This window comes from Paractinoplanes lichenicola, assembly GCF_016785085.1.
In the GTDB taxonomy this organism is placed as follows: domain Bacteria; phylum Actinomycetota; class Actinomycetes; order Mycobacteriales; family Micromonosporaceae; genus Actinoplanes; species Actinoplanes lichenicola.
On the sequence record NZ_JAENHO010000011.1, the window covers coordinates 56,699 to 170,155 of the forward strand.

Annotated in this window: 103 protein-coding genes and 1 tRNA gene (2 of these 104 only partly in view); 52 read left to right on the forward strand and 52 right to left on the reverse strand. The window is 71.8% G+C overall.

Translation table 11 applies throughout. The annotated features are described in order from the left end of the window. The 3 genes from JKJ07_RS34025 to JKJ07_RS34035 form a co-directional block, all read right to left on the reverse strand. Positions 1-689 carry the 5' portion of a uroporphyrinogen-III synthase gene (locus JKJ07_RS34025; protein ID WP_202996054.1) on the reverse strand. It extends 418 nt beyond the left edge of the window, so 689 of the gene's 1,107 nt are visible here — the first part of the coding sequence; the start codon lies at positions 687-689; the stop codon falls past the left edge of the window. Between the two features lie 97 nt (positions 690-786). Then, positions 787-969, reverse strand: a complete 183-nt coding sequence (locus JKJ07_RS34030; protein ID WP_202996055.1) for a hypothetical protein — start codon at positions 967-969, stop codon at positions 787-789. Positions 970-971: 2 nt separating this feature from the next. Next, positions 972-1,202, reverse strand: a complete 231-nt coding sequence (locus JKJ07_RS34035) for a hypothetical protein (RefSeq protein WP_236030388.1) — start codon at positions 1,200-1,202, stop codon at positions 972-974. 151 nt (positions 1,203-1,353) lie between these two features. Between JKJ07_RS34035 and JKJ07_RS34040 the strand changes: the two genes are divergently transcribed. From JKJ07_RS34040 to JKJ07_RS34060, 5 genes are all read left to right on the forward strand, one after another. Further along, entirely contained in the window at positions 1,354-1,857 is a 504-nt protein-coding gene (locus tag JKJ07_RS34040; RefSeq protein ID WP_202996056.1) for a GyrI-like domain-containing protein, read from the forward strand. 63 nt (positions 1,858-1,920) lie between these two features. Beyond that, positions 1,921-3,072, forward strand: coding sequence for an alpha/beta hydrolase-fold protein (locus JKJ07_RS34045; protein WP_202996057.1), 1,152 nt, complete (start codon positions 1,921-1,923; stop codon positions 3,070-3,072). Positions 3,073-3,125: 53 nt separating this feature from the next. Continuing rightward, positions 3,126-3,803, forward strand: a complete 678-nt coding sequence (locus JKJ07_RS34050) for a TetR/AcrR family transcriptional regulator (RefSeq protein WP_202996058.1) — start codon at positions 3,126-3,128, stop codon at positions 3,801-3,803. Beyond that, complete coding sequence (locus JKJ07_RS34055) at positions 3,800-5,233, forward strand: flavin-containing monooxygenase (RefSeq protein WP_202996059.1); 1,434 nt, start codon at positions 3,800-3,802, stop codon at positions 5,231-5,233. Before JKJ07_RS34050 ends, JKJ07_RS34055 begins: the two co-directional genes overlap by 4 nt. Positions 5,234-5,297: 64 nt before the next feature. Continuing rightward, positions 5,298-6,176: an SDR family NAD(P)-dependent oxidoreductase gene (locus tag JKJ07_RS34060; protein WP_202996060.1), complete on the forward strand. Its 879-nt coding sequence runs from the start codon at positions 5,298-5,300 to the stop codon at positions 6,174-6,176. Between the two features lie 76 nt (positions 6,177-6,252). Here the strand turns inward: JKJ07_RS34060 and JKJ07_RS50405 are convergent, their stop codons facing one another. Together JKJ07_RS50405 and JKJ07_RS34070 are read right to left on the reverse strand one after the other, a co-directional pair. Further along, complete coding sequence (locus tag JKJ07_RS50405; protein WP_202996061.1) at positions 6,253-6,591, reverse strand: cupin domain-containing protein; 339 nt, start codon at positions 6,589-6,591, stop codon at positions 6,253-6,255. A gap of 20 nt (positions 6,592-6,611) precedes the next feature. Next, positions 6,612-7,199 (reverse strand): hypothetical protein, encoded by a 588-nt coding sequence (locus JKJ07_RS34070; RefSeq protein WP_202996062.1) that lies wholly within the window; start codon positions 7,197-7,199, stop codon positions 6,612-6,614. A gap of 113 nt (positions 7,200-7,312) precedes the next feature. Between JKJ07_RS34070 and JKJ07_RS34075 the strand changes: the two genes are divergently transcribed. Beyond that, on the forward strand, positions 7,313-8,455 hold the full coding sequence (locus JKJ07_RS34075) for an MFS transporter (protein WP_202996063.1): 1,143 nt from the start codon (positions 7,313-7,315) through the stop codon (positions 8,453-8,455). Here JKJ07_RS34075 and JKJ07_RS34080 read toward each other — a convergent pair. The 3 genes from JKJ07_RS34080 to JKJ07_RS34090 all read right to left on the reverse strand — a co-directional run bounded on the left by JKJ07_RS34080 (position 8,428) and on the right by JKJ07_RS34090 (position 11,156). Further along, positions 8,428-9,882, reverse strand: coding sequence for an RtcB family protein (locus JKJ07_RS34080; RefSeq protein WP_202996064.1), 1,455 nt, complete (start codon positions 9,880-9,882; stop codon positions 8,428-8,430). The genes JKJ07_RS34075 and JKJ07_RS34080 overlap by 28 nt on opposite strands. Before the next feature lie 36 nt (positions 9,883-9,918). Beyond that, on the reverse strand, positions 9,919-10,761 hold the full coding sequence (locus JKJ07_RS34085; protein ID WP_202996065.1) for an alpha/beta fold hydrolase: 843 nt from the start codon (positions 10,759-10,761) through the stop codon (positions 9,919-9,921). A gap of 107 nt (positions 10,762-10,868) precedes the next feature. Beyond that, positions 10,869-11,156: a DUF1905 domain-containing protein gene (locus JKJ07_RS34090; protein ID WP_202996066.1), complete on the reverse strand. Its 288-nt coding sequence runs from the start codon at positions 11,154-11,156 to the stop codon at positions 10,869-10,871. Between the two features lie 64 nt (positions 11,157-11,220). On the opposite strand from JKJ07_RS34090, the gene JKJ07_RS34095 reads away from it, so the two are divergent. The 3 genes from JKJ07_RS34095 (at position 11,221) to JKJ07_RS34105 (ending at position 14,703) form a co-directional block, all read left to right on the forward strand. Next, positions 11,221-11,823: a DUF6416 domain-containing protein gene (locus JKJ07_RS34095; RefSeq protein WP_202996067.1), complete on the forward strand. Its 603-nt coding sequence runs from the start codon at positions 11,221-11,223 to the stop codon at positions 11,821-11,823. 70 nt (positions 11,824-11,893) lie between these two features. Then, the gene (locus tag JKJ07_RS34100; RefSeq protein WP_202996068.1) at positions 11,894-13,330 is read left to right on the forward strand and encodes a glycoside hydrolase family 76 protein; all 1,437 of its coding nucleotides are present in this window, start codon (positions 11,894-11,896) and stop codon (positions 13,328-13,330) included. A gap of 230 nt (positions 13,331-13,560) precedes the next feature. Further along, positions 13,561-14,703 carry an endonuclease gene (locus JKJ07_RS34105; RefSeq protein ID WP_202996069.1) on the forward strand — a complete coding sequence of 381 codons (1,143 nt, stop codon included), beginning with the start codon at positions 13,561-13,563 and terminating at the stop codon, positions 14,701-14,703. Between the two features lie 277 nt (positions 14,704-14,980). On the opposite strand, the gene JKJ07_RS34110 is transcribed toward JKJ07_RS34105, so the two are convergent. Beyond that, complete coding sequence (locus tag JKJ07_RS34110; RefSeq protein ID WP_202996070.1) at positions 14,981-16,585, reverse strand: methyl-accepting chemotaxis protein; 1,605 nt, start codon at positions 16,583-16,585, stop codon at positions 14,981-14,983. Positions 16,586-16,689: 104 nt separating this feature from the next. Here JKJ07_RS34110 and JKJ07_RS34115 point away from each other — a divergent pair, with 104 nt between their 5' ends. Continuing rightward, on the forward strand, positions 16,690-21,792 hold the full coding sequence (locus tag JKJ07_RS34115; RefSeq protein WP_307834548.1) for a diguanylate cyclase: 5,103 nt from the start codon (positions 16,690-16,692) through the stop codon (positions 21,790-21,792). Here JKJ07_RS34115 and JKJ07_RS34120 read toward each other — a convergent pair. Further along, on the reverse strand, positions 21,789-22,397 hold the full coding sequence (locus tag JKJ07_RS34120; RefSeq protein ID WP_202996072.1) for a TetR/AcrR family transcriptional regulator: 609 nt from the start codon (positions 22,395-22,397) through the stop codon (positions 21,789-21,791). The genes JKJ07_RS34115 and JKJ07_RS34120 overlap by 4 nt on opposite strands. Before the next feature lie 167 nt (positions 22,398-22,564). On the opposite strand from JKJ07_RS34120, the gene JKJ07_RS34125 reads away from it, so the two are divergent. After that, positions 22,565-23,500, forward strand: a complete 936-nt coding sequence (locus tag JKJ07_RS34125) for a glutamate-cysteine ligase family protein (RefSeq protein WP_307834549.1) — start codon at positions 22,565-22,567, stop codon at positions 23,498-23,500. On the opposite strand, the gene JKJ07_RS34130 is transcribed toward JKJ07_RS34125, so the two are convergent. Together JKJ07_RS34130 and JKJ07_RS34135 are read right to left on the reverse strand one after the other, a co-directional pair. Further along, positions 23,481-23,918: a CBS domain-containing protein gene (locus JKJ07_RS34130; protein WP_202996074.1), complete on the reverse strand. Its 438-nt coding sequence runs from the start codon at positions 23,916-23,918 to the stop codon at positions 23,481-23,483. The genes JKJ07_RS34125 and JKJ07_RS34130 overlap by 20 nt on opposite strands. Before the next feature lie 102 nt (positions 23,919-24,020). Continuing rightward, the gene (locus tag JKJ07_RS34135) at positions 24,021-24,548 is read right to left on the reverse strand and encodes a CGNR zinc finger domain-containing protein (RefSeq protein WP_202996075.1); all 528 of its coding nucleotides are present in this window, start codon (positions 24,546-24,548) and stop codon (positions 24,021-24,023) included. Between the two features lie 47 nt (positions 24,549-24,595). Between JKJ07_RS34135 and JKJ07_RS34140 the strand changes: the two genes are divergently transcribed. The 3 genes from JKJ07_RS34140 to JKJ07_RS34150 all read left to right on the forward strand — a co-directional run bounded on the left by JKJ07_RS34140 (position 24,596) and on the right by JKJ07_RS34150 (position 28,190). Then, on the forward strand, positions 24,596-25,378 hold the full coding sequence (locus JKJ07_RS34140; protein ID WP_438871460.1) for a TSUP family transporter: 783 nt from the start codon (positions 24,596-24,598) through the stop codon (positions 25,376-25,378). 92 nt (positions 25,379-25,470) lie between these two features. Next, positions 25,471-27,105 carry a methyl-accepting chemotaxis protein gene (locus tag JKJ07_RS34145; RefSeq protein WP_202996076.1) on the forward strand — a complete coding sequence of 545 codons (1,635 nt, stop codon included), beginning with the start codon at positions 25,471-25,473 and terminating at the stop codon, positions 27,103-27,105. Positions 27,106-27,266: 161 nt separating this feature from the next. Next, positions 27,267-28,190 carry a calcium-binding protein gene (locus JKJ07_RS34150; protein WP_202996077.1) on the forward strand — a complete coding sequence of 308 codons (924 nt, stop codon included), beginning with the start codon at positions 27,267-27,269 and terminating at the stop codon, positions 28,188-28,190. A gap of 40 nt (positions 28,191-28,230) precedes the next feature. Here the strand turns inward: JKJ07_RS34150 and JKJ07_RS34155 are convergent, their stop codons facing one another. From JKJ07_RS34155 to JKJ07_RS34165, 3 genes are all read right to left on the reverse strand, one after another. Next, positions 28,231-28,905, reverse strand: a complete 675-nt coding sequence (locus JKJ07_RS34155) for a Crp/Fnr family transcriptional regulator (protein WP_202996078.1) — start codon at positions 28,903-28,905, stop codon at positions 28,231-28,233. Then, a complete protein-coding gene (locus tag JKJ07_RS34160) occupies positions 28,895-30,970 on the reverse strand; it encodes an adenylate/guanylate cyclase domain-containing protein (RefSeq protein WP_236030389.1) in 2,076 nt (691 codons plus the stop codon). Before JKJ07_RS34160 ends, JKJ07_RS34155 begins: the two co-directional genes overlap by 11 nt. A gap of 375 nt (positions 30,971-31,345) precedes the next feature. After that, a tRNA-Gly gene (locus tag JKJ07_RS34165) sits at positions 31,346-31,418 on the reverse strand. A 79-nt stretch (positions 31,419-31,497) separates the two neighbouring features. Between JKJ07_RS34165 and JKJ07_RS34170 the strand changes: the two genes are divergently transcribed. The 4 genes from JKJ07_RS34170 to JKJ07_RS34185 all read left to right on the forward strand — a co-directional run bounded on the left by JKJ07_RS34170 (position 31,498) and on the right by JKJ07_RS34185 (position 34,488). Further along, the gene (locus tag JKJ07_RS34170; protein WP_202996079.1) at positions 31,498-31,818 is read left to right on the forward strand and encodes an STAS domain-containing protein; all 321 of its coding nucleotides are present in this window, start codon (positions 31,498-31,500) and stop codon (positions 31,816-31,818) included. A gap of 247 nt (positions 31,819-32,065) precedes the next feature. Then, positions 32,066-33,136, forward strand: coding sequence for a glycoside hydrolase family 26 protein (locus JKJ07_RS34175; RefSeq protein WP_202996080.1), 1,071 nt, complete (start codon positions 32,066-32,068; stop codon positions 33,134-33,136). 87 nt (positions 33,137-33,223) lie between these two features. Further along, entirely contained in the window at positions 33,224-33,817 is a 594-nt protein-coding gene (locus JKJ07_RS34180) for a TetR/AcrR family transcriptional regulator (protein ID WP_202996081.1), read from the forward strand. Next, on the forward strand, positions 33,814-34,488 hold the full coding sequence (locus JKJ07_RS34185) for a nucleotidyltransferase domain-containing protein (RefSeq protein WP_202996082.1): 675 nt from the start codon (positions 33,814-33,816) through the stop codon (positions 34,486-34,488). The genes JKJ07_RS34180 and JKJ07_RS34185 overlap by 4 nt, the downstream gene beginning before the upstream one ends. Positions 34,489-34,687: 199 nt before the next feature. Here JKJ07_RS34185 and JKJ07_RS34190 read toward each other — a convergent pair whose 3' ends face one another. Next, positions 34,688-35,062, reverse strand: coding sequence for a hypothetical protein (locus JKJ07_RS34190; protein WP_202996083.1), 375 nt, complete (start codon positions 35,060-35,062; stop codon positions 34,688-34,690). Positions 35,063-35,375: 313 nt separating this feature from the next. Further along, the gene (locus tag JKJ07_RS34195; protein WP_236030390.1) at positions 35,376-36,590 is read right to left on the reverse strand and encodes a vanadium-dependent haloperoxidase; all 1,215 of its coding nucleotides are present in this window, start codon (positions 36,588-36,590) and stop codon (positions 35,376-35,378) included. A 94-nt stretch (positions 36,591-36,684) separates the two neighbouring features. On the opposite strand from JKJ07_RS34195, the gene JKJ07_RS34200 reads away from it, so the two are divergent. Together JKJ07_RS34200 and JKJ07_RS34205 are read left to right on the forward strand one after the other, a co-directional pair. Continuing rightward, a complete protein-coding gene (locus JKJ07_RS34200) occupies positions 36,685-37,338 on the forward strand; it encodes an endonuclease V (RefSeq protein ID WP_438871461.1) in 654 nt (217 codons plus the stop codon). A gap of 208 nt (positions 37,339-37,546) precedes the next feature. Then, positions 37,547-38,626, forward strand: coding sequence for a hypothetical protein (locus JKJ07_RS34205; RefSeq protein ID WP_202996086.1), 1,080 nt, complete (start codon positions 37,547-37,549; stop codon positions 38,624-38,626). Between the two features lie 161 nt (positions 38,627-38,787). On the opposite strand, the gene JKJ07_RS34210 is transcribed toward JKJ07_RS34205, so the two are convergent. Both JKJ07_RS34210 and JKJ07_RS34215 read right to left on the reverse strand, forming a co-directional pair. After that, positions 38,788-40,251, reverse strand: coding sequence for a benzaldehyde dehydrogenase (locus JKJ07_RS34210; RefSeq protein WP_202996087.1), 1,464 nt, complete (start codon positions 40,249-40,251; stop codon positions 38,788-38,790). 67 nt (positions 40,252-40,318) lie between these two features. Further along, positions 40,319-41,101, reverse strand: coding sequence for an IclR family transcriptional regulator (locus JKJ07_RS34215; RefSeq protein ID WP_202996088.1), 783 nt, complete (start codon positions 41,099-41,101; stop codon positions 40,319-40,321). Between the two features lie 50 nt (positions 41,102-41,151). Between JKJ07_RS34215 and JKJ07_RS34220 the strand changes: the two genes are divergently transcribed. Then, a complete protein-coding gene (locus JKJ07_RS34220) occupies positions 41,152-42,801 on the forward strand; it encodes a sulfatase-like hydrolase/transferase (RefSeq protein WP_202996089.1) in 1,650 nt (549 codons plus the stop codon). 313 nt (positions 42,802-43,114) lie between these two features. Next, on the forward strand, positions 43,115-43,621 hold the full coding sequence (locus tag JKJ07_RS34225) for a hypothetical protein (RefSeq protein ID WP_202996090.1): 507 nt from the start codon (positions 43,115-43,117) through the stop codon (positions 43,619-43,621). Positions 43,622-43,907: 286 nt separating this feature from the next. Here JKJ07_RS34225 and JKJ07_RS34230 read toward each other — a convergent pair whose 3' ends face one another. Then, entirely contained in the window at positions 43,908-44,144 is a 237-nt protein-coding gene (locus JKJ07_RS34230) for a hypothetical protein (RefSeq protein ID WP_202996091.1), read from the reverse strand. A 5-nt stretch (positions 44,145-44,149) separates the two neighbouring features. Then, entirely contained in the window at positions 44,150-46,090 is a 1,941-nt protein-coding gene (locus JKJ07_RS34235; RefSeq protein ID WP_202996092.1) for a TIR domain-containing protein, read from the reverse strand. A 64-nt stretch (positions 46,091-46,154) separates the two neighbouring features. On the opposite strand from JKJ07_RS34235, the gene JKJ07_RS34240 reads away from it, so the two are divergent. Beyond that, positions 46,155-47,051, forward strand: a complete 897-nt coding sequence (locus JKJ07_RS34240; RefSeq protein WP_202996093.1) for a hypothetical protein — start codon at positions 46,155-46,157, stop codon at positions 47,049-47,051. Here JKJ07_RS34240 and JKJ07_RS34245 read toward each other — a convergent pair. After that, a complete protein-coding gene (locus tag JKJ07_RS34245; protein ID WP_202996094.1) occupies positions 47,020-48,012 on the reverse strand; it encodes a LacI family DNA-binding transcriptional regulator in 993 nt (330 codons plus the stop codon). The two genes, JKJ07_RS34240 and JKJ07_RS34245, sit on opposite strands and share 32 nt — an antisense overlap. A 176-nt stretch (positions 48,013-48,188) precedes the next feature. Between JKJ07_RS34245 and JKJ07_RS34250 the strand changes: the two genes are divergently transcribed. From JKJ07_RS34250 to JKJ07_RS34265, 4 genes are read left to right on the forward strand one after another with little or no spacing between them, the layout of a single operon-like run. Then, positions 48,189-49,094 (forward strand): carbohydrate ABC transporter permease, encoded by a 906-nt coding sequence (locus tag JKJ07_RS34250; RefSeq protein WP_202996095.1) that lies wholly within the window; start codon positions 48,189-48,191, stop codon positions 49,092-49,094. Beyond that, on the forward strand, positions 49,094-50,011 hold the full coding sequence (locus JKJ07_RS34255) for a carbohydrate ABC transporter permease (RefSeq protein WP_202996096.1): 918 nt from the start codon (positions 49,094-49,096) through the stop codon (positions 50,009-50,011). Before JKJ07_RS34250 ends, JKJ07_RS34255 begins: the two co-directional genes overlap by 1 nt. Before the next feature lie 32 nt (positions 50,012-50,043). Further along, positions 50,044-51,381, forward strand: coding sequence for an ABC transporter substrate-binding protein (locus tag JKJ07_RS34260; protein WP_202996097.1), 1,338 nt, complete (start codon positions 50,044-50,046; stop codon positions 51,379-51,381). 25 nt (positions 51,382-51,406) lie between these two features. Further along, entirely contained in the window at positions 51,407-53,383 is a 1,977-nt protein-coding gene (locus JKJ07_RS34265; RefSeq protein WP_202996098.1) for a beta-galactosidase, read from the forward strand. Between the two features lie 62 nt (positions 53,384-53,445). Here the strand turns inward: JKJ07_RS34265 and JKJ07_RS34270 are convergent, their stop codons facing one another. Further along, positions 53,446-53,775 carry a hypothetical protein gene (locus tag JKJ07_RS34270; RefSeq protein WP_202996099.1) on the reverse strand — a complete coding sequence of 110 codons (330 nt, stop codon included), beginning with the start codon at positions 53,773-53,775 and terminating at the stop codon, positions 53,446-53,448. Between the two features lie 97 nt (positions 53,776-53,872). Between JKJ07_RS34270 and JKJ07_RS34275 the strand changes: the two genes are divergently transcribed. Further along, positions 53,873-54,844 (forward strand): S66 peptidase family protein, encoded by a 972-nt coding sequence (locus tag JKJ07_RS34275; protein WP_202996100.1) that lies wholly within the window; start codon positions 53,873-53,875, stop codon positions 54,842-54,844. Here the strand turns inward: JKJ07_RS34275 and JKJ07_RS34280 are convergent. Continuing rightward, entirely contained in the window at positions 54,841-55,620 is a 780-nt protein-coding gene (locus JKJ07_RS34280; protein ID WP_202996101.1) for a class I SAM-dependent methyltransferase, read from the reverse strand. The two genes, JKJ07_RS34275 and JKJ07_RS34280, sit on opposite strands and share 4 nt — an antisense overlap. Next, on the reverse strand, positions 55,575-56,186 hold the full coding sequence (gene lepB / locus JKJ07_RS34285; RefSeq protein ID WP_202996102.1) for a signal peptidase I: 612 nt from the start codon (positions 56,184-56,186) through the stop codon (positions 55,575-55,577). The genes JKJ07_RS34280 and lepB overlap by 46 nt, the downstream gene beginning before the upstream one ends. Positions 56,187-56,352: 166 nt before the next feature. Between lepB and JKJ07_RS34290 the strand changes: the two genes are divergently transcribed. The 3 genes from JKJ07_RS34290 (at position 56,353) to JKJ07_RS34300 (ending at position 60,095) form a co-directional block, all read left to right on the forward strand. Next, the gene (locus tag JKJ07_RS34290) at positions 56,353-57,558 is read left to right on the forward strand and encodes a ThuA domain-containing protein (RefSeq protein ID WP_202996103.1); all 1,206 of its coding nucleotides are present in this window, start codon (positions 56,353-56,355) and stop codon (positions 57,556-57,558) included. 573 nt (positions 57,559-58,131) lie between these two features. Further along, a complete protein-coding gene (locus JKJ07_RS34295) occupies positions 58,132-58,812 on the forward strand; it encodes a Crp/Fnr family transcriptional regulator (RefSeq protein ID WP_202996104.1) in 681 nt (226 codons plus the stop codon). Between the two features lie 95 nt (positions 58,813-58,907). Then, on the forward strand, positions 58,908-60,095 hold the full coding sequence (locus JKJ07_RS34300; RefSeq protein ID WP_202996105.1) for a helix-turn-helix transcriptional regulator: 1,188 nt from the start codon (positions 58,908-58,910) through the stop codon (positions 60,093-60,095). Here the strand turns inward: JKJ07_RS34300 and JKJ07_RS34305 are convergent. The 5 genes from JKJ07_RS34305 to JKJ07_RS34325 are packed head-to-tail and all read right to left on the reverse strand — an operon-like array spanning position 60,065 to position 64,986. Continuing rightward, on the reverse strand, positions 60,065-61,111 hold the full coding sequence (locus tag JKJ07_RS34305; protein ID WP_202996106.1) for an FAD-dependent monooxygenase: 1,047 nt from the start codon (positions 61,109-61,111) through the stop codon (positions 60,065-60,067). The genes JKJ07_RS34300 and JKJ07_RS34305 overlap by 31 nt on opposite strands. Beyond that, positions 61,111-62,358 carry a phenylacetate--CoA ligase family protein gene (locus JKJ07_RS34310; protein ID WP_202996107.1) on the reverse strand — a complete coding sequence of 416 codons (1,248 nt, stop codon included), beginning with the start codon at positions 62,356-62,358 and terminating at the stop codon, positions 61,111-61,113. The genes JKJ07_RS34305 and JKJ07_RS34310 overlap by 1 nt, the downstream gene beginning before the upstream one ends. Continuing rightward, on the reverse strand, positions 62,358-63,107 hold the full coding sequence (locus JKJ07_RS34315) for an amidohydrolase family protein (protein ID WP_202996108.1): 750 nt from the start codon (positions 63,105-63,107) through the stop codon (positions 62,358-62,360). The genes JKJ07_RS34310 and JKJ07_RS34315 overlap by 1 nt, the downstream gene beginning before the upstream one ends. After that, positions 63,104-64,201, reverse strand: coding sequence for a 3-dehydroquinate synthase II family protein (locus JKJ07_RS34320; RefSeq protein WP_202996109.1), 1,098 nt, complete (start codon positions 64,199-64,201; stop codon positions 63,104-63,106). Before JKJ07_RS34320 ends, JKJ07_RS34315 begins: the two co-directional genes overlap by 4 nt. Beyond that, entirely contained in the window at positions 64,198-64,986 is a 789-nt protein-coding gene (locus tag JKJ07_RS34325) for a 2-amino-3,7-dideoxy-D-threo-hept-6-ulosonate synthase (RefSeq protein WP_202996110.1), read from the reverse strand. Before JKJ07_RS34325 ends, JKJ07_RS34320 begins: the two co-directional genes overlap by 4 nt. Positions 64,987-65,755: 769 nt before the next feature. On the opposite strand from JKJ07_RS34325, the gene JKJ07_RS34330 reads away from it, so the two are divergent. The 4 genes from JKJ07_RS34330 (at position 65,756) to JKJ07_RS34345 (ending at position 71,727) form a co-directional block, all read left to right on the forward strand. Continuing rightward, the gene (locus JKJ07_RS34330; RefSeq protein WP_202996111.1) at positions 65,756-68,545 is read left to right on the forward strand and encodes a helix-turn-helix transcriptional regulator; all 2,790 of its coding nucleotides are present in this window, start codon (positions 65,756-65,758) and stop codon (positions 68,543-68,545) included. Positions 68,546-68,634: 89 nt separating this feature from the next. Then, the gene (locus JKJ07_RS34335) at positions 68,635-70,188 is read left to right on the forward strand and encodes an FAD-dependent monooxygenase (protein WP_236030392.1); all 1,554 of its coding nucleotides are present in this window, start codon (positions 68,635-68,637) and stop codon (positions 70,186-70,188) included. 85 nt (positions 70,189-70,273) lie between these two features. After that, positions 70,274-70,897, forward strand: coding sequence for a hypothetical protein (locus JKJ07_RS34340; RefSeq protein WP_202996112.1), 624 nt, complete (start codon positions 70,274-70,276; stop codon positions 70,895-70,897). 50 nt (positions 70,898-70,947) lie between these two features. Further along, entirely contained in the window at positions 70,948-71,727 is a 780-nt protein-coding gene (locus JKJ07_RS34345; protein ID WP_202996113.1) for a macro domain-containing protein, read from the forward strand. Between the two features lie 2 nt (positions 71,728-71,729). On the opposite strand, the gene JKJ07_RS34350 is transcribed toward JKJ07_RS34345, so the two are convergent. The 3 genes from JKJ07_RS34350 to JKJ07_RS34360 all read right to left on the reverse strand — a co-directional run bounded on the left by JKJ07_RS34350 (position 71,730) and on the right by JKJ07_RS34360 (position 74,961). Then, complete coding sequence (locus JKJ07_RS34350; RefSeq protein ID WP_202996114.1) at positions 71,730-73,946, reverse strand: CATRA conflict system CASPASE/TPR repeat-associated protein; 2,217 nt, start codon at positions 73,944-73,946, stop codon at positions 71,730-71,732. After that, entirely contained in the window at positions 73,924-74,241 is a 318-nt protein-coding gene (locus tag JKJ07_RS34355) for a CATRA system-associated protein (protein ID WP_202996115.1), read from the reverse strand. Before JKJ07_RS34355 ends, JKJ07_RS34350 begins: the two co-directional genes overlap by 23 nt. A gap of 69 nt (positions 74,242-74,310) precedes the next feature. Next, positions 74,311-74,961, reverse strand: a complete 651-nt coding sequence (locus JKJ07_RS34360) for a vWA domain-containing protein (protein WP_202996116.1) — start codon at positions 74,959-74,961, stop codon at positions 74,311-74,313. Between the two features lie 94 nt (positions 74,962-75,055). Between JKJ07_RS34360 and JKJ07_RS34365 the strand changes: the two genes are divergently transcribed. Continuing rightward, positions 75,056-75,406, forward strand: a complete 351-nt coding sequence (locus JKJ07_RS34365; RefSeq protein WP_202996117.1) for a bleomycin resistance protein — start codon at positions 75,056-75,058, stop codon at positions 75,404-75,406. Positions 75,407-75,415: 9 nt separating this feature from the next. Here JKJ07_RS34365 and JKJ07_RS34370 read toward each other — a convergent pair whose 3' ends face one another. Genes JKJ07_RS34370 through JKJ07_RS34380 form a run of 3 tightly spaced genes read right to left on the reverse strand, consistent with a single transcriptional unit; the run spans position 75,416 to position 78,021 of the window. Next, entirely contained in the window at positions 75,416-76,723 is a 1,308-nt protein-coding gene (locus JKJ07_RS34370) for an SMI1/KNR4 family protein (RefSeq protein ID WP_202996118.1), read from the reverse strand. Between the two features lie 3 nt (positions 76,724-76,726). Next, positions 76,727-77,596, reverse strand: a complete 870-nt coding sequence (locus tag JKJ07_RS34375) for a tetratricopeptide repeat protein (protein ID WP_202996119.1) — start codon at positions 77,594-77,596, stop codon at positions 76,727-76,729. After that, the gene (locus tag JKJ07_RS34380) at positions 77,593-78,021 is read right to left on the reverse strand and encodes a hypothetical protein (protein WP_202996120.1); all 429 of its coding nucleotides are present in this window, start codon (positions 78,019-78,021) and stop codon (positions 77,593-77,595) included. Before JKJ07_RS34380 ends, JKJ07_RS34375 begins: the two co-directional genes overlap by 4 nt. Positions 78,022-78,149: 128 nt before the next feature. Here JKJ07_RS34380 and JKJ07_RS34385 point away from each other — a divergent pair, with 128 nt between their 5' ends. After that, positions 78,150-78,725 carry an AAA family ATPase gene (locus JKJ07_RS34385; protein WP_202996121.1) on the forward strand — a complete coding sequence of 192 codons (576 nt, stop codon included), beginning with the start codon at positions 78,150-78,152 and terminating at the stop codon, positions 78,723-78,725. A gap of 12 nt (positions 78,726-78,737) precedes the next feature. Beyond that, positions 78,738-79,070: a hypothetical protein gene (locus JKJ07_RS34390; protein ID WP_202996122.1), complete on the forward strand. Its 333-nt coding sequence runs from the start codon at positions 78,738-78,740 to the stop codon at positions 79,068-79,070. 2 nt (positions 79,071-79,072) lie between these two features. Here JKJ07_RS34390 and JKJ07_RS34395 read toward each other — a convergent pair whose 3' ends face one another. Together JKJ07_RS34395 and JKJ07_RS34400 are read right to left on the reverse strand one after the other, a co-directional pair. Beyond that, entirely contained in the window at positions 79,073-79,273 is a 201-nt protein-coding gene (locus JKJ07_RS34395) for a hypothetical protein (protein ID WP_202996123.1), read from the reverse strand. A gap of 101 nt (positions 79,274-79,374) precedes the next feature. Next, entirely contained in the window at positions 79,375-80,310 is a 936-nt protein-coding gene (locus JKJ07_RS34400) for a sulfite exporter TauE/SafE family protein (protein ID WP_202996124.1), read from the reverse strand. A 204-nt stretch (positions 80,311-80,514) separates the two neighbouring features. Here JKJ07_RS34400 and JKJ07_RS34405 point away from each other — a divergent pair, with 204 nt between their 5' ends. The 3 genes from JKJ07_RS34405 (at position 80,515) to JKJ07_RS34415 (ending at position 82,212) form a co-directional block, all read left to right on the forward strand. Beyond that, positions 80,515-80,859 (forward strand): hypothetical protein, encoded by a 345-nt coding sequence (locus JKJ07_RS34405; protein WP_202996125.1) that lies wholly within the window; start codon positions 80,515-80,517, stop codon positions 80,857-80,859. 26 nt (positions 80,860-80,885) lie between these two features. Continuing rightward, a complete protein-coding gene (locus JKJ07_RS34410; protein WP_202996126.1) occupies positions 80,886-81,140 on the forward strand; it encodes a hypothetical protein in 255 nt (84 codons plus the stop codon). Between the two features lie 64 nt (positions 81,141-81,204). Continuing rightward, complete coding sequence (locus JKJ07_RS34415) at positions 81,205-82,212, forward strand: SGNH/GDSL hydrolase family protein (protein ID WP_202996127.1); 1,008 nt, start codon at positions 81,205-81,207, stop codon at positions 82,210-82,212. On the opposite strand, the gene JKJ07_RS34420 is transcribed toward JKJ07_RS34415, so the two are convergent. After that, the gene (locus JKJ07_RS34420; protein WP_202996128.1) at positions 82,189-82,809 is read right to left on the reverse strand and encodes a hypothetical protein; all 621 of its coding nucleotides are present in this window, start codon (positions 82,807-82,809) and stop codon (positions 82,189-82,191) included. The two genes, JKJ07_RS34415 and JKJ07_RS34420, sit on opposite strands and share 24 nt — an antisense overlap. A 160-nt stretch (positions 82,810-82,969) precedes the next feature. Between JKJ07_RS34420 and JKJ07_RS34425 the strand changes: the two genes are divergently transcribed. Continuing rightward, positions 82,970-83,431 (forward strand): hypothetical protein, encoded by a 462-nt coding sequence (locus JKJ07_RS34425; protein ID WP_202996129.1) that lies wholly within the window; start codon positions 82,970-82,972, stop codon positions 83,429-83,431. A 4-nt stretch (positions 83,432-83,435) separates the two neighbouring features. On the opposite strand, the gene JKJ07_RS34430 is transcribed toward JKJ07_RS34425, so the two are convergent. From JKJ07_RS34430 to JKJ07_RS34440, 3 genes are read right to left on the reverse strand one after another with little or no spacing between them, the layout of a single operon-like run. Continuing rightward, complete coding sequence (locus JKJ07_RS34430; protein WP_202996130.1) at positions 83,436-85,544, reverse strand: iron ABC transporter permease; 2,109 nt, start codon at positions 85,542-85,544, stop codon at positions 83,436-83,438. Beyond that, entirely contained in the window at positions 85,541-86,530 is a 990-nt protein-coding gene (locus JKJ07_RS34435) for an ABC transporter substrate-binding protein (RefSeq protein WP_202996131.1), read from the reverse strand. Before JKJ07_RS34435 ends, JKJ07_RS34430 begins: the two co-directional genes overlap by 4 nt. Positions 86,531-86,546: 16 nt before the next feature. Continuing rightward, positions 86,547-87,362, reverse strand: a complete 816-nt coding sequence (locus JKJ07_RS34440; protein WP_202996132.1) for an ABC transporter ATP-binding protein — start codon at positions 87,360-87,362, stop codon at positions 86,547-86,549. Positions 87,363-87,478: 116 nt separating this feature from the next. On the opposite strand from JKJ07_RS34440, the gene JKJ07_RS34445 reads away from it, so the two are divergent. After that, positions 87,479-89,323, forward strand: coding sequence for an alpha-amylase family glycosyl hydrolase (locus JKJ07_RS34445; protein WP_202996133.1), 1,845 nt, complete (start codon positions 87,479-87,481; stop codon positions 89,321-89,323). Here the strand turns inward: JKJ07_RS34445 and JKJ07_RS34450 are convergent. Further along, on the reverse strand, positions 89,320-90,138 hold the full coding sequence (locus JKJ07_RS34450) for an SCO6745 family protein (protein ID WP_202996134.1): 819 nt from the start codon (positions 90,136-90,138) through the stop codon (positions 89,320-89,322). The genes JKJ07_RS34445 and JKJ07_RS34450 overlap by 4 nt on opposite strands. Positions 90,139-90,442: 304 nt before the next feature. Here JKJ07_RS34450 and ctaD point away from each other — a divergent pair, with 304 nt between their 5' ends. Further along, positions 90,443-92,185 carry an aa3-type cytochrome oxidase subunit I gene (gene ctaD / locus JKJ07_RS34455; protein ID WP_202996135.1) on the forward strand — a complete coding sequence of 581 codons (1,743 nt, stop codon included), beginning with the start codon at positions 90,443-90,445 and terminating at the stop codon, positions 92,183-92,185. A 607-nt stretch (positions 92,186-92,792) separates the two neighbouring features. Here ctaD and JKJ07_RS34460 read toward each other — a convergent pair. The 7 genes from JKJ07_RS34460 to JKJ07_RS34490 form a co-directional block, all read right to left on the reverse strand. Continuing rightward, complete coding sequence (locus JKJ07_RS34460; protein WP_202996136.1) at positions 92,793-93,251, reverse strand: hypothetical protein; 459 nt, start codon at positions 93,249-93,251, stop codon at positions 92,793-92,795. Between the two features lie 12 nt (positions 93,252-93,263). Beyond that, positions 93,264-93,677, reverse strand: a complete 414-nt coding sequence (locus JKJ07_RS34465) for an ester cyclase (protein WP_202996137.1) — start codon at positions 93,675-93,677, stop codon at positions 93,264-93,266. Positions 93,678-93,689: 12 nt separating this feature from the next. Further along, the gene (locus JKJ07_RS34470) at positions 93,690-94,412 is read right to left on the reverse strand and encodes a maleylpyruvate isomerase family mycothiol-dependent enzyme (protein ID WP_202996138.1); all 723 of its coding nucleotides are present in this window, start codon (positions 94,410-94,412) and stop codon (positions 93,690-93,692) included. After that, positions 94,354-94,962, reverse strand: coding sequence for a TetR/AcrR family transcriptional regulator (locus tag JKJ07_RS34475; RefSeq protein WP_202996139.1), 609 nt, complete (start codon positions 94,960-94,962; stop codon positions 94,354-94,356). Before JKJ07_RS34475 ends, JKJ07_RS34470 begins: the two co-directional genes overlap by 59 nt. Positions 94,963-95,017: 55 nt before the next feature. Further along, complete coding sequence (locus JKJ07_RS34480) at positions 95,018-95,674, reverse strand: nucleotidyltransferase domain-containing protein (protein WP_202996140.1); 657 nt, start codon at positions 95,672-95,674, stop codon at positions 95,018-95,020. Between the two features lie 12 nt (positions 95,675-95,686). Further along, positions 95,687-96,958, reverse strand: a complete 1,272-nt coding sequence (locus tag JKJ07_RS34485) for an ICP22 family protein (RefSeq protein WP_202996141.1) — start codon at positions 96,956-96,958, stop codon at positions 95,687-95,689. A gap of 155 nt (positions 96,959-97,113) precedes the next feature. Beyond that, on the reverse strand, positions 97,114-99,270 hold the full coding sequence (locus JKJ07_RS34490) for an ATP-binding response regulator (RefSeq protein ID WP_307834550.1): 2,157 nt from the start codon (positions 99,268-99,270) through the stop codon (positions 97,114-97,116). Positions 99,271-99,341: 71 nt separating this feature from the next. On the opposite strand from JKJ07_RS34490, the gene JKJ07_RS34495 reads away from it, so the two are divergent. Next, on the forward strand, positions 99,342-102,812 hold the full coding sequence (locus JKJ07_RS34495; protein ID WP_202996142.1) for a PAS domain S-box protein: 3,471 nt from the start codon (positions 99,342-99,344) through the stop codon (positions 102,810-102,812). Here the strand turns inward: JKJ07_RS34495 and JKJ07_RS51955 are convergent. Continuing rightward, the gene (locus JKJ07_RS51955) at positions 102,782-104,734 is read right to left on the reverse strand and encodes a serine/threonine-protein kinase (protein WP_307834551.1); all 1,953 of its coding nucleotides are present in this window, start codon (positions 104,732-104,734) and stop codon (positions 102,782-102,784) included. The two genes, JKJ07_RS34495 and JKJ07_RS51955, sit on opposite strands and share 31 nt — an antisense overlap. A 114-nt stretch (positions 104,735-104,848) precedes the next feature. Beyond that, positions 104,849-106,225, reverse strand: coding sequence for a cation:dicarboxylate symporter family transporter (locus tag JKJ07_RS34505; protein WP_202996143.1), 1,377 nt, complete (start codon positions 106,223-106,225; stop codon positions 104,849-104,851). Between the two features lie 80 nt (positions 106,226-106,305). On the opposite strand from JKJ07_RS34505, the gene JKJ07_RS34510 reads away from it, so the two are divergent. From JKJ07_RS34510 to JKJ07_RS34540, 7 genes are all read left to right on the forward strand, one after another. Continuing rightward, positions 106,306-107,856 (forward strand): ATP-binding protein, encoded by a 1,551-nt coding sequence (locus tag JKJ07_RS34510; protein WP_202996144.1) that lies wholly within the window; start codon positions 106,306-106,308, stop codon positions 107,854-107,856. Between the two features lie 19 nt (positions 107,857-107,875). Continuing rightward, complete coding sequence (locus JKJ07_RS34515) at positions 107,876-108,571, forward strand: response regulator (RefSeq protein ID WP_202996145.1); 696 nt, start codon at positions 107,876-107,878, stop codon at positions 108,569-108,571. A gap of 71 nt (positions 108,572-108,642) precedes the next feature. Continuing rightward, positions 108,643-110,214, forward strand: a complete 1,572-nt coding sequence (locus JKJ07_RS34520) for a GGDEF domain-containing protein (protein ID WP_202996146.1) — start codon at positions 108,643-108,645, stop codon at positions 110,212-110,214. Between the two features lie 42 nt (positions 110,215-110,256). Next, positions 110,257-110,670 (forward strand): MarR family winged helix-turn-helix transcriptional regulator, encoded by a 414-nt coding sequence (locus JKJ07_RS34525; protein ID WP_202996147.1) that lies wholly within the window; start codon positions 110,257-110,259, stop codon positions 110,668-110,670. An 859-nt stretch (positions 110,671-111,529) separates the two neighbouring features. Continuing rightward, positions 111,530-112,174 (forward strand): hypothetical protein, encoded by a 645-nt coding sequence (locus tag JKJ07_RS34530; protein WP_202996148.1) that lies wholly within the window; start codon positions 111,530-111,532, stop codon positions 112,172-112,174. A gap of 7 nt (positions 112,175-112,181) precedes the next feature. After that, on the forward strand, positions 112,182-113,048 hold the full coding sequence (locus JKJ07_RS34535) for a phosphotransferase (protein WP_202996149.1): 867 nt from the start codon (positions 112,182-112,184) through the stop codon (positions 113,046-113,048). A gap of 32 nt (positions 113,049-113,080) precedes the next feature. Then, positions 113,081-113,457, forward strand: the 5' portion of a protein-coding gene (locus JKJ07_RS34540; protein ID WP_202996150.1) for a cupin domain-containing protein. The gene runs 244 nt beyond the window's last position; 377 of the gene's 621 nt are visible here — the first part of the coding sequence; the start codon lies at positions 113,081-113,083; the stop codon falls past the right edge of the window.

Sequence of the window (113,457 nt, forward strand, 5' to 3'; positions counted from 1 at the left end):
GCCAGGGTCGCGCCCGAGCCGAGCCGGTCGAGCGCGGCCGGGGCCGACTCCCCCGCCACGCGCAGGAACGCCTTGGCCGCGGGCGCGCTGGTGAACGTCACGGCGTCGATCTGGCCGGCCACGATCTGCTCGGCCAGGCGGCGGACGGGGGAAAGGTCCGGCGGCAGCACCCAGCGATAGACGGGCACCTCGACCACGGCCGCGCCGGCCCCGCGCAGGGCGGCCACGAAAGCCGTCTGCGGCTCGCCGTGTTCCTGCACCACGATGCGCAGCCCGGCCACGCCCGCGGCGAGCAGCCGCTCGAGGATCTCGTCGGTCGACTCGGTCTGCGCCGCCCACTCCTCGCTGAGGCCGGCGGCCCGGATGGCGCCGCACGGCTTGGGGCCGCGGGCCACGATGCGGGCCCGGCCCAGCACCTCGCGCAGCTGGTCGCCCAGCCCCCAGCCCTCGGCGGCCTCCAGCCAGCCGCGGAAGCCGAAGCCCGTGGTCGCCACGACCAGGTCGGGGGCGAGCCCGATGCAGGCGGCGGTGGCGGCGTGCAGGGCGTCGTCGTCGGCCAGCGGGACGATCGAGATCGCGGACGCCGTGACGACCCGGGCGCCGCGCCGGGTGAGCAGCGCGGCCATCTCGTCGCGCCGCCGCTCGGCGGTCACGGCGACAGTGAAGCCGGTCAGCACACCCTCAGTCATCGACACGATGCCAGCGTCACCAGGGCCGGTTTCGGTCGCGTCGTCGCCGTGTTTCGCCTCCGATAAGCGAGTGTCACAAATCGAGCCGGCGCCGTTGTTAGGCGCTCTCGTCCTGGATCCGGCGCACGGCCGCCAATAGGTGGAACACCTCGATCCGGCCGTCCAGGAAGCCCATCCGATAGTCGGCGCCGGTGACGGGGTCGTGCGCCCGTACGGGGTCGCGCCGGCCCGCGATGCCGTCCTTGCGCCCGGTGTCGTACGCGAGAAAGAGGTCGTCCATCGTCAGTTCTTGCCGTCCATGGCCTTGCGGATCGCGGCGATCAGCTCGGCCTCGAACACGGCGAGCTGCCCGTCGGCCAGACCGACCCGGTAGTCGGGGTCGTCGCCGCGCCCGTGGTCCTTGCGACCGGCGACGCCGTCGGCCCGGCCCTCGTCGTACGCCTGCAGGGCGAAATCCGCGCTGTCCATCCCGTCCTCCTCGAACGCTCCTGTCGCGCGTTCGAGCGCAGACACCGCGAATCAATCTCACACGCGCGGCCCCGGAATCCCACCGGTCGATTCGCCCGGCCCGAAACACTAAAGTTCCCGGTCAAGAGCGCGTTCGGCCAAAAAATCATTCACAGCGACACGTACGGTTGTCGCCCGCAGACGGAGAGTGAGAAGCGTGGAGATTCTCGACGGGCCGGTGGTCGAGACGGCACCCGAGCGCCACACGGCCGGCATCCGGATCGTCACCCCGTTCCGCGGCATGTTCGCGGTCCGCGACAAGCTGATGACCGAGCTGTACGGCTGGCTCGACGAGCGCGGCGCCGACTACGGGCGCACGTTCCTGCGCTTGCAGGTGGTGGCGATGGAGAGCGACATGGAGCTCGAGGTCGGCGTGCTGACCGACAAGCCGATCGACGGCGACGGCCGGATCGAGCCGGGCACGCTGCCCGCCGGCGACTACGCGATCCTGCGCTTCGTCGGTCACGGCCGCCGGGCCAACAGCACCCTGATCAACTGGATCCGCGCCGAGGGGCTACCGATGGACGTCGACGAGAACCCGGCGGGTGACCGGTTCGGCGGCCGCTACGAGATGTACCTGACGGATCCGCGATCCGAACGCATGAAGACGAAATGGCAGATCGAGCTGGGCATTCATCTGGATCTCTTGACAGCCCGGTGAGCGGCTGAAACCCTGCGTGTCGGGGTGATGACGCGACGTGCTGAAGGGGTGGTCAGGATCGACATGCGGAGCCCCCGGCTCACCGGCCTGCTGGAAGCCACCACGTCCAAGGACCGCCTGTGGGCCGAGCTCACCGCCGCCGGCACCCCGCTGATCGAACCCTGGGACGACGGCCACTCGCTGGTCACGTTCCTGTGGCGGGGCGAGGCCGAGCGCGTCCGTGCCTGGTGGAGCATCGACGTCCCGCTCACCCGCATCCCCGGCACCGACATCTGGCACGGCTCCGAGGTGTTCCCGGCCACCCTGCGCACGATCTACAGCCTCGTGCAGGGCGACACCAAGGATCTGCCGCGCTCCCCCGACGACACCGGCCCGGCCCAGCTCGACCGGGACAATCCGCTCACTGTCCACTTCGAGGCCGACCCGGCCGACCCGAGCGACTACGGCTGCTGGGCCTCCGAGCTGCGCCTGCCGGCCGCCCCGCGATCACCGTGGACCAAGCCGCGCCCCGAGGTGCCCGACGGCCGCTTGACCAGCGCTCAGCTGCGCCCCGACGTGCCCGTGACAACCTATTTCCCGTACGGGGTGGAGCCCGACGGCCTGCCGGTGCTCGTGATGTTCGACGGTTACAACGCCCAGACCCTGCTGCGCGTCCCGACGATCCTCGACAACCTGATCGCCGAGGGCCGCCTGCAGCCGATGGCCGCGCTGTTCGTCAGGGGCCGCGACGAGAACCGCCTGCGCGATCTCACCCCCGGCCCGGCCGTCGACGACCTGATCGACGAGCTGATGCCGTGGGCCGAGTCCACGTTCGGCCTCGGTTCCCCGTACGGCGAGAACCTGGTCGCCGGCCAGTCCCGCGGCGGCCTGGTCGCCACCCACCTCGGCCTGCGCCGCCCCGACCTGTTCCGCGCCGTGATCGCCCAGTCGGCCAGCTTCTGGTGGCCCGCCCCGGCCGAGGGCGAGCCGGGCAAGCTGATCCGCGACGCCGAGCGCCTGGCCCACCCCGACGTCCGCTACTACCTCGACGTCGGCCGGATGGAGTCGGCGCCCGGCCCCAGCCAGGCCCCGTCCCAGCTCGACACGGTCCGCCGCATGCGCGACACCCTGCGCGAACGCCACTGCCAGGTCACGTACGCCGAATACGACGGCGGCCACGACTACGTGAACTGGCGGTATCTCCTGCCCGAGGCCCTGATCGCCCTCAGCGAATAGCCAGCAGTCCCTCGCCCTTGACGTTACCGGCAGTAACAGTTACTTCTGGTACGGTGAAGTCGGAGAAAACGCCAGTCGATACCGATGCCCGCCGCGACCGCTGGGCCGGGCATCGGGAGCAGCGGCGATCTGAGCTCACGGACGCCGCGATCGATGCCATCCGGCGGCACGGGCCCGAGGTCGGCATGGAGGCGATCGCCGCCCACGCGGGGGTCAGCAAGCCCGTGCTCTACCGCTACTTCGCCGACAAGTCGGAGCTGTGGCTCGCGGTCGGGCAGCGCTCCGGGGCCCTGGTGCTCGACGCGATCGTCCCGGCCGTGGCCGCCGTACGGGAGGAACGGGCCGCGATCGGGGCGGCCGTCGACGCGTACCTGACGCACATCGCCGCCGACACGAACCTCTACCAGTTCGTCGTGCACCAGCCCGACATCGCCCGGCACCGCGACGTGGTCGCCGACGTCGTCGACACGGTGGCCAGCGGGCTCGCGCGCATCTTCGGCGACCGGCTGCGCGCGCGGGGACTCGACTCGGGGGCCGCGTTGCCCTGGGCGTACGGGGTAGTGGGTTACGTGCAGGCGGTGGGCGACTGGTGGTTGCGGCAGCAGCAGCCGATCAGCCGGGAGGCGCTCGGCGACTACCTGACGACCTTCCTGTGGGGCGGGGTGGCGGGCATCCAGCACGCGGCCGACGTCCCGGGCGGGCTGGCGGCTTTCAGACGGGAGACCATGTGAGCGGGCCGAGGCACTACGACGTTCTGATCATCGGGGCCGGGCTCAGCGGCATCGGCGCGGCGTGGCGGCTGCAGGAGGCGTTCCCGGCCAAGACGTACGCCGTCCTGGAGGCGCGGGACGCGATCGGCGGCACCTGGGACCTGTTCCGCTATCCGGGCGTGCGCTCGGACTCCGACATGTTCACCCTCAGCTACCCGTTCCGGCCGTGGACCGACACGCAATCCCTGGCCTCGGGCGACAAGATCCGTCAGTACATCCAGGACACCGCGGACGAGGGCGGCATCACCGCGCACATCCGCTTCGGTTCCCGGGTCGTCGCGGCCGACTGGGCCTCCGGCCGGTGGACCGTGCGGCTGGCCGACGGCACAACCCTGACCTGCGATTTCCTGTACGCCTGTGCGGGCTATTACTCGTACGAGGGTGGCTACCAGCCCAGCTTCCCGGGGGTCGCGGAGTTCGCCGGACGCCTCGTCCACCCGCAGTCGTGGCCGGCCGACCTCTCGTACGAGGGCAAGCGGGTCGTCGTCATCGGCAGCGGGGCGACCGCGGTGACGCTGGTGCCGGCCATGGCCCCCGACGCCGCGCACGTGACCATGCTGCAGCGCTCCCCCAGCTATCTGACCTCGCTGCCCCCGCGCGACGTCGTGGCCGCCGCGCTGCGCCGCACCCTGCCGCCGAGGGCCGCGAGCGCCGCCGCGCGGGCCAAGAACGTGCTGCTCACCCAGGGTTTCTACCAGCTCGCCCGGCGCCGGCCCGACCGCGTACGGAAGATGCTGCGGACGATGGCGGTGCGCGGCCTGGGCGACGCGGACTACGTCGACGAGCACTTCAAGCCCGCGTACGACCCGTGGGACCAGCGCCTGTGCGTGATCCCCGGCGGCGACTTGTGGGCCGCGATCCGTTCCGGGCGGGCCTCCGTGGTGACCGACCACATCTCGCGATTCGTCCCCTCCGGTGTGCTTCTGCGCTCGGGTCGTCTTCTCGAAGCGGACGTCGTGGTCTCGGCGACCGGGCTCTCGCTGGTGCCCATCGGCGGCGTCCAGGTGTCGATCGACGGCGAACCCGTGTCCATCGGCGAGCGGGCGGCCTACCGCGGGATCATGCTCAGCGGCGTGCCGAACCTCGCCTACTGCATCGGCTACGTCAACGCGTCGTGGACGTTGCGCGCCGACCTTTCCCACCGGTACGTGATGCGCCTGCTGCGGCACATGGACCGGCACCACCTCGCCGTCGCCACGCCCACCAGCCCCGACGGCACCGGCCGGCCCCTGCTCGACCTGTCCTCCGGCTACGTGCAACGGGCGCTCCACCTGTTCCCGCGGCAGGGCGACAAGGCCCCGTGGATCGTCCGCCAGAACTACCTGCGCGACGTGATCACCACGCCCCGGGCCGACGTCACCCGCGACATGACCTTCGAGGAGACCCGATGATCCCGCCCCACCGCTCCGCTGGCCACCGCATGCTCCCGCCCGATCGCTTCGCCGGGCGCACCGCATGATCCCGCCCTACCGTTTCGCCGGTCGCACCGCCGTCCTGACCGGCGCCGCCAGCGGCATCGGCGAACAGCTCGCGTACGGCCTGGCCGCGCGCGGCAGCCACCTGGTGCTGATCGACGTCGACGCCGCCCGCCTGGACCCTGTCGTCGCCCGCATCCGCGCCGCCCACCCGGCCCTCACCGTGACGTCGCTGGTAGCCGACCTCGCCGACCGCGCGCAGGTGCTCTCGGTGGCGACCCAGGTGCTCGACGCCCACCCCACGATCGGCCTGCTGATCAACAACGCCGGCATCGCCCTGGGCGGCCGCTTCGACCAGGTCACGACGGACGAGTTCGAGACCGTCATGAACGTCAACTTCCGCGCCCCCATGCTGCTGACCCACGCCCTGCTCCCCGCCCTGGCCCCCGGCGCCCACCTCGTCAACGTGTCCAGCCTGTTCGGCCTCATCGCCCCGTACGGCCAAAGCGCCTACGCGGCCTCGAAGTTCGCCCTGCGCGGCCTGAGCCAGGTGCTGCACGCCGAACTGGCCGACAACGGCGTGGGCGTCACCACCGTCCACCCCGGCGGCATCCGCACCCGGATCGCCTCCAGCGCCCACATCGGCAGCGGCGTGCCCCCGTCCGAGGTGGAACCCCACCAGCGCGCCTTCGCGGCCCTGCTCACCTACCCGCCCGAGAAGGCCGCCACCCAGATCCTCGACGCCGTGACCCGCCGCAAGGCCCGCCTGCTGATCGCCGCCAGCGCCAAACTCCCCGACCTGCTGGCCCGCCTGGCCCCGGTCGCCCACACCGGAATCCTGCGCGCCCTCACCAACGCCGCCACCCGCTCCCGCCCCACGAGACGCCCACCGGCAACCCACAACACCGCACGCGACTGACAAGCCGCCGCCCGACGCGCCGCTGTCACCCGGCGACACCGCGCCGCCCACGCCCCCGACGAACTCGCCGCCCGGGTCAAGCCGGTGCTCGAAGCCCCGGCCGCTCCAGCACCACAAGAGTCAGGTCCTCAACGGCCCGCGTAGTGTGTTCCTCTCCTGCGGCCCACCATACGGCTTGCCCGGTGACAACCCGGTGCCAAGAGCCGTCACCGCCGCACACTTCTCCGCTGCCCGCCGTGACCAGCATCACCTGCTCGACCGGGGCCGGATGACGCCCGATCTCGCCGCCCGCCGCCACCCGCAGCACCGTGACCGCCAGCTCATCGGCCCGCACCACGGCCTTGGCCGTCAGACCCCGGCTCCCGTACGCCTCGATGCCCCGGCTCGTCTCCGGCCCGAAGCCGACAATCTCCACCGCGCCCACCCTCCCCGTTCTCAGCCCGGGCGACGCTCGCCGCCCGCCTCGGTCAGGCCGTCGACGAGCAGCTCCGCCTCGTCCGCCGAGATGGTCATCGTGGTGCTGAGCAGCTCGACCGCCTGCTCGCGCTGCCCGGCTTCCACGAGGGCCGCGATCCGGAGCCAGGCGTACGCATCGGCCATCGCGTCATGACCGAGGGAGAGGCCGTCCGGCGGCTCAGTCGCGTCCCCAGTCGACCCGTCCCCCGCCACGGCATCCGGGAACCCCGCGGCGAGCGGCGTACCAGGAGCATCGGAGCGCAGCGCGTCGGAAGCGGCGGACGCCCGGGAGGCGGCTTCGGGCGGGCTGGTGTCGGCGATCTGAGTGGCCGTTTCGCGCAGGCGGGCGTCGGCGATCTGAGTGGCCGCGTCCCGCAGGCGGGTGTCCGCGCTCGGCGACGCCGCGGCGGCGGCCCGCGCCTCCATCTCCCGCATCTGGGTTCCCAGCAGGTCCTGCCGGCCGCCCCGGCGGCGCAGAACCATCGTGATCACCGCGATGAGCAGGACCGCGACGACAAACCCCACCACCAGTTCCAGCAGGCTCGCGTCGGTGCCACCCGGGCTCATGCGACCACGGCCGGCGGTTCCCACCACATGCGGGCAATCCTAGTTCTGAGCACCCCGCTGAGGGGTAACCGCAGGCACTCCCTCATCCGCCGCGCCCTTCCTACGCTCACCGAATGGATCACTCCGGCTCGAAGCGCTGGCTAGTCCCCTCGGCAGCTCTGCTCTGGGGCTTGCAGTTCGCCCTGCTCAACCCGGCCCTGGCGATCCTCCTGGTCGACGTCTTCCACGCCGGCGCCGCCCAGGTCGGCCTGGTGCTGGCGATCTACAACGCGAGCGGCTTCCTCGCCTCCCTGGCCCTGCCCGCGTACGCCGACCGCCGGCGCGACTACCTCGGCCCCATGCTCGCCTGCGCCGTCCTCACCCTCGCGCTGGCCGGCGCGCTCGCCCTGACCACGTCGCTGCCGGTTGCGGTGTGCGCCCTCGTCGCGTTCGGCGGCCCGGCCGGGGTCGGCAGCTCGCTGCTGTTCGCCCAGCTCAAGCACAGCGGAGCCGCCCCCGGCGACGTCGTGCGGACCCGGGCCGTCGTCTCCTTCGCGTGGGTGGCCGGGCCCCCGCTGGCCACCCTGGTCATCGCCGCGTACGGGGCCCGCGCCGTGCTGGCCGTCCTGGCCGCGGTCGCCGTCCTGACCACCTTCACCACGGCCGCGATAGGCCGCCGCCCCCACCAGGCCGACGAGCCCGGCGAGAGCCCGCGCCCGGCGGGAGCCGGCCGCATCGCCACGATCCTGGTCGTCTTCACCGCCCTGCAGGCCACCAACAGCGCCGTCGTGGCGATCATGACCCTGTTCGTCACCGACCGGATGCACCTCGGCGTGACCTGGGCCGGAATCACCCTCGGCGTCGCCGCGGCGCTGGAGATCCCCGCCCTGCTGGCCATCGGCCGGTTGAGCCGCCGCTTCTCCTCGTCGTGGCTCATCGCCTCCGGCTGCCTCGCGGGCATCGCGTATTACACCGCCATGGCGTACGCGACCGGCCCGGCGATGCTGATCGGCCTGCAGCTGCTCAACGCCTGGTTCTTCGCCGCCGTCGCCGGCATCGGCCTGACCCTCTTCCAGGAGCTGATCCCACCCCCGGGCCTCGCCTCCGGCCTCTACGTCAACACCCGCCGCGTCGGCGCCATCGTCTCGGGCCCGATCATCAGCCTCGGCTCGTCGACCAGCCACGGCTACGGTGGCGTGTTCCTGCTCTGCGCCGTGCTCACCGCGGCCGCCTTGGCGACGCTCGCGGTTCAGCCCTTGACGGTGAGGAGTGGCTGAAGTTCCACCACCGGCTCGGCCACCCCGGCCGTGCGGAGGGTGTCGACGACCGGCCCGACCTCCTTGTACGCCCAGGGCGCCTCCTGCTTGAGGTCGCGCCGCCAGGCCTCGAGGATGTCGCGCCGCCCGGTCACCGCCGGGTCGCGGTGGTTCAACGGCGTGACCACGCGGAACTCGCGCAGGAAGGCGTCGAGCTCGGCATCACTGCCCCGGGAGGCCGCGCCCCGGGGGATGCTGCGCCCGGCCCCGTGGCAGGCGCTCTGCAGGGAACGGGTGTTGCCGAGCCCGCGCAGCAGATAGCTCGGCGCGCCCATCGAGCCGGGCACGATGACCGGCTCGCCGAGCAGGTCCGGGGTCTCACCGCCGGCCGGGGTGGCGCCCTTGCGGTGCACGACCGTCCCGTCCGCGCCCGGCCACATCAGGTTGTGCGGGGCGTCGTAGATCAGTTGGGCGTCGAGCTCACCGGCGACCGCGGCCAGACCCGTACGCAGCATCGAGGCCAGGAAGAACCGGTTGCCCACGGCGAAGTTGGCCGCGTTGTTGAAGGTGGTCAGATAGCGGTCGGACTGCGGGCCGAGCAGCATCGGCAGGATCCGGTTCGCCGGCATCGGCACGGAACGGGGCCACGCGGCCCGGGCCAGGGCTTGGCCGGTGGCGTTCGCCTGATGGCCCAGCGACAGCGAGCCGCTGTGCACCATCAGCACCACCCGGCCGGGGCTCAACCCCCACTCGTACGCGGCCCGGCCGTCGAGAATCGCCGAGACGTACTGCAACTCGGCGAAGTGGTTGCCGCCGCCGACGCTGCCGATGATGCTGTCGTAGCTCGTCCCGCCGCCGCTCTCGATCCAGTCGCCGAAGTCGGCTGCGGACTCGGCCGGGTAGCCCGCCGAGTGCAGCCGCTCATCAGCCGACACACCCGCCGGTACGCCCTCGGCCAGCAGCCCCGGCAGCCCGTAGCGGAGCAACCCCTCCCGGTGGGCCGGGGTCAGGCCGATCCGGCGGCCGCCCTCGAAGAACAGGTGGCGCAGCCGCTGCTCGAGGCTGTCCAGATGCGGGCGCACCTGATCCACCGTCAGGGAGGTGGCCTCGACCCGCATCCCGCAGTTGATGTCGTTGCCGACCGCCTGCGGCACCAGGGCGCCGGTCGTCCGCAGCACCGTGCCGATCGGGATGCCCGCTCCCTTGTGGAAGTCGGGGGTGCACACCACCCGGTCGACGTGCGGCTCAGCGTCCAGCCCCGGGGTCGCCGCGGCCAGCGCCTCGAGCGTCTGCGCGGTCTGCAGGACGGTCAGCAATTCGTCGATCGCGGCCGGCTCGATCGGCACGCCGGGCCCGGCGCAGATCTCGACCGGCACGTCGTACGGGTTGGGCAGCGTGAGCCAGGAGTCGCCGGTGCGTACGAGGCGACGGTCTTGCCGTGGGGACACGAGGACGAGGACCCTTTCTGGAGTGGCCCGGCCACTTTAGGCGTCCTGAACGCGTCCCGCGATCGCTTTTCCGGCGGCCTCGTGGAACAGCATCGTCACGTGGTTGGCCGCGATCCGTTCGGCGGTCAGCCGGGGCAGCCGGGCCTTTCCGATCTCGAGCCCGCGGTCGCTGATGAAGGGCTTGGCCGAGTCGTCGCCGTCGTGCTCGGCCAGGATCACGTGGACGGGCACGTCGAGGCTCGCGAGCTGCGGCAGCGTCGGCGCCCCGGCCAGGGTGTCGACGGCGTCGTCGATCAGCCGGGGCAGGTCGACGCGGGGGCGGCCGGCCTCGTCGAGCAGGTACGCCGCCCACTGCTCGAGCCGCGGGCGCAGGTCGGGGCGCAGCGCGACGGCCCGGCCCTCCACCTGGTCGACGAATGTCGAGGCGTCGGGGAACGTACGGGTCAGCGGCCGCGTCCACAGGGTCCACAGCGCCCGCACGATCGGGCGCCGGGTGGTCCACCGGGGCTCGGGCAGCACCCCGCCGTCGAGCAGCACCAACGCCCGTACGCGGTCGGCCAGCTTCGCCGCGACCAGGGGCGCGAGGTAGCCGCCCATCGAGTGCCCGACGAGGATGACGTCGTCGAGCCCGCACTCGTCGGCCACCCGCACCACCTCGGCGGCATGCCCGGCCAGGCCGGGGGCTGCTCTGGTGCTCATCGAGCCACCGCGGCCGGGCAGATCGGGGGCGATCACCCGGGTGTCCGGCAACGAGGACGCGAGTGCCCGCCACACCTCCGAGGTGTTGGTCAGCCCGTGCAGGGCCAGCACGGCCGGCCCGGTCGCCTCGGGGTTCCAGTCGGCACACGTCAGCCCGGCGATCTCGCGGCGTTCGGTCACGCGGGCGACCCTACTGCCCGCACGCACGCACGAGGTTTCCGGGAGCTGTCTTTTCCGGACGCACTCCGTCCGGAATGGCCCCTACGGTGAGGCGATGACCGACATGATCAAGCAGCGACGGTCAGGCGGATGGTGACGGTGTCACCGATGTCGAGGCCTTCGCTGCGGCGGACGGCGGCCTTGAGCGGCACGATGTAGCCGCCGTTCTTGGGCCAGAGCGACGTGGTGAACTCGGCCCGGCCCACGTGCACGGTCACCGGGATCATTCCCCACCCGTACGTGACCAGGGCCGCGGCCGATTCGATGGCGGCGCACTCCGGCTCGGGCACGGCGACGAAGTGATGCGGTGCGGGGCCGCGCCAGTAGTAGATCTCCCCCGAGAACTCCAGCTCCATGGCGACACCTTAGAACCCCGGCCAAAGTCCTCAGCCGTCCTCGGCGCCGGCCGATGGTTCCGCCATGTCTCTTCGTTCACGTCAGCTGGCCGCGCAGCGCATCAAGCCGGGCCGGCCCCGTCCGTACACGGTCTTCGGCCTGGTCACCGCGGACGCCGCGGGCCGGTCGCAGCTGCTGGTCGCCGGCGTGGCCGAGGGGTTCGTCGGCTGGGTGGACACGACCGAGTTCTCGGGCGACGGCCGGTACGAGCGCTTCGCGCATCAGGTCCGGGCCCTCTCGGTGGAAGCGGCCGAGGCGGATGCGCACGCCTACGTGGCGGCGCAGCAGGCGGGGCCGGAGTTCACGGCCTGGCAGCCGGCGGACCAGGAGCTGTACAACGAGGTGGTCTACCGCCGGCTCACCCCGAGAGCCCGCGCCATCTTCGCGGTTCTGGCCGCCCAGCCGGGGACGCCGTTCAGCGGCGAGCGGCTCGCCGCGCTGACCGGGATGAAGAACCTCAACAGCGTGGCCGGCTCGCTGTCGTGGCCCCGCACCTACTGCGGCGAGGCGGGCCGGATCCAGTGCTGGTGGTTCACCGACGGCGCGCGCACGGAGTATTCGTTCGACGTCGTGCACGCCGAGCTGTTTCTGACCGCCGCCGGCGCACGGCTGGCCCTGGCCGCGTGAGGGTTGCCCGAAGGGGCACGCTTTTTCGTCACATATTGACGTACGTAAATCAGTCGGGTTTGTTAACACTATGACGATCCGGCGGCTGGCAGTCGTGGTGGTTCTGGCCTCGACGGCACTTGTGCAGGTGCAGACGGCGAGCGCGGCCCAGGCCGCCACGATCTGCAATCGCTATTGCGACGGCCGGGACGCGGGGCTGGCCCCAGCGGACCGGGTCCCGGTCAGCACGACGCTCTACGGGCGGTCGTTCAAGCTGCACGTCAACGACACCGACGCGATGGCCTGGGGTTCCGTCGAGAACGGGCAGGCCGGCGACGAGGTGTGGCTGGACCGCTCGTTCGACGGCGGGCGCGGCTGGGGTGACAACAGCCGGCTCGGGGCCACCAGGACTCCCGCCGGGTCGGCCGGATGGCGTACGGGGCAATTCAACGTCGACGACTGGGGAAGCAACGGCGTCGGGGTGCTGCGGGCCTGCGGCAAAGCCGGGGACCGGCCCGAGATCGTGTGCACCGCGTGGGCGCGCAGCAACTGGAACGCGTGGGACCGGCGTACGGCGGCCGCCACCGCGTTGATGATGCGGTTCGACCGCGGAACCGGGCTCTTCGACACCAACGGCTGGTGGACCGGCGCCAATGCCTTGACCGCGATCGTCGACAACATCAAGCGCAGCGGGATGCGCAGCTATCAATACGCGATCGCATCCACGTATGACAAGAATGTGAACGCGCGGCAGGGCCAGTTCCGCAACGAGTTCCTCGACGACACCGGCTGGTGGGGCCTGGCCTGGGTGAACGCGTACGACGTGACGGGCGACAGCCGCTATTTGAACACCGCCCGCGCCGACGCCGACTGGATGCACAGCTATTGGGACACGCGCTGCGGCGGCGGCATCTATTGGAAGACCGATCGGGCCAGCAAGAACGCCATTCAGAACAGCCTCTACATTCAGCTCAACGCCGCTCTGAGCCAGCGGATCGGCGGCGACACCGTCTATCGGCAGCGCGCGCAGGCCGGCTGGGCCTGGTTCAAGACGACCGGCATGCTCAACAGCGAGAACCTGGTCAACGACGGCATCAACATGACCACGTGCCGCAACAACGGGGACGTGACCTGGACGTACAACCAGGGGGTGCTGATCAACGCGCTGGTCCAGCTGAACAAGCTGACCGGGGACGCGGACGCCCTGGCCACCGCCCGGCGGATCGGCGACGCGCTCACGGCCAGCGGTTATCTGTCGCCGGGCGGGATCATGCGCGAGCCCAACGAGCCCGACACGTGCGCGGGCGACGGGGTGTCGTTCAAGGGCGCCGCCGTACGGGGTCTGGGTGCGCTCAACGCCGCGACCGGGGGCGCGTACAACGCCTACCTGCAGCGCAACGCCGACAGCGCCTACGCCAACGACCGCAACAGCATCGACGCGTACGGGTCGCACTGGGCCGGGCCGTGGCGCAGCACCAACCACAGCTGCCAGCACAGCGCGCTGGATTTGTTGAACGCCGCGCCGTAGGCCTGTTTCATAACTGGGGTGGGAGCGAGGCCGGGTCCAGATTTCGTCTGGTGGTGGCCCGCGGAAGCCTGGCTCCCGGTGTTGGAACCTGGCTTCCGCGGGACGCCGCCAGGCGGGATCTGGGCTCTGCCGCAGCCCCGCCTCAGTTATGAAACAGGCCTTCGCTCGTTAGGCGTATGACAAATCCGATATGGCCTGCCGGACACCTCAGGACACATAGGCTCTCGACTATGTCCGAGCCTGAGCGCTACCGGCGCATTGCTCTGTTCGCGGCGCCGATGATCGCCGCCGTATTCCTGACGGTGCCCGCGGGCGCCGCCGCCACGCTGACGGTCGCGCAGGCGATCAGCAGCCAGAGCGGCACCGGCACGGTGACCGGCTACGTGGTCGGCGAGCCGACCGCCACCAACACCGTACGGACCAGCGGCTTCACCGGCGACACGGCGCTGGCCCTGGCCGACAGCCGAAGCGAGACCTCGACCGCGCGCATGCTGTACGTGCAGATCACCAGCTCCTACCGGTCGTCGTTCGGCCTGCTCAGCAACCCCGGCCGGGTCGGCACGACGATCACGGTGACCGGCAGCCTGACCGCGTACTTCTCGCACCCGGGCCTGAAGTCGCCGACGGCCATGACCGCGGGGGGAACGACCACCCCGCCGACCACTCCGCCGCCCACCGGTGGCACCGACGCCTACTACGCGGCGGCGGCCGGCAAGAGCGGCGAGAGCCTGAAGACCGCCCTGCACGGGATCATCTCCAGCGGCGTGACGAAGCTGTCGTACGACGGGGTCTGGAACGCCCTCAAGGTGACCGACCAGGACCCGGCCAACTCGGCCAACGTCAAGCTGTTCTACTCCGGCCTGAGCCGGTCGAAGTCGCTCAACGGCGGCGACCAGGGCGACTGGAACCGCGAGCACGTGTGGGCGCAGTCGCACGGTGACTTCGGCACCAGCGCCGGGCCCGGCACCGACCTGCACCACCTGCGGCCCGAGGACGTGGCGGTCAACGGCGCCCGCGGCAACAAGGACTTCGACAACGGCGGCAGCGCGGTCTCGGGCGCCCCCGGCAACTACACCGACAGCAACTCGTGGGAGCCCCGGGCCGCGGTCAAGGGCGACGTGGCCCGCATGATCTTCTACATGGCCGTGCGCTACGAGGGCGGCGACTCCTACCCCGACCTCGAGGTCGACGACGCCACGAGCAGCGGCACGGCCCCGCGCATGGGCCGTGTGTCCGCCCTGCTGGCGTGGAACGCGGCCGACCCGCCGGACGCTGCCGAACGGGCCCGCAACCAGACGATCTACGCCACCTACCAGCACAATCGCAATCCGTTCATCGACCACCCGGAGTGGGCCGCGTCGATCTTCGGCTGATCGGTAAGTGAGTACTCACAAACCGGCCTGCCGCGATTGGTAAGTGAGTACTCACAAACTGGCCGGGCCCAGCAGGTAAGTGAGTACTCACAAACTGGCCGGGCCCAGCACGTAAGTGAGTACTCACAAACCGGCCAGGCCCCAACAGGTAAGTAAGCACTCACAAACCGGCCGGGCCCAGCACGTAAGTGAGTACTCACAAACCGGCCAGGCCCCAACAGGTAAGTAAGCACTCACAAACCGGCCGGGCCCAGCAGGTAAGTGAGTACTCACTACGTCAGACCGTGAATCGGTTCACCGCGGCGCGCAGGCGGTCGGCGAGGGCGTTCACCTCGCCGGCCGCTCGCGTCGCCTCGGCGACCGACTCCCGGCTGGTGGCGGTGCTCTGGGCGACCGCCGAGATGCCGCGGGCGATGTCGTTGGCCCCGTCCGCGGCCTCGCTGACGCCGCGGTTCATCTCGGTCGTGGTGGCGCTCTGTTCCTCCACGGCCGAGGCGATCGTGGTCTGGTAGTCGCTGATCTGCTGGATGATCTGGCTGATCCCGTCGATCGCGGCGACCGCCTCGCCGGTGTCGCTCTGGATCGCGATGATCCGCTGGGAGATCTCCTCGGTGGCCCGGGCCGTCTCCTGGGCCAGGTCCTTCACCTCACTCGCCACCACCGCGAAGCCCTTGCCCAGCTCGCCCGCGCGGGCCGCCTCGATGGTGGCGTTCAGGGCGAGCAGGTTGGTCTGGGCGGCGATGGCCTGGATCGTGCCGATCACGCTGCCGATCTCGGCCGACGAGTCGCCGAGCCGGTTGATCGTGGCGCTGGTGTCGCGGGCCGCGGTGACCGCGCCGGCGGCGACCCCGGCCGCGTCCGCGGCGTTGCGCGAGATCTCCGAGATCGAGGCGCCCATCTGCTCGGCCCCCGCGGCCACGGTCTGCACGTTGCCGGAGACTCCCCCGGCGGTGCCCGCCACGCGGTCGGCCTGCTCGTACGCGTTGAGCACGGCCCCGTCGATCTGCCCGCTCACCCGGTACAGGGTGTCGGCGGCCCCGGCCAGCGCGCGGGCGTCGTCGCTGATCGTGACGACCGTGACCCGTACGCCCTCGGCCGCCGCCTCCGCGGCCCGGGCCATGTCGCCGACCTCGTCGCGGGACGGGTCGCCGACCCGCACCGACAGGTCGCCGTCGGCCAGGCCGCGCAGCGCCAGCATCACGCGCCCGATCGGGGCGGTCAGGCTGCGGGTCACCATCGCGGTCAGGAGCACGGCGGCCAGGGCGGCCAGCAGGAACCCGATGATCATGGCGGTGCGCGCGTCGGAGGCGGAGTTCTGGGCGTCCTCGGCGGTCTGGTCGGTGCGGTCGGTCACCGACTTCACGAGCTGGTCGGTCAGCTGCACGACCTTGAAGTAGATGTCGTAGCCGGGGCCGAGGACGATCGCGTTGCCGGCGTCGATCCGGTTGGCGGCGAAGGCGGCCACGGCCTGGTTGTCGGCCTCGAAATACTTCGTCCACTGCTCGGTGAGCTGCGCGAACAGGGTCCGCTCGGCGTCGGTCATGAGGTCCGTACGGGTGGCCGACAGCAGCGTGCGGAGCTCACCGGCCGAGGCCAGGAAGCCGGCCCGGTTGTCGCTGCTCGGGTCGGCCGCCTTGACCGCGCCGATCCGGTACGCGTCCCAGGCGTAGGCGACCTGCCAGCCCGAGATGTCGGCGTCGCGGAACTTCTGCTCGTCCACCTGATGCATCAGCACCTGCAGGTCGCGCAGCCGCTGGGCCGAGTCGGACTGCCGGTGCAGCGCCACCACGCCGATCCCGACCACCACGCCGAGCAGCGCCAGCACCACCGCGAAGGACACCGCCAACCGGGTCCGGATGCGAAACCGCCGTACGAATGTCATGTTCCGCCCCCCGCTGACGCCGCTTGTCTCCCTACTCCCCATCGGCGGCGTACGAGGTCTTCTGAGTGGGTCAGAAATCGGGTAGGTCTGCCGAACAGGGATTTGTGACGCTGTCCGGGTTCGACGTGCGGGCCGAACTGGGCCGCGGCGCGTTCACGACCGTGCATCAGGTCGAGCACGACGGCAGCCTGTACGCGCTCAAACGCCCCATGCCCTCCGCGGCCGGCGACTCCGGGCTGCTGGCGTCGTTCCGGCGCGAGGCGGCCCTGCTCGCCTGCGTCGACGACCCCGGCGTGGCCCGCATCTTCGCGGCCGGGCTGGTCGACGGCGAACCCGCGCTCGTGCTCGAGCACCTGCCCGGCGGCTCGCTGGCCGACCTGCTCGGCGGCGGCCCGCTGCCCCAGGAGCGGGTGGTCGAGCTGGCCGCCCAGCTGACCCGCGGGCTGGCCGCCGCGCACCGGGTCGGGCTGGTGCACCGCGACGTGAAGCCGGGCAACGTCATGGTCTCGCCGGGGCATCCGGCCAAGCTGATCGACTTCGGGCTGGCGCTGCTGGGCGACGGCGACGGGGACGCCGACCAGGCCGTGGGCACGTTCCTCTACACCTCGCCCGAGCAGTCAGGCCTGCTCAAGCGGCCGGTGGACGGCCGTTCCGACCTGTATTCGCTGGGTGTGGTGCTGTTCGAGTGCCTGACCGGGCGGCTGCCGTTCGAGGCGGCCGACGTCGGCGAGCTGCTGCGCCAGCACCTGGTGGCCCCCGTCCCCGAGCTCCCGGGCGTGCACCCGGCGCTGGCCGCCGTGGTCCACCGGCTGCTGGCCAAGGATCCCGACGACCGCTATCCCGGCCCGGCGGCGCTGCTGGCCGACCTGCGGGCCTGCCCGGGCGGCGCGGCCGCGGCAGAACCCGCCGCCGTACGCTGGCCGCTCGCCGGACGCGACGCCCAGCGCGAGCAGCTCGCCCGGCGGTGGGAGCGGGCCCGCGACGGGCACGGCGGGGTGGTCGTGATCCGCGGCGCGGCCGGATCGGGCCGCAGCCGCCTGGCCGAGGAGGTCGCCGAGCGGGCGGCCGGCTGCCCGGTGCTGACCGCCCCGGCCGACCCCGAGGCGCCGCTGCCGATGGCCTCCTTGCGCGGCGCGATCGACGGCTACCTGCAGACCGTACGGTGGCTGCCCGAGCCCGAGCGGGAGGCCACCGAGCAGCGCCTGCGCGACGCCGCCGCGGCGGCCGGGCCCGCGCTGGCCGCCCGGCTCTCCCCCCGCCTGGCCGAGATGATCGGGGCGGCCCCCGACGAGGGCCGCGACGAGCTCGTGCTGGCCGCGGCGGCCGCCTTCCTGGGTGACCTGGCCCGGCGCTCGGGCGGCCTGTTGCTGATCATCGACGACGCCCACTGGGTCGGCCCGGCCACCCGGGAGGTGCTGACCCGGCTCGTGCCCGACCTGCCGCGGCTGCCGCTGCTCGTGGTGCTGACCGAGCAGGCCGGTGAGCCGGGCTCGGCGGTGCCGGCCGACCTCGAGCTGGACTGCGAGCCGCTCGGGCCGGCCGCCGTGGGCGAGCTGATCGCCTCCCGGCTGCCCGGGGCGCGGGTCCCGGCCGAGCTGACCGCCCACGTCGCCGACCGCACCGGCGGCAACCCGTTCGCCGTGGTGGCCTATCTGTGGCGGCTGATCGACGCCGGCCTGCTCAGCCCGCTGTGGGGCGAGTGGTGGTTCGACGAGGCCGGCGCCCGCGCGCTGCCCGCCGCCGAGGACGTCCGCGAGCTGCTCGCGAGCCGGCTGGCCGACCTGCCCGGCGAGGTCCGCGAGGTGCTGGTGCTGGCCGCGGTGGTCGGCGCCCGGTTCCGCGACGAGACGCTGACCGCGGCCGGGCTGCCCGGCGACCAGGTGGTGGCCGCGGTGGCCGCCGCGCTCGACCGGCGCGTGCTGGAGACCCGGGCCGACGGCTCGTACGCCTTCATCCACCCCCTGCTGCGCGAGGAACTGCTGGCCCCGGTGCCCGAGAATCGGCAGCGCCAACTGCACGCCGCGGTGGCCGAGGCCCTCGAAAGCCGGCCCGAGGCGCTGCGCGACACCCGGCACGTCTACGCCGTCGCCCGCCACCACCAGCGCGCCGGTGACGAGATCCCGGCCGAGCGGCGCCGCCGCAGCGCGTTCGCGGCCGGCGTGGCCGCCCTCGACGATCAGGCCCCGGAGGAGGCGCTCGGCTATCTGCGCGAGGCCGTCGACGGGGATCCGGCGCCGCCCACCGCGGTGCTGCACCCGCTCGCCGTGGCCTATCTGCGGGCGGGCCGCATCGACGAGTCGCTCGCCACCATCCGGCGGGCGCTGGCCGGTGAGCCCGACCGGCGAGCCCGGGCCCGGCTGCTCACGACCGAGATCGAGGCCCACCACACCGTCTGGCAGGACTCGCAGGCACTGGACGCCACCTCGCGGGCGCTCGGCGAGCTGCGCCGGCCGCTGCCCGCCCGCCGCCTGCCCCTGCTGCTGACCACGCTGGGCATCGCGCTGGCGGGGGCGTTCGTCCGTCGTACGGGCTGGGGGTCGGGAACCGCGAAGGGCCGGCGCCGGGAGGATCTGGCCGCGCTGGGCGCCGTCCTCGACGCCGGGGGTTACGCCGCGGCGATCGGGCTCCGGCTGCGCGAGGCCCTGCTGCTCGCCATGCGCGCCATGTTCGCGGTCAACCGGCTCGGCCCCTGCCCCGAGTACGTGCGGGTGTACGCGCTGGCCGGCTACGTGACCACGGTCGTCAAGCTGCGCGGGATCGGCGGCCGTTGCCTGGACCGGGCGGCCCGGGTGGCCGCCCGGCTGGGCGATCCCGGGCTGGGCGCGTACGTCGAGTGGATGCGCGGCTGCGCGATGCTGTTCAGCGGTCAGGACGACGGCACCGCCTGGGTCGAGACGATGACGCGCAACCTGCGCTGGTACCGCCCGGCCCAGATGCTCGTCGGCCACTCCGCCATCGGCATGCGCCGGGTGCTGCGCGGCTACCTGCACGACGCCCGCACCGAGTACGAACGCGGGCTGGCCGTCCTGGCCAACCCGGCCGACGCGCTGGGCACCTCGTTCAGCATGCTCGGCGTCCTGATCCCGGCGATCCAGGGCCGGCCCGGCGACGCCGCCAAGGTGCTGGCCGACATGCGTGCGGCCTGTCCACCGGCGACCGCCACGGTCGCGCAGCGCGTCAACATCGCGGTCTCGGCCGCCTGCGCCGCCGTCGAGGAGGGCGAGTTCGGCGAGCGCTTCGACGCCATCGTCGCGGAGTTCCACGGCCTCGGCCTGCGCACCCGCGACCTGATGCAGCAGCACAAGTGGTTCTACGCGTTCCAGTCGCACGGCCGGATGGCCCAGTTGCGCCTGGCCGCCGACGAGCAGCGGCCGGCCGCGCTGGCCCGGGCCCGGGCCGCGGTGGCGGACCTGCGAAAGGTGCGGCGCAGCTCTCCGCTGATGGACTGCGCCTATCTGATCGGCGAGGCCGCCCTGGCTCAGCTGGGCGGCGACGCCGGCAAGGCGATCGACTGGACCGACAAGGCCGAGCGGATCGCCCGCCGGTTCGACTCCCCGCTCGTGCACTTCGAGGTGGCCCGGTTCCGCGCCCGCGCGTTCCGGCAGCTCGGCCTGGGCGCCGAGTCCGACCGCAACGCCAAGTGGGCCCTCTCGCTGGCCACCCAGTACGGCTGGGAGCTGCGCCGGCGGCAGGTGCGCGCCGAGTTCGGCGCGGACGACGGCGGCGCGACCGGACGCCGTACGGTGGTCGGCCGGCGCTCCGAGGGCGGTCGCAGCCGCCGGCTCGAGGCCCTGCAGGAGGTCGGCGCGGCGGCGGCCAACGTGCTCGACCCGCGGCAGATGGCCCGGGTCACGCTGGACGAGATGCTGCGGATCCTCGGCGCCGAGCGGGCCCTGTTCTTCCTGCTCGACGACGCGGGCGAGCCGGTGCCCTACGCCGGGCGGGGCGCCGACGGGGCCGACCTGACCGAGACCACCGCGTACGGCACCACGCTCGTGCGCCGGGTCGCCGCCGAGGGCGAGGCGCTGGTGCTGACCGGCACCGAACAGGGCGCGGCGCTGGGCTCGCAGAGCGCGGTCGTGCACGGCCTGCGCAGCATCCTGGTCGTGCCGGTGCGGTTCAAGGGCAAGACGCTCGGCGTGCTCTATCTGGACAGCCGGATGGCCCGGGGCATCTTCACCGAGGACGACGTCGAGGTGCTGATCGCGATGAGCAGCCACCTGGCCACCTCGCTCGAGACCGCCCGCGCGGCCCAGCTGCACCTGGCCGTGCAGACCGCCCGGCAGCAGCAGGCGTTCGCCGAGACGCTGCGGGCCAGCCTGGCCGAGCTGAGCAGCATCCACGACCCGGCCCAGCTGTTGCGGCAGCTCTTCGCGACGCTCAGCACCCAGCTCGGCGCCACCGCCGGGTGCCTGCTGGGCGCGGACGACACCGGGATCGTCGCCGTCGCCGGCACGGCGACCGGCGATCTGATCGGCACGCGTCCCGACATCGCGGTTCCGGGCCTGGCCCCGATGCTCGTCGACGACCCCCGCGTGCTCTGCACGGACGTCGTGCTGGCCGTCCCGCTGCAGCACCGCGAGGGCCGGGCCGGGGTGGCGCTGCTGGGCGGGACCGGTTTCGACGACACGGCCCGCAAGGTGGCGGCGGCGCTGGCGTTCCAGGGCATGGCCGCCTACGACAACGCGCGCCTGTTCAGCCGGGTGCAGGAGCTGGCCACCACCGACGAGCTGACCGGCCAGCACAACCGGCGGCACTTCTACGCGATCGCGGGGGCGCTGGTCGAGGCGGCGGCGCGCGGCGGGCGGTCGCTGGCGGCGGTGATGCTCGACATCGACAAGTTCAAGGGCATCAACGACACGTACGGGCATGGGGTCGGCGACGAGGTGATCCGCGAGGTGGCCACGCGGATCCGGACGAGCATCCGGCAGTCCGACGTGCTCGGCCGCTACGGCGGCGAGGAGTTCGCGGTGGTGCTGCCCGACCACGCCGCCGACGACGCCGCCCCGGCCGACCTGGCCGAGCGCATGCGGGTCGCGGTGGCCGAGACGCCGGTGCCGACCCGGGCCGGCCCGATCCCGGTCACCATCAGCGTCGGCGTGGCCCCGCTCGCGGCGGGCGACAGCCTCGACCAGGTGCTGGCCCGCGCCGACCACGCGCTCTACCGGGCCAAGGAGACCGGCCGCAACCGGGTCGTGCTGGCTTAGGCCGTTGCCGTCTGCAGGGAGCGCCACGGCGTGAGGCAGTGGTCGACCAGGGCGAGCTGGCAGTCGCGGCCGGCCGCGGGCGCGGCCAGCACGGCGTGCACCTGCTGGCCGATCGCCACCGAGAGCAGCACGTCGGCCAGGCTGGCGACGGGCACGTCGGGGCGCAGCTCGCCGTCCTCGACGGCCTCGGTCAAGTGGCGGCGCACCAGGTCGCCCCAGCGGGCCAGCGCCTCGGTGGCGTCCGGGCCGGGGGTGCGGCTGACCGCCAGCCGGCCCCAGAATCCGATCATCACCTCGGCCTCGTCGCGGGTCTCGCCGCTGAGCGGCAGGATCTCGCCCAGCGTGGCGTCGATGGCGGCCAGGCCGCGCCGGCCCTGGGCGGCGGCCGCGATGCGCACGTCGACCTGTTCGAGGACGCGCTGGCAGGCCGCCGAGACGACCGAGTCGAGACTGTCGAAGTAGTGCCAGAGCGCCCCCGCGCCCACGCCGAGCTCGGCCGCGATGGCCCGGCTGCCCGCGCCCGCGAGACCCTCGCGCGCCACGACGGTCAGGAAAGCACCGACGATCTCGGACCGCCGCCGCTCGTGGTCAACAATCTTCGGCAACCCTTTGCCTCGTCTCTTCCGATTTTGGAGGCGCACGCATACCCCTTCCCCCGGCCCTTACACCTCCGGGCAGAACGAACTCGGCCGAACGGGCAATGCCTACCACGCAGATAGGAATGCTATGCTCCTGCGGTTCCCGGCCCGACCGCACTGGAGCGAGGCGCCTTGTGACACCCCTGGACGAGCGGATCGCCGCCCTGCTGCTGGCCGAGCACGCGTTCGCGCCGGCCACGCCCGGGTTCGTGGGCGTCACCGTCGAGCTGCCGGCCGCCCTCACCGGGCGCCACCAGCTGCGGCACGGCTTCCTGAGCCCCCGCTCGCCGGGCACGGCCGCGCTGAGCGGCCCGCCCTCCCCCGGTCTCGAGGCCGGCATCGCCCGCATGGCCGACGACCTCGACGCCGCGACGTCCCTGGTCGGCGAGGTCACGCCGGGCGGCGTCCGGGTGGCGCTGGAGGCGGGCCTCGAGGGCGGCGGCCCGCTCGGCCTGACCCGCCGCTGGGCCCTGGCCGCCACGCTGGCCCCCGTGCTGGCGGCCGCGTTCGCCAACTCCCCCTCGCCGGAGGGCTGGCGCAGCACCCGCCAGGCCCGCCACCGCGGCCTGCCTGTGCTGCGCGCCGTCAGCGACCCGCGCCGGGCCTGGGCAGCCTACGTGCTGGAGCAGCCCGGCCGCGGCGGTCCCGGGCTGGCCGGCCTGGCCCGGCACGTCGACGCGCTGCGCCCGCCGGTGGCCGCGCGCGGGCATCTCGAGATCGACGTCGCCGACCGGCAGCCCCGCGACGGCTGGCGGGTGGTGGTCGCGGTGACGGCCGTGCTGCTGGACGACCCCCGGGCCGCCGCCGCGGTCGAAGAGATCACGGCGCCGCTGGCCGCCGAGCCCGCCCTGTGGGAGCGAGCGGCCCGCGACGCGCTCAGCGACCCGGTGCTGGCCGCCGCCGCCCGGGCGTGCTTCGTCGAGGCGTACGGCACCCTGGCCCGCCACGGCGCCCGCCGCGACCTGCGGGATCAGGTCGCGGAGTTTACCGAGCGCTACGTGATGCGCGGCCGCTGCCCGGCCGACGACGTGCTCGACGCCGGCGCCGGCTTCAGGCCCGTTCCCCGGTGATGTATTCCTCGAGGCTCGTCCGCTCGTGCTCGAGCTCGTCGATGCGGAACTTGACCACGTCGCCGATGCTGACGACCCCCTGCAGCCGGTCGTCCTCGATCACCGGCACGTGACGGAACCGCCGCTCGGTCATCAGCCGCTCGACGTCCTCGAGCGCCGCGTCGCGCACCACCGACCGCACCTGCGTGGTCGCGATCGCCGTCACCGGCTCGGTCAGCACCGCCGCGCCCCGGGCGGCCAGCGCCCGCACGATGTCGCGCTCACTGACGATGCCCTCGACCCGCCCGCCGTCCCCGGCCACGATCACCGCACCGATCTTGTGCTCGGCCAGCACGGCCAGCAGCTCGGTCACATCGCTCTCGGGTGACACCGTCACCACTCGCTCGCCCTTGACCCGGAGAATGTCGCTGATCCGCATGTCGTCGCCTCTCCCGTCCCAGAGATCCGCCGGAGCAAACCCGCACGGGACCTCGCAGCGCCGCGGGGCATATGCCTACTTGCCGTCATTCCGCTCCCGATGTCAAGAGCCGGCAGCCGTACGGGCGCGGTGGCGGCGGACGGCGTCGCGGTTACCGCAGGCTGGGGAGCAGTACGTTTGTTTGCCCGTACGGCTGAAGTCGGCGTACGGCGTGGTGCAGCCGACGGCGGCGCAGCGGCCCAGGCGGTGCATGCCGCGGCCGGCCAGGTGCAGGGCCGTGCCGACGCTGATCAGGGTGCGCAGCAGCGAGGCCAGCGGCTGGGCGGGGTCGCGGTAGTGGATGTGCCAGCCGTCCTCGGCGTGGTTCGTCAGGCGGGGGTAGGCCGACGCGAAGCGGAGCAGGTCGTTGAGGCGGGCGGCCCGCTCGTCGTGGTCGGTGGCGTCGATCACTGTGAGCCACTCCGCGAGGAACTCGGCGGTCGCCGCGCGGTCATACTTCGTCACCGGCAGCTCGATGACCAGGTCGTACGCCAGACAACGGACCACCATCGCGTCGTCGGTGGGCGGCGGGTCGGTGATCAGCGAGAGTGCGAGCCGCACGGCATCCTCGCCGTAAGGGTTGAGATGCATAAAGGCATTACAGCAGGATAGGCGGCGATCTTGAAGGGGTTGTCGCCTTGGAATGGCTGTATGGCTTGGAATGGCAGCACGTCGCGCTGCTGCTGGTGATCGCGGCCGCGGCCGGGTGGGTCGACGCCGTGGTCGGCGGGGGCGGGCTCGTGCTGGTGCCGGCGCTGATGCTGGGGCTGCCGGGCATGTCGCCGGTGACCGCGCTCGGCACCAACAAGGTGGCCAGCATCTGCGGCACGACGTCGGCCGCGATCACGTACGCCCGGCGCACGAAGATCGATTGGCGGATCGCCGGTCCGGCGGCCGGGCTGGCCGTGGTGTTCTCGGGCCTCGGCGCGCTGGCCGCCTCGCACATCCCGGCCCAGTATTTCCGCCCGGCCGTGATGGTGCTGTTGCTGCTGGTGCTGGCGTTCGTCGTGGCCCGGCCGCAGTTCGGCGTCGTCACCGCCGAGACCGAGCGGACGCTGCGCCGCCGGGTCGCCACCGTGCTGCTGGCGGGCACGGCGATCGCGTTCTACGACGGCGTCTTCGGCCCCGGCACCGGCACGTTCCTGATCATCGCGTTCACCGCGCTGCTCGGCCTCGACTTCGTGGCCAGCTCGGCCACCGCCAAGATCCTGAACGCCGGTACGAACCTCGGCGCGCTGCTGGTGTTCGCGGCCGGCGGGCACGTGCTGTGGAAGCTGGGCCTGGCCATGGCGGTCTGCAACATCGTCGGAGCCCGGTTCGGCGCGCGTACGGCCCTCAAGCGCGGCGCCGGCTTCGTCCGCGGCGTGCTCGTGGTCGTCGTGGTCGCGATGGTGGCCCGCCTCGCGGCCCAATACTTCTGATCGATCGCGAACTTGCCGATATCCACCCATTACACGAGAACCGTTCGCGATAGTGGGGAGGTCAGCGGGTTTCGCACGGGACGGAGAGCGACATGAGCGTGCTTGCGCTCAGCGAGCCGGTAACGGAGTCGGGGACCAGTCGGCGCTCCTTCGACGATCTCAGCGTCAAGGTCAAGGTGCTGGCAGCGGTGGCGGCCGCGGCAGTCGTGGCCCTGATCGTCGGGATCATGGGGCTGACCGCTCTCAGCAGCGCGAGCGACTCCGCCCAACTGATCTACAGCAGCAACGTGGCCAGCATGAAGGCGGCCGGCCAGATCCGCGCGACTATCACCGAGGCCCGGCTCGACACGGCCAACCAGGCCCTCTCCGTCGACCAGGCCGGCACCGACAAGTTCGAGCAGGCCTTCGAGGAGGACCGGCAGGGCTTCGGGGACGCGATGAAGGCATATCGCAACAGCCAGCCGGCCGGGGATCCCGCCGTCATCGACGAGCTGCAGAGCCAGTGGGACGCCTACGTCGAACTCGTCGAGACCAAGCTGCTCCCGGCCGGGCGGGCCAACCAGCTCACCCGGTGGGCCACCCTGCGGGACAACGAGGTCATGCCGTTGATCGACAAGGCGTACGCCAACATGAGCACCCTGGACGCCGCGGAGGACGCGAACGCCGCCGCCAACGCGAGCGCCGCCCGGTCCGGTTTCGAGACCAACCGCGCCTGGTCGATCGGTGTCCTGGTCGTCGGCATCCTGCTCGCGCTCGGGCTCGGGTTCTGGGTGGCGCAGCGCATCGTCGGCTCGCTGGGCAAGGTGACAGTGGTCTGCGACAGCCTGGCCGACGGCGACCTCACCCGCAGCTCCGGCCTGACCAGCGCCGACGAGCCGGGCCGGATGGGCCGCTCGCTCGACACCGCGATGGCCCGGCTGCGCGCGACGGTCCAGACGATCGAGGCGTCTGCGGCGTCGCTGGCCGGCGCGTCCGACCGGATGACCGACACCGCCACCCACATCGCCTCCTCGGCCGAGCAGACCTCCGTGCAGGCGCAGGCCGTGTCGGCCGCCGCCGAGCAGGTGTCGCGCAGCGTCGACAGCGTCTCGGCCGGCGGCGAGCAGATGGGCGCGTCGATCCGGGAGATCTCGCAGAACGCGGCCGAGGCGGCCCGGGTCGCGGCCGAGGCCGTCAGCGTCACCGCCACCACCTCGGCCACCATGGGCAAGCTGGGCGAGTCGTCGGCCGAGATCGGCAACGTGATCAAGACCATCACCGCGATCGCCGAGCAGACCAACCTGCTCGCGCTCAACGCCACCATCGAGGCGGCCCGCGCGGGCGACGCGGGCAAGGGCTTCGCCGTGGTCGCGTCCGAGGTCAAGGACCTGGCGCAGGAGACGGCCCGGGCCACCGAGGACATCTCGAAGCGGGTCGAGGCCATTCAGGCCGACACCAGCGGCGCGGTCATGGCGATCGAGGAGATCTCGCTGGTGATCGAGCGGATCAGCGACTTCCAGACGACCATCGCCTCGGCCGTCGAGGAGCAGACGGCGACCACGGCCGAGATGAACCGCAGCGTCACCGAGGCGGCCCACGGCTCGGGCGAGATCGCCTCCAACATCACCGGCGTCGCCGAGGCCGCGCGGCTGACCAGCGAGGGGGTCAGCGAGACCCAGGAGGCGACGGCGGAGCTGGCCCGCATGTCGTCCGAGCTCCGCAGCGTCGTCTCGGCCTTCCGCGTCTGAGTCCGCCGGAGTAACGTCGGGAAAGCTGGTTCCGGACAGTTCCCGGTGGCAGTTTTACCAGTTCAAGTGCGTATTTTCTCCTGCCTCGAGCAGGCCCGTCACTGCGAAGGTTCATCGGTGCCCGAGTCACCGGGTGCGAATCTTCAAGTGGGGGGAACGCAATGAGCAACAGTGAGGCTCGCCGGCGCCGGATTCTCCGATTCGCCACGCTCGCCGCCGCGGGCACGGCGCCCGCGCTGATCCTGGCCGCCCCGGCGTACGCCGTCACCGGCGTCACCAAGGCGGGCGGGGTCATCACCGTCAACGCCCAAGCCAACCGGGCCAACAACATCCTGGTCACCCGGGCCGGGAATTTCTTCCTCGTGCGGGACTTCGGCGACCGTGTGGTGGCCGGGCCGGGCTGCACCCAGGTCAACATGAACCTGGCGCGGTGCAAGGCCAACAACGTCAACCTCATCCGCGTGAACGCCCGGGACCGCAACGACATCGTCACCAACCGCACGAACACGACGTCCGAGCAGAACGGCGGGGCCGGGAATGACACCCTCAACGGTGGCCCCACCCGTGACGTCCTGAACGGCGGCGGCGGCAACGACACGCTCAACGGCAACAGCGGCAACGACACCGAGAACGGCGATGCCGGCAACGACATCCTCAACGGCGACAACGGCGCGGACCGGCAGAACGGCGGAGCCGGCAACGACCGGATCAACGGCGGCCGCGGCAACGACATCCAGAACGGCGACGGCGGGAACGACGTCCTCAACGGCGACGCCGGGCTCGACACCCAGAACGGCGGGGCCGGGAACGACACTCTCAACGGTGGCGCCGACCGGGACCAGCAGAACGGTGGCACGGGCAACGACCGGGTCTTCGGCCAGGCGGGTCCCGACGTGTCGCGCGGCGGTGCGGGCAACGACTCCATCGTCGGCGGGGCGGGCAGCGACCTGCTCTTCGGCGACGCCGGCAACGACGTCCTGAACAGCCGCGACTTCCAGCGCGGCAACGACCGCAACTTCGGCGGGCCCGGCACCGACCGGTGCATCGCCGACCCGCTCGACTTCAAGAACAGCTGCGAGCTGTAACAGCCAGCCAGGGGCGGGGCGCCGGACGGCGCTCCGCCCCCTACTTGGCTCGGGCCCGCAGCCGATCCAGGTCGATCACGGAGACCGAGCGGCGGCTCGTCTCGATGATCCCCTGGCGGCGCAGCGCCCCGAGTGCCTTGGTGACCGACTCGCGCGACGATCCGGTCCACGCGGCGAGCTCGTCCTGGGTCAGGGGCAGGCTGATCCGTACGGCGTCGGGCTGGGAATCGCCGAACCGCTCGGCCAGCTCGGCCAGCCGCAGCGCGACCCGGCCGAGCGTGTCGTAGGTGCCGAACTCGACCCGTTTGCGGTCGGCGTCGCGCAGGCGGGAGACGATCATGCGGACGATCCGGACGGCCGCGTCGGGATGGCTGCCCAGGAACTCGAGGAACGCGGCCACCCCGACCACGTACGTCTCCAGGGGCTCCAGCGCCGACACCGAGGCCGAGCGGGGCGCGCCGTCGAGGGCCGACATCTCGCCCAGCAGCGCGCCCGGCCCGCGGATCGCCAGCAGCACCTCGCCGCCCTGCGCGGTCAGCGAGAACACCTTGGCCCGGCCGCTGATCACCAGCACCACGGTGGTCGACCGGTCGCCTTCGCTGAACAGGGTCGCCCCGGCCGGCCAGCGCCGCCGGCGGCCGATCAGGAACAGCTCGTCGCGGTCGGCCGGGGTGAGCTCGGCGACGAATTCGCCGGGATCGACTTCAGTGAGCATGGTCCTCTCCCGTCAGGTCGTGCAGCACGTACGCGCCGACCGGCTGGACGCGCCCCTTGACGATCAGCTCGCCCAGCGCGGTGACCTTGGCGCAGTCGCCGATCCGGTCGTAGGTGGACGCGCCGATCACCACCTGGCCCGGCTCGGCCCGCGACTCGAGGCGGGCGGCCACGTTGACCGCGTCGCCCATCGCGTTGAAGTTGCGCAGCGCCTCGCCCCCGATGTTGCCGACCAGCGCCTCCCCCGTGTTGATGCCGACCCGGAACCGCGGCCACTGCGGGCGCCCGGCCGCGATCCGGTTCACTTCCTCCTGCATCCGCAGCGCCGCCCGGGCCGCGCGCAGGGCATGGTCGGGTTGCCGGGCCGGCGCGTTGAACAGGGCCATCAGCGCGTCGCCGACGAACTGCACGACCGTGCCGTTCTCGCCCAGCACGGCATGGGTGGCCACGTCGAAGTAGCGGTTGAGCATCTCGACGATCTCGCCCGGCGTCGAGAACTCGGAGAACGTGGAGAACCCGCGCAGGTCGGCGAAGAGCGAGGTCACCTCGACCACGGCGCCGCCCAGCGCGGCCTGGCTGGGGTCGGCGACCAGCGCGGTGGCCACGTCGGGCGACATGTATTGCCGGAACAGCCCGTCGAGCGTCCGGTAGAGCCGCGCGTTCTCCAGCGCGATCGTGATCTGGGCGGCCAGCGAGGCCAGCAGGGCGGCGTCGCGTTCGGGCACCGGCCCGCCGCGATCGGCCACGAGCACCCCGGCCGGGTGTCCCTTCACGACGAACGGCAGCAGCAGCGCGCCCCGCGGACCGGTTTCGATCGTCTTGGTCGTCAGGGCCCGCTGCGCCGCCCGGAACATCTCGGGGGTGACCGCCGGCCCGGCCGGGAAGATCAGGCGGTTGTCCTCGACCAGGGCGATCCGCACGCGGTAGCGGTCGAAGACGGACTCGACCCGCCGGACCGCCGTACGCACCAGCTCGTCGTCGGCGATCACGACCCGCGCGTCCTGCCCGACCGCGACCAGCGCCCCCAGCTTGCGGATCTGGTCGCGCTCGCCGGCCAGCGCCCCGGCCGCCCGGCCCAGCACCGCGGCCTGCCCGTCGGTCAGCTCGAACCGCCGGGCCACCCGCTCGGTCGTCGCGGCCAGCTGGTCGTCGCCGAGCGCGCCCTGCTCACTGCCCCGCAGCGCACTGACAAGATCTTCCAAGGCCTTCCCGTACGAGGCCCGCAGCCGCCGGACGGTGTCGTCGGTGCCGACCGCCGCGAACAGCCCGGCCGCCGCCCCCTCGTTGCGATACTGCACCCACGCGCTGTACGCGACGTAGCCGAACCCGGCCGCCATCAGCACGTGCCACAGCCACCAGGAGGCGTGCCAGCTCGTGCCGGCGGCCATCGCCACGGCGGCCTCGGCCAGCAGCACGTACGCGGTGACGACGGAAAGCAGCATGACCGCGCGGCGGCGGCGATAGAGCAGGTAGTAGCGCAGCGCCGCGTACCCGAACAGGATCACTCCGACGGCCGCGAGCAGGATCGCCGGCGCCGACTCGTCGGCCCCCGGGATCCGGTTGAGCGGGGGCCGGCCGGTCAGCGAGACGACGCCCCAGGCCACGGCCAGGCCGAGCAGCACCCCGCGCAGCATTCCCGAGCGCCGCAGCAGCCGGGCGCGGGCTGGTTCGGACAGGTCGAGCGCGCTGAACCCGGCGAACACCGCGGCCAATGTCAGCCCTACGGGTGACGCGTATGCGAAGCCGGCGTTGCGCGCGTCGAGCACGACCTGTGGGGTGGCCGCCGCGTGCAGCCCGAGGAAGGCGGCGGCGACCAGGAAGGACAGCGCCACGAGGAGCAGCCGGGTGTCGGACCGGCGGATCGCGGCTTGGTTGATCACGACGGCCAGGCCGAGGCTGACCAGCGCGACCGCCAGCACCAGCCAGAAGTGGGTGGGCTCGTGCTGCCAGTGGACGTCGAGTTCGGGGCGGGCGACGAGCAGCCACAGGCCGGCCAGCGGCGCCGCGAGGTGCGCCACCCACACGGTCACCCGCGCCGCGCTCCCCCGCCCTGCCACCAGCTCCATCGGCTCGCCTCCCGACGACTCCGTGGAACCACCCTAGTCGCGCCCTCAGCAACCGCATGTGTCAGAAAACAGCAGGCCAGGCCACGGGCCGCCAACTGACGTGTGCGCACCCACCCACCGAGCCGCCACCGCTCGCACCGCGGATCCGGCGGCTCGATCCCCAGCCGCCAACTGACCTGTGCGCACCCACCCACCGAGCCGCCACCACTCGCACCGCGGATCCGGCGGCTCGATCCCCAGCCGCCAACTGACCTGTGCGCACCCACCCACCGAGCCGCCACCACTCGCACCGCGGGGTCTGGGGCTCGGGCCCCAGGCAGAAAATGCGAGGAGGCCCGGTCCACGTTCTCCGTGGACACGGGCCTCCTACCTACGAGCGGACGACGGGATTCGAACCCGCGACCCTCACCTTGGCAAGGTGATGCGCTACCAGCTGCGCTACGTCCGCGTTGCCTAGAACCATACCGGATCGGTCCTGGTGCTTACGCAGGGGGCCGGTGTGGCTGGTGGCGGGTAGCATTCGACCAATGCAACCGGACGCCACGATTCAGCACGAACCGGCCGACGCGGATGGCCTGGTCGTCGCCTCGCTCAGCGGGGAGCTCGACCTCGACCGCGCCGACGCCGTGCGGGATCGGCTGGCCGCGATCGCCACCGACCCCGCCTGCCGTTACCTGCGGGTCGACGTCGCCGGTCTCGACTTCATCGACTCGTACGGGCTGGGCGCCCTGGTCAGCGCCCGCAACAGCGCGGCCGCCGCGGGCGTCACCCTGACCTTGGCCGAGCCGTCGCCGCCGGTGCGCAAGGCCATCGAGGTCACCGGCCTGGGGCACGTGTTCGGCCTGTAGACACGGGCGGGTCGCCCCGCGGCCGTGCGTCGGGGGCCCCTCGGGACTTTGCGGCGCGGCCACGACGCGTACGGGATGCTCGGAAAGCTCAACCACCGCCTGCCGCAACCGATGGCAGGGCCGACGTTCCGGGGTCTTTTCGCGCGCAACCGGCGCGCACCGGATCGGGCACTTGGCGTGCACCTGACGGGCTGGATTCTTCTTCTCATGCCCGGCTGACAACAGCCGGACAACAGGGGGAGATTCAATGCTTCGTAAGTCCGTGTACTCGCTGGCCGCGCTCGTCGCCGGGTTCGGCGCCGCGCTCGCCGCCGGCCCGGCCACGGCCCACGCCGCCACCACGCCGACGACCCCGGCCGCCAAGCCGGCCGTTCAGAAGTGCGTGACGGATGCGAAGCTGGTTCCGAGCTGCGGCGTGCTGTGGGGCGCGGCGGCGGGTGGCTTCACCGGGAAGCCGCGCGACGAGGAGCACAAGGCGTGGGAGAAGCTGAGCGGTCGCACCGCCACCATCTTCCACTCGTACCACAAGGGTGACGAGAAGTTCCCGACCGCCGCCGAGATCGCCCTGGTCCGCGACCCCGCCAAGCCGCGGGTGCTGCTGCTCAACTGGCGCGTCGAGTACGGCTCGACCTGGGCGAACGTCGCCTCCGGCAAGCTCGACGCGCGGATCGACGCGTTCGCGGCGCGGGTCAAGGCGACCATGCCCGAGAAGTTCTTCCTGGTGCTCAACCACGAGCCCGAGGACGACGTGCGCCCGGCCGCCGGCTCGGGCATGACGGCCAAGGACTTCGCCTCCTCGTACCGTCACGTGATCAAGCGCCTCAAGGCCAAGGGCCTGAGCAACATGATCAACGTCGTCGCCTACATGGGCAACGAGAAGTGGATGGCGCAGACCTGGTGGAACGACCTCTACCCCGGTGACGACGTCGTCGACTGGATCGGCCTGGACTCGTACGTGAGCGCCGAGCAGAACTACTACCACGCCGGTGTGTTCGCCGACCTGCTCGACCGCAAGGCCAAGGGTGGCCAGGGCTTCTACGACTGGGCCGCCACCAAGCACCCGTCGAAGCCGCAGATGGTCGCCGAGTGGGGCGCCTACCACCGCATCGGCAAGGTCGTCGACAAGAGCAAGCAGTTCAACAGCGTGCTGCCCGAGCTGGCCAAGCGCCCCAAGGTCAAGGCGATCGTGTACTTCGACACCAAGAAGGACGCGTTCGGCGACCGCGACATCAGCATCGACAGTTCGAAGACGAGCCTCGCGGCGTTCCGCAAGCTCGCCGCCAGCCCGAAGTTCAACGTCCAGCTCAAGCTGAAGTGATTGCCGACGGCGGTCGCCCTTCCCGGGCGGCCGCCGTCCTCGTTTATCCCGTTGACGGAGTGAGTACTCACTCCGTACCGTCGGGGCATGACGACACGAGCCCCCGGCATGACGCCGGACCAACGCCGCGAGACCATCGTGCAGGCCGCCCTCCCCCTCGTCGCCGAGCTGGGCGCGGCCGTGACCACCGCCAAGATCGCCCGCGCGGCGGGCATCGGCGAGGCCACCATCTTCCGCGTCTTCGACGACAAGAACGCCGTGCTGACCGCCGTGGTCGCCGCGGCCATGGACCCGACCCGCGTGCTGCAGGAGCTGGGTTCGATCTCGCTCGACCAGCCCCTGGCCGCCCGCCTGACCGAGGCCCTCGACGCCCTCGACGCCCACCTGCACCGCATGGGCGCCGTGATCGGCGCGCTGCGCAGCACCGGCGCCACCCGCCCCGCCCCCACCAGCCCCGAGGCCCGCGAACTCAACGCGGGCCGCGACGCCGCCCAGCAGGCCACCCACCAGGCCGTCCTCGAGTTGTTCGAGCCCGACGCGGCCGCCCTGCGCAAGCCCGCCGACTCCGTGACCCGAATGTTCCTCGGCCTCTTCTACGGCCGCGGCCGCCTCGCCGCCCCCGAGGCCCCCAACGACGAACTGGTCGACCTCTTCCTCCACGGCGCCCTGGCCCGCCCATGATCGACACCACCCCGATCACCGACCTGCTCCACCCCCGCGCGATCATCCTGCACGGCTCCCTGGCCGCCGGCGGTTTCCGCCCCGGCCAGAGCGACATCGACCTGCTCGTCGTCGTCGACACCCCACTGACCGACGCCCAGATCGCCGCCCTCACGGCTTACGCCCGCACCACCGCCCTGGGCGACGCGGCCGGCTTGGACCTGCACGTCGTCACCACCGCGGTCGCCCGCGATCCCACTCCCGCTCCCCCGCTCGAGCTCTTCATCGGCCGCTCCACGGAGCTGGAGATCGAGACCCGCGTCCCGTCGGCCCCCGACCTGCCCGCCGAGCTCTCCATGGCCCGCGCCCAGGGCCGTTCCTTATTCGGCCCCGCCCCGCACGAGCTGCTGGCCCCCGTCCCCGACGCCTGGATCATCGCCCGCGGCCGCCACTGGCTCCGCACGTGGCTGACCCTGACCGACGACCTGGACCATCTCGAGTTCATGCACCAGACCGCCTGCCGCATCTGGCACTTAGCCGCGACCGGCCACTACTGCTCCAAGCAGGACGCCGTCGCCTGGGCCCACGCCCAGGACCCGTCCCTGACCGATCTGACGCAGCTGCTCAACACTGTCCTCTCCGAAACCGCTTCCCGTACGCCACGTCGGCTCGAACAACCGCACCAACCCTGAACCCGAGGCTCCCCGCGGCCCCCTGCCACGAAAGGCCGTAGCGCGCGACCGGGATGTTCCCGGTGGTCCGGAGCCGCCAGCCCCCGATTCCGACCCGTTCCCCGCCACGCCATCGACCCGTCGGCCTCTTTGCTGAACGGCTTGGCCGCGTTCGTAGGGTGGTGTGATGGCGCGTCGGGGCCCGCGGTGGCTGGCATGTCTAGGGAAGCTCCCGGCCGCAGATCTCCGCCGCCAGGGTGTGGATCGCCTCGGCCGTCGTCGGTGTGTCGGTGCAGATCAGTGACCTGTCGAAGAGTTCGTCCTCGGCGGCACTGATGGTTGCCCCCACCACCAATCTGTCCTCCTCGGTGCGGATCCGAAGGCCCCAGCTCACGTCGGTGCCGTCCGGGCGACAGCCGCTGACCCACACGCTCACCTGGACGTCATCGGAGTCGGCGACGGAATAGATGCGGAAGTTGATCTGGGGCAGCGGCGACGGCCACGCGTAGGTCAGGCGCACCCACAACGGGTAGAAGTCACGATCGCGGACTTCGGACAGGGCCCGCAGGATCATCCGCACGTCGTCGACAGCCATGCCCGAACCCTGCCACGGCGGGCTGAGAGGCCGGCCCCCTCAGACGACCTCGACGATCAACCGCCGTCAGTTCCGGGCACCGCGAGCGAACCCGGCCCGTCCAGCCGTCGTCGACCGAGGGCCTGAAGCCGCCGAGCAGCAGCGCGTTCGTCGACGAGCCGGCCCGGGTCCGTCCCGCCTCGATCGCTGCGGCTACCGAGGGGTCGTCGGTGGCCGGCGGGCGGTCCAGGCCGGTGATCAGCAGCGGGTTGCGCGCCGCCAGCAGGCCGAGCAGGGCGGTCGTGCACAGGCATCGACCGGGCCCGACCCGAGTTCACCGCCGGCGGAACTCGTGGGCCAGCACGTACTTGGCGACGCCGTTGCCGATTCGTACGCCCTGCACATCGGCGGTTCGATAGTGCACGCCGCCCCAGATCCGGGCCTCGACCACCTCGTCGACGGCGGACGAGAAGCTGCGGAAGGACCGCGTGGTGCCCGAGTCGGCGCTGTACGCGCTGAACGGGATGTTGTCGCGGCCGAAGAAGGATCGCATCGTGTACATGATCGTGGAGGTCGAGCACGTGTGGCCGGACGTGTAGTCGGGGAACGGCGGCGTCACCAGCAGCGGCATCCACGACGGATCCGACGTCTCCTGCACGGCGGTCACCGGGCGCCAGAAGTTCCAGAACTTCTTCTCGTTGAAGCAGGCGATCAGCGAGTCGGCGTTGGCGATCTCGGCCATGGCGAAGAACCGGGCCGCGGCCAGGGTCGACAGGTGCTGGCGGTCGGAGACCTGGCGCTTGATCTCCCACTCGGTCAGCCGGCGGTCGTGCCACCAGATCGCGGACTGCGTCTGGTCGGGCGTGCGGACCGTGCTGGTGACCCCGCCGACGGCCTTGACCTCGGCCAGGTCGCGGGCCCAGGCGGCGCTGGTCAGGGCGGGCGGCCCGGCCGTACGGAACATGTCGCCGCGCGGGATCACGAACGGCCGCAGGTCGCCGACCCAGGCGCCGTCGGAGGCGAGCGTGGGCGGGGTGGGCCGCCACTGGCCGGGCGCGGTCGAGGCGTTCCACGACTTGTCGGCGAACGCCCCGTCCCCGGCCCGGGCGGCGATCATGGCCGCGGCCGCGTCGGAACCGGCCCGGATGCCTCCGGTTTTGGCCCGGCCGTCCGGGATGGGGGCGAGCGCGTCGGCGTACATCTGGTCGAGGGACGCGCTCTGGGCGGGGAAGAGCGAGAGCAGCACCCTGTACGCGGCGGCGGCCACGGCGGCGTCGAGCGAGTCGCCGCGGTGCGCGCGGGGCGCGGTCAGATACGGCTCGTACGGCGTACCGGAAATGGCATTGACGGCGTCGTAGATCGCGCCGTGCACCATGGCGAAACTGCGCGGCGCCACGTAGGGCGCCTGCCGGGCCACCTCGTAGATGGCCTGCTGCGCGTTGCTGTTCCAGAGGACGACCGGATTGGCGCGCGGGGCCGCGGCCTGAGCGGGCGCGGCGATCCCGATCAGTGAGAGAACGAGGACAAGGGCATACCATCGTCGAGCCATGATCATCCCCCCGTGGACGGCTTCGCGACCAAGACTGTCGGAGTCTCCACAGCGGACACAAGGGCCCGGTAAAAGGTCGGAGGGATCCACAAGCGTGCATGAGGCAGAGCGCCTGCAGGACGAACTGAAAGAGAGCGTCGTCCGCACCTCGGCCCCGATCGAGCCGCCGCGCACGGTGACCGGCCTCGATGTCACGTACGACACGGGCTCGGATCGGGCCGTGGCCGCCGCCGTCGTGGTCGACGTCGCGTCGCTCGAGGTGGTCGAGGTCGCGTTTCACCGGGGCGAGGCCACTTTCCCGTACGTCCCCGGCCTGCTCGCCTTCCGCGAGGTGCCCCTGCTCGTGGCCGCCATTGAACGGCTCTCGACGCCCCCGGCCCTGCTCGTGTGCGACGGGTACGGCCTGGCCCACCCCAAGCGCTTCGGCCTGGCCAGTCATCTCGGCGTGGTCCTCGACCTGCCCTCGTACGGGGTGGCCAAGACCGCCTTCGTCGGCGAGTTCACGCCCCCGGCCGAGCAGCGCGGCGCGCACGCGGACCTGACGGACGCCGGTGAGGTGATCGGCAGCGTCGTCCGTACGCAGACCGCGGTGAAACCCGTCTTCGTCTCGGCCGGGCATCGGATCGGTCTCGATGACTGCGTTTCCCTGACGCTGCGGCTGAGCGGTCGCCATCGCATTCCCGAACCGACCCGGCAGGCCGACATCGAATCCCGGAAAATGCTTCGCGAATGGCGCTCTTTGGAGTGAACGAAAGCCGTTCCCGGCCGCGCCCCGGATTCGCCGCCTAAAGCCTCCTGATCAGGCGTTATCTCAATATGGACCGATTCCCCGCCGGGGCGATCACATGTGTTGCACAATGCATTCACAGGCGACACCTAAGGTGTTTTGGCACGTTGAGCCCTCGAAACCGACCGCGCCAGGCCCGTAGGCGCGCGGGGTGCACCGGGAGGCGGCAATGGCGAGACGCGTCTTTATTCATATCGGCGCGCCGAAGACGGGCAGCACGTACGTCCAGAACGTGCTTTGGAACAATGTGGAGGCGCTGCGCGGGGCCGGCATCCTGCTGCCCGGCAAGTTCTCGGCGCACGACGAGGCGATGGCCGATCTGCGCGAGCTGCCGTGGCACCCGAACCCGGCCTGGTCGTGGGACAAGCTGGTGGCGAGGGCGGCCGAGTGGCCCGGCGACGTGGTGATCACCAACGAGGGCCTGGGCGCCGCGAACAACGCGCAGGCCGCCCGCGCGGTCCGCAGCCTGCGCCCGGCCGAGGTGCACATCCTGGTGGCCGCGCGCGACCTGTGGCGCACCTTCCCGTCGATGTGGCAGCAGAGCATCCGGGCCCGCGGCGTCTGGAGCTTCGAGGACTTCATCGGGGCCGTCGAGCGGGGCACGTTCGAGGACTTCTGGGAGCACCACACGGCCAACCGGATGCTGCGCCGCTGGGGTGACCTGGTGCCCGCCGAGCAGCGGCACCTGATCACCGTGCCCGGCCCCGGCATGCCGCGCGACACCCTGTGGCGGCGGTTCGCAAGCGTGATCGGCATCCCCGACGGCGTCTGCGACCTCAGCGTGGCGCCCGGCGCCAACACATCGCTGGGCGCGGCCGAGGTCGAGGTGCTGCGCCGGGTCAACCGGGCGCTGGGCGACCGCTATCCGCACCGGGCGCCGTATCAGCGCGTGGTGCAGCGCCACCTGGTCGACGCGGTGCTCAAGCAGCGGACGAACGAGGTGCGCTTCGGGGTCGGGCCGGACCGGGCCGAGTGGGTGCTCGACCTGGCCGAGCAGCAGATCAAGGAGCTCGACGAGTATCCGTGCGAGGTGGTCGGCGACCTGGCCGAGCTGCGCCCGGTCGACGTCGCCCCGGTGCAGACGCCCGACCAGCTGCACCGCGACCAGGTGCTGGACGCCGCCATCGAGACGATCATCGGCATGATCGGGCACGCCGAGCAGCTCAACCTGCAGCTTCCGCAGCCCCGCGAGAGCCTGCGCCGCCGGGCCACCCGGAAGGTGCGGCGCGGGCTCAAGCTCTGGTCCTAGGCCCTGTTTCGCAGTGGGGGCGGGGCTGCGGCAGGGCCCAGATCCCGCCTGGCGGCGTCCCGTGAAAGCCAGGTTCCAACACCGGGAGCCAGGCTTCCCCGGGCCACCACCAGACGAAATCTGGACCCGGCCTCGCTCCCACCCCCACTACGAAACAGGACCTAGAACGGGAAGGCCGGGGCCTGACTGCGGACGGTGATCCAGCGGGTCTCGGTGAAGGCCTCGATATTGGCCGCCGCGCCGCCGAAGCGCGACCCCGTGCCGGAGGCGGCGACCCCGCCGAAGGGCGCGTTGGCCTCGTCGTTGACCGTCTGGTCGTTGATGTGGGCGATCCCGGTCGGGATCCGGTCGGCCAGCTCCACGCCGCGCATCGCGTCGCGGGTGACGATGCCCAGCGACAGCCCGTAGTCGGACTCGCCGGCCAGCGCCACGGCCTCGTCGAGGCTGCCGAACTTGGCCACCGGCGCGACCGGGCCGAAGATCTCCCGCGCGAAGGCCGGGGTCGACGCGGTCACGCCGGCCAGCACGGTCGGGCGGTAGAACAGCCGGTCGTACTCGCCGCCCGCGGCCAGCCGGACGTCGCCGCCGACGCTCCCGGTGACCAGGTCGTGGATCTTGTCGCGCTGCCCGGCGTCGATGATCGGGCCCAGCGCCACCTCGTCGCGGGCGGGGTCGCCCACGGGCAGCTTGGTGGCCTTGTCGGCCAGCCGCTCGACGAAATCGTCGTACAGGCTCTCGTGCACCAGGTGGCGGCCGGTGGTCATGCAGATCTGGCCCTGGTGGAACCAGCTGCCCCAGGCGGCCAGGTTGACCGCGCTGTCGACGTCGGCATCCGAGAGCACGACCAGCGCCGAGTTGCCGCCCAGCTCGAGGTGGGCCCGCTTGAGGTGCTTGCCCGCCAGCTCGCCGACGCGGCGACCGGCCTCGGTCGAGCCGGTGAACGAGAGCACCGGCACGCGCGGGTCGGTGACCAGGGCCTCGCCGACGTCACGACCGCCCGGCAGCACCTGCAGCAGGCCGTCGGGCAGACCGGCCTCCTGGAAGATCCTCGCCAGCACCAGGCCGCCCGTGACCGCCGTACGGGGATCGGGCTTCAACAGGACGGCGTTGCCGAGGGCCAGCGCGGGCGCCACCGAGCGGATGGCCAGGATGATCGGCACGTTGAACGGCGCGATCACGCCGACCACCCCGACCGGCGAGCGCCGGGTCATCGACAGGCGCGGCTCACCCGAGGGGATCAGTTCCCCGTACGGGCGTCCGGGCAGCGACGCGGCCTCCCAGCACTCCTGCTCGGCGGTGTGCACGGCGAACCCGGCCATCCCGGGGATCGCGCCGACCTCGCGGATGTTCCACCACGAGATCTCCTCGGCGTGCTCGGCCCACAGGGCGGCGGCTTTACGCAGCACGGCGGCCCGCGCGAAGTGCGGCTGAGCGGCCCATTCCCGCTGTGCGACGGCGGCGGCCTGCGCGGCGGCGCTCACGTCGTCGGGCGTGGCCAGCGCGACCCGCCCCAGCGTGCCCCCGGTGGCGGGCTCGATCACGTCGACCGTCTCGCCGCTCCCACCACGCCAGGCGCCGTCGAGGAAGAGCAGGTCGTGCCAGCGGGACGGTTCGAGCAGCGCCATCGTGGGGCTCCCTTCAAGCAGGTGGCCCGACGATAGGCACGTGTGTCCCGCCGATCAACACGGTGTTTCACATACTCGAACGAAACCCGAGTTGGTGCGAGATCTCGGCCGCCGTCCGGATCAGCGGCGGGGAGAACCGGCTCACGATCGACTCGACCGACGTGGCCCAGGTCGTCAGGTGCACGGCCAGGTTGATCGCGGCGACCACCTGCCCCGAGCGGTCCCGGATCGGCGCGGCCAGCGAGCGCAGCCCCGGCGCGAGCTCCTCGTCGTTGACGGCCAGGCCGGCCTGCCGCACCTGGGCCAGGGCGGTCACGAGCTGATCCCGTACGGTGATGGTCCGCGGCCCGCGGCGGGTCAGCTCGACCCGGTCGAGCAGCGTCCGCAGCGCCGCCGGGTCGCGATGGGCCAGCAGCACCTTGCCCATCGACGTGCAATAGGCGGGCAGCCGCGACCCGACGTGCAGGTTGAGGTCGACCGCCACGCCCGTCTGCCGCCGGCTGCGACGCCGCTCGACATAGACGATGTCGGTCCCGTCGAGCACCGCCATGCTGGCCGCGCAGCCGGTCTCGTCCGACAGCGTCTGCAGGTGGGCCGCGGCCACGCCGGTGATCTCCATCGAGCTGATCGCTGCGAAGCCCAGGTCGACCACGCGCGGGCCGAGCGAGTATTTGCGGGTGTCCGGGTCCTGCTGCAGGAAGCCCAGGCCGGCCAGCGTGGCCACGTAGCGGTGGGTAGTGCTGCGGTTCAGGCCGACCGCGCGGGCCAGGTCGGCGATGCCCAGCACCGGCCCGTTCTCGGCGAGCTCGGTGAGGATGCGCAGCCCGCGCTCGAGCGACTGGGACGTCATTCGCCCCATTCTGGCTGAACTCCCGGGGGCCGCGATCCGTACCTCGGGGCGTGCCCGTTCGTCTTCGCCGTGCCTCCGCCGTGCTCCTCACCGTCCTGGCCGCCGCGCTGATCGTCGCCGCGCTGGTCGTGCCGGAGGCGATCGCCCGGCCCAAGCAGGGCGCCTTCCTGCCCGGGGCGTTCCTCCGCTTCCCGATCGAGATCATCCTGTTCGGCGCGGTCGTCTTCGCCCTGCCCGCGCGCTGGCGCCGCCCGTTCGCGGTGCTGTTCGGGCTCGGCGTCGGCGTGCTGGTGATCCTCAAGATCGCGAACGCGGGCTTCCGCACGGTGCTCGGCCGCAAGTTCGACCCGGTTGTCGACACCCCGCTGCTGCGCGACGGTTACAACGCGCTGACCGAGACCGACGGCAAGACCACAGCCACCCTGTACGTGGTGGGGGCCGTCCTCGGCACTGTCCTGCTCATGGCGGCCCTCGTCCTGGCCTCGCTCCGGCTGTCGCGCCTGGTCACCGCCTTCCCCGCTCGCCGGGCCCTGGTCGGGCTCAGTGCCGTCTGGCTCGCGCTCGCCCTGTCCGGGGTCGCGCTGTTCCCCAACGCGCCGGTCGCCTCCGACTCGGCGATCGCCCTGCTCAAGTCCACGGCCAAGCAGGTGCCGCTGACGATCCGCGACGAGCGGCAGTTCGCCTCGGCCGTCAGCCACGACCCGTACGCGTCGGTGCCGCGCGCCGATCTCGTCTCGGGCCTGCGCGGCAAGGACGTGATCATCGGGGTCGTCGAGAGCCTCGGGCACAGCTCGCTGACCGACCCCGGCATGTCCGCGATCCTCAACCCGGCCCTCGACGCGTCAGCCGCCCGCCTCGCCGCGAAAGGCTTCCACGCCCGTACGGGCTGGTTGACGTCCTCCACGTACGGCGGGGGCAGCTGGCTCGCCCACGGCTCGTTCCAGTCCGGCCTGTGGATCACCTCGCAGCGGCGCTACGACGGCATGGTCAGCGGCGACCGGCTCACCCTGACCCGGGCCTTCAAGGACGCGGGCTGGCAGACGGCGGGCATGGAGCCCGGCAACACGACGGACTGGCCCGAGTCCGGCTTCTACGGCTACGACCAGGTCTTCGACTCCCGCAACATGGGCTACAAGGGCCCGAAGATGGGCTGGTCCCGGATGCCCGACCAGTTCGTGATGAACAAGTTCCAGAAGGACGTCTACGCCACCCGCACCAAGCCGCTGATGGCCGAGATCACCCTCACGTCCAGCCACGAGCCGTGGACGCACGTCCCGCAGATGCTGCCGTGGAACGCGATCGGCGACGGCAAGGTCTACGGCCCGCAGGTCGCCGACGCCCCGGCCCGCTCCGAGCTGTGGGCCGACAAGGTCAAGACCCGGGCCGCGTACGCCCGCACCCTGGCCTACTCCGTGGACGCCCTCACCTCATGGGCCGCCGACCACGGCAACAAAAACACAGTCCTCATCATGTTCGGCGACCACCAGCCCATGTCCATCATCACCGGCCCCCAGGCCAGCCACGACGTGCCCGTCACGATCATCGCGCAGGACCAGGCCGTCCTCGACCGCATCGCGTCCTGGAACTGGACCGACGGCCTCAAGCCGGGCAACGCCCCGGTCTGGCGCATGGACGAGTTCCGCGACAAGTTCTTCGCCGCCTACGGCACCACCGACGGCGTCGCCCTCAGCCCCCGCTAGCCTGCCGAACCCCGCTCGACCCGATCTCACGACGCTCCACATAGTCGGAACCCTCGCGGCCGGCTTTCATCGAGAGATCACCTCGACGGGGCACCAGCACCGAACCCGTCCTCAACTGGCTCCTGACCCCGGCGCCTATAGGCGGCAACGGCTACGAAGCCGTCTCAGGCACCTGACTCGGCCGACGATGCTCGCCGCGCTGGCGCCATGCGGGCGCACTGTCATGGCGACGATAATGTTTAGCTACTAACGACACCCGCTCTCCATGTGAACTAGAATTTTGGGGAATATCTGCCGAGCTTCGGAGGAAAGAGTGTCCGAGCTTCAGCTTCAGGCGTTGATAGATCATTTTGACAAGCGGGTGAAAGGGCGCACCGCCGCCGTCGGTCTTGTGAGCAGAGCGGCAGGCGAAGAAATTCTCAGGGCGCTGCTTCTCACGTACCTGCGACAGCGATACGCGAGTGTCACCCGCCTTATCAAGTGTCGCCCCGAGGTCGAGGTAGATAAGATCAGGGCGGTCCTGGACGATGCGATAGTTGTTACTAAGAATTCCGGCGCTCGAGAACTTCTTTCGGTTGAGTACAAATTCTGGACCGCTTCCAGCTATCAAGGAAAGAAGGTACCGGAGGCGGGAATCGCAGTTCATGCCTGGGCTTCGTGGCATCAGGAGCTGGAAGAATGGAGGCAGGATGTCGATCGCGACACTTTTCTGGCATGGAAGTCCGGTGCAAAGGTCTTAGGGAAGCTTGATAAGAGCCGACTACCGGCGGATGTTGCAGCACTCGACGTACGCCGGTTCTCGCCGTGTGGGCGCCAATGATGGCCGAACCGAATCCGACTGCGCTCTGCTGGACCGAGGCCAGGCTCACACAGGATTGGCACATGGATGAGGGGTACAGTCATCCGCTTACAGTTTTTAGTGGCTCGCTCTTCGCTCGGTCGCCCGCAGCGCAAGGAACGCACATTCAAATAGACGATACAAAGATCGACTCAACGCTCAATGCCGCAGTCGACATCTTGCGAGAGATTATCCAGTAGCGGCCACCAGTCCGCTTGCAACAAGTCGTCCTGTATCTGTAGACAGTTCTTGCGTCGGGCTCGGCGGCTCACTGATCCGCCGAGGGGCGGCTCTGCCGATTCCAGGCGTCGACCAGCTCCGCCAGCTGCGCCTCATCGGCCCCGCAAGCGGTGCCGACCGCGGTCAGCGGGGCCGAGTCCGCCGGCAGCTCCTCGCCGGACAGATACTTCTGCAGGGTGCCCGGCCAGACTCCCGACCGGGCGGCGACGATGAACACCAGGCGATCCCCGACCAGACGGGTCAGTTGCTGCGCGACCGTATCCACATTGGTCACTGTAGGCGACGGGCCAGCTCCGCACCGCGGGCCGCGAAGGCCGACCATTCCGCCGGTGTCAGCTCCAGATGCTTGCGCGCCGCCGGCAGCGAACAAGCCCGCTGCTCCCACCCGTCGACCCGTCCGCGCCGCATCCGGAACCGCACCAGCAGCCCGTCGGCCCACCCGTAGACGTCGTGATCGGCCCCCGCCACCAGCCGGGTGACCTTCTGCTCGGCCACGATCCAGTCGAGCGCCTCGAGCTCCTGCTGGATCCGCCCGGCCAGCTCGAACGCCAGATTCGCCGACGCCCGATCCCGCAGCAGAGCCAGACCATCCCGTACGGCCTGGGTCTGCTCGGCACCGCGGCGCAGCACTGCCGCGATGGCCGCCAGGAACGCGGGCCGGTCGACCACGCCGACGCCCCGGATCCGGGCCAGGTCGCGCAGGCCGCCGTCGAGCCGCTCGCTCGTGTAGCGCACCGGGAAGATCCGGTCGAGCCCCGACACCGCCAGCCGCGCCTGCGCCCCGCCCAGGTAGGGCCCGAACTCGGCCGCGCCCGGAGCATGCAGGTGCACCACCCGCGGCCCGGCCGCGTCCAGCTGGATCCCGACCGGAACCTCCAGCCCGCCCCGGATCCGGTTCCACCGCGGCTTCGACCGTTCCAGCAGGTTGCGTTCGAGCCACGCGGCCTCGTGCACGGAGTCGCACTCGACCGCCTCGACCCGGGTCACCTGCGGAACCATCCGCCGCAGATGCCGCCGGTCGCGCAGGTCACCCCAGTAGGACCCGACCCGGCTGCGCAGGTTGGTGGCCCGCCCGACGTAGAGGACGCGCCCGCCCGCGTCGCGGAACCGGTAGACCCCCGGCGCCGCCGGCAGCCGAGCACTCAGTTCCCTGGACACAAGGCCGCAATCTACCCCTAGATGTACGCGCCGAGCGGCGGCGCCTCCTCCTGGCGCTGCAGGATCGCGTCGAGCAGGGCCTCGCGCGGCTCGGTCCCGTCCCCGGCCGGCGGCCAGTGGATGAACAGGTAGGGCCGCAGGAAGATCGGCAGCGCCTTGCGGGTGTCCTCCGACCACACCACCGGCAGGTATTTGAGCTGCTCGTTCTTGGCCCCGATGTCCTCGGCGGATCTGCTTGATCTCGTAGGCCAGCCCGCCGTCGAGGTCGTCGGCCCGTTTCGCGTACGCCTCGGTGCAGACGAGCACGACGCGGTCGGCCTGGGTGATCTCGTTCTGCATCCACTGCTGCAGGTTCATGCCGACCATCAGGTGCCACAGGTCGCAGCGCGCGTTGACGCCGTTGCCCCGCAGGAAAGTCCCGAGCGCCCGTACCCACTGCTTCACCTCGGGCCGGTCGGCGTGATAGCTGATGAACACCCGTACGGGCTCCGGGGCGACGTGCACCCGCGCGGTCGCCCGATCGTCCGGGGCCGGCAGCGGCTCGCGCACCGGCGCCGACGGCTGGTCCGCCGCGGGCAGCCCGTCGCGGTGCCGCAGCAACACCTCGTACGTCTCCCGGGCCAGCACGAAGACCCGCAGCGTGGCCTCGCGCGCGGCCGTCGACAGGAAGCCCGCGGTCAGCCGGTCGAGCACGTCCTCCGGCTCCAGCCCGCCCGCCGCCGCCCCGAGCAACGGCGCCGACAGGTTCTGCGGGAACGGCTCCTGGGTGGTGGCCTCGCCGAGGCACCGCCCGGCCCGCTCGATCGCGCCGAGGTCACTGCCGAACCCCTCGACCGAGGTGGCCCACGCGACCTGCTGCGCGAAGTGCTGCCCGCCGTCGAACCGGGTGATCCGGACCGTGCCCAACGGCCCCGGCAGCGGCCGCGGAATGTCGTACTGGCGCATCCGCTCGGCCACGAACGGCGTGGCGGTCCCCCCGGTCGACGCGGGCAACACGATCAGATCGCAGGGCCGACTGAACATGTCACCGTGCACAAGCTGAACGCTGCCCATGCCGACCAGTGTCACCCCCGCCGCAACTCCGGGGCTCCGGCCCCACGTTCGTACGATGTGGGGCGTGACAGAGCGATCATGGGAAGTCGAGCCCGGTTCCGGCGTCGGCCCGCTGCGGTTCGGGGCCACCAGGGGCGAGCTGCGGGAGCTCCTCGGGCCGCATGAGGCCTTCCGCCGTGGGGCCACCTCGGAGCTGACCGATCAGTACGAGGACGGGCTGATCATGCTCACCTGCTCCGACCGGGAGGGCCTGCACCTGATCGAGATCCCCAAGCCGGACGGCCTCTACTACCACGGCGTCCACCTCGGCGGCGCGGCCGAGACCGTGCTCGGGGACCTGCGGGCGGCGGGGATCGAGGCCACCGCCGACGACTCCGGCTGGCTCCTCGCCGGCGGCGCGCTGGCCCTGTACGCGACGGGCGACCGGATCGAGGCCGTCACGGCGTTCGGGCCGGGGCACGAGATGCGCGGCGAGATCGTCTTCTTCCCGGCCGGCGCCGAAGCGATGCCCCCGGCCTCGTCCTACGTCGTCACCCCGGGCTCGGGTGCCGGCCCGGTCGCGCTCGGCGGGCACCGCGACGAGGTGCGGAACCGGTTGAGCGGCGGCCTCTGCTGGCAGCACGCGCCCGGCTCGCGGGAACCGGTGGAGGACACCTTCATGGCGGACGGCCTGACGGTTCGCTACGGAGCCGGCCACACGGCCGAACGGATCTTCGTGACCAGGGCGGACGAGGTGCGGCTGGACGGGATCAACCTGATGCCGGCCCATCCGGCGACGATCGAGGACGTGCAGGCGTCGCTGGTGGGAGCCGGCTACTCGCTGATCGAGCGGGAGGCCGCGATCGAGATCGCCGGCGCCGGGGTCGAGATCCGGACGACGCGGCCGTCGCCGTCCGGCGCCGGCCGGATGCCCGTGGCCTGCGTCAGCGTCAGCGCCGATTCCCCGGAGGCGCTGTACTAGCCCGCTCGACGAGGGTGGTGGGGACCAGCACCGTGCCCGGTTCGCGGGTGTGGTGGCGGATCTGGTCGAGCAGGCCCTGCACGCACTGCCGCCCGACCTCGGCGAAGTCCTGGTGGACCGTGGTCAGCGGGGGCAGGTAGGAGGCGGCGTCGGGGATGTCGTCGAAGCCGGCCACGCTCACGTCGGCGGGGACGCGGCGGCCGCGCTCGTGCAGGGCGCGCAGGACGCCCAGGGCCATCTGGTCGTTGGCGCAGAAGATGGCCGTGCAGGTCGGGTCGCCGGCCAGGCGCAGACCGGCCTCGTAACCGGAGAGGGCGGTCCAGTCGCCGCGCTGGACCGGGGGGACGACGCGGCCGGCGTCCTCGAGGACCGTACGCCAGGCCAGCGCGCGGCGCTCGCTCGAGAACGACTCGGCCGGGCCGGTGACGTGATGGACCGTGTCGTGGCCGAGCTCGAGCAGGTGGCGTACGGCCTGGCGGGCGCCGTCGGCCTGGTCGGTGTCGACCACGGGATAGCGGTCGCCGGCGTCGGAGTCGACCACCACCACCTGCACGCCGGGCGGGAGGACGAGGTTCGCCGCGTCGAGCAGGTGCACTTCCATGATCACGATGACGCCGTCGACGGCCAGCTCGCCGAGGCGGGTGAAGGCGCCGAGCACGCCGTCCTGGGTCGGCATCGCGACCGGGATCAGGGTGATCGCGTATCCCTCGTGGGCGGCCTGCGCGGCGATCGCCTCGACCGTACGGCTGTTGCCGGTTGTCGCCAAGGTGAACAAAATGACGCCGATAGTACGAAACTCACCCCGTTTCAATGCACGGGCCGCACTGTTGGGCCGATAACCAAGCTGTTGCATCGCGTTCAGAACCTGACGCCGCGTCGACTCGACCACGCTGGTGTGGCCGTTGGCGACGCGGCTGACCGTCTGGGAGGACACCCCAGCTAGGCGGGCCACGTCGGCCATCGAAACGCCACGGGGGCGGCTGCTTGACGATCCCTGCACGCAGTGAAACTATCACCCTCATGTTTACGCAAACATCACACCAGTGAACTCGTCGAAACATTGTCGAACACGCTTGATCGGGTGCAATGTTTACGTAATCAACACTCTCGGTGAACAGTAAGACGGGATGACGGCAGATGGCTGTTCCACAGGTCGCGGCACCGCCGCCGGCGACACGGCGCGTACGCCGCTCGCACCAGGGCTGGAAGTTCGTCGGCCCGTTCATGATCGTGTTCGCGCTGGTCTTCCTGGCCCCGATCGCGTACTCGATCTATCTGAGCCTGTATCGCAACCGGCTCATCGGCGGTAACGCGTTCGTCGGCCTGGACAACTACACGCAGGCGCTGCAGGACTCGCAGTTCTGGTCGGGCGTCGGCCGGGTCGGGTTGTTCCTGGTTGTCCAGGTGCCGATCATGCTGTTCCTGGCCCTGCTGGTGGCGCTCGCCCTCGACAGCGGCCGGCTCTACGGCAAGAGCTTCTTCCGGGTCTCGATCTTCCTGCCGTACGCGGTGCCGGCCGTCGTCGCCGCACTGATGTGGGGCTTCATCTACGGCTCACAGTTCGGCCTGGTCGGCAGCATCAACGACGCGCTCGGGATCTCGCTGCCCGACCCGCTCAAGCCGAGCCTCATCCTGGCCTCGATCGGCAACATCACGACCTGGCAGTTCGTCGGGTACAACATGCTGATCTTCTTCTCGGCCCTGCAGGTCGTGCCGAAGTCGCTCTACGAGTCGGCCGCGATCGACGGCGCCGGCCAGCTCCGGATCATCCGCTCGATCAAGCTGCCGGCCATCCGGGGCGCGCTGGTCATCGCCACGATCTTCTCGATCATCGGTAGCTTCCAGCTGTTCAACGAGCCGGCGATCCTGCGCAACCTGGCCCCGAACGCGATCACCACGTACTTCACGCCGAACTTCTACGCCTACTCGCTGACCTTCTCGGGCCAGCAGATCAACTACTCCGCGGCGGTCGCGGTCATCATGGCCGTGATCACCATGATCGTCGCCTACGTGGTGCAGCTGCGCGGGACGAAGGACCTCTGATGACCACTACTTCAGTTCAAAAGCCTTCCGCCCGTACGTCGAAGCCGGTCACCCTGTCGTCGAAGCGGCCCCGCCGCAAGGGCAGCATCCTGCTGACCGTGCTCACCGCGCTGATGGCCGCGTACTCGCTGTTCCCGCTGGCCTGGCTGCTGATCAACTCGACCAAGACGCAGGACGGGCTGTTCAGCTCGTTCGGGCTCTGGTTCGACGACGGCAAGTTCGCCCTGTTCAGCAACATCGCCGACACGTTCACCTACAACGACGGCATCTACCTGCGCTGGCTCGGCAACACGGCGCTCTACGTGCTGGTCGGCGCGGGCGGGGCGACCTTCCTGGCCCTGCTGGCCGGTTACGGGCTGGCCAAGTTCGACTTCGTCGGTAAGAAGGCCGTCTTCGCCATCGTCATCGGCGCGGTGGCCGTGCCGCCGACCGCGCTGGCCGTGCCGACGTTCCTGATGTTCAGCAAGATGGGCCTGACCAACACCCCGTGGGCCGTGATCATCCCGTCGCTGATCTCGCCGTTCGGCCTGTACCTGATGTGGACCTTCGCCGCCCAGGCCGTGCCGACCGAGATGCTCGAGGCGGCCCGGGTCGACGGCGCCGGCGAGTTCCGCACGCTCTTCAAGCTCGCCGTGCCGCTGCTCATGCCCGGCCTCATCACCACCCTGCTCTTCACCATGGTCGCCACCATGAACAACTACTTCCTCCCGTTGATCATGCTGAAGAACCCCGACTGGTATCCGCTGACCGTCGGGCTGAACAGCTGGAACGCGCAGGCCGCGACCGCGGGTGGCGAGGCCGTCTTCAACCTCGTCATCACCGGCTCGCTGATCACCGTCGTCCTGCTCCTCGCGGCGTTCCTCTCGCTGCAGCGTTACTGGCAGTCCGGCCTGGCCGCCGGCTCCGTCAAGGAATAACCAACACCCTCCCGCTCTGAAAGGGCACCAAGATGTCCCGATTTCTGAAGGTGGCGGCCGTTGCCTCGGCCGCCGTCCTCGCCCTCGCCGCCTGTGGTGGTGGCGACGACGACTCGTCGACCGGCTCGTCCGGCGGCGCCACCGTCTCCGAGGCCGACGTCACCGCGGCCCTCGAGAAGGGCGGCACCCTGACGGTGTGGGCGTGGGAGCCCACCCTCAAGGACGTCGTCACGAAGTTCCAGGAGAAGTACCCGAACGTCAAGGTCGACCTGGTCAACGCGGGCACCGGCGACAAGCAGTACACCGCCCTGCAGAACGCGATCGCCGCGGGCAAGGGTGTGCCGGACGTCGGCCAGATCGAGTACTACGCGCTGCCGCAGTTCGCCATCGGCAAGGCGCTGACCGACCTCAAGTCGTACGGGGCGGAAGCTCTGAAGGCCGACTTCAACCCCGGCCCGTGGAACTCGGTCAACTCCGGTGGCGGCGTCTACGGCCTGCCCATGGACTCGGGCCCGATGGCGCTGTACTACAACAAGGAGGTCTTCGACAAGTACAAGATCGAGGTCCCCAAGACGTGGACCGAGTACCTCGAGGCCGCCCGTAAGCTGCACGCCGCCGACCCCAAGGCCTACATCACCAACGACACCGGCGACGCGGGCCTGACCACCAGCCTCATCTGGCAGGCCGGCGGCAAGCCGTACACGGTCGACGGCACCAACGTCACGATCAACTTCAACGACCCGGGCTCGCAGGAGTTCGTCAAGGTGTGGCAGGCCCTGATCAGCGAGAAGCTGCTCGCGCCGGTCAGCTCGTGGAGCGACGGCTGGTTCCAGGGCATCGGCAACGGCTCGATCGCCACGGTCGCGACCGGCGCCTGGATGCCGGCCAACTTCGTCACCAGCGCCCCGGCCGGCTCCGGCAAGTGGCGCGCGGCCGAGCTGCCGCAGTGGACCGCCGGCGCCAACGCCAGCGCCGAGAACGGCGGCAGCGCCCTCTCGATCATGGACAAGGGCGCCAACAAGGAGCTCGCGTACGGCTTCCTGAAGTTCGCCAACGACGGCGACGGCGTGCAGGTCCGCGTCGACGGCGGCGCGTTCCCGGCCACCAGCAAGACCCTGGCCGACCCGGCCTGGCTGGCCGACGAGTTCGAGTACTTCGCCGGGCAGAAGGCCAACGAGATCTTCGCGAAGTCGGCCCAGCAGGTCGTCACCGGCTGGTCGTACCTGCCCTTCCAGGTCTACTCGAACAGCGTCTTCAACGACACCGCGGGCAAGGCGTACGTCTCGAACACCACCCTCGCCGACGGCCTGAAGGCCTGGCAGGACCAGTCCGCCAAGTACGGCAACGAGCAGGGCTTCACCGTCAAGTAACCAGCTCCACCCTCTGGGAGATCCTGTGTCACACCCCCGTTGGCTGCGCCGGTCCGGAGACCCTCGTCTCGAGTACGGTGCGGACTACAACCCCGAGCAGTGGCCCCGCGAGGTCTGGGACGACGACGTGCGCGCCATGCGCGAGGCCGGCGTCACCATCGTCTCGCTCGCCATCTTCTCGTGGGCCAAGATCGAAACCGCCGAGGGCCGGTATGACTTCGGCTGGCTCGACGACGCGATCGACCTGTTGCACGCCAACGGGATAGCGGTCGACCTGGCCACGGCGACGGCCTCGCCGCCGCCGTGGCTGACGACCGCGTACCCCTCCGTGTTGCCCGTCGACAAGCAGGGCAACACGATCTGGCCGGGCGGCCGCCAGCAGTGGCGGCCGACCTCGCCGATCTTCCGCGAGCACGCGCTGCGCCTGGTCCGCGAGATGGCTTCGCGGTACGGGAACCATCCCGCGGTGGTGGCGTGGCACGTCAGCAACGAGCTGGGCTGCCACAACGTCTACGACTACTCGGACGACGCCGCGGCCGCCTTCCGTACGTGGCTGCGGGCTCGCTACACCACGATCGACGCGCTGAACGAGGCGTGGGGCACCGCGTTCTGGTCGCAGTGGTACACCGACTTCGAGCAGATCCTGCCCCCGCGGCAGGCCGCGACCCACCCGAACCCGGGTCAGCAGCTCGACTTCAAGCGGTTCTCGTCCGACGCGCTCAAGGACTACCTGATCGCCGAGCGCGACATTCTGCGCGAGCTCACCCCCGACATCCCGGTCACGACCAACTTCATGGTCATGGGCGAGACCAAGGGCATGGACTACGCCGACTGGGCGGCCGAGGTCGACTTCGTGTCGAACGACCACTACCGCCTGCCCGGCAAGCAGACCCTCGACGAGCTGTCGTTCTCGGCCAACCTGACCGGCAACCTCGCCGGCGGCCGGCCGTGGTTCCTCATGGAGCACTCGACCAGCGCGGTCAACTGGCAGCCGATCAACTTGGCCAAGAAGCCCGGCGAGCTGGCCCGCGACGCCCTCACCCACGTGGCCCACGGCGCCGACGCGGTCTGCTTCTTCCAGTGGCGGCAGTCCCGGGCCGGGGCCGAGAAATACCACTCGGCGATGGTTCCGCACGCGGGCACGTCCTCCCAGCTGTTCCAGGACGTGACCGACCTCGGCGCGACCCTGCGCTCGCTGTCCGACGTCGCCGGCGTTCCCCGTACGCGGGCCCGGGCGGCCGTCCTCTTCGACTGGACCTCGTGGTGGGCCGTCGAGCAGGACTCACACCCCTCGTCGGCGCTGCGCTACCGGCAGGAGGCGCTGGACTGGTACACGGCGTTCCTCGACCTGGGCGTACGGGCCGATGTCGTCCCCGTCGCGGCCGACCTGTCGGGCTATGACGTCGTGGTCGCGCCGGTGCTGCACGTGGTGCCGTCCGCGCTGGCCGCCCGGCTGTCGGAATTCGTCTCGTCCGGCGGGCACCTGATCACCACGTACTTCTCGGGCATCGTGGACGAGCACGACCACGCCTGGCTCGGCGGCTACCCCGGCGCGCTGCGCGACCTGCTGGGCGTCCGCATCGAGGAGTTCGGCCCCCTGCTCGACGGCGACACGGCCGAGCTCGACAACGGCCTGACCGGCACCCTGTGGACCGACCGCATCGACGTGACCTCGGCCGACACGTCCGTGCTGGCCACCTACAAGACCGGCGACCAGGCCGGCCGCGCCGCCATCACCCGCCGCACGACCGGCACCGGCTCGGCGGCGTACGTCTCGACGCGTCTGGGCCCCGACGGCCTCGTCCCGGTGCTGGGCGACCTGCTGGCCCGCGCCGGCGTCACCAGCGACCTGCCCGAATCGCTGCGCGGCCAGGTTGAACTCGCCGTTCGCGGGGACACCCGCTTCGTCATCAACCGCACCGAGGAACCGGTCGACATCACCGCCCTGGGCGGCCCCGACCGCACTCTCACCGCCAGGGGAGTGGCGGTGCTCCGCGCCTGAGTCCCAGCTCAGGCGTGCTGGACGCCCCGGGAGCCTGCGCTGCTCCCGGGGCGTCTTCAGCTTCACCGCCCCGCACTCGACACCTCGGCCACCCGCTGGCCGGTGACGTCGATCCACTCGAGCCCCGGCATCTCGAACAGCCATGGCGGCAACGCCGTGATCTGTCCGCGCTCCGGCTGCGGTGCGAGGACGACCCGGTTCACCTCTCCGCCGAAACGAGGAGTCAGCCGGTGCAGATCACCGTCGACACCGGCCGAGCAGCCCGCCGTCGAGCTCATCTTCAGCACTCGCAAGCTGCGCTGTTCGCGCACGACCTCCGGCATCGTGGTCAGCGCGTCGCCGGACAGCCGGAGGTGCTGGAGGTTCGGGGGCAGGAACCAGTGTGGCGTCATCGTATTCACGGCGTGCCGTGCCGTCGACGCGTCCCCCTTCCGGGCGGGTGGGCTTAACTCCGTGGCGGGCTGGTGATGATCTCGTAATACTGCGCTCGTGCTCCCCGGACTGCTTCGACCTCGCGCGCTGAAACCCGGTGACCTCGTCGTGATCGCGGCGTTGTCCGGGCCGTTGCCGGCGGAATACCGGTCCAACGTGGAGGAGACCGTGGCGGTCTTCGAGCGGATGGGCTTTCGCGTGCGGCTGTCGCCGCTGGTCGAGGAGGGGCGGCGGCGGTGGTGGAGTGCGGGCCGGCCGGACGAGGTCGCCCAGGAGCTCAACACGCTCCTGCGCGATCCTTCGGTGCGGGCCGTCGTCGCGCTCGACGGGGGTCAGACGGTCTTCGGCTATCTCGACCTGATCGACTATGACGCGGTCGTCGCCGACCCGAAGCCGATCCTCGGGTACAGCGACATCTCGCTGCTGCACCTGGCGCTGCACGCCCGTACGGGCTTGGTCGGCTTTCACGGTGACATGGCCGTTCCCGGCTTCGGCGGCCACTGGCGGTCGCTGCCCGACCGGGCTTCGCTCTCGGCCGTCTACTTGACGCTGCTGACCAGCCCTGATCCGCTCGGCGCGCTGCCGGCCGGCTCGGCGTGGGAGTGCTGGCGTCCCGGCCGCGTCGAGGGCCACCTGATCGGCGGCGTCATCAACCGCGTCGCGTTGGTGCAGGCCACCCCGTACGGGCTGCCTCTCGACCGATTCGACGGCGCGATCCTGTTCTGGGAGGAACTCGGCGGGCAGGCCTCGTACGTGTGGAGCTACCTGCACGTGCTCCGGCACAGCGGCATCCTCGACCGGATCGCCGGCATGGTCGTCGGCGTCCCGCAGGACATCGCCGGCCTCGACGAGACGCCACTACGCACAATCGTCCTCGACGTGCTCGGCGACCGTGACATCCCCGTGCTGGGCAACGTGGATATCGGCCACGCGGGGGCCAACTTGCCCATGCCCGTCGGTGTCCGCGCCGCGCTGGACGCGAGCGACCGCAAGCTTGCCCTGCTGGAGCCGGCGGTGCGGCTGCATTAAGGCCCGGCGCGGAACACCACGAGGTCGAGCCGTTCGACGATCGGCCCGGTGACGCGTCCCTCGGCGGCGTCCCTGCGCAGGGCGGCCAGCCCGTCCTCGAAAGCCTGGTCGGGCAGGGCGGCCAAGGGGCTCAAGGACCGTGACGCCGCCTTCTCGACGAACTCGTCGGCGTCGGCCACGAAGGTCTGCTCGACCTGGAGGCATTCCACCGTTGCGAAACCGGCGGCGGTCAGCACTTCGGTGATCCGGTCCAGGCCGAGCCGGGCCGCCGTGCCGTCCGCCCACGCCGACGGGAAGTAGCGGTAGAGCGGGATCTCCTGCACCGGACCGAAGCCGCCCCGGATCAGCACGCGGCCCGCCGGACGCAGGACGCGGCGCAACTCGGCGGCGAACCCGGGCAGATCCCCGACGTGATGGATCATCTGCGAGGCCCACACGGCGTCGAAGACACCGGCGCCGAACGGGATCGCCTCGCCCGTGCCGCCGACGACCGGAACGTTGGCTCGAAGAACCGCCCGCATGTCCGCCGACGGCTCGCACGCAACGACGCTCGCCCCGCTGATCGCCGCGAGGGCGTCGCTGAACCTGCCGGTGCCCGCCCCGAGATCCAGGATCCACCCGGCGCCGGACGGCAGGTAGGGGCGAGCCGCGACCATCCACCGCTCGACGTCCCCCTCGCGAAGCCGGCGCCCGCGGTCGTAGGCGGCTGCCATCGCCGGCCCGTACGTCATCAGGGAGCCGGAACGTCGTCGAATGTCGGTGGCACGGTCAGCCACGTCACCCGGTCGAGCGGCCAGAACAGCGTGAAGGCGCGACCCACGATCGAGCCGGCCGGGATCGTGGCCTCCTCGATGTTCTGGTCGGACAGCCAGTGCTGGAGCGAGTCGGCGGACGCCGAGCGGTGGTCGCCCATCACCCAGACCCGGCCCGCTGGGACCGTGATGTCGAACGGCCTGTCGGTGGCCTCGAAAAGGTACGGCTCGTCGAGGGCGTGGCCGTTGACCGTGATGCGGTGCTCGGCGTCGCAGCACTGCACGTGGTCGCCGCCGACCCCGATGATGCGCTTGATGAAGTCCTTGTCCGCGGCGCCGGTCCGCCATTGATGGGGGGCCTCGAATACGACGATCTCGCCGCGCCGGGGGTCGCGGACGCTGTAGACGACCTTGTTGACCAGCACCTTGTCGTCGATGTCGAGCGTGTGCTCCATCGACTCGGAGGGGATGAAGAACGTCTGCACCACGAACGCCCGCACCAGGAAGGCGACCAGCACCGCCACCCCGACGAGGATCGGCATCTCGCGCCAGAACGACTTCCGGCGCTTTTCGATCTTCTCGTCGCCCACGACCCGATCCTACGGATCGGGTGCCAACCGGTCGCGGCGCCGGCGGGCCCCGTGGGGCTTTCTGGAAATCGAATTAACTATTGCTTGTATTAAGACCTGTCGATGCCTGAGGATGGGATCGCGGCGCCGCATCCCATCCCCGCACTCATCCCCCTGAGGTATCGCCATGCGTCTGCTCAAACGCGCCCTCGTCGCGGCGCTGCTCCTGGTCGGTGTCATAGCCACGCCCGCGCACGCGGCTGCCCCCTTCAAGGTGCTCGCGTTCTACAACGGGACCTGGGACGCCGCGCACATCGACTTCGACAAGGAGGCCCGCGAGTGGTTCCCGCAGGCCGGGGCCCAGAACGGCTTCACCTGGGAGGCGACGACCGACTGGAGCCGGCTCAGCGCGTCCGGGCTGGCCGGCTACAAGGTCATCATGTTTCTGGACGACGCGCCCCCGGCCGACCGGCGGGCCGCGTTCCAGCAGTACATGCAGAACGGCGGCGCCTGGCTGGGCTTCCACGTGAGCGCCTTCACGACGAATGCGAACGAGTGGAGCTGGTACTACAACACGTTCCTGGGCTCGGGCAACTTCGCGACGAACACGTGGGGGCCGACGGCCGAGACGCTGCGCCTCGGTCAGCACCCGACGACGGCCGGGCTGCCCGCGACCATCCCGTCGGCGGTCAGCGAATGGTATTCGTGGAGCCGGGACCTGCGCCAGAACCCGGACATCGACATCCTGGCCTCGATCGACGCGACCAGCTTCCCGGTCGGCACCGACCCGAATCAGCAGTGGCGCAGCGGCTTCTACCCGCTGATCTGGAGCAACCGGAACTACAAGATGGTCTACACGAACTTCGGGCACAACGGCATGAACTACGAGACCAACACCCGTACGTCGTCCACGTTCGCCAGCGCGCAACAGAACCAATGGCTGATCAACAGCATCCTGTGGCTGGGCGGCGGCTCCCCGGCCGAACCACCGGCGCTCGTCAACAAGAACAGCGGTAAGTGCGTCGCGGCCGGCACGACCAACGGCTCGGTGGTCCAGCAGACCGCGTGCACGGGTGCGACCGCGCAGCAGTTTCAGCTGGTGCCGACCAGCGACGGCTACGTGCGCATCAACGGCCGCGGCAACCCGGCGCAGGTCCTCGACGTGACGAACGTGTCCACGGCCGACAACGCCCCGATCCAGACCTGGGCGTACGGGGGTGGCGCGAACCAGCAGTGGCGCCCGGTCGACGAGGGCGGCGGCTACTACCACTACGTGAACCGCGGCAGCGGCAAGTGTTTGGACGTACCGGCCGCCTCCACCGCCGACGGGGTGCAACTGGTCCAGTACGCCTGCAACGGGACGGGGGCGCAGAGCTTCCGGTCGGCGCGCTGACCGTTCGCCGCGCGGGTCTTCATCAACCGGGGCGGCCCGGCTCGGGTGGCCGCCCCGGGTTCCCGAAGTGATGGTCTGGCTGCCGCACCCGTATCGGACCTGGATCGGCGAATGGCATTCCGCGTCGAACGGCGACCCCCGCTCGCCGGAGTCGTCGTCACGCCGATGCCGCGGGTGCCCCCAGGCTTGGACGGCGACGGCGCCCGGGCCGCTTTTCACCCGGCGGAGATCGCGGTGAGGTGCGCCTATCGAGATGCCACATCATCGAGTTGCCGGCCCCACGCCGGCCCTCATGTGCGCGAACCGGCCTGTAGCAGCCACCCCGGACATGACCCACCGCTCCCAGGGGGGTCTCCCCCGCCACGGCCACAAGTATGACGGAAAGTCCTGATCTCCGCGGCCGCGCGACGGCGGCGCTGTGGACAAGCCGGCACTGTGGATATCGAGCACTTTCGATTCCGCTGGTCATCGGCCGGACGGGTGAAGCGCTCGCGCCTGCGCATTGGTGTGCGAACGGGCCCCGTGGTTGAGTGGTGGCCTGGGATCGGACGGGGCTGAGCCGAGGGGTTGCTCGTGCGCGACTACGTATGGGCCGCGGGCACGTTTCTCGGCAGTCTTCCCGGCGAGGTTGCGCGTTCGCTCGTCGATCGCAGTGTGCGGCGGACCTTCGCGGCCGGGCGGGTCCTGCTGCGGGAGGGGGCCCGCGACTCGCACGTCTTCCTGTTGCTCAGCGGGTTCGTCAAGGTGACCACGGCGGTCGAGGGGGTCGAGACCCTGCTCGGAATCCGCCTGCCGGGTGAGGTGGTCGGCGAGATCGGGGCGCTGACCGGGGAGCCGCGCAACGCGACCGTCAGCGCGTCGGGTCCGTTGGTGGCGGGGCAGCTGCAGCGCGGGGATTTCGAGGCCTTCCTGCGGCAGCGGCCGGACGCCTCGGCGTTGATCGCGGCGGCGGTGGCCCGGCAGTTGCGGTGGGCCAACCGGCGGCGGACGGATTTCGCGGCCTATCCGGCGCACATCCGGCTGGCCCGGGTGCTCTCCGAGATGGCCGAGGTCTGCGGGCGGGAAAGGGCCGACGGCACGGTCGAGCTGCCGGTGCCGCTGAGCCAGACCGACCTCGCGGCCATGGTCGCCATCGCCCGGGCGACCGTGGAGAAGGCGCTGCACGAGCTGCGCGACCAGGGCCTGATCACGACGGGCTATCGCCGCATCGTCATCACCGACCCGGCCAAGCTCCGGCTGACCGCGGAACCCTGACGGCAGTCGGAAAAGCGCAATCCCCTACCAGTAGGCGGTCTCGCCACCGGAACGGCTCCACGATCGTGCGTACCGAAAGCGATCGAGGAGGGGTGATGGTGTTCCCACGCATCGCGGGGCACGCACTGATCGGCCGGGACGAGGAGCTGACACAGATCGCCGGCGTGCTCGACCGCCTGCGGCCGGGGCGGCTGACCGTGCTGGCCCTGGAGGGGCCGGCGGGCAGCGGCCGCACCCGGCTGCTCGACGAGACGGCGCGGCTGGCCCGCGCCCCGGGCCGGGACTTCACCGTCTTCGCCGAGCCGGAGTGGGCCGGCGCGGTCGGCTCGCGGCAGGTGTTGCGCACGGTCGGCGACCACCCGGGGCCGCTGCTCTTTCTGGGTGACCATCCGCGCCGGGTCGATCCGCGGGCCTGGGCCGTGCTCGATCTGCTCGCCGAGACCACGCCGACCCTGGTCGCGGTGACCGGGCCGGCCGAGGGGGCCCGGCTGCCCGCCGCCGACGTGCACCGGGTGCAGGTGTCGCCGTTGTCGCCGGGCGCGCAGGCCGAGTTCGTCGCGCGGCTCGTCGGCGGGCGGCCCGATCCGCTGCTGATGGACCTGTGCCGGGTGGCGGCGGGGCGGCCGGGCGCGCTGCGCGAGCTGATCGCGGGGCTGGACGAGGAGGGCATGCTGCGCCTGGACGGGGGCTGGGCCGTGCTGCGGGTCAGCCGGCTGCCCCGGCGCACCGAGGCGTATCTGCGCGGGCAGGTCGCGTCGGTGTCGGCGCCGGCCCGGCACCTGTTGCAGGCGGCCGCGACCGTCGGGGTGTCGTTCCCGCTGCTGCGCCTGGCCCGGCTGATGGGGGTCGGGCCGGTCACGATGCTGCCCGCGCTCGAGGAAGCCCTCGAATCGGGACTGCTGGGCGGCGACGGGGAGCTGCTCGCGTTCGGGCACGACCTGGTGCGGGCCGCGGTGGAGTCGACGTTGCCCCGGCCGGTGGCCGCCGCCCTGCGACCGGAGGCGCCGCGGCGCGCGAGGCCGGCCCCGCCACCGCGGGCCGAGCCCCGGGAAAGGGACTGGTCGAGCCTGAGCCCCCGGGAGCGGGAGATCGCCGAGCTGACGAAGCAGGCGCTGACCAACCAGCAGATCGCCAACCGGACCGGCATCACGACCCACACCGTGAACTTCCACCTGCGGCAGATCTTCCAGAAGCTGGGGATCGGCTCCCGGGTGGAGCTGGCGGCCCTGTGGCCCCAGGAAGGCCTGCCGGTTCATGATCCATATCCGAAGAGCCAGTCCTGACCCGGCAGGCCCACCGCGGCCAGCCGGTCGTCGCGGGCCCGCTGCGAGGGCCCGTCCTCGAAGTGGTATTCGCGCGCCCCGGCCAGCCCGGCCGCTGCCACCCGGGCCACTCGTGACGCCCGTACGGCCTGGTAGTTCTCCACGCCCTTGGCGATGGCCTCCGCGTCCTCGAGGGCCTGGCACGCCCCCTGCGCCAGAAACGGCAGCAGCGGATGCGCCGCGTCGCCGAGCAGGACGACCCGCCCACGCCGCCAGGCCGACCGCGGCCGGTCGAACAGCTCATATCGGTCAAAACGCCCCGCACACGAAACAAGCGACAGCGCCGAACAATGCCAGCCGTCAAATGAGGGCGCCGCCAAAGATGAAGGCATCACAGCGACGACATTGAGGCTGCCGTCCCCGAGCGGATAGCTCACGAGATGCCGCCCCGGCCCCAGCCGCACGATCACCCGGTTCCCGTGCGCGGGAAAGTCGGGCACGACCGCTCGATAGGCGACCCACCCGCTGGCCCGCAACCGATCCGCGACGACGGCCCGCCGCACCACCGAGCGCAGCCCGTCCGCCCCGATCACCACGTCCGCGGTCAGCCGCGTACCGTCCTCGAGCGACACCACCACGTGGTCGCCGCGATCGTTCACGCCCGTGCAGGCGGCCCCGAACCGCACGTCGACCAGCCCCAGCAGCATCCGGTGCAGGTGCGAGCGCCGCAGCGTGTAATACGGGCTGCCGTAACGGCGCACCGCCGCCGCCCCCAGCTCGACCGTGCCGATCGTGGCGTCGTCGCTCCACCGCCGGATCTGCCGCTCGGCCGGTCGGCAGGCTCCGGCCAGCTCCCCCGCCAGCCCGAGCCGGTGCAGCACCGCGGAGCCGTTGGGGGCGATCTGGATGCCCGCGCCGGTGTCGGCGAACCCGGTCGCGCGTTCGAGCACGACGCATCTGACACCGCGGCGGGCGAGCACGGCGGCGGTGGCGAGCCCGCCGATGCCCGCGCCGACGATCACGACCTGGCCGTCCATCAGTAGTACTCCAGGGCCTTGTTCCAGTCCTCACCCTCGTGGAACAGCCCGCGCGGCTTCATCACCTCGGGTTCGGCCGTCAGCAGCCGCTCCGGAACGAGTGAGCCGGGCGGCAGCGGTTCGACGACCACTTCGAGCCCGTACGCTCCCCCGACCGCCTCCCGCAGCTCGCGCGCGGCCCTCCCGGCGTACGGGGAAGGCACTTCGATCTGGATCAGCAGCGACGTCTTCGTGGCCCGGGCCCGCCAGAACATCACGCCGTACTCCGCGGGCAGCCCGAACACGAGATCCTCGACGTCACCCTGGCTGAGCTCGGCCGCGCCGGTGTGCACGGTCCAGGCCGAGCGCCCGAGCACCCGCACGACGGGCAGTCCCCAGCCGCACAGGCAGTCCGGGGTGGACACCTCGACGGCGTCCTCCAGGTTGTACCTCAGCAGTGGCATGGCCTCGCGGTAGAGCGGCGTCACGACCAGCTGCCCGCGTCCGGTCGGCGTGGTCTCCCCCGTGACCGGGTTGTGCACCTCGAACAGCGCGCGGTCGGCCCACAGATGCAGTTTCCCGTACGGGCATTCGCCGGCCAGGCTGCCGGTCTCGGTCGCGCCGTACTCCTCGACCACGGGCGCGTCCCAGATCTCGGCGATCCGCCGCTTCTTGGCCGGCCCCAGCGGGTCCCCGCCCACGAACAGCGCGCGCAGGGCCGGAAAGTCCTTCTCGGGCCGCAGCCCTTTGAGGCGCGCGGCGGCGGCCCAGATCAGCGTGTCCGTGGCCAGCGACCAGGTCAGGGTCACCCCGAGGTCGTGCAGAACCCTGACCACTTTCGCGTACGGCATGGCCAGCGAGCGGTTGTCGGCGGGCACCACCGTCGCGCCGCGGGACCGGGCGGCCGCGTGGGCCAGATGCCCGGTGATCATCAGCGCGTACGGGGTGCGGACGAGGAAGAGGTCGTCCGGCCGGATCCCGACGTGCTTACGGGCGTAGCGCTCGACCAGGTCCTCCCAGTCGCCGGGCGTGTAATAGGAGGCGGTCGGCACCCCGCTGCTGCCGCTCGACTCGTGATAGGTGGCCAGCTCGGCCCGGTCGACCGCGAGCAGCCCGAACGGATAGGCGTCGCGCAGGTCCTGCTTGGTCGTGAGCGGATAGGCGGCCAGCTCGTCCCGGCCGGCCGGCACCCCGCGCCTGGCGTAGAACGGCGACCGCGCGGCCGCCTCCAGGGTCAGCTCCAGCCGTTCCTTCAGCGCAGTCTCCATCACATCTCCTCCGAGAGGACCCGGCACGCGTTCGCGCCGAGAACGGCCGCGCGGGCCGCCGGGTCGAGTCCGAGCGCGTCGATCTTGCACAGCTCCACCTCCGGCTGCTGCAGCGGATACTCGGTGCCGAACAGCACGCGGGCCGCGCCGAGCCGGGCCACGGCCAGCCGCGCGGTGACGGTCAGGCTGCCGGAGAGCTCGGCCAGCACGTTGTGGCTGCCCTCGAGGGCGTTGAGCCCGGCGATGTCGAGCCCGGTGTGCCCGCAGTGCCCCCACACGAAGGTCACGCGCGGAAACCTGGCCGCCAGCCGCACCAGGTCGGCCGGTCGTCCGCCGGGATGGGCCACGGTCACCACATAGACCGGGTGGCCCGCGCTCCCGGCGACGGCGACCAGCTCGGCCACCCGCTCGTCGTCCAGCCGCCCCCCGTGCACGGCCGGCGAGATCTCCAGGCCACGAAAGTCAAAGGCACGTTTCCCGTACGCCTCCACGTCGCGTACGGGGTCGGCGAAGAAGAACGGCAGCAGCCGTCCCCCGGACCGCTCGCACGCCTCGCGCACGCCCTCGTTGTCGGCCGCCGTCTCGGTGCGCCCGCCGTCGTTGAGCTGCTCGGCCAGCCGCTCCAGGGGCAGCAGCCCGCCCGCGCAGACGGCGGCCCGGTCGATGCCGGCCTGGTCCATCATGGCCAGCAGCCGCCCTGGCTCGCCGTCACCGGGCGCGAGCCGCGCGTGGAAGTCGACGACGGTCATCGCTCGTAGCACAGTTCGTCGATCGGGTAGCCGACGTGCCGTTCCCGGCCGGGCAGGTGCCCGAGGATCTCGTCGCCCGGCTTCAGCTCGGTCGTGTTGAGCACCGCGGCGCCCGGCCCCAGCACCCGTACGTGCCAGTCGTCCTGCACGATCAGGTTGACCGGCTCGCCGTCCGGGGCGGTGGCGTCGATCGCCAGCAGCGGCCGGGTCTCGATCTTCACCCGGCCCACGGTCACCTTCCGCGTACGCCCGTCGGCCCCGACCGCCAGCACGGTGTCCCCCGCCGACAGCTCGCTGAGATAGCGCGTGTGCTCGCCGTCGGCCAGCGTGTACGACATGATCGCGCCCGCGTTGACGCGGAACGGCCGGGTCGGCATGTAGGGCAGCGGGTGGGTCTCGCTGACGCACAGCATGAGTGCCTTGGCCCACGACCCGACCAGGATCCCCTCGTCCGGCCGCAGATAGGTGCACGTGTCGACGCAGGCCCGCTCGCCCGCCCCGACGTGCCGGATGCCGGTGACGGTCAGCGTGACCAGGTCGAGCTTGGGCGAGGGGGCGCGCACCAGGCCGGCCAGCCGGGTCGCGTCGCCCGGCCGGGGCGCGGTCAGCAGCACCCCGTCCGGCCCGTGCTCGAGGACGCTCAGGTGCACGACCGCGTCGTCGACCCCGCCCGCCTCGGTGATGATCGTGCCCGCCGTCCGGGCCGCCGCGGCCAGCACGATCTCCATCGGGATGTTGGTCGGGTCGGCGAAGCTGAGCAGCGTCACGCCGTCGCCGCGGACGGCCTCGCAGGCCCGGTCCAGGCTGGCCCGGTCGGTGACGTCGTGCCGCTCGCCGAAGCGCACGCCCGCGAACCGCTCGGTGTCGACCGGCGTCCCCGGCGCGACCAGCACGAGGTCGGCCGGGCCGAGGTCGTCGGGCAGCCGGTTGCCGCCGGCCACGAGCACGCGGGTGACGGTGGGTGGCAGCCCGGCCAGGTCGGCCGGGTCGCCGGCCACCACGGCGTCGAACCGCTGGTGGATGGCCTCCTCGGTGACGGCCCGCTTGGTGTCACCGGCGGCCCGCAGGTCGAGCCAGCACAGCTTGGCGGTCATCGCGCACCGACCGGGATGCGGTGGCCGTGCACGAGGTCGGCCAGCCGGGCTGTGACCGCGCCCGGGTCGTCGGCGGTGAACACCGTACGCCCGGCGGCCACTCCCGACGCGCCGGCTCGCAGGGCCGCCCCGAGCCGGGCGATCGCGCCCTCGCCGTCCGTGGCGTCGCCCCCGGCCGCCAGCACCGGCACCGGGCAGGCGGCGGTGATCCGGGCGATCGCCGTCGGGTCGTCGGGCAGGGCCGTCTTGACCAGGTCGGCGCCGAGCTCGGCGGCGACGATCAGCGCGTGGGCGACCAGCTCGGGGTCGCGGCCGTCGGTGACGGCGGGCCCGCGGACGTACATCATGGCCAGCAGCGGCACGCCCCAGCGGTCGCACTGCTCGGCGGTCGCGGCCAGGTGGGCGATCTGCCGGTCCTCGGTGCGCGAGCCGACGTTGACGTGCACGCTGACGGCCTCGGCGCCCAGCCGCAGCGCCTCGGCCACGGTGGCCACCGGGTATTTCGCGTCGGGGTCGGCGGCCAGGCCGGTGCTGGCGTTGAGGTGCAGGATCAGCGACATCTCGCGGAACCGGTCCGGCCGCACCCGCCGGACGGCGCCCTTGTGCAGCACCACGGCGTCGGCGCCGCCCTCGGCCAGCCGGGCCAGCAGGCCGTCGAGGGTGCCCCGATGGGCCAGCGGCCCGGCGCCGATGGCGTGGTCGAGCGGCACCACCAGCAGGCCCGGCTGATGCCGGTGGAGCCGGCGCAGGCGCAGGCGCCGGGCGAACGATCCATTGGCGTGCACGGTTGTCACCTCGCAATTCGTGTTCCCATTCGCTTGGCGACGCTAGCCACGCCCGGAATCCGGGCCCACTGCTCGAATGAGTAGGTGAGCGCCGGTATTCGCCGGATTCGCAGGTCAGCGCCTTCCGGCCGGCTTTGCCCCGCACACGAGTAGTTGCCGGCACGCGTTATCGGCATTGGGATCGGCCAATGAGAGCAGCCGCCGTGATCATCGGAGCCCACCGCGCAACCCGGCTCGTACGTCACCCGTTCGGGTGAATCCTGGAAGCACATCCGCCGTCGGATCGTCCTTGACGGACACCGCGGCCGGGGGGATCCGGCCACTCTTTCGTGGAGGTGAGCAGCGTGGTCCGGGTGACTTCGCCCGCCGTCGATGGACCCGTACGGGTGACACGCGACGCGACCTGCGAAATGGTCACGCATTGACGGCCACGACGGTCCGATCAATACAGTTCGACGGGTCCGGTTGCTCACCGAGGAAGGGCCAGGGATCGTGGAAGCGACGCGCAACGCGGTGACCTCGCCATCCAATGATCGATTGGATTCGGGCGGCCGCCTACGGCAAGGTGCCCCACGACACGTCCGTTCCTCGGTGGTCGGCCGGTCGGAAAACCCGTCCGGACAGACGGTGAGATAAACCCGCAAAGGGTATTAACTTCATCGCCGTCGAGGACCACAATCGACGGCGCCCCTCGAGACGAGCGACCTTTGGCGAGGGAGACGGGTTTGCTGGACGAGCGTTCCGCCGACGACGGTGGCGGAGGCCGCGCATGACCGAGCGCATCGTCGGCCGTGACCGGGAGCTCGAGCTGCTGCAGCGCGCGCTCGACGACACCGCCCGCGGCACGGGCGGCTGTCACGTCATGCTGGGCCCGCCCGGCATCGGCAAGAGCAAGCTGCTGCGCGCCGCGGGTGACTACGCGTTCGAGCGCGACATCGCGGTGGCCGCCCGCGAGGCGTTCCGGCACGACATGGCCGCCCCGCTGGTCACGCTGGCCGGGGCGTTGCAGGCGTGCAGCCCGCCGGCCGCCGACTTCGCCTGGATGGCCGAGGGCGAGGCGGGCGAGAACGGCAACTACGCCCGCATCTATCGGCTGCGCGAGTCGCTGGAGCGCTATGCGGCCCAGCGGCCCCTGCTGATCGTGATCGACGACGCGCACTGGATGGACGAGCTGAGCGCGCTGGCCATCCGCGAGCTGGTGCCCGCCCTGGCCTCGGCCCCGGTGCGGTGGCTGCTGGCCGGCCGCTCGAAGGAGACCGAGGCCGCGGGCTGGCAGACGCTGAACTGGCTGGCCGCGCGGAGCACCCCGATCCGGCTCGACGTGCTCGACGACGACGCCACCGAGCGGCTCTGCGAGGAGGTGCTCGGGGCCAAGGTCGACAACACGGTGCTGTCCCTGGTGTCCGGCTGCGGCGGCAACCCGCTGCGCGTCGAGCAGTTGCTGAGCGCGCTGCGCACCACCGAGCAGATCGTGATCGCCGACGGCACCGCCACCGTGGTCGGCGACGACCTGCCGTCGAGCTTCGTGACCACCGTCCGCGACATCATGGGCTCGCTCTCCGACCAGGCCCAGTGGCTGCTCAAGGCCACCTCGGTGCTCGACCGGCCGTTCGACATCGAGACCGCGGCCCGGCTGATGGGCAGCGAGCCGGTCGACCTGTTCGACCTGATCGACGAGACGATCGCCTCGGGCATCCTGGTCGAGGACAAGGACGGCATGACGTTCCGGCACGACCTCGTGCACCAGGCCGTCCGCAACACCCTGGGCGCGGCCCGGGCCCAGCACCTGCACTCCGAGGCGGCGGCCCTGGCCCGCGAGCACGGCCGCCCGATCGCCGAGATCGCCGCGCACTTGCTGCACAGCGGACGCCGGGGCGCGGCGGCCGCGGTGACGATGCTGCGCGACAACGCGGCGTCGGCCGCCACCAGCGCCCCCGGCGCGGCGGCCGACCTGATGCTGCAGGCGCTGCACGCCGTCGACGAGACCGAGCCGGGCCGCACCGAGATGGTCGCCGACACCGTCGGCCTGCTGGCCTCGGCCGCCCGCGTCACCCAGGCCCAGAAGCTCGGCGAGCAGGCCCTGGAGGCCGGGCTGGAACCGCGGACGAAGGCGTCGCTGCAGCTCGGGCTGGCCGAGGCGTCCAAGCATGCCGGTCAGAACAGGCGGGCCGCCGAATACGCCGAGGACGGCCTGAGCCAGCCGGTCATCCCCCAGCCCGTCCGGGCCCGGCTGCACGCCATCCACGCCCACGCCACGTTCTACCTCGACGACTATCGCGCGGCCGACCGGGCCGGGGCCGAGGCGGACCGAATAGGCCGTGAGCACGAGCCCGGCGCCGCCGTGTTCGGGCTCACCGCGCGCAGCCTGGTCGCGCAGGCCGAGGGGCGGCTCGACGACGCGTACGGGCATGCCGCGACCGCCACCGAGCTGGCCGACGGCAACGCCGGGGTGGCCCTGCACCGGCACCCGCGGATCTGGCTGGCCAACGCGCTGACCTCGCTCGACCGCTTCGACGAGGCCGAGAAGGCGCTGCGTCGCGGCCGGCAGGAGGCCCAGGCCCTCGGCACCGCCTGGGCCCAGCCGCTGCTGCACTTCTACGCGGCCCAGCTGCTCATCGCCCGCGGCCGGCTCGACGACGCCACGGCCGAGGCCGACGCCGGGGTGGCCCTGGCCGAGCAGCTCACCGCGTACCAGCTGACCGTGCCGCTGCTGGGCACGCTGATCCGGCTGGCCGTGCTGCGGGGCGACCTGGCCCAGGCGGCCGACTATCGCGACCGGATGACCGCGCTGACCGCCACCGGCATCACCGCGCCCCCCGAGGACGTGGAATGGCCCCTGGCCACGCTGCTGGCCTCCGAGGGTGACCCCGGCCGGGCCGTCGGGCTCATCGGCGACGTCTACGACCGGCTCGACGACCGGCCCACCCTGATCGCGCAGAATCCGGCGGCCACCCCGGCCCTGGTGCGGCTGGCCCTGGCCGTCGGCGACCGCGACCGGGCCGGCCGCGTGGTCGAGGCCGCGGCCCGGCTGGCCGCCCGCAACCCGGCCTCGCACACCCTGGCCGGCGCGAGCGCGCACGCCGCCGGGCTGCTGCGCCGCGAACCCGAGCAGCTGCACCTGGCGATCGCCCAGTTCCGCCAGACCGACCGGCCGCTCGCCCTGGCCACGGTGCTGCAGGACGCGGCCGCGCAGGGCCGCTCGACCGACCGGGCGGGCGCGCGGGACTGGTACGACGAGGCCAACGAGCTGCTGGCCCAGGCCGGGGCGGCCGGCTCGCAGCACTGGCTGGTGGCCGAGCTGGGCGGCTGGCGCGGCGCCCCGGCCGCCCCGCCCGAGCCGGTGACCGAGCACAAACCGTCCCTGCTGGACCGGCTCTCCCCGGCCGAACGGCAGGTCGCGCTGCTGATCGCCACCGGCATGACCAACATCGCGGCGGCCCGGCAGCTGCACCTCTCGCCGCACACGGTGGACAGTCACCTGCGCAAGGTGTTCCACAAGCTCGAGATCCACAGCCGGGTCGAGCTGGCCGGCGTCGTCACCCGGGCGGGCGCCACGTAAACACGTGATTCCGGCTCCGGTCACGTCACCCGAGCATGGCGGTAGGTGTTGCCACGACACCACCACACGGGGATCCGGGAGCCGCCATCATGTCCGCATCGCACACGCCCGTGCTCGTCGTCGGGGCCGGCCTGGCCGGCTGCGTGCTCGCGCTCGAGCTCGCCCATCACGGCGTCGCCAGCATCGTCGTCGAACGCTCGTCGCGACCACCCCGGCATCCGGAGCCCAACCTGGTCACCGGGCGCGGCATGGAGCTGCTGCGCCGGCTCGGGCTGGCCGATTCCGTACGGGCCGTGGGCGCCGACCCCGACAGCCCGGCCACCGTCGTCTGGAGCCGCGCCATCGGCGAGGACCCGGTGCTGGTCAACTCGACGCCGTCGGCCAACGAGCTGCGCCGGCGATACGCGGGCACCGCCGGCGGGAGCGCCCCCGTGGAGCCGTACGTGCTGCTCACCGGCGAGGGGCTGACCACCCGGCTGCGGGCCGCCGTGCGCGGCAACCCGCTGATCGAGCTGCGCGAGGGCTGGACGTTCACCGACCTGCGGCTCGAGGCCGACCGGACGGTGGCGACCGTGCTCGACGGGGCGGCCCGGGTGCGCCATGAGATCGAGGCGGGCTACCTGGCCGGCTGCGACGGGGCGCAGAGCACCGTGCGCCGCTGCCTGGGCGTCCCGCTGCGCGACGCGATCACCCCGGCCCGGCACTGCACGGTCTCGTTCCGCAGCGACACCCTCCGCCTGCCCCACCCGGCCCTGTCGACGATCACCGCCGACGGCATGGCGCTGATCCGGCGGGCCGGCCACGACCTGTGGATCGGGCACCTGCCGCTGGACTCCGACGACGCCGACCTGACCAACCCGGCCGCGCTGCTCAGCCGGCGGCTCGGCCCCCGGGCGTACGAGATCGTCGGGGTCACGCCGTGGCAGGAGGCGCTCGGCATCGCCGGCACGTATCGGCGCGGCACGGCCTACCTGGTCGGCGAGTCCGCGCACCGGTTCCACCCGCCGAGCGCCACCGTGGACACCTGCCTGGCCGACGCCGTCGACCTGGGCTGGAAGCTGGCCGCAGCCGTCCGGCGCTGGGGCGGGCCGCACCTGCTGGGCAGCTACGAGGGTGAGCGCCGGCGCCAGGCCATGCTGGAACGCGAGACCCTGTCGCGCTCGCTCGAGGTCCGGCTGCGGTTCGGGCGGCTGGCCGCGGCCGGCGCCTCCCCCGACCGGCTGGCCACGCTGCTGCGCCGGCAGGCCACCGCCGTCGACCCGGACGGCGCCACGGCCAGCCGGCACGACACCTCGCCGGTGGTCTGGCACGACGGTCCCGAGCCGGCCGGCACCCGGCTCCCGGCGGTCCGCACGGCCGGCGGCCACAACCTGTTCGACCTGCTCGGGCCGCAGTTCACGCTGATCGACCTGACCGCCGGCCACGAGGGACGGTCGCTGGTGGCGGCGGCGGTGGCCCGCGGCATCCCGGTCGGGCACCTGCCGGTCGACGACGCCGCGCTGCGGGCCGACTGGCGCAGCCGGCTCGTGCTGGTGCGGCCCGACCACCACGTCGCCTGGCGCTCGCCCCGCAAGCCGTCCGATTGGGACGCCGTCCTCGACGTCGTCACGGGTCATCGCGCCCAGGATCACGTGTCTACGTGATGTGGCGGGCGCCCCTGTTTCGAGACGCTCTTGAGGCGCGGACCTCCCCGTCCCGCGCCAGATCGATCGAAAAGGACACCGCGAGATGACTACGGCCCCGACCGCGCCGCCGGCCTTCGAAGGTTTCGACGAGACCGCCGTGTCCCGATGGGTGGAGCGCCTGTCCGGCAACACCTCGCCCCGCCGCAACCACTGGAAGACCAAGGAGATCTACTTCGAGGCCGCCACCCGGATCCTCGAGGCGGTGCCGCGGCCCACCCTGAACTGGAAGAACATCGTGGCCGCGGCCGACAAGGGCTGCCGCAGCACGTTCTACGAGGTCGCCGGGGCGCACGCCCGGCACCGCATGGTCGACGAGCTGATCAACGACGGCGGCTCCGACGCGATCCAGATCGCCCTGCGCTACCTGCGCAGCGACCCGGTCGAGCAGCTCATCGACGAGACCAAAGTCTGGTCTTTCTGGCCTTACCGGCAGCGTCTGCTCCGCACGATCACCACCGGCATGTCGGCCGAGGTGATGGAGACCGAGCTGACCGCCGCCCTGTCCGGGTGGGCGGTGCGCAACCGGTCGCTGGCCGCGGCCGTCCTGTTCACTCCCCCGGCCTGCGCGGTGGAGGACCTGACGGTGATCCACCGGAGCCGGCTCTCCGGCACCCAGGCCGCCACCCGGCTCACCGACGTGGTCCGCGCCCACCTGGCCGCCCACTGACCACGCGGGGCCTGCGCCGGCTGGCGACCCACGGCTTCGCCGCCTTCGGCGTGGCCGCGCTGCTGCTCCAGTCCTATCAGGCCGTCTGGGACGAGGCGCTGTTCGCCGGTCACGCCGTGCCCGTCGCCCTGACGGTGGCGGCCGGCTCCCTGGCGTACGGGTGGTGGCGCGCCCGCCCGGCGCGGTCGGTCACGCGGGAGCTCGACCGGCCGCGCTGCCGCATCGAGGTGCTGCCAGGCGACCTGTTCGAGCAGGCCGACAGCCACCTGGTCATCGGCTTCACCGACGTCTTCGACACCGACGTGGGCGACGGCCGGATCGTGCAGAAGTCCAGCGTGCAGGGCCAGTTCCTGCACCGGATCTACCTCGACGACGTGGCCGGCCTCGACGCCGACCTCGGCAAGGCCCTGACCGGCATCCCGTTCACCCCGGCGGCCAAGGCCCTCGGCAAACGCCACCGCTACCCGATCGGGACGATCGCCACCCTGGGCGAACCCGACCGCCTGTTCTTCTGCGTGGCCTACAGCGAGATGGATGCCGGCCTGGTCGCCCAGTCCTCGGCCGACAAGCTGTGGCTGAGCCTGAGCCGCCTCTGGGCCGAACTGCACGACCGCGGCCAGCGCCGGCCCGTGGCCATGCCGATCGTCGGCGCCACCCTGGCCCGCGTGGACGCTCTCGACCGCGAGGCCCTGCTGCGCCTCGTGCTGCTCTCGTTCGTGGCCGCCTCCCGCGACCGCGTGCTCACCGACCGGCTGCGCATCGTCGTCCGGCCCGACGAGTTCTCCCGGCTCAACCGGGCCGAGCTGCAGGCCTTCCTCGACTCGCTCTGACCTCACACCAGCCCGTCGAAGCGGCTGGCGTCGAGCCATTCGGTTCCTGTCGTGTCGACCGGGTAGCCGACGGTGCGAAGCCGCTGGGCCACCTGGTGCTGAAACAACGCGCGGGCCTCGGCGGTGTCCTCCGTGAGGCACACCTTCTCGCGGCTCTCCAGATCACCCATCCGGGGCACGTCGCCGATCACGACCAGAATGGTGCGGTCCGGCTGCAGGGCCAACGCCCGTCCGGCCCGGATCAGCACATCGGTGTCGACGCTGTTCGAGTCCTCGCGGGTGATCACCACGAGCGCGCCCGGGCCGGCGGCGAACCCCTCGTTGACCACGTCGTCGCGGTGCGGGGACGGTTTGCCGGTCCGGCCCACGATCTGTTCCCAGCTCAACGGCAGCAGGTCGAGCGCGCGCAGCAGCCCGAAGACCGCTTCCCTCGTACGCCGGTCGCGGCCGTGGATCACGAAGACGTCCCGGTTCTGCTGCGCCGCGGCGGCGGGCCGCCCGGCCGAACCCGTCCACAACCAGGCCGTGGCCCGGAAGGTCTTGGCCCCGGCCTCGATCTGCTGGAACTCGCCGGCGGTGAGACCGTCGTAACCCTCCCCGACCACATCCTGGTAGATCCGGTCGGTGACGATCGCGACCAGATCCGCGTCCGGGTGGTCGTTGACGGCCGCGCGAATGGCGTTGCTGTCCAGCAGCCGCCCGACGCTGATGATCGTGCTGCCGCTGAACCCCAGAGCCGCCTTCGTGAACCGGCCCGAGCCCACCGACAGCCGCATCCGGATCCGGTCGCCGGGATTCTCGGCGTTGTCGGCCACCACCTGGGCCCGCCAGCCGTGCAGCAGTCTGGGCAGCGCGATCTCGTCCTCGACCCCCGGCGGCAGCACCACCATCATGCCGTCGCCGGCGGACTGCCGGTCGGTGTCGCGCAGATCGAGACCGAGCCCGGCCAGCACCCGTTCGGCCATGCCGGCCACCCGGCGCTGCAGCTCGCGCTGCTGCGGGGTCGTCCGGGAGCTGTAGCTGACCACGTCGACGCCGAACGCGATGCGATTCACCGGCCGGGATTCCTCGTCCGGGGCGGCGGTCGCGGCCGACTCCGCCGGGTCGTGCCGCGCCCGGGGCGGGACGGGCGTCGGCTCGGCCCCGGCCGGGCCGGGCAGCGCGGCCCGCACGGCGCGCACCTGTTCGTAGGTGGCCTGCAGGTACTCGGCGTCGTCGGCGAGCTGATCGCTCAGCCAGGGGCCGAGTTCGGCGTCGCCCGGAAGCGGTTCGGCGAGCGCCTTGGCCATGTTGGACCGGGCGATCTCGACGCTCCGACGCATCTTGCGCAGGGCGGCCAGGGTGCCGGCCAGTTCCGCCTCGGCCCCGGCCAGCTCGGCCTGCTCCGTGGCCCGGCCCCCGTGGTCACGGTTGTCCTGGCCCCGGCCTCCACCGCCACGCAGCAGCGTCGTGACCTCGTCGAGCCGGGCGGCCAACCGCACCTGCAGCTGGGCCGGCTCGCGGCCCTGGTCGTGCACGCGGGCCAGGTAGCGCAGCTTCGCCGCGTGCATCAGGTAGCGGCCCAGCGGCGGCAGCCCCGTCCCGCCGTCGCTCCACACGAACCGGCTCAGCTCGGCATCCTGATCGGGCGCGCCCAGCAGCACCAGCCGCCGGGCCGCGGCCGAACCGGGGGCGCTGGTCTCCCAGGCCGCGAAGTCGTCGAGCGCGAAGCGCGACTCCCACCACCGGTCGCCGTCGTCGGCGCGGGCGGGCACCTCGGCCCGCACCCGAACCCCCGCCACCTCGTCGGTCTTGGCCAGCAGCACGACCGCGGCACCCAGCAGCGGCACCTCCCCGCCCAGGGTGGCCCACCACCGGCTGAACTCGTGCCAGCCGAGCGGGGCGGACGCGGCCAGCGAGGGCCGGGACCGCGACATGGCGTCCAGCGACGCGGCGGCGAACGAGACGTTGAGCAGGTCGTGCTCGACCCGCGCGATCAGCTGGAACTGGGCGGCGACGTCCTCCGTGGCCGCGACCGGCCCGTCGGAGCCGGCTTTGAGCACCGGCGGCAGGACGGCCGGCAGGTCGACCTCGAGGATCGGCCGCTGCAGACCGAGCTGATCGCGGCAGTTAGTCCACAACGTCCGCACCCGGCCCAGCGCGGCCTCGCTGTCGGGCCCGTCGAGCGGCGCGAAAAGATGCGCGACGAACTCCGGCTCAACGAGGCTGGCGCCGGCCACGATCGTCCTCCTGCCGGGTCAGCCAGTGCACGAGAGTGTTGCGCCGGTCGAGCACCGGGGCCGGGATCCCCGTGACCGTCCTGCTGCCGATCCGCAGGATCCGATCCGGACCGAGCCGATCGAGCACGGCTATCGACGCGCGCACGGCCTCGGCGTCACCGGCCTCGAAGGCCGCACGGAGCGCGACCATGGCCAGGTCGACTTCCTCCCACCGCTGGGGGACGTGTGTCCACATCACCAGGTGCTGGAGGACCGCGACGGCGTCCTGCACGGTCTCGTCGTCCCACGGATCCATGGCAGGGACTGTATCCACGTCCGCGCGCGACCGGATTCCTCCGAACCAACGATCCGTTCCGGCTGTGCGTCAGATCCGGGCCGCGATCGCGTCGACGATCTCGGTCAGGTCGTACTCGTTGAGGCCGTTGCCGGGCCGGGACGGCATGTGCACGGTGTCGCGCCACGCCGTCATGCCCGCCCACGGGGTCGTCGTCGGGGCGAACAGCAGCAGGCGCGAGGTCTCGGGGTTGCCGCTGACCCAGACCGCGGCCAGGTCGTCGAGGGTGGAGGGTGCGGCCGGCGGATAGTCCGGGGCGGTGCGGCCGACCCCGAGCGGATGGGCCGACGCGTCGGTCAGCACGACCACGAGATGCCGCCGGTTCTCCCCCGAGCACCAGTCCGAGCCGAGCGCCACGGCCAGCGCCTCCAGGCCCGACTCCGGTTCGTCGCCGCCGCCGGCCGCCTCCAGATCCCGTACGGCGGTCTCGAGCTCGACGACCTGGGCGGGCATCCGGAAGAAGCGTGACTCCTGCAGCGCGTCGGCCGGGTCGTCCCGGAAGTCCCGATAGGCCACGAACCGGACCCGCAGCTCGCCGATCGCCTTGTCACCGGCCGCGGCCGCCTCGGCGAGCCGCTTGGGCAGGGTGAGCACGCCCTCCTTGAGCCGATCCACGATCGGATACATGCTACCGGTGACATCCAGGCAGAAAACGATGTCCACCGCGTACGCGTCCCGCACAGTAAGGCTCCTTCCCCGAGCCAACCTTGCGCCACCGGCAAACGGACCGCACCATCTGACCGGCCGACCCGTTCCGCTTCACTAGACTCCGGTCATGTTCGAGTCCGTGGCACCGATCATTCCTGTCCGTGACCTCGATGCGGCATTGGCTCGCTATCGCCGGCTCGGGTTTGCCGCCCGGGCGTACGACGGGCCCGAGCGCTACGGTTTCGTCGACCGTGACTCCGTTTCGCTGCACCTTACCGAGTGGCATCAACACGACCCGCTGACCACGGCGTCGTCGGTCTACCTGTACGTTTCGGACGCCGACGCGGTGCACGCCTCCTGGCGGGACGGCGTCGAGGGCCGCCTCGGCGAGCCGCGCGACACTCCGTGGGGCCTGCGCGAATTCACGTACGTCGACCCCGACGGCACCCTGCACCGGGTCGGGTCGCCGCTGCGCTGAGCCGGGCGGTCAGGCCGGCAGCAGGTTGCCGCGGATCGTCGTGCGGGTGATCAGTGGGCGGTCCCAGCGGGCGAGCAGCTCGTTGGCCAGCGCCGCGACGTCCTCCGGGGTCTCGTCGGGCTCGACGGCGATGCCCGCGGCGGACAGGTCTTTCGGCACGGCGTCGGCGGCCAGCAGGGCACGCCACTCGTGGGTGCCGATCTCCAGGTATTCCAGGGCGGTGAGGCCGGCGATCTCCCGGGGGTCGGCGAGGGTGCCGGCCGTCGCCTTCAGGGTCCGCAACCGGGGCAGGCCGGCCACGGCGGTCAGGCTCACCGGGGCGCCGTCGCGACGGCCGATGGTCAGAACCTCCAGCTGCGGGTGGGCGGCCTCCTCGACGTCGCCTTCGTAGACCCGCGCCACGGCGGGCAGCTCCTCCGGGCGTACGGGAAGCCAGTCGTGACTGCCGTGAGCGATCATGTCGGTGAGCGAGTCGGCGACCAGGTCGGCCCCGACCGCCTGCCCGTCGAGCACGATGATCTGGCCGAGGTGACCGGCGGGGCCCGGGGTCAGGTCGACGGCGAAGCGGGCCGAGCCGCCGTCGTCGGCGAAGACGAGCCAGCCGGGCGACGTGGGCAGGCCCTGCACCGCGGCGTCGGGTGGCGTGCGTACCGCCTCGGCCGCGCCGTAGCGCCAGGACGGTGGGCGCAGCCGGGCGTCGGCGACGGTCAGCTTGTCGAGCGGGAAGAGGCGGAAGGTCACCTCGTCGTCGTCCACACCGCCCCGGGTGATCCGGTAGAGCGTGGCCAGCTCGTCCGGAAGCGCGAACCCGAGGCGGGCCTCGGCGGCGGCCAGCTCCGCCTCGCTCGCGCCGGTCGCGCCGGGCAGCCGGGCCCGCAGCAGGCGTGCCAACCGGGCCGGATCGGCGGTGGGGGCGGGCGCCGCGTGCGGCACGGGCTCCGGACGGCGGCGCCACGGCTCGGGAACCGTCCCCTCGACCAGCACCAGCGATTCCGGGTACGGGGACAGCGACCGCTCCACGGCCGGCCCGAAGTCGAACAGGTCGAGGGTGGCCTCCCCGGTCGGGGCGACCCGCAGGCCGTACGCGATGTGGTCGCGACCGGCCTCCGCCAGCGCGGCCGTCACCAGCCCGATCGCCTCCAAGTGCGCCTGACTGTGGGCCGAGGACCCGTTGCCGACCCGGCCGGTGCTGACCGACTTGCGGCCGTCGACGGCCCCGGCCACGAAGCCGCCGTCGACCAGCAGCCTCTGCTGATTGCCGACCGTCAGCAGGCTAGCCAGGCCCACCCAGGTCGCGAAGTCGTGCAGCGGGGGCACAGGTCAGCTCCAGCCGCGGCGGACCCGCTTGCGGACCAGCGGTGGGACGACCCACGAATAGACGCAGAAGATCAGCCACGCGAAGCCGAGCAGGCCGGCCAGCACGGGCAGGCCGATCGCGCGCAGCAGCAGGATGCCGGCCACCGCCACCAGCCACGTCTTGAGGGCGCCGAAGCGCAGCACCGGGCGCAGCGGCAGCATCAGCGGGTGACGGGCGACGCGCAGCTCCAGCGCGGACTCGGCGAACACCTGCTCGGTGGGGCGGGCCGCGGCGGCCTGGCGGAAACCCTCGTACGCGGTGTCGATGTGTCCCCGGGCCGCGCTCGTGCCGCCGAGCAGGGCGTGCGCGACCGGGTTGTCGGGGTGCACGCCGACGAACTCGCGGCTGATCCGCTGGGCCTCCCGGTCGTCGCCGCGGGCGTGCGCGATCTGGATGCGGGTCGCGTAGACGACGGGGGCGTGCGGCTCCCGCGCGGCGGCCAGCTCGACCAGCTTGCCGGCCTTGTCGAGCTGACCGTTGGCGGCGCACAGGTCCGCGTACGAGCAGAGCAGGTCGGCGTCGTTCGGGGCCAGGGCCAGCCCGTCGAGCAGGGCCCGCTCGGCCGCCTGGTCGCGCCCGGCCTCGTGCTCGGCGCGGCCCAGCCAGAGCAGCAGGTCGGGGTCGGGCCCGTTGGCGGCGAGCCCGGCCCGGGCCGCGTCGCCCACCTCGGCCCAGCGGTCGAGCTGGCTGAGCGCGGCGCAGCGCAACTGCATCGCCCACGACCCGGTGACCTCGTTGGCGGGCAGCGTGGCCAGCTCGGTCAGCGCCTGCCCGGCCCGGCCGGTGGCCAGCAGGGCCTGCGCCCGGTGCAGCACCGGCTGCGGCGACGTCATCGCACCAGCGCCAGGATCAGGGCCTCGAACAACCCGAGGCCGATGGCGGTGAGGAGACCGGGCACGACCAGGCTCTTCGCGTCGACGCCACGCAGCTGGGCCACCCGGAAGGGGCGCCGCTGGAAGGCCAGGACGACCAGCCAGACCAGGATGCCGCAGACCGTGCCGGCCAGCCGTACGGCGGAATTGGACTCGACGAGCAGGGCGACCGTCAGCCGCGCCCCGAAGCCGACCAGACCCGCGCCCGCGATGAGCAGCAACTGCTGGGTCGGCACCGCGAGCCGCCGCCCGTTGAGCACCCCGAGCGTCGCGGCGGCGAGCGGCCCGCCGAAGAACGCCGGATAGACGATCGACTCGGGCCGCCACGGGCGCTTGGCCGGCGGCGCCTGATCCCGGATCGTCGGGCTGAACAACTCGTCGTTCATGCAGGTCCCCGCTCCCAACACCACTCGCGCGACGCACAGCCTAACGGTCGCCGCCCGGCCCGGCGCACTCCCGCCAACCGGTGACCCTTCTTGCCGGCCCGCCCCGCCTTGCCGTAGGTGTGAAGCCCATGAATGCGTTCTCGCCGCTGCGCCCCACCCTCGTGGTGATCCGGGGTAACAGTGGCAGCGGCAAGACGACGAGCGCGCGGGAGGTGCGGCGGCGCTACGGGCGGGGATGTGCGCTCGTCGAGCAGGACTATGTGCGGCGCACGATGTTGCGGGAGCATGACGGCGGGCCGGACGATGCCGTGGCGCCCGGGTTCGTCGTAGGCATCGCGCGCGCCGCGCTCGAGGCCGGGTATCACGTCGTCTTGGAAGGGATTCTGCATTCGCGGCGCTACGGCGAGGGGCTGCGGCGGCTGGTGGACGACTACGACGGGCGGGTCTTCTACCTGGAGGTGTCGTTCGACGAGACCGTGCGGCGGCACGGCACCCGGGCCGAGCCGATTCCGGTCACCGCCGCGCAGATGCTCCAGTGGTACGACCCGCGGGACCTGCTTCGCGTACGGGGTGAGCGGGTGCTGCCCGAGACGATGGCGTTCGACGAGGTCGTGACCACGGTCCTGCATGACAGCGGGCTGGCCGGCGCGGCCGCGACGACGCCGTGCCCGGCCCGGTGCCCGCGCTGCGCCGAGAAGGTGTGACACCCTCGAGCAGTGGAGAACTTCGATCCGCACACTCACATCGATGCCGACCTGCACGTTCAGGTCGGGCGGCGGTCGATGCTGGCCAGCACGTTCGGGTTGGCCGCCGACCTGCCCAGTCACGCCACGACGGGGTGCGACCTGCGGGTCCCGTACGCGACCACGTCGACCGACCCGGCCAAGGTGACCTGCCTGCCGTGCCGTGAGTTCGCGCGCCGGCGCTATCGGGAGCTGGCCGAGCAGGTCGTCCGGATGACCGCCGTGTCGGGCCTGGGCACCGAGCTGCACACCCAGGCGGGGCGGGCCGCCGCGGAGTATCGGGCGCTGGCCGAGCGGTTCGGCTGAGCTCAGTTGCCCTCCGCCACCTCGCGGGCGATGCGGGCGGCGATGCGGGCCACCTCGTCGACGGTCATCGCGATGATCGGCTCGTCGGGGCCGCCGTCGGCCAGGCCACGCTCGACGTGACCGACGTTGAAGTCGGTGGCGACCCGCTGGTCCATGGCTTCGTTGAGCGCGTCGGCGATCCGCTGGGCGAGTTCGGTCATCATGAGCGCCAACCGTAAGGCATGGCCGCCCCGGCCCGAAAAGCCCGGCCCGAAAAGGGTGGCCGCGCCGAGGGCGATCGGCGCGGCCACGGGCGGAGGAAGGCTCAGGCGGGGTCGAGCTCGCGCTCGTCGCGCTCCGGGGCCGAGGCCTCGGCGACGATGCGGCGCTCCTCCTCGGCGTTGCGGCGGTATTCGCGGATCGAATACGCCAGGGCGGCCGCCCACACCACATAGATGATCGCGTAGATCGTGTAGCGGGTCGTGTCGCCGGCGTCGATCCAGTCCGACTTGAGCAGCGTACGGCTGTTGGTGAGGATGATTACGCCGCCGACCGCGGAGCCGAGCACCCGCGGCGGGATGTGCCGGACCAGCCAGGCGGCGATCGGCGCGGCGATCACGCCACCGATGAGCAGGGCCAGCACCCAGGCGAAGTTGATGTCCTCCGAGCCCAGCCCGAACAGGAAGCCCAGGCTGGCCGCGACCGCGACGAGGAACTCGCTGGTGTCGATCGAGCCGATCGTCTTGCGCGGCTCGAGGCGGCCGCTGGCCAGGATCGCGGGCGTGCCGACGGGGCCCCAGCCGCCGCCCCCGGTGGCGTCGACGAACCCGGCGACCACGCCCAGCGGGGCCAGGAAGCGCTTGCGCAGCGGCAGGCCGAGCCGGCCCTTGGGCAGGCCCATCGTGGTGAACCGGATGAACACGTACAGCCCGAGGGCCAGCAGGATGACCGCCATCAGCGGCGCGGCCACCTCGGTGTCGAGCCCGGAGAGGAACGTGGCCCCGGCGAACGCGCCGATCGCGCCCGGCACACCGATCTTGAGGACGACCTTCCAGTCGACGTTGCCGAACTTCCAGTGCGAGACGCCGGAGACGAGCGTGGTGCCGATCTCGGCCAGGTGCACCGTGGCCGACGCCGCGGCCGGGTTGGTGCCGATGGCGAGCAGCAGCGTCGTCGACGTGACGCCGTACGCCATGCCGAGGCTGCCGTCGACGAGCTGCGCTCCCAGGCCGACGAGGGCTAGGAGGATCAGTTTCCTCATGGTCGCTCCAGAGTCCAGGCGGTGGGGGATTCTTGACCGCGCCCATCATGCCTACCATTTCGATAGGAGTACAGCAAGAGCCGTCCCACCGGCGCGCCTGGTCAGGTGGTCCCCACGTCGTTGGTCATCGGCACCGACTTTCGGCGTACGGGAATCGACTTTTTGCCGCAGCGGGGAGCCGCCGGGGCAAAGCAGACTCGGCGCATGGACCGCAGCCGGCCACCCCACGTCGTCGTCCGCATCGCCGTCGTCCTCACCGCCGCCACGCTGATCTGGCTCGCCGTCGACGCTCTCGGCGACGCGATCCGGGGCGAGGGTTACGACCGCGGTCGTCACGTGGCGTCGGCGTTCCTGATCCCGTTGCTCGTCGTGCCGATGGTCCTCGTCGCGTACCGTCGCCTCGACCGCCTCCCCTGGGCCAGGCTGCGCAAAGCCTCCCCCCGTACGGCGGGAAGGTTGTTCGCCCTCGGCGCCGCGGGCTACCTGCTCCCCGCCGCGATCGCCGTCACCTCGTCCAGGCCGCCCTGTTCACCCTGTTCGGCACGCTGATCGGCGCGGCCGGCAGCCTCGACCGGGTGGTGCTGTTCTTCGGGTTCGCCGTCGTGCAGGGATTCATCCGGCACGTCAGCGACTCGTTGTGGGCGCCGATCGGGTTCCACGTGGCCTTCCAGACCTGCGAGCAGATCGCCGGCGACTCGTGGAACCGGTTCGCCGTCGACGACCTGGCCCTGCTGCAACAGTTCGCGCTGGGACTGATCCCGCTCGCGCTCGGGGTCACGGTCGTGCAGCTGCTGCAGCGCCGGCGGGTGGCCGTACGGGCTCAGGTCTGACCGCACCCGGGTAGCACCCGGACGGTCACCGCGCGCGCACCTGTTCCGCCCGATCCGTCTCCATGTGACCCTCCGCAACGCTGCCCGTGCCGGCGGCATCGCCCTCGCCGCCGCCGTGCTGACCGCGCCGCTGTCCGGCCCGGCCGCCGCCATCGCCCAGCCGCACACCCCGGTCACCACTCCCCCGGCCGCCCGGGTCCCGGGCACGTACGTCCCGTTCCTGGCCGCGCCGGCGCCGGCCACCCTCAGGGTGATGCCGCTGGGCGACTCGATCACCTGGGGCAGCGGATCGGCCGACTCGCGGGAGGGCACCCGCACCGGCGCTCCCACGACGAGCGGCTACCGCATCGGGCTGCGGAACCGGCTCGAGGCCGCGGGTCTGAACGTGGACTTCGTCGGCTCCCGCCGGGGCGGCCCCGAGGGCGCGGACCGCGACAACGAGGGCCACCCCGGCCGGCGCATCGACCAGATCGCCGCCGGCGTCGACGACTGGCTGGCCACGTACCGGCCGGATGTGGTCCTGCTGCACCTCGGCACCAACGACATCGCCCAGCACCGCGACGTCGCCGCCACGGCCGCCGGGCTGTCCGCGCTGATCGACCGGATCCGCGCCGCCCGCCCCGACGCCGAGATCTTCGTGCAGCAGGTCGTCCAGGGTCACCTCGAGCCGGTGAGGTCGCGGCTGACGGCCTACAACGCGCTGATCCCCGGCATCGTGGCCGGCAAGGACGCCCGGGTGCACCTGGTCGACCAGTCGACGGTCGGCGGGCTCGCCCTCTTCGACAACCTGCACCCCAACGACTTCGGCTACGCCGAGATGACCCACAACCTGTACGAGGCCCTGCGCGCGGTTTACGACACCACGGGCACATGGCCGGCCGTCCCCGACCCCTCCGCCGCGACGACGGCCTACCTGTGCTTCCGGATCGACGAGGCGACCACGTGGCACGCCGAGTGCGGCACCTGGTCTCTCCGCACCGCCACCGACCCGTACGTCGTCAACCACGGAACCAGCGGCCCGGTGCCTACGCCCACCGGGCCGGCGCTCTCAGGCGACGTAGCGCCGGCGTAGTCCCTCGGCCAGCAGCAGGAAGGACAGCACGGTCACGGCCAGCAGCAGGCCGGGCACGAGCAGGTAGGCGGGGTAGCCGGGGAAGAATGGCGCCGCGTCGGCCAGCATTCCGCCCCAGGACGGAGCCGGCGGTGACCTGAGAACGGTTCCCCGGTACGTGAGCCAGACCTCGACGAGCAGGATGAGCGGCACGAGCAGGGCGCCGTACATGAGGGCCGGCCCCAGGAGCCCGCGGCCGTTCCCGCGCCGCACCGCGAGGGCCGCCAGCAAGCCGACGAGCACTACGACGACGGCCGCGGCCAGCGCCAGCCCGAGCGAGAACCGCAGGCTGTGCACGACCCGGGCGAAGACGTCGCGACCCGTCAGCGGCTCGACCCCGAGCCAGTGCTCGCCGCTGAACCCGCCGACCGGCAGCCCGGTCATCGGATCGATCTGAGCGATGTCGAAGCCGACGACGTCCTGCCCGGCCGCCGCCGTCAGCACCGGCGCCAGCACGGCGACCAGACCCAGCACCGCGACGGCGGCGAACCCGGTCACGAACGTCTTGGACCGCCACAGCCCACGCCGCACGGGCGCCTCACGCTCCGCTTGCTCCACGAGCCCGGGGACGATATCGCAGAACGCCGATCCCCGGGTGACGCGACCCGGCTCCGGAAACAGTCGGACGAAACACGGCCACACCGGCACGGTCCCCATTTGTGCACGCTGATCAGGGCAAACTCAAGTTTCCGAGCTGGTCTGTGCCTACGCTTCGAGCATGCGCACCCCTTACCGCATCGCCGCTGTCATCGCCGCCGTCCTTTGTGCTCTGACCGCCGCCGGGCAACCGGCGGCCGCGGACGCCAGGCTGGATCCGCACACCTGGCTGTCCGGCCAGCGGGTTCAGGCGCCGGGCGGGCCGGCGATCTACCTGGTCGACCCGGAGGGATACCGGCGGTGGATTCCGGACCCGGCCACCTACGACAATTTGTTCCGCAACTGGGACGGCGTGATCCAGGACCCGCACCTCGGCCTGATCCCCGAGCGGGATGCGCTGACCTCCGGCGCCTTCCTGGCGATCGCGCAGCCCCGCCCGCAGGTGTATCTGGTCAGCAACGGCGTGAAGCGCTGGATCACCTCGCCGGCGGTGATGGACAAGTACAACTTCTCGTGGGAGAAGATCCAGAAGGTTTCCCCGCTGGTGCTGGACGCGGTGCCGGAAGGCGCGCCGTGGAGCTGAAGCGCTAAGCCCGGCTCCGCCACAGCAGCCACACGAAATACGGCGCCCCGATCAGGGCGGTGACCAGCCCCGCCGCGAGCTGGTTGGGGGCGATCACCGTGCGCCCCAGGGTGTCGGCCACGCAGACCAGCACCGCGCCCAGCCCCACCGCGACCGGCACCGCCCGCGCATGGCCGGCGCCGACCAGAGCCCGAGCCGCGTGTGGTGCGACCAGGCCGACAAAACCGAGCGCCCCCACCGCGGTAGCCGCCGCGGCGGTCAGCACTGCCGCCAGCGCCAGCAGTCCCAGCCGGGCGCGGTTCAACGGGACGCCGAGCAGGCGGGGCACGTCCTCGTCCAGGGCGACCAGGTCGAGCGTGCGGGTGCCCACCAGGGCCAGCGGCAGGGCCACGACCAGGACCAGCAGCACCGGGATGACCTGGCTCAGGCTCCGCCCGTACGTGGAACCGGCCAGCCACGTCAGGGCGGTGCCCACGTTCCACGGGGAGACGACGACCACGATCAGGGTGGTCAGGGCGGTCGCGGCCGCGCTGACGCCCACGCCGACGAGCACGATGCGGTCGGACGACAGGCCCCGGCCCGCGGCCAGGCGGTAGACCAGGAAGAACGTGACCAGGGCGAAGACGGTGGCCACGCCCATCACCGGCCAGCCGCCGACGCCCGGGAGGAGCAGCACGACGGCGACCGCGCCGACGGACGCGCCGGGGGTCACGCCGAGCAGGCTGGGTTCGGCCAGCGGGTTGCGGCACACGGCCTGCACGATGATGCCGGCCAGGGCCAGGGCGGCCCCGCCGAGCAGGGCGGCCAGCACGCGGGGCCAGCGCTGGTCGAGGACGAACGAGACCTGCCGGCCCGCGTTGCCGCTCAGCCAGTTCATGACGTCGCCCAGCAGGATCAGGCGGTCGCCCAGCAGGAGCGCCGACACGAAGGCGGCGACGAGGGTGACCGCGATGACCACGCCGACGACGGTCACCCACGTACGGGATCGGACCGAGCCGTTGGCGCCGCGAGCAGGTGCCGCCGCGGGGCCGCCGTCGCGCAGCCGGCGGGCCAGCCAGACGAGCAGGACCGCGCCGGCCAGGGTGGTGACGACGCCGGTGGGCACCGAGATGGCCGTGCCGGCGGGGACGGCGATACGCAGCAGCACGTCGGCGACGACCACCGTGAGCGCGCCCGCGATGCCCGCGAACGGCAGCATCAGCAGGTGGGCGCCGAGGCCGGGCACGCGCCGGGCGACCAGGCGGGCGATGACCGGCGCGCACAGGCCGACGAAGCCGATCGGGCCGGCCACGGTCACGGCGGTCGCGGAGAGCAGCACGGCGACCCCGACCGCGAGCACCCTCGTCCGGCGGACGTCGACGCCGAGCACGCGGGCCGAGTCGTCGCCGAGGCCGAGCACGTCGAGGCGGTGGGCCAGCAGCATGGTGATCAGGACGCCGACGGCCAGCACGGGCGCGGCCATCGTGACGTTCTCGGATCTGCTTTGGACGGTCGTGCCGCTGCCCCAGGCGAACAGGCCGATCGTGTTCTGCTGGAACAGCATCAGCAGCACGGTGGTCAGGCTGTTGAGGGCGAGCGCGACGGCCGAGCCGGCCAGCACGAGCCGGGTCGGGCCGGCCGCGCCGCCCCGCGAGACGAGCAGCACCAGGCCCGAGGCGAGCAGGCCGCCGACGAAGGCGACGCTCCCGCCGGCGAAGAAGGGCAGCGAGATGCCGAACGCGGCCACGGCGACGACCGAGACGTAGGCGCCGGCGTTGACGGCCAGGGTGTCGGGCGAGGCGAGCGGGTTGCGGGCCACCGACTGCAGCACGGCGCCCGCGATGCCCACGCCCACGCCGACCAGCAGGGCGGCCAGCAGGCGCGGCATCCGGCTGTCGACGAGCACGGCCACTGCCTGCGTACGGGCATCGTCGCTCTCACCACCGGGCCACACCGCGCGCAGCAGCTCGGTCAGCCCGATGCTGGCGGTGCCCTGCGTGAGGTGCACCGCCGAGAGGACGACCAGCAGCACGACCGCCACGGCGAAGACCGCGATGATCCCGTACGTCTTGGGACCGCCTTTGATCGTCTCCGGCGTAGCGACGGACGCCGGGGCGGTCGTGCTGGTCGTCATGCGGTCAGCGCTGCGGTGAGGGCGTCGATGTAGGCGTTGGCCGAGGCCGGGCCGCCGAACATCCAGATGCCGTCCGGGATGCGCTTGACGTTGTTGTCCTTGACGTACGGCTGCTGCTTCCAGACCGCGTTGTTCTTGAGGTTGTCGGTGAAGTCGCCGCCGTCGCTGTCGTTGGCCACGTAGATGAAGGTCGTCTTGGCGTCCTTGATCTTGGTGAGACCCTCGACGTCGTTCTGGGCCAGGCCGTAGTCCTTGTCGCCGCCGTCGGGCCACTGGTTCTCGAGGCCGAGCTCCTTGGCGATGCCGCCGAAGAACGAGGTCGGCGTGTACATGCGGATCGAGACGTTGCCCGACTCGACCCAGCCGTCGGTCATCACGAACGGCGCGCCGGTCTTGCCCGCGGCGGCCAGCGCCTCCTTGCCCGAGGCGACCTTGGCGTCGAAGCCGGCCAGCAGCTTCTCGCCCTGGGGCGTGGTGCCGGTGGCCTGCGCGAGCGTGGTGACCGTCTTGCGCATGTAGCCGATCGGGTCGGCGCCATCCGAGCCCTTCAGGGCGAGCACCGGGGCGGTCTTGGCGATCTGGGCGAGGACGTTCTCGGGCACGTCGGTCACCGAGACGACCAGGTCGGGCTTGAGCGCGGCGATCGCGTCCAGGCTGGGCTCGCCGCGGGTGCCGACGTCCGGGGTGGAGGCGTCGATCGGGGCGCTCTTGTCCCAGGCGTTGTAGCCCTTGACGTCGGCCTGCCCGACCGGCTTGACGCCGAGCGCGACCAGGTTCTCGGTGAGTCCCCACTCGAGGGAGACCACGTTCTTGGCGGGGGCGTCGAGCTTGACCGTGCCGCGCTCGTCGGTGAGCTCGACCGGGCCGGACGACGGGGCGGGCGCGGCGGCGGCCTCGTCGGCCGGCTCCTCCGTGGTGCCACAAGCGGCGAGCAGCACCGCGGTCAGAACGGCCGCGGTGCCGGCGGCGAAGCGGGTGATGACCATATCTCTGCGGGACCTTTCATCCGGTGGTGAGTTGCCGGCTGGTGTGCCGGCCGATCGGGCGGGTGTGCAGGTGACCGTCGTCGCCGACGCTCACTTCGATCCGCAGGCCGTAGACCTCGCTGAGCAGGCCGGCCGTGAGCACCTCGGCGGGCGTTCCGGTCGCCCGCACGACGCCTTCGTGCATGAGCACGACCTGGTCGGACACGGCCGCGGCCTGGTCGAGGTCGTGCAGCACGACCCCCACCGCGACCTGGTGGTCGTCGGCGAGCTCGCGCACGATGTCGAGGATCTCGACCTGATAGCGCAGGTCGAGGAAGGTGGTGGGCTCGTCCAGCAGCACCACGCCGGTGTCCTGGGCCAGGCAGGTGGCCAGCCAGACGCGCTGCAGCTCGCCGCCGGAGAGCTCGTCGACGGCGCGCTCGGCCATCGCCTCGACCCCGGTCAGCCGCATCGCCTTGTCGACGTGGACGTGCCCGTCGGCGTCGCCCGCGCCGAACCGGCCCCGATACGGGTGCCGGCCATAAGCGACGACATCCTTGACCCGTACGCCCCCAGGGGTGGGACGGGACTGGGTGAGCAGGGTGACCAGGCGGGCGAAGTCCTTCGGCTTGAGGGCGAACGCGTCGCCCCCGCCGTCCAGCGTGACCTGCCCCGACTGCGGCGCGTGCAGCCGCGCGAGCGAGCGCAGCAGGGTCGACTTGCCCGAGCCGTTCGGCCCGACCAGCGCCACCACCTGTCCGCCGCGCAGCTCGATGCCCGCGCCGTGCACGACGGTGCGCCCGTCGTAGGCCAGCGTCAGATCGCTCCCGGCGAGCGCCACATCCCCAGTCATGCAGGTGAGGCTAACCTAACCACGGCGTTGATCAAATGCGGGAGGGTCCCAGATCCGACATGCGTCACACCGGTCAACCGGGGCTAGCCTGACGAAAGCCCGCCGAGGAGGCGATCATGCCCGTACGCCGAGTGGCCGATCTGGACTTCGCTCAGTTCGCCGGCCGTGAGTTCCACCCCTCCCCCGCCGCCTGGGAGGATCACGTTCTGTATTTCCTGATGCTGGACCGGTTCTCCGACGGCCGGGAGCGCGACTATCTCGACCGCGACGGTCAGCCCGTCACCACCGGCACGACCCCGCCACTGCGCCCGGCCGACCACGGCAACGCCGTCACCACCGACGCCGACGCGCGACGCTGGCGCGAGGCGGGCACCCGGTTCACCGGCGGCACCTTCGCGGGGCTGCGCTCCAAGCTGGGCTATCTGCGGCGGCTGGGCGTCACCGCGGTCTGGATCAGCCCGGTGCTGCGGCAGGCGCCCGGCGTCGAGAGCTACCACGGCTACGCGACGCAGAACTTCCTCGACGCAGACCCGCACTTCGGCTCGCCCGAGCAGCTGCGCGACCTGGTCGCCGAGGCGCACGAGCAGGGCATCCGGGTCATCCTCGACGTGGTGGTCAACCACGCCGGCGACGTCTTCGGCTACGACCCCGACCGCTACCTGACGGCCGACGGCACCTTCGACGCGCGGTGGGACGGAAACCCGTACCGGGTGGAAGGTTTTCGCGACGCGAGCGGCAAGCCGCTGCTGCCGTTCGGCCCGGTCGACGACGCCTGGCCCGACGGCGCGGTGTGGCCCGCGGAGCTGCAGCAGGCCGGCACGTTCACCGCGAAGGGCCGCATCGACAACTGGGACTGGTTCCCCGAGTTCGTCGAGGGCGACTTCCTGGGGCTCAAGGACATCGCGCTCGGCGCCGGGGCCGTCGACGCGTACCGCCCGTCACCGGCGTTGCGGGCGCTGACCCGGGCCTACCAATACTGGATTGCCTACGCCGACCTGGACGGCTTCCGGGTCGACACGGTCAAGCACATGGATCCGGGCGCGGCCCGCTACTTCGCCTCGGCCATTCACGAGTTCGCGCAGAGCATCGGCAAGGACAACTTCTGCCTGATCGCCGAGATCACCGGGGACCGCGGCTTCGCGTACCGGACGCTGGAGGCCGTCGGCATGGACGCCGCGCTCGGCCTCGCCGACGTCCAGGGCAGGCTGGAGGGCCTGGTCAAGGGGCGCGTCGACCCGGCCGAATACTTCGACCTGTTCCGCAACTCGTTCGAGCTCGGCAAAGACTCGCACACCTGGTTCCGCGACCGCGTGGTGACCAGCTACGACGACCACGACCAGGTGCGCAAGGGCGGCGCCAAGGCCCGGTTCGCGGCCGACGCCGACGGCGCCCGGCTGACCCTGGCCGCGCTCGCCCTCAACGCGACCACGCTCGGGATCCCGTGCGTCTACTACGGCAGCGAGCAGGCCTTCGACGGCGCCGGCGACAACGACCGCTATCTGCGCGAGGCCATGTTCGGCGGCGAGTTCGGCCCGTTCCGCAGCCGGGGTGGGCACGCCTTCGACGAGAACCACCCGGCGTACCGGCAGTTCGCCCGCGTGCTCGACCTGCGCCGCCGCCTGCCCGCCCTGCGCCGCGGCCGGCAATACCTGCGCGAGATCTCCGGCGACGGCGTCTCGTTCGGGCTGCCCCGCGTGCTCGGCGGCCGCATGCTGTCGGTCGTGCCCTGGTCGCGCCTGCTGGCCGGCGCCGAGGTCGTCGCCGCGATCAACACCGACCCCCACCTTCCCCGTACGGCGTGGGTCACCGTCGACAACGACCTGCACTCCCAGGGCGACAGCCTGACCTGCCGCTTCAGCACCGACCCGGCCGACGAGGGCCGCCGCGCGTGGGTCGAGCCGCGCAACGGCAAGGCCATCGAGCTCACCGTCCCGCCCGGCGGTTTCGTCCTGTACGCCTAGGGCAGACTCAGCGCGGCGTTGATCGGCTCGAGGCCGGCGATCAGCTCGTCGAGTTCGTCCGGGCTGAGCACGTCGTAGGCCGGGGCGGCCAGCTCGTCGGTGCGGTCCTCGATCCGCTGCCGGAGCTCGCGACCGGCCTCGGTGAACCCGCCGCCGGCGTCCACGAGCCCACGGCCGCGCAGCCCGTCGACGACGGCGGCCACCTGCTCGCGAGGCAGGTGGTGGAGCCGGCCGAACTCGTGCGCCTTCTGCCCGAAGGTGAGCGCGAGCAGGACATGCGCCTCGGCGCCGCCGATGCCGTGGGCGACCAGCAAGGCGTTGTGACCGTCCCCGCGGTGCTCGCGCAGCAGCGTGGCCGCGTGCCAGAGCCGGGCAACCGGCTCCGCGGGCACGGCGAGCGCCTTGAGCCCGGCGTACAGGGGTCGCCCCTCGGTCGGCGCGCTGAGCGCGGCCCGGGTCGCGAGGTCGGCCAGGCGGGCCAGCCCGGGCGAGCCGGCCAGCTCGCCGATCCGCTGCCGGAGAGCGGCCGCACTGCCCCGCTCGCGGATCTCGATCGCCTCCTGCGGGGTGACCTTGGACCAGACCCACGGGATGTGCCGGGCCACCTCGCCGTCGGCGAAGTTGTAGAAGACCGCGTGCACCACCTCGGCCGGCGCGAGACCGAGAGGCGCGGCCCGGCCCGCGAAGTAGCCGTCCCAGTAGTTGCGCATGCCGACGGCCAGGAACGCCTCGGTGGGCACCTCGGAGAACGTGATGGTGCCGATCAGCTCGATGTGCTCGAACATGCGGTGGATCTTGGCCATGGGGTGTGACATCGCTCGGCATCTCCCGGGGTCGGTGGCGCGCTGCGGGTGCAGCCTCTCAACCTGGCAACGAACGACGACACCCGGATCCGACAGAATGCGGCGCAACAAGCCGGGAGATCGACCGGCGCTCACTCTTCGGCTACTCGGGCGACTATCCACACTGCTACACCGACCCGTCCGGCCAGGTCGTCCATGGCGATCCCGGCCCGGACTGCCTGGCCGCCGATCGATGGATTCCCCCGGCCCGCTGACGGGTGTGGTCTTGGAACGATCGGCGTAGCGTCATGGTCGTCTCCGGGCAGGGAGGTCACCCATGACCGCCGTCGAACCGAAACCGCAGCCGATCGTCACGCGCCCCTTCCCCGTACGCCGTCAGGTGCGGGGAAGTTTCCTGGCGCGGACGATCCGCACGACCGACGCCAAGCAGATCGGCATCATGTATCTGGCCACGGCGTTCGCGTTCTTCATGGTCGGCGGACTGATGGCGCTGCTGATGCGGGCCGAGCTGGCCCGCCCCGGCATGCAGTTCCTGTCGCCGGAGCAATACAACCAGCTCTTCACCATGCACGGCACGATCATGTTGCTGCTGTTCGCGACGCCGATCGTGTTCGCCTTCGCCAACTTCGTGGTGCCGCTGCAGATCGGCGCCCCCGACGTGGCGTTCCCGCGGCTCAACGCGTTCGCGTACTGGCTCTATCTGTTCGGCGGCACCCTGGCCGTGGCCGGCTTCCTCGTGCCCGGCGGCGCGGCCGACTTCGGCTGGACGGCCTACGCCCCGCTCAGCGACAGCATCCACTCGCCCGGCGTCGGCGCCAACATGTGGGTCGTGGGCCTGGCCATCAGCGGCCTCGGCACGATCCTGGGCGGCGTCAACATGATCACCACGATCCTGACGCTGCGCGCGCCCGGCATGACCATGTTCCGGATGCCGATCTTCACCTGGAACATCCTGCTGACCAGCCTGCTCGTCATCCTGATCTTCCCGTTCCTGGCGGCCGCCCTGTTCTCGCTGGGCGCCGACCGCATCCTCGGCGCCCACGTGTTCGACGCGGACACCGGCGGCCCGATGCTGTGGCAGCACCTGTTCTGGTTCTTCGGCCACCCCGAGGTGTACGTGGTGGCGCTGCCCTTCTTCGGCATCGTCACCGAGGTCATCCCGGTCTTCAGCCGCAAGCCGGTCTTCGGCTACAAGGGCCTGGTCTCGGCCACCCTGCTGATCGCCGCGTTGTCGTTCGTGGTCTGGGCGCACCACATGTTCGCCACCGGCCAGGTGCTGCTGCCGTTCTTCAGCCTGCTCAGCTATCTGATCGCCGTACCGACGGGAATGAAGTTCTTCGTCTGGATCGGCACGATGTGGCGGGGGCAGGTCAGCTTCGAGACCCCGATGATCTTCGCGCTCGGCTTCATGGTCACGTTCGTGCTGGGCGGGCTGACCGGCGTGCTGCTGGCGTCGCCGCCGATCGACTTCCAGGTGCACGACTCGTACTTCGTGGTCGCGCACTTCCACTACGTGCTGTTCGGCACGATCGTGTTCGCGGTGTTCGCCGGCATCTACTTCTGGTTCCCCAAGATGTTCGGCCGGATGCTCGACGAGCGCCTCGGCAAGGTCCACTTCTGGCTGACCTTCGTCGGCTTCCACACGACGTTCCTGGTGCAACACTGGCTAGGCGCCGAGGGGATGCCCCGCCGATACGCCGACTACCTGGCCGGCGACGGCTTCGCGACGCTCAACACGATCTCGACGATCGGCTCGTTCATCCTGGGCGTCTCGACGCTGCCGTTCCTCTACAACGTCTGGCACTCCTACCGGGCGGGCACGGTCGTCACGCTGCAGGACCCGTGGGGCCATGGCAACTCGCTGGAATGGGCCACGTCGACCCCGCCGCCGCTGCGCAACTTCGACAAGATGCCCCGGATCCGCTCGGAACGGCCGGCCTTCGACGCCAAGTTCCCCGAACTGGCCGTCAACAGCGCCGCGGGCCCACCCGAGGGCGGCGCCCGTCCCCTCACCGAGGAGTCAACAGGCGGAGCAACCTACCAGGAGGACCGCTCCTGACCACTTCGCTGGTGCGGTCTCCATCACCGGCCTGTGACTTCTTCGCCGGTCTCGGCCGGGGCCGTCGTGCGAGTCGCCTGCCCGCGATTCTTAAAGCGCGGCCCGCCCGGCTCGCGCCCGCTTCTAGATCGTGACACGGGCCCGCCCTCCACCGGGGGCCCCCGCCACCAGCCATTTTACGGCGCCGGGCAGATCTTGGAGAGCGGCCCTGTGGACAACTGCTCGCTGTGGACAACCCAGGGACGGCACGAGAGATGTGCTGGGGGATGTTTCGCGGCTGGGATGGGTGGTCTGGTGGTGGCCCGTGGAAGTCCGGCTTCCGGGTGTTGGCACCGGGCTTTCCCGGGCGGTGCGTACGGAGGTCGGCAGCCTGGCCCTGACCGCCGACGACGCCCCGACCGAGACGCCGCCAGGCGGGATCTGGGCACTGCCGCAGCCCCGCCCCAGCCACGAAACAGCCCCTGGGGCGGCGCCCGTCATGGTCAACCGGATCGGCCCGGGGAGCGAGCCGACGCGCGGAGCGAACCGACCAGCACGCTGCGGACCGGCCAGCACGCTGCGGAACGCGCGGGTGGGGCGGCCTGAGAGACGGCGAGCGTCCCGAGTCTCACGGGTTCGGCAGGCCGGCCTCGGAGCGCAGCAGGGTGACATCGGAGACTCCGGCGTCGATGAAGCCGATCAGCATGTCGACGCCGGCGGTGAAACTCGAAAGCAGTGCCGCGGGTGTTCCCGTGAGCCAGGTGGCCTCGGCGATCGCGTGCATGTTGTGGTTCTGCGGGCACCAGCAGGCAACCTCCACGGAAGCGTGTACCGCGAGCTCCGGCTCCCACGCCACGTGCAGCGCCAGCTCCAGCCAGTCCACACCGGTGGAGAACAACGAGATCGTCCCGTCGAACACAAGCATGCAGACGCGGTCCGGGGGCGACGCCGGGGGCTCGGCATGCTCGGGATACCAATGCCACTGGACCTGGTACGACTCGAGCCGCTCGGCCGGACCGCGAAGCTCGCCCGGAAGCCGCAGCTCCTCGAGCGGCACTTCCGCGATGGACGTGACCGGGCCCGCCATGCGCCCATGCTCTCACTGACCCAGCTGCGCCCGCAGTCCCGCGATGTCCATGATGATGCGGCTCTCGACCAGCTTGCCGTCGCGATAGCGGTCGAGTGTCCACGCCTCGACTCTGACCTGCCGGCCGGTCGGCGCCAGCCCCAGGAACGGTCCCTCGTGGGTGCCGGTCCAGCTGGACAGGGTCATCACGCGGTCGTTCTCGGCGATCGTGTCGAGCAGGGTCCAGCGCAGGTCGGGGAAGGCCGCGAACATGCCCGCGAGCACGCCGGCCAGCCCGGCGCGGCCGGGGCCCTGGCCGGGCATCGGGTTCTGCTCGACGAAGTCCTCGGCCACCAGGGAGTCGAGCGCACCGCCGAGGTCGCGCGCGTTGATGATGTCGTCGGCGAAGCGGAGGGCGTACGTCTTGAGGTCGTCGATGGTCTGCATGGCTGTGCCTCCCTATAAAGGCAACTTGTGACGGAGGATTCCGGGGCCGTCGGCGCGCCCGGAGAGAATGCGGGCGAACTCGACGGCGTCCACCGACTGGGGTTCGCCCCGGTCGCCGGCCTGGAAGGAACCGCCGGCGGGCCCGGTGAGGGTGAGTGTGTAGGGCTGCCCGTGCCGTCCGGACCACTCGTCGACGATGTCCGCGACGATGCGGCCGTCGTGCGCGGCGGTCAGCGACGGTTCGATGCCGGCCGCGCGGGCGATGTCGATGCGGTGCATCCACACGTCCCGGGTGAAACCCATGCCGAACAGGTAGCCGAGCGACTGCCAGCCGATGTGCACGCCGAGCCCGGTGCCCAGCGGCAGTATCGGCAGCGCGCGGATCGGGGCGGGCAGGCGGCGCCGGGCCTTGAGCGCCGCCGCGGAGTGTTGCGCCCACAGCGGGGGGAGCGTGGACGCCTCCCACCCCGTACGGGCAAGAAGTTGGGCTTGGTTGAGGCCGTCGACCCAGTGCGCGCCCCCGAGGCGGCGGCCGGCCAGCAACTGCCGGGCGAACTCGAGCGGATGCGCCTGTGCCTGGGCCGAGGCGATGAGGTGGACGGCGATGTCACGGACCGTCCACCCGGTGCAGTCGGTCGTCGCTTGCCACTGCTCACCGGTCAGGCGGCGGAGCAGGTCAAGCAGGCGGGTGTTCTCGGAGGCCGTGATCAGCATGGCCTCCGCGTGTCGGATCATGATGACTCCCCGCGAAGTGGTCGAGGAACATGTCGAGGACGGCTTCGAGATGCCGGGTCCAGCGGTCGCCGCCGGGTTCGTTGGCGATCTGCTGGGCACCCAGGCCGGCGACGAGCGCGGTGTAGACGTCGACGTCGGCCCGGCTGCCCGCGCCGAATGCCGACAGCAGGCTCACGCACCGGTCGATCAGGCGCTTCGCGATCGCGTACGACTCGGGTGAGGGCTCGAAGCCCGGAATGGTGCGCTGGAACAGCAGTTGCTGCCGCGGCGGACTGGCGACGGCGAAGTCGAGCACGGCGCGGGACAGCCGGACGAGTTGCTCACGGGCCGAACCGCGCGGCGGGAGCTGGTCGATCTCAGCGAGCAACTGCTCGTAGGCCTGCGCGAACATGGCGTCGTAGAGACCGGCCTTCGAGGCGACATGCGCGTACAGGGAAGGTTGTCTGATGCCGACCCGGCGCGCAACTTCGTGCAAGGTGACCGCGCCCAGCCCCGACTCGTCCGCGATGCTCCAGGCCGCGTCGAGGATCTGCCGGCGTCGCTCGGTCACGATGATGCACTCCTATCGTTGATAGCTTCCTGCCTATCGCCGATAGGAAGTCCTGTCAAGCCCGATACCCCTCGAACAGGGGACCACCCGCGCTGTCCAGCACCTCCAAGGCCAGGTCAACCCCGTTTTCCCGTACGGTCAACCAGCGCTCGGCAAACGCAGGGTCGTGCTGGCGGAGCTCGCGCAGGAGCCACTTGCCGCGACTGACCCAGCCCCCGCCGAGCAGCAGCCGGGCCTGCGCCGTCTCCGTCCACAGTGCCGCGGCGAGCACTGCGCGTTCCCCCGGATCGACGGCGTGCCGCAGGTCGTCGAGCAGGTCGGTCAGGCCGTACCGCAGCCGGTTTCGCTCATCTTCGCTCAACGGCGCCGGACCGTCGGCGAGCACCTTCGCGCACTTTCGCTGCGCTGCGACCGGGTCGCCGATCAACGGAAGGCCGGTCGCGATCATGCGGTGGAGGCTCGGTTTGCGGGCCGCCAGTTCGCTCGCCAAGAAGTGTGCAAGCCGGTCGGGAGTGTGCACGAACAGTTCGACCGGCCAGCCCCGGAACCGCAGGCTCTCGCGGAAACCCGGCTCGGCGTCCCGCAGCACGACGACGTCGAGGTCAGACCCGGGCGTACGGGCGGGACCGAGCACGCTGCCCGTCAGCAGGGCCCACGTGGCCTCGGGGAACCGCTCGGCCACCAGGTCGCGCGCGTCGGTGATCGGATCCATGGCCCGATCCTGTCAGCGCAGGCCCAGACCCGGGTGAGCCGGCCCGCCCAGTTGCGCGGAGATGCGGTCTGCAGTTGTCCAATACTGCGCGATGCCCGTACGGAACTCGGGCTCGACCTCGTCGTTGCCGAACTGGACGATCCCGGCCCAGCCGGCCAGCTCGAGGATCAGCTTCGTCCACTCGGCACCGGTCAGGGTCAACCGCCCGGCCGTACGGGGAACCTTGCCCACAAAGGCGGGCACCTCGCCCCCGCCGACACCCGGATCGAACTCGAACGGCTCCCGCACGAGACGCCACTGGGCCGCGGTCAGGGTGACCGGGTAGCGGCGTTCCGGCCGGATGCCCAGTTCGAGCAGGGCAGCAACCTCGCTCGGGTCGAGTTCGCGCAGGTCGAGGGCATCACCGGCCACCGTGAAGGTGCACCAGTCCGACCAGGTGGGGGCCGGGGCGTCGTCGGGAGTTCCCCGTACGCGCCACCGGTAGCTCTCGCCCGGCCCGAGCTCACCGGGCGCGAACTCCAGAACGGCGCGCGGACCCTCGACGGGTACGCGCGCGTTGACGAGCTGGTCGTCCACCTCGTACTCGAAGAACGCCTCGGTGGGCCGGGGCGCGTACGTCGTGTCGAAAGCGGCGGACAGGCTGACGGTCTTGGTCGTGCCGACAACCGTGCCGCACTTGGGCGCCAGATGCGTCGGGACGGGTGCTGTCAACGCCGGAAGGTACGGCCGCGCAGGCTCGACCGGCTGCTCCCAGCCTCCGTCGACCATGGCGACGGAGCACTTGGTGATCGCGCCGGACCGGACCTCGTCGAGCATGTCCTGCCCGGCCTCGCCCTCGACCCGATTGCTCCCGGGTTCGGCTTCGGCCTCATCCCACACGGGCTCGTCCAACGCACCGCCGTCCGGCGGGTTCGCAACCGAGCCGCCGCTCGACTGCCCCTCATCGCCTCCACCGTCAGGGCCGAACTGGTCGCCGCCATCACCCGGCTCATCCTCGCCCGTGCCGTCGCCCGGCTCATCCTCGCCCGTGCCGCCGCCCGGCTCATCCTCGCCCGTGCCGCCGCCCGGCTCATCCTCGTCGATGCCGTCGCCCGGACCGGATTGGTCGGCGCCGAGATCCGCGGGCCAGTTGGGGTCAGCGTGCGCGGCGCCGAGCTGCCCGGTCGTCCAGTCCCAGTCGCCGCCGCATGGGTCGATCGAGCCGGCCCACCCTTGGGGCACCGGCAGAGGCGTCGGGATGGCGGCCACCAGCACCACGGCCGTGACCAGGGCCGCGCTCGTCAATCGGCCGCGGAGGTTATCCACAATTCCGGCTTGTCCACAGGGCGCGTCCGAAGATCCGCCCGCCTCGATAGAATGGCTCGTGGCGGTGGCCCCCGGTGGAGGGTGGGTCTGTATACCCGGTGATCTTGGGCGGCGGCATTTCGGCAGCCTACTGGTCAGGCGCGGCGCAGCACCGACTGGACGCCGGCCAGCAGTTGGTCTCGGGTGTAGGGCTTGGCCACGATCATCGAGTCGGGTTCGAGATTGTTGCCGGCTTCGTCGATCAGGGCCTCGGCGAAACCCGACACGAAGACCACCCGCAGGTCGGGGCGGCGCTGCTTGGCCACCCGGGCCAGTTGGCGGCCGTTCATCCCGGGCATCACGACGTCGGTGATCATCGCGGCGATCGGGTCGTGGTGCCGGTCGAGCAGTTGCAGGGCCTCGGCGGCGTCGGCGGCCGAGAGCACGCGATAGCCCGCGCCGCCCAGGAATCGGGCGGTCACCTCGCGCAGGTCGGCCTCGTCGTCGACCAGCAGCAGCGTCTCGCCACCGCCGCCGGCCGTGATCGGAGGCGCCGGCACAAAAGCCGCCCCGCCCAGCAGCGCCGAGCCCGTTTTACGAGAGGCAGGCTCGACACGCGCCACCGGAGCGACCGACGCGGCGGGAACGGCCGACGCAGCAGAAACGGCCGACGCAGCGGAGAAAGCCAGCGCAGCAGAATCAGCGACCGCGGAAGAAGCGTCGGGGGCGGTCGACGGGCGTACGCCGGGAAGGGTGATCGTCGCGGTCGTGCCGGTTCCCTCGTCGGAGGTCAGCGTCAACTGCCCGCCCGCCTGGCTGACGATCCCGTGCGCGGTCGACAACCCCAGCCCGGCCGTCCCGGTCGACCGCTTGGTCGTGAAGAACGGCTCGAACGCCCGCTCGAGCACCTCCGCTGGCATCCCCCGCCCGGTGTCGTGCACCGTCACCACCGCGTCCCCGCCGGGCGAGGCCGCCGTCGTGATCGTGATCGTGCCGCCTTGGGGCATCGCGTCGGCGCTGTTGCTGACCAGGTTGACCAGCACCTGGCTGATCTGCCGGGGGTCGGCCCGCACGTCGGCCGCGCCCGGGGCCAACTGCAGGACGACCGAGGCCGCGCCGGCCGAGTCGCGCAGTGTCCCGAGCAGGTCGCGCAGCAGCGGGTTGAGGTCGAACGTGGTCGGCTGGGTGATCTCGCGCCGCCCGAAGGCCAGCAGCTGCTGGGTCAGCGCCTTGGCCCGCTCGCCGCCCTTGATCACCTGGCCGAGGTCGGCGGTCAAGGAAGCCGCTAGATCCGGCGGAAGCACATCGGCGGCCTCGTCCAGCGATTCGAGGGCCAGGGTGGTGTAGCCGAGGATCGCTCCGAGGATGTTGTTGAAGTCGTGCGCGGCCCCGCCGGCCATGCGCCGCAAGCTGTCCAGCCGTTCGGCGTCGCGCCGCCGGGCCTCGTCCTGCCGGCGCTTGCTCTCCTCGCGCAACCGTTCCTCGGCCGCCACCAGGTCGGAGACGTCGTCGACCATGAGGACGCCCCCGGCCAGCTCGGCCTCCTCGTCGTCCTGGATGTGCCGCAGCTGCAGCCGCAGGTAGCGCGCGGTGCCGCCGGGCAGTTCGAGGCAGTGGGTGAACCGGCGTTCGGACGCCCCGCCGCGCAGCAGGTCGAGGGCGGAGCGGCGGTCGGCGGCGTCCAGGCAGGCCAGCCAGCCCCGGCCGAGCAGCCCGGAGATCGGCGTACGCATGATCTCGGCCAGCCGCGGGTTGATGTAGTCGGCCTCGCCGTCCGCGTCGAGCAGGGCGATGCCGACCGGTGAGGCCACGGCCATCGCCTCGAAGCGCTGCTCGGTGTGGTGCAGCGCGCGCACCTTCTCGATCAGCTTGGCGTTGACCGCCTGCACGTGGGCCTGCGCGAAGTCGTCGGGCGGCACCACGTCGATCGAGACCGGCCCCTCGGCGAGCGCGGCGTCGATGGCGTCGAGCAGCTCGTCGGGGCTCTGCGAGCGCAGCACGACCTGGCTGACCCCGCACGCCTCGGCGATGGGCCGGGTCTCGGGCTCCAGGTAGTTCGCCGTATAGAAGATCACCGGGGCCTGGGCGGCGATCTCGTCGGGGTCGGTGCGCAGCCGGTGCACGAGCTCGAGGCCGTCGATGCCGGGCATGAGCACGTCGGAGACGACGATGTCGGGATGGTGCTCGTGGGCGAGGCGCAGCGCGTCGGCGCCGTCGTGGGCCTCGATCACGTCGTGGCCGCGATATCCCAGCAGCAAACGGACGATGTCGCGGTTCGCGGCGACATCGTCGACGACCATCACCGTCGCCACCGGCGGCTCCTCATCTGTCAATGTCCGTTATAAGACTAAAGCACAGAATTTCCCTTGTACGGTCAATGACCGTGAGCAACCGCACCGTGAGCAGCCGACACCTCGCCGCCGCCGCGGTGGCCGCCGGCGGGCTGGCCTGGGCCTGGCGCCGGCTCGCGCAGCGTCACGACCACCGCCGCACGCAGCGCTACATCCACCTCGCCGCGATCCTCAAGGAGACCGCCGCCCCGGCCTTCGTGAAGTCGCTCGACGGGCGCTACCAGATCGTCAGCCCGGCCTACGAGAAGCTGCACGGCCTGCGGCACGCGACCGGCCGCCACGACCACGAGGTGCACTCCCCCGAGCGGATGGCCGAGATCTCGCGCCACGACCGCGACGTGCTGACCGGCACCGGCCCGGTCGCGTACGAGGAGGAACTGGACGGCCGCTGGTACGTGACGACCCTGCACGCGCTGCGCGACGGGCGCGGCCGGGCGTACGCGATCTTCGGGGCCGGCGTCGACGTCACCCAGCTGCGCCTGGCCGAGGGCAAGTTCCGCAGCCTGCTCGACGCGTCGCCCGAGGCGATGGTGTGCGTCAACAGCGACGGGCACATCGTGCACGCCAACGGCCGGGCCGTCGAGCTGTTCCGCTACCCGCGCGACGAGATCATCGGCGCCGCGATCGAGACGCTCGTGCCGGGCGCGAGCCGCAAGATCCACGTACAGCATCGCAACCGCTATTTCGCCTCGCCGTCGGCGCGTCCGATGGGCGAGGGCATGCTGCTCACTGCGCGGCGCAAGGACGGCACCGAGTTCCCGGTCGACGTGAGCCTGTCCCCGGTGCAGGCCGAGGGGCGCACGATGGTGCTGGCCGCGATCCAGGACGTCACCGCGCGCCGGTTCCAGGCCCACACGAACGCGCGGCTGGCCGCGATCGTGGAGTCCTCCAACGACGCGATCGTCAGCAAGGCGCTCGACGGCACGATCCAGACCTGGAACTCGGGCGCCGAGCGGCTCTACGGCTACGAGGCGGCCGAGATGATCGGGCACGACGTCACCCGGCTGCTGCCGCCCGACCGGCTCGACGAGGAGAAGCACCTGCTGGGCCGGGTCAACCAGGGCGAGACGCTGCCGCAGCACGAGACCCGGCGGATGCGCAAGGACGGCCGGATCATCGAGGTGTCGCTGAGCATGGCCCCGATGCGCGACGACGACGGCCGGATCATCGGGGCGTCCACCGTCGCGCACGACATCACCGCCCGCGTGAAGGCCGAGAAGCGGCTGCGCCTGGAGCGCGAACAGCTCGAAATGATCATGGCCGCGGCCGCCGACCCGTTCTTCACGATGGACTCGCACGGCGTGATCCTGCAGTGGAACCGGCAGGCCGAGCGGATCTTCGGCTGGCCCCGCGAGGAGATCGTCGGCCGCGACGTCACGTCGACGGTCCTGCCCGCCCGCTATCACCCCGCGCTGCACCGGCTGCTCGACGGCCGCTGGGAGTGGCTGCTCAACCGGCCCACCGAGATGGCCGCCCGGCGGCACGACGGCGACGAGATGCCGGTCGAGCTGACCATGTGGCGCATCCGGCACGACGGCTCCTCGCACCTGCACGCGTTCGCCCGCGACATCAGCGCCCGCCTCGAGACCGAGCAGGCCCTGGCCCAGGCGCGCGACCAGGCGATCGAGACGGCCCGGCTCAAGTCGCAGTTCCTGGCGTCGATGAGCCACGAGATCCGTACGCCCATGAACGGCGTCATCGGCCTGACCAGCCTGCTGCTCGGCTCCACACTCGACGATCAGCAGCGCCGGTACGCCGAGGGGATCAGCACCGCCGGGTCGGCGCTGCTGGCGGTGATCAACGACGTGCTCGACTTCTCGAAGCTCGAGGCGGGCAAGGTGCTGCTCGAGGACACCAATTTCCAGCTGCGGCGGCTCGTCGACGACGTGGTCTCGCTGGCCGCCCCGCCCGGCACGACCAGTTCCGTGGCGATCGCCGGCGAGTGCGACCCGCGGCTGCCCACCACCGTCAGCGGTGACGCCGCCAAGCTGCGCCAGGTGCTGCTCAACCTGGCCGGCAACGCGATCAAATTCACCGCGTACGGGAGAGTCACGATCACCGTCACCCCCGACAGCGCGCTCTCGACGGGGCCCGATGCGGTTCCCGTACGGTTCGAGGTGCGCGACACCGGCATCGGGATCGATCGCCATCAGCAGGAGAAGCTGTTCGAGCCGTTCACGCAGGCCGACGCGGGCACGACCCGGCGGTTCGGCGGCACCGGCCTGGGCCTGGCCATCTCGCGCGACCTGGTCGAGCTGATGGGCGGGCACATCGGCGTGCACAGCGAACCCGGGCAGGGCAGCACGTTCTGGTTCACCGTCACCCTGCGAGCCGCGCGGGCCGGGGTCGACGTGTCCGAGCATCACGCCCTCGACGGGCTGCGGGTGCTGATCGTCGACCAGGACGAGAACGACCGGGCCGTGCTCTCGGACCAGCTCGCGGCCTGGTCGATGCAGGCCACGGGGGTGGAGCGGGGCGAGGAGGCGTACGAGATCCTGCGCGACGCCGCCGCCACCGGACGCCCGATCGACCTGGTGATCCACGACGGCGCCTTCGAGCGGGTCCCGGCCGGCACGCCCGCGCCGAAGACGATCCTGCTGATCAACGACGACGAGAAGCTGCCCTCGGAGCCCGACCCGGCGGCGATGTCGGCCGCGTTCACCAAGCCGTTGCGGCAGTCGCAGCTCTACGACGCGCTGGTCGGCGTGCTGGCCGTCGACGATCAGCTCGCGTCACCGCCGGCCGCCGCGGCCACCGGCTCCGGGCACGTGCTGCTGGTCGAGGACAACGACATCAACCGTACGGTGGCGCTGGGCATCCTGGCCAACCTGGGCTACTCGGCCGACGTCGCCACCAACGGCCGCGAGGCGGTGCGGATGGCCGCCGGGCACCGCTACCAGCTGATCTTCATGGACTGCCTGATGCCCGAGATGGACGGGTACGCGGCCACGGCCGAGATCCGCCGGCAGGAGGGCGCCGACCGGCACGTCCCGATCATCGCCCTGACCGCGAGCGCGCTGGCCGAGGACCGGGCCCGCTGCCTGCAGGCCGGCATGGACGAGCACCTGGCCAAGCCGCTCGTGCCGGCCGACGTGGCCGCGGCGCTGGCCCAGTGGGCGACGCCGTCGGTCGTCACGCAGATCGAGCAGCGCCTCGACCAGTTGCGCGGCCCCGACCCGGCCGAGAGCGCGCCGATCATCGCCCGGCTGCTGCGCTCGATGGCCGACCGGATCCCCGGGCACGTCGAGAAGATCAGCCAGGCCCTGGCCCTCGACGACGCCGAGACGCTGCGCAACGAGGCCCACCAGCTCAAGGGCATCATGGCCAACATCGGCGCCCAGGACGCGGCCGACGCCTGCGGCACGCTCGAGGAGCGGGCCCGGGTCTCCGACCTCGACGCGGCCGTGGACGCCCTGGCCGCGCTGCGCCCGTGCCTGGACGCCGTCCGCGACGCCGTCGACGCGATCCTGGCTCAGTCGCAGTTGTCGAAGTCGCTGAAGTAGGACTGGTCGTCGATCGTCCCGCCCCACTTGATGCACGCCTCGCCGGCCTGCGCCTTGACCGGGCCGACGTAGTCGATCGAGGAGCTGTTGTCCTGGGCCGGGGGCTGGCCCTCGACCTCCAGGTACGCCGACATGGGCGACTTCTCGCCGATCCCGGTCAGCTTGACCGTGACCACGCAGCTCTCGTCGCCGTCCTCGTTGTGGAGCAGGTAGACCCGGCCGCTGGTGTTGCCGCCCTTGAGGTTCTTGCGGTCGACCACCTCGAAGCCGCCGCCGCAGGCCGCGACCGGGTCCTGGGGCTGCGCCGCGGGCGCGGTCGTCGGGTCGGGAGTGGGCGTCGCCTTGTCCGTGGTCTTGCCGGGCTCGGGGGTCTTCGTCTTGGTGCCGCCGGTCTTGCCGGGCTTGGCGGTCGGCGCCGTGGTCGTGTCGTCGATCGCCACGCCGCCGTCGCCCGAGTCGTCCGGCCCGCCGCCGGTCAGCGAGGGCCAGGCCACGGCCGTGCCGACGCCGCCCACGGCGACCAGGGCCGCCACGGTGGCCGCGATGATCGTCATCCGGCGCCGCTTGTCCGACCCGCCCGGCGTGTCAGCGCCGAACGAACCCGAGCCGCCGGTCCCGCCGAAGCCGCCGCCACCTGACCCTGCCGCCGCGCCCGGCCGCGGGACCGAGGCCGCGCCGGAGACCGAGGCCGAGCCCGACGTGTTGAAGCCGGCCTGCGGGGCCCGGCCGGCTTGCGCCCGGCCCTGCTGGAACCCGCCCTGCGCGCCGGACGGGAAGCCGCTTTGCGGGCCGCTCGGGTAACCGCTTTGCGAGCCGCTCGGGTAACCGCTTTGCGAGCCGCTCGGGTAACCGCTTTGCGAGCCGCTCGGGTAACCGCTTTGCGAGCCGCTCGGGTAGCCGCTTTGCGGGCCGCTCGGGTAGCCGCCGACCCGCGTCGCCGCCGGGCCCGCGGCCTGAAAACCCCCGGCCTGCATGCGGCTCGAGGTCTGCCCTGGCTGCCGCGGCCCGACCTGAGCCCGGCCCGAGCTGGGGAAACCCGCCGCTGTGTGCCCCGGCCCGCCGTTCGGCCGGTAGGGGCGCGTCTGCGGCGGCACCCCCGCCCCGCCCTGCGCGCGGCCGGGCGACCGGGCGACCGAGGCCAGCTCGGCGGCGCTGGCGAACCGGTGCGATGGCTCCTTGGCCAGGGTGCGCAGCACCAGCGCGGCCACCGGCTGGGGCACGTCGGGCGGCAGGGTGGGCAGTTCCCCGTACACCAGCTGGGTCAGCACCTGCAGCGGGTTGTCCCCGACGTAGGGCGGGCGCCCGGTGAGGCAGCAGTAGGCGACGGCGCCCAGCGCGTACACGTCGGTGGGCGGGCCGATCGGCTTGCCCTCGGCCTGCTCCGGGGCCATGTAGTTGGCCGAGCCTAGCACCACGTTCGTGCCGGTCAGGCCGTTCGCCGTGGCCGACCGGGCGACACCGAAGTCGACCAGCACGATCGCGCCGCCGGGGCGTACGAGAAGGTTGGCCGGCTTGACGTCGCGGTGCACGATGCCCGCCTCGTGCGCGACCTGCAGCGCGTCGGCCACCTGGGCCACGATCGCCATGGTCTCGGCCGGGCTGAGGCGGCCCGCCTGCTCGATCCGCTTGGCCAGCGGGATGCCCTCGACGAACTCCATGACCAGGTAGTCGCCGTCGGCGGTCTCGCCGTAGTCGTAGACCTGGACGATGCCGGGGTGACGCAGCGCGGCCATCATGCGCGCCTCGGTGCGGAACCGGGTGACGAACTCGCGGTCGCTGCGCAGCGCGGGGAGCATCACCTTGATCGCGACCTGGCGGTGCAGCATGACGTCCTCGCCACGCCAGACCTCACCCATGCCGCCTGCGGCCAGGCGTTGGGTCAGGCGGTAACGGTCGCTGAGCATGGCTCCGGGGGCAAGCACCCGATCATGTTACTCAAGCCCGGAAAGCACCCCGACGGACAGAGCGGCCCGGCCTCCCCCGGTGGAGGGGGAAGGCCGGGCCGCTGAGGTGGCACCGGATGGAGGCCCGCTGGGTCAGGCCTTGGCGGCCGGCGCCGGTTCCGGGGTGGCGTCAGGATCGGGCGACGGGGTGTCGTCGTCGGCGTCGTCGAGCATCGTGGCCTCGTCGAACGGGTCCTCGCCGGCCAGCACGGACCGGACCTTGTCGCGGTCGATCTCGTTCGTCCACGTGCCGACCAGCACGGTGGCGACCGCGTTGCCGGCGAAGTTGGTCAGGGCCCGCGCCTCCGACATGAAGCGGTCGATGCCGACGATCAGGCCGACCCCGTCGACCAGTTCGGGGCGGTGGCTCTGCAGGCCGCCGGCCAGGGTGGCCAGGCCGGCGCCGGTGATGCCGGCCGCGCCCTTGGAGGCGATGACCATGAAGACCAGCAGGGAGATCTGCTCGCCGATGGAGAGCGGCTGGTCCAAGGCCTCGGCGATGAACAGCGAGGCCATGGTCAGGTAGATCGCCGTGCCGTCGAGGTTGAAGCTGTAGCCGGTCGGGACGGTGATGCCGACGACCGGCTTGCTGACGCCCAGGTGTTCCATCTTGGCGATCAGGCGGGGCAGCGCCGACTCCGACGACGACGTCGACAGGATCAGCAGGAATTCGCGGCCGAGGTATTTCAGCAGCGAGAACAGGTTGAGCCGGGTGAACAGCCAGAGCAGCGCGCCGAGGATGACGAAGACGAAGATCGCGCAAGTGATGTAGAAGGCGATCATGATCTGGGCCAGGCTCTTGAGCGCGTCGACGCCGGTCTCGCCGACCACCGCCGCGATCGCGCCGAACGCGCCGATCGGGGCCAGCCACATGATCATGGCCAGGATCTTGAAGACGAGCCGCTGGATGACCGTGATCGCGCGCAGCACGGGCTCGCCGCGGCGGCCCAGGCCCTGCACGGCGAAGCCGACCAGCAGCGCCACGAGCAGGGTCTCGAGCACCTCGCCGTCGGTCAGCGACGAGAGCAGGCTGTTGGGGATGATGCCGAGCACGAAGTCGGCCAGGCCCTCGTCGGCCGTGTCGCCCACCTGCTTCTGGCCGGCCGCGGCGGCTGCGGCGTCGAGGTGCAGGCCGGAGCCGGGGTGGATGATGTTGCCGACCACGAGGCCGATCGCCAGCGCCGCGGTCGACATGATCAGGAAGTAGCCGAGGGCGAGACCGCCGACCCGGCCGACCTTGGCCGCCTGCCGGATCGAGCCGACGCCGAGCACGATCGTGCAGAAGATGACCGGGGCGATCATCATCTTGATCAGGTTCACGAACCCGGTGCCGATGGGCTTGAGTTCCTTGGCGACGTCGGGTGCCGCGAGACCGACGGCGATGCCGGCCAGCACCGCGACGATCACCGCCAGGTAGAGGTAGTGCGTTCTGTCCCGCCGGACCCGCGGAGTGGGGGTTTGGGTCTCCATGCCGCAGACTGTGTCCTGCGTCTCACCCCGGGCGCGACATTGCGTTCATTCTGTTTACCGCAGGGAACCGGACCGGAAATATGCCGATCACAAGACGGTGGAGCATCGCCCGTCAGCTCTTCGTGCTCCAGGTGCTGGTCGTGACCACGCTGGTGGCGATCGGCACGGCGGGCGCGGTGCGGCTGGCGCAGGAGGACACCGAGCAGGCGGCCATCGACCAGGTGGTCGGCATCGCGTACGCGGTGGCGAACTCCCCCACGGTCGTCGAGGCGCTGCACGAGCGGAACCCGTCGGCGATCCTGCAGCCGTACACGGAAAGTGTGCGGCTCGCGACGAACACCAACTTCATCGTCGTGATGGCCCGCGACCGCACGCGTTTCACCCACACCAGCCCCGAGCTGATCGGGCGTCCGTTCATCGGCTCGATCGACGACGCCCTGCACGGCGGCACGGTGGTCGAGAAGAGCGTCGGCACGCTGGGCGAATCGGTGCGCACGGTGGTTCCGGTGACCGAGCGCGGCGCCGTCGTCGCCCTGGTCTCGGTCGGCATCACGACCCACGCCCTCAACCAGAAACTGCTTTCCCGTACGCCGGCGGTGGCGTTCCCGACCGCGCTGGCGCTCTTGATCGCGGCCGCCGGGTCGTGGCTGCTCAGCCGCAGGTTGCGCCGCCAGACCCACGGCCTCGGGCCGGCCGAGATGACCCGGATGTACGAATACCACGACGCGGTGCTGCACTCCGTGCGCGAGGGCCTGGTCGTGGCCGACCGCGCGGGCCGGGTGACGCTGGTCAACGACGAGGGCCGCCGCCTGCTGGGCCTGACCGACGACTCCCTCGACATGCCGCCCGAGGTCAGCGAGCTGCTCGCGGCCAAGACCCCGGTCGCCGACGAGCCCGTGCTGGCCGGTGACCGGATGCTGGTGGCCAACCAGCGGGTGATCCGGTCGGAGGGCCAGACGGTCGGCACGGTCCTGACGCTTCGCGACCACACCGAGCTGCGTACGCTCACCGGCGAGCTGGATTCCGTACGGGGTCTGACCGAGGCGCTGCGGTCGCAGGCCCACGAGGCGGCGAACCGGCTGCACACCGTCCTGACCATGGTCGAACTCGGCCGCACCGAGGAGGCACTGCAACTGGCGACCGCCGAACTGGCCGTGGCCCAGCAACTGACCGACCAGGTGGTGGGGTCGGTCAGCGAGCCCGCCCTGGCCGCGCTGCTGCTGGGCAAGTCGGCCCAGGCCGCCGAGCGCGGCGCCCAGCTGGTGATCGACGACGACTCGCGGCTCGGGGACCCGACGCCGCTGCCCAGCCGTGACCTGATCACGGTGGTGGGCAACCTGGTCGACAACGCGCTCGAGGCGGTGGCCGGCACCGAGGCCCCGCGCGTGGTGACCGTGCTGGTGCGCGAATCCGACGGTGAGGTGCTGGTGCGGGTCGGCGACACCGGGCCGGGCCTGCCGGAGGGGGCGTTCGCCCGGGGCTGGTCGACCAAGGCGCAGGGGCGCGGGCTGGGGCTGGCGCTGGTCAAGCAGGTGTCCGACCGGCTTGGCGGCAGCATCGACGTCACCGCGGCCCCGGGCGGAGGAGCCCAGATCACCGTACGGCTTCCCGTCCCGGCCGTGGTCCCGTGAGCGCGCCGGTCGTGGTCCCGTGAGCGCGATCCGCGTCCTGGTCGTCGAGGACGAGCCGCTCCTCGCCGACGCTCATGCGGCGTACGCGGGAAGGGTTGAAGGTTTTGAAGTGGCGGGTGTGGCGCACACCGCGCAACGGGCGATGGCCACGCTGCGCGCGACGCCGGTCGACCTGGTGCTGCTCGACCTGCACCTGCCCGACATGAACGGCCTCGAGCTGACCCGGGCCCTGCGCGCGGCCGGCATCGGCACGGACGTGCTGGTCGTGACCTCGGCCCGCGACCTCACGGTGGTCCGCTCGGCCGTCTCGTTGGGCGTAACGCACTATTTGCTCAAACCATTCACGTTTGCTACATTTCGTGAGAAGCTGCTCGGGTACGCCCGGTATCGCGAGCAGATGCGCGGCGTCGAGCAGGTGGCGGCGCAGCATGAGATCGATCGCGCGTTCGCGGCGCTGCGCGGCTCCTCCCCCGACACCCTGCCCAAGGGTCTCGACCAGGGCACGCTCGACCTGATCCTGGGCGTGCTGCGGGCGGCGCAACCGGGCGGGCCGGCCGGGCTGTCGGCGGCCGAGGTGGCCGCGCGGATGGGCGCCTCCCGCGTCACCGCGCGCCGCTATCTGGAACACCTGGCCGAAACCGGACAGGTCAACCGCAGTCCCCGCTACGGCGGACCGGGCCGGCCCGAGGTCGAATACCGGTTCGCTGAGCGCTGATTCTTCCGCAAGACCGGCGCCTTATCCGCAAGTCACGCGTCATCCGGCCGATAGCAAGGCCAGGAGGCGCAATGCAACCGGTACAGGAAGTGGTCCGTCTGCTGGAGCAGGCGCAGGCCGGGCAGGCCGTCGAGGCGGTCGCCCGTGCCGACGTGCTGCTCGGCGACGCCGAAGTCGACGACGAGGGCAACGTCGACGGCGATCACGCCTGCCTGCATTTCGTCCGCGTCATCGCCTTCAACGTGCTCGGCGACATCCCCGCCTTCGAGGACGCCGTCGACCGGATGCTGCTGACCGAGGCGTCGCCGGGCTGGCGGGCCGCCGCGCTGGCCTCCCGGGCCGGCACCCGCTCCCGCATCGGTGAGGCCCAGGCGGCCCCCTACGACCTCGACGGCGTGCTGCACGACCTGGTGACGGCGGAGAGCCTCGTGCTCGACGAGACCGAACCGGTGGCCGCCGTGAACGCGCGCGTCGCCATCGCCATCGCCTTCTACGAGCTGCGCCTCTACGAGCTCGTCGGTCAGCACTACGAGGCCGCGTACGCCCTCAGCGCCAAGCTCGGGCCGGCCAACGGCAACCGGGCCATGTGGCTGATCAACCTGGCCGAGCTGCACCTGGTCTGGGCGCTCGAGCTCTACCAGGTCGGCGACGGCGCGACCGCCGAGACCCACACCACCCGGGCCGAGGAGTACGGCAAGCGGGCGGCCGAGGAGGCGCAGGGCCCCGACGCCGAGGTCTGGTCGGACTACGCGCTGCTCGCCGCGGCGTGCGCCATGGCCGACCGGCAGCTCCCGATCGCGGCCGCCACCGAGATCGGCTACTACCTGGGCCGGCTGCGGGCGCACGGGATCAGCCCGCTGCTGCTCGCCTTCTCCGGGCCGTTCCACGCGGTCGCGCTGCGCCGCTCGGGTGCGCTCGACGAGGCGCTCGAGGTGATCGAGCAGGCCATCGCCGCGCTGCCGACGGACACCGGCGTCGTGCTGACGGCGGCCCACCACCACACGCACGCGCAGCTGCTGGCCGCGCTGGGGTCGTCGGTGGCCGCGGCCGGCACCGCGTACGGCCGGACGCTCGCGGTCGCGCTCTGGCAGCAGCGGCTGCGCACGCTCAACTCGGTCGAGACCATCCGCTCGATGGAGCAGCTGCGCGTCGAGGCCTGGGTCGACCCACTGACCGGGCTGGCCAACCGGCGCGCGTTCGACGCGGCGGTGCGCAGCTACGAGGGCGGCGCCGACATGTGGGCGACCGTGCTGGTGATCGACACCGACAAGTTCAAGCAGATCAACGACACCGACGGGCACGCGGCCGGTGACGCCGCGCTGCGGGCGATCGCGGAGTCGCTGTCCGGGCTCGTCCGCGCGGACGACCTGGTGGCCCGGCTCGGCGGCGACGAGTTCGCCGTGCTGCTGCCCGGTCTCGGCAACGCGCTGGGCCGGGAGGTGGCGCAGCGGATGGCCGAGGCCGTCCGGGCCCTCGACGGCCCGGCCACGCTCAGTATCGGCGTGGCGGGCGGCCCGGCCTCGACGTTGCCCTCCGTGGTCGAACTGGCCGACGCGGCCATGTACAAGGCCAAGCGCCGCGGCGGCGACGGCGTCGAGGTGCACGAGGTGCACCTGGCGAGCTCGCAGCCCGTCGCCGCCTGACCGTTAACCACCTGAATCATTGCGCGCGGCTATGGTGGCCGCATGGCAAGCACTCCGCTGGAGACGTTGTCGTTCCGGTTGGCCCTGCTGGGCGCGGCCCACGAGGCGTCACTGGCCGCGCGTCTGGCGGCCCTGGACCTCAAGCCCAAACACGTGGCCCTGCTCAGCCTGCTCCGCTCGCGCGGCGCGGAGTCGCAGGTGGAGCTGGCCGCGGCCCTCGGGGTGGCGCCCAGCCTGGTGGTCCTGCTGGCCGATCGCCTGGCCGAGCGAGGGGCCATTCAGCGCGTACGGGATCCGGCCGATCGCCGCCGGCAAAGCTTGCGGCTGACCGCGGAGGGCGCCCGGCTGCTCGACGCCGCCACCGCCGAGGCGGCCACCCTGGACGACACGCTCGGCTTGTCCGCCGACGACCGCGCGGCCCTGGACCGAATACTGGACAGCCTGCTGGAACAGTAACCATCCGGCCCCGCTCACCAGCGACGCCACGAGCGCGCCGCCCAGCAGGGCCGGCCACGCCCGCCACAACCGATGAGCGGTAGCCAGCCACACGAGGACGACAACGGGCAGCCCGATCATGAGGTTCTGCCCCGCGGCGTAGGCGGAGAACCCGAAGTGAAGCGTGAGCGGTTGCCCCGGGGGCGCGAGAAACGCTTGGGCCCAGCCGTCGCCGGAGAGCAACCCGCAGGCCAGACCTAGCGCCGCCGCAGCCCTTGCGCCCCGGCCAGTCGTCGCGGGACCAGCCGTCGCGAGGCCGCCACAAGCACCGTCGCCCGACGCCTCAGCGCTGCCCCTCACGAGCCAGCCCAGAAATCCGAGCACTGCGCCGGCCACGACCGATCCCGTCAACCAGACGGCCGTCATGGTTCCGACGTCGAGCAGCCCGTCGACGACCGCTCCGCCCGCCAGCCACCGGCGGGTGCCGACCAGAATGAGCGAGTAGTAGACGAGGGTTGCCGTCATCAGCAGCGCCGTGGCCCGCCCCACGGCCCGGCGAGCACCGCGGTCAGTGACCGGCGTCGCCCATCCGGCGAGGAAAGCGGCCAGGCCCCACGGAAAGCCGCTGCTGGTCAGCGCGACCATCACCCGACCGGCGGCCCCGTCCACAAAGTCGGCCGCAAACGCGAGCAGCCCGAGCAGGACCGCAACCACCGCGGTGCCACCACCCGGCAGCCGGCGCCGAGTCGCTTGGTCCACCACCACTGAGCCCCCGTTGTCTGCCGGCTGCAAACCCTATCGGCCCGGTTCGCTGGGGACACGGGTGGGATTTCGGTGCGGGAGTGACCAGGTTCGGTCGGTTATGGAATTCTTTCGGGCTATGACGACGCCGCAGCCGCCCGAGCAGTCTCAGCCCGCATCGGTTCCGCCCCCGGCAGCGGGTGCGGCCGAGCCCGCGGCGGAGAACCCCTGGCAGCGGCCGGCGCCCGAAGCCACCCCGGCGGCGAGCGGCCAAGCCCCAGCCGAAGGCGACGCATCACCTCACACGGCAGCCGCGCCCGCGCCGGTCGCAGCCCCGGACCCCGCCGGTGTCTGGCCCAACCAGGGCGTAGAGGTCCCCGGCCCGCAGGAGGCCGCGCCGCCGAGAACCGACAACGGCTCGCGGCGGCTGTTGCTCGCCGGTGGCGTAGGCGTGCTGGCCGGCGCCCTGATCGTCGGCATCCTCTGGGCGGCCAGTTCGTTCGTGGGCGGCGGCGGCGGCAACGACGCCGAAGCCGACGCCGCCGCGGCCTGCGGTGTCTTCGAGCGGGTGCCCGACACCTGGCAGCCGGAGACGCTCACCGACCAAACCACCTACCAGCTCGGCGGCGCCATCGCGCTCGCCCAGGCGGCCGGGAACGCCGACGAGGACTACCGGGTGCTGGCCGCGCAGGCGCAACAGGTGCAGCAGGCGGTCGTCACCTTCAACCTGAGCCGGGTCGCGCAGCTGGTCGTCGACGTGCGCAACACGTGCAACGAGCTCTGACGAGCGCATGCACGCCGATCAGCTCGACATTCCGCTCGCCACGGTTCGCGCACTGGTCGACGCCCAGTTCCCGCAGTGGCGTGACCTGCCGTTGCGCGCGCTCGACACCCAGGGCACGGTCAACGCGATCTTCCGGCTGGGCGACACGTACACGCTCCGCTTCCCGCTGCGGCCTCGCCCCGGCGCCCGCGAGTGGCTGGAGCGTGAGGCCGCCGCCGCGAGCGAACTGCTCGGCCGTACGAGGTTCGCCACCCCGGAACCGGTCGCGCTCGGTGAGCCCGGCCCCGGTTACCCGCTGCCCTGGGCGGTCCAGACGTGGCTACCGGGCGTGGTCGTCACTGACGAGGCCCTCGGTGACGACTTCGCGCGAGACCTGGCCGAGTTCATCTCCGCCGTACGGTCCCTGCCCACGCACGGCCGCACGTTCTCCGGCGAAGGCCGCGGCGGCGAGCTCAAGTCGCAGGACGAGTGGCTGGAGATCTGCCTCGAGCACGACCCCGCCCAGCGCCCGCTCTGGCAAGAGCTGCGCGAACTCCCCCGCGGCGACACCCCCGACACGATGACCCACGGCGACCTGATCCCGGGCAACATCCTGCTCACCGCCGACGGCCACCTGTCCGGCGTCCTCGACGTGGGCGGCCTGTCCCCCACCGACCCCGCCCTCGAACTGGTCGGCGCCTGGCACCTCCTGGAAGCCGGCCCCCGCCGCACGCTGCGCGAAGCGCTGAACGTCACCGACCTCGAGTGGCAGCGCGGCAAGGCGTGGGCCTTCGTCCAGGCGATGGGCCTGCCCTGGTACTACGCCGAAACCAACCCGCCGATGGCCCGCATCGGCCTGCGCACCCTCGCCCGCATCGCCCAGGACGCTTTTTGACATCGACTACATCGGATGGTGGGGTGGTGCTCGTGAAAGGTCAGGTTGTGCACTCCCCTGCCGGCGAGCGTGTTGTTCTTGACGATGTCGGGCAGGCGGTGCTGCTCGACAACGAGATCGTCCGCGTGTGGGACGTCGCCCTGCAGGCCGGCGAGACCCACCCGTGGCATCTGCACCACAACCCGTACGTGGTGCTCTCGATCTCGGGCTCCGAGGCCCGCATGGACTGGTTGGACGGCAGCGAGCCGCGCTTTCTGAACGAGTATCGCGGCGGCTCGGTCTATCGGCCGCTCTCGCCCGTGCACCGGCTGACCAACATCGGGCAGCGGTTCTATCAGAATCGGCTGGTCGAGCTCAAAGACCTGGGCGAGAGCCTGCCCGAGCCGCGCGACATCGGGGCCGGTGACCG

Coding starts and splice junctions, on each gene's coding strand:
- JKJ07_RS34405 (WP_202996125.1), top strand. CDS start 80,515: ATGGACCGCAGCCGGCCACCCCACGTCGTCGTCCGCATCGCCGTCGTC.
- JKJ07_RS34205 (WP_202996086.1), top strand. CDS start 37,547: ATGGCGAGACGCGTCTTTATTCATATCGGCGCGCCGAAGACGGGCAGC.
- JKJ07_RS34510 (WP_202996144.1), top strand. CDS start 106,306: ATGCCGATCACAAGACGGTGGAGCATCGCCCGTCAGCTCTTCGTGCTC.
- JKJ07_RS34135 (WP_202996075.1), bottom strand. CDS start 24,548: ATGCATCTCAACCCTTACGGCGAGGATGCCGTGCGGCTCGCACTCTCG.
- JKJ07_RS34245 (WP_202996094.1), bottom strand. CDS start 48,012: ATGGCCGACGTGGCCCGCCTAGCTGGGGTGTCCTCCCAGACGGTCAGC.
- JKJ07_RS34375 (WP_202996119.1), bottom strand. CDS start 77,596: ATGACGTCGCCGCAGCCGGTGCTGCACCGGGCGCAGGCCCTGCTGGCC.
- JKJ07_RS34175 (WP_202996080.1), top strand. CDS start 32,066: ATGCTTCGTAAGTCCGTGTACTCGCTGGCCGCGCTCGTCGCCGGGTTC.
- JKJ07_RS34090 (WP_202996066.1), bottom strand. CDS start 11,156: ATGGAGCTGGAGTTCTCGGGGGAGATCTACTACTGGCGCGGCCCCGCA.
- JKJ07_RS34525 (WP_202996147.1), top strand. CDS start 110,257: ATGGCAAGCACTCCGCTGGAGACGTTGTCGTTCCGGTTGGCCCTGCTG.
- JKJ07_RS34290 (WP_202996103.1), top strand. CDS start 56,353: ATGCGTCTGCTCAAACGCGCCCTCGTCGCGGCGCTGCTCCTGGTCGGT.
- JKJ07_RS34305 (WP_202996106.1), bottom strand. CDS start 61,111: ATGGACGGCCAGGTCGTGATCGTCGGCGCGGGCATCGGCGGGCTCGCC.
- JKJ07_RS34430 (WP_202996130.1), bottom strand. CDS start 85,544: ATGACGACCAGCACGACCGCCCCGGCGTCCGTCGCTACGCCGGAGACG.
- JKJ07_RS34530 (WP_202996148.1), top strand. CDS start 111,530: ATGACGACGCCGCAGCCGCCCGAGCAGTCTCAGCCCGCATCGGTTCCG.
- JKJ07_RS34320 (WP_202996109.1), bottom strand. CDS start 64,201: ATGACCGCCAAGCTGTGCTGGCTCGACCTGCGGGCCGCCGGTGACACC.
- JKJ07_RS34210 (WP_202996087.1), bottom strand. CDS start 40,251: ATGGCGCTGCTCGAACCGTCCCGCTGGCACGACCTGCTCTTCCTCGAC.
- JKJ07_RS34310 (WP_202996107.1), bottom strand. CDS start 62,358: ATGGAGACTGCGCTGAAGGAACGGCTGGAGCTGACCCTGGAGGCGGCC.
- JKJ07_RS34215 (WP_202996088.1), bottom strand. CDS start 41,101: ATGACGTCCCAGTCGCTCGAGCGCGGGCTGCGCATCCTCACCGAGCTC.
- JKJ07_RS34045 (WP_202996057.1), top strand. CDS start 1,921: ATGCGGAGCCCCCGGCTCACCGGCCTGCTGGAAGCCACCACGTCCAAG.
- JKJ07_RS34505 (WP_202996143.1), bottom strand. CDS start 106,225: ATGGAGACCCAAACCCCCACTCCGCGGGTCCGGCGGGACAGAACGCAC.
- JKJ07_RS34450 (WP_202996134.1), bottom strand. CDS start 90,138: ATGTCACACCCCATGGCCAAGATCCACCGCATGTTCGAGCACATCGAG.
- JKJ07_RS34030 (WP_202996055.1), bottom strand. CDS start 969: ATGGACGACCTCTTTCTCGCGTACGACACCGGGCGCAAGGACGGCATC.
- JKJ07_RS34110 (WP_202996070.1), bottom strand. CDS start 16,585: ATGACATTCGTACGGCGGTTTCGCATCCGGACCCGGTTGGCGGTGTCC.
- JKJ07_RS34440 (WP_202996132.1), bottom strand. CDS start 87,362: ATGACTGGGGATGTGGCGCTCGCCGGGAGCGATCTGACGCTGGCCTAC.
- JKJ07_RS34195 (WP_236030390.1), bottom strand. CDS start 36,590: ATGGCTCGACGATGGTATGCCCTTGTCCTCGTTCTCTCACTGATCGGG.
- JKJ07_RS34075 (WP_202996063.1), top strand. CDS start 7,313: ATGGATCACTCCGGCTCGAAGCGCTGGCTAGTCCCCTCGGCAGCTCTG.
- JKJ07_RS34385 (WP_202996121.1), top strand. CDS start 78,150: ATGAATGCGTTCTCGCCGCTGCGCCCCACCCTCGTGGTGATCCGGGGT.
- JKJ07_RS34400 (WP_202996124.1), bottom strand. CDS start 80,310: ATGAGGAAACTGATCCTCCTAGCCCTCGTCGGCCTGGGAGCGCAGCTC.
- JKJ07_RS34185 (WP_202996082.1), top strand. CDS start 33,814: ATGATCGACACCACCCCGATCACCGACCTGCTCCACCCCCGCGCGATC.
- JKJ07_RS34480 (WP_202996140.1), bottom strand. CDS start 95,674: ATGGATCCGATCACCGACGCGCGCGACCTGGTGGCCGAGCGGTTCCCC.
- JKJ07_RS34445 (WP_202996133.1), top strand. CDS start 87,479: ATGCCCGTACGCCGAGTGGCCGATCTGGACTTCGCTCAGTTCGCCGGC.
- JKJ07_RS34160 (WP_236030389.1), bottom strand. CDS start 30,970: ATGGAGCTGGTGGCAGGGCGGGGGAGCGCGGCGCGGGTGACCGTGTGG.
- JKJ07_RS34315 (WP_202996108.1), bottom strand. CDS start 63,107: ATGACCGTCGTCGACTTCCACGCGCGGCTCGCGCCCGGTGACGGCGAG.
- JKJ07_RS34060 (WP_202996060.1), top strand. CDS start 5,298: ATGATCCCGCCCTACCGTTTCGCCGGTCGCACCGCCGTCCTGACCGGC.
- JKJ07_RS34070 (WP_202996062.1), bottom strand. CDS start 7,199: ATGAGCCCGGGTGGCACCGACGCGAGCCTGCTGGAACTGGTGGTGGGG.
- JKJ07_RS34270 (WP_202996099.1), bottom strand. CDS start 53,775: ATGACGCCACACTGGTTCCTGCCCCCGAACCTCCAGCACCTCCGGCTG.
- JKJ07_RS34190 (WP_202996083.1), bottom strand. CDS start 35,062: ATGGCTGTCGACGACGTGCGGATGATCCTGCGGGCCCTGTCCGAAGTC.
- JKJ07_RS34470 (WP_202996138.1), bottom strand. CDS start 94,412: ATGATCCGACACGCGGAGGCCATGCTGATCACGGCCTCCGAGAACACC.
- JKJ07_RS34355 (WP_202996115.1), bottom strand. CDS start 74,241: ATGGATCCGTGGGACGACGAGACCGTGCAGGACGCCGTCGCGGTCCTC.
- JKJ07_RS34365 (WP_202996117.1), top strand. CDS start 75,056: ATGTTCGAGTCCGTGGCACCGATCATTCCTGTCCGTGACCTCGATGCG.
- ctaD (WP_202996135.1), top strand. CDS start 90,443: ATGACCGCCGTCGAACCGAAACCGCAGCCGATCGTCACGCGCCCCTTC.
- JKJ07_RS34100 (WP_202996068.1), top strand. CDS start 11,894: ATGACGATCCGGCGGCTGGCAGTCGTGGTGGTTCTGGCCTCGACGGCA.
- JKJ07_RS34235 (WP_202996092.1), bottom strand. CDS start 46,090: ATGGGCAGCGTTCAGCTTGTGCACGGTGACATGTTCAGTCGGCCCTGC.
- JKJ07_RS34250 (WP_202996095.1), top strand. CDS start 48,189: ATGGCTGTTCCACAGGTCGCGGCACCGCCGCCGGCGACACGGCGCGTA.
- JKJ07_RS34330 (WP_202996111.1), top strand. CDS start 65,756: ATGACCGAGCGCATCGTCGGCCGTGACCGGGAGCTCGAGCTGCTGCAG.
- JKJ07_RS34095 (WP_202996067.1), top strand. CDS start 11,221: ATGTCTCTTCGTTCACGTCAGCTGGCCGCGCAGCGCATCAAGCCGGGC.
- JKJ07_RS34340 (WP_202996112.1), top strand. CDS start 70,274: ATGACTACGGCCCCGACCGCGCCGCCGGCCTTCGAAGGTTTCGACGAG.
- JKJ07_RS34150 (WP_202996077.1), top strand. CDS start 27,267: ATGAGCAACAGTGAGGCTCGCCGGCGCCGGATTCTCCGATTCGCCACG.
- JKJ07_RS34460 (WP_202996136.1), bottom strand. CDS start 93,251: ATGGCGGGCCCGGTCACGTCCATCGCGGAAGTGCCGCTCGAGGAGCTG.
- JKJ07_RS34180 (WP_202996081.1), top strand. CDS start 33,224: ATGACGACACGAGCCCCCGGCATGACGCCGGACCAACGCCGCGAGACC.
- JKJ07_RS34105 (WP_202996069.1), top strand. CDS start 13,561: ATGTCCGAGCCTGAGCGCTACCGGCGCATTGCTCTGTTCGCGGCGCCG.
- JKJ07_RS34335 (WP_236030392.1), top strand. CDS start 68,635: ATGTCCGCATCGCACACGCCCGTGCTCGTCGTCGGGGCCGGCCTGGCC.
- JKJ07_RS34465 (WP_202996137.1), bottom strand. CDS start 93,677: ATGCAGACCATCGACGACCTCAAGACGTACGCCCTCCGCTTCGCCGAC.
- JKJ07_RS34130 (WP_202996074.1), bottom strand. CDS start 23,918: ATGCGGATCAGCGACATTCTCCGGGTCAAGGGCGAGCGAGTGGTGACG.
- JKJ07_RS34155 (WP_202996078.1), bottom strand. CDS start 28,905: ATGCTCACTGAAGTCGATCCCGGCGAATTCGTCGCCGAGCTCACCCCG.
- JKJ07_RS34300 (WP_202996105.1), top strand. CDS start 58,908: ATGGTGTTCCCACGCATCGCGGGGCACGCACTGATCGGCCGGGACGAG.
- JKJ07_RS34255 (WP_202996096.1), top strand. CDS start 49,094: ATGACCACTACTTCAGTTCAAAAGCCTTCCGCCCGTACGTCGAAGCCG.
- JKJ07_RS34535 (WP_202996149.1), top strand. CDS start 112,182: ATGCACGCCGATCAGCTCGACATTCCGCTCGCCACGGTTCGCGCACTG.
- JKJ07_RS34520 (WP_202996146.1), top strand. CDS start 108,643: ATGCAACCGGTACAGGAAGTGGTCCGTCTGCTGGAGCAGGCGCAGGCC.
- JKJ07_RS34260 (WP_202996097.1), top strand. CDS start 50,044: ATGTCCCGATTTCTGAAGGTGGCGGCCGTTGCCTCGGCCGCCGTCCTC.
- JKJ07_RS34395 (WP_202996123.1), bottom strand. CDS start 79,273: ATGATGACCGAACTCGCCCAGCGGATCGCCGACGCGCTCAACGAAGCC.
- JKJ07_RS34425 (WP_202996129.1), top strand. CDS start 82,970: ATGCGCACCCCTTACCGCATCGCCGCTGTCATCGCCGCCGTCCTTTGT.
- JKJ07_RS34145 (WP_202996076.1), top strand. CDS start 25,471: ATGAGCGTGCTTGCGCTCAGCGAGCCGGTAACGGAGTCGGGGACCAGT.
- JKJ07_RS34380 (WP_202996120.1), bottom strand. CDS start 78,021: ATGAACGACGAGTTGTTCAGCCCGACGATCCGGGATCAGGCGCCGCCG.
- JKJ07_RS34435 (WP_202996131.1), bottom strand. CDS start 86,530: ATGGTCATCACCCGCTTCGCCGCCGGCACCGCGGCCGTTCTGACCGCG.
- JKJ07_RS34170 (WP_202996079.1), top strand. CDS start 31,498: ATGCAACCGGACGCCACGATTCAGCACGAACCGGCCGACGCGGATGGC.